The 115,343-nt window shown below is 55.1% G+C and carries 98 protein-coding genes, 2 tRNA genes and 3 riboswitches (2 of these 103 cut by a window edge); of the genes, 54 read left to right on the forward strand and 46 right to left on the reverse strand.

What is annotated here, in order from left to right; translation table 11 throughout:
• From AC1Z3F_RS00290 to AC1Z3F_RS00315, 6 genes are all read left to right on the forward strand, one after another.
• Window positions 1-339, forward strand: partial view of a restriction endonuclease subunit S gene (locus AC1Z3F_RS00290; RefSeq protein WP_483566280.1) — the end only. 864 nt of this gene lie to the left of the window's left edge; 339 of the gene's 1,203 nt are visible here — the last part of the coding sequence; its start codon lies off the left edge, out of view; the stop codon is at window positions 337-339.
• 76 nt (window positions 340-415) lie between these two features.
• The gene (locus tag AC1Z3F_RS00295) at window positions 416-3,439 is read left to right on the forward strand and encodes a type I restriction endonuclease subunit R (protein WP_483566281.1); all 3,024 of its coding nucleotides are present in this window, start codon (window positions 416-418) and stop codon (window positions 3,437-3,439) included.
• A 164-nt stretch (window positions 3,440-3,603) separates the two neighbouring features.
• Window positions 3,604-4,188, forward strand: a complete 585-nt coding sequence (locus tag AC1Z3F_RS00300) for a helicase associated domain-containing protein (protein ID WP_483566282.1) — start codon at window positions 3,604-3,606, stop codon at window positions 4,186-4,188.
• A gap of 385 nt (window positions 4,189-4,573) precedes the next feature.
• Window positions 4,574-5,524 (forward strand): DUF808 domain-containing protein, encoded by a 951-nt coding sequence (locus AC1Z3F_RS00305; protein ID WP_131090343.1) that lies wholly within the window; start codon window positions 4,574-4,576, stop codon window positions 5,522-5,524.
• Window positions 5,525-5,590: 66 nt separating this feature from the next.
• Window positions 5,591-7,237, forward strand: a complete 1,647-nt coding sequence (locus AC1Z3F_RS00310; protein ID WP_131090388.1) for an HsdM family class I SAM-dependent methyltransferase — start codon at window positions 5,591-5,593, stop codon at window positions 7,235-7,237.
• 2 nt (window positions 7,238-7,239) lie between these two features.
• A complete protein-coding gene (locus tag AC1Z3F_RS00315; RefSeq protein ID WP_242632592.1) occupies window positions 7,240-8,166 on the forward strand; it encodes a hypothetical protein in 927 nt (308 codons plus the stop codon).
• Here the strand turns inward: AC1Z3F_RS00315 and AC1Z3F_RS00320 are convergent.
• On the reverse strand, window positions 8,060-8,686 hold the full coding sequence (locus AC1Z3F_RS00320) for a GNAT family N-acetyltransferase (RefSeq protein ID WP_483566283.1): 627 nt from the start codon (window positions 8,684-8,686) through the stop codon (window positions 8,060-8,062). The two genes, AC1Z3F_RS00315 and AC1Z3F_RS00320, sit on opposite strands and share 107 nt — an antisense overlap.
• 354 nt (window positions 8,687-9,040) lie before the next feature.
• Here AC1Z3F_RS00320 and AC1Z3F_RS00325 point away from each other — a divergent pair.
• Window positions 9,041-9,114: transfer RNA gene (locus AC1Z3F_RS00325), tRNA-Val, on the forward strand.
• A gap of 64 nt (window positions 9,115-9,178) precedes the next feature.
• Here AC1Z3F_RS00325 and AC1Z3F_RS00330 read toward each other — a convergent pair.
• Window positions 9,179-10,225 (reverse strand): LLM class flavin-dependent oxidoreductase, encoded by a 1,047-nt coding sequence (locus AC1Z3F_RS00330; RefSeq protein ID WP_483566284.1) that lies wholly within the window; start codon window positions 10,223-10,225, stop codon window positions 9,179-9,181.
• Window positions 10,226-10,426: 201 nt separating this feature from the next.
• Here AC1Z3F_RS00330 and AC1Z3F_RS00335 point away from each other — a divergent pair, with 201 nt between their 5' ends.
• Window positions 10,427-12,097: a threonine/serine exporter family protein gene (locus tag AC1Z3F_RS00335; RefSeq protein WP_131090339.1), complete on the forward strand. Its 1,671-nt coding sequence runs from the start codon at window positions 10,427-10,429 to the stop codon at window positions 12,095-12,097.
• Here the strand turns inward: AC1Z3F_RS00335 and AC1Z3F_RS00340 are convergent.
• Window positions 12,094-12,768: a uracil-DNA glycosylase gene (locus tag AC1Z3F_RS00340; protein ID WP_262198411.1), complete on the reverse strand. Its 675-nt coding sequence runs from the start codon at window positions 12,766-12,768 to the stop codon at window positions 12,094-12,096. The two genes, AC1Z3F_RS00335 and AC1Z3F_RS00340, sit on opposite strands and share 4 nt — an antisense overlap.
• A 255-nt stretch (window positions 12,769-13,023) precedes the next feature.
• Here AC1Z3F_RS00340 and AC1Z3F_RS00345 point away from each other — a divergent pair, with 255 nt between their 5' ends.
• The 3 genes from AC1Z3F_RS00345 (at window position 13,024) to groL (ending at window position 15,889) form a co-directional block, all read left to right on the forward strand.
• Complete coding sequence (locus AC1Z3F_RS00345; RefSeq protein WP_131090338.1) at window positions 13,024-13,314, forward strand: DUF3263 domain-containing protein; 291 nt, start codon at window positions 13,024-13,026, stop codon at window positions 13,312-13,314.
• A gap of 42 nt (window positions 13,315-13,356) precedes the next feature.
• Window positions 13,357-13,956 (forward strand): LytR C-terminal domain-containing protein, encoded by a 600-nt coding sequence (locus tag AC1Z3F_RS00350; protein WP_483566285.1) that lies wholly within the window; start codon window positions 13,357-13,359, stop codon window positions 13,954-13,956.
• Window positions 13,957-14,251: 295 nt separating this feature from the next.
• Complete coding sequence (gene groL, locus AC1Z3F_RS00355; protein WP_131090336.1) at window positions 14,252-15,889, forward strand: chaperonin GroEL; 1,638 nt, start codon at window positions 14,252-14,254, stop codon at window positions 15,887-15,889.
• Between the two features lie 98 nt (window positions 15,890-15,987).
• Here groL and AC1Z3F_RS00360 read toward each other — a convergent pair whose 3' ends face one another.
• The 5 genes from AC1Z3F_RS00360 to AC1Z3F_RS00380 all read right to left on the reverse strand — a co-directional run bounded on the left by AC1Z3F_RS00360 (window position 15,988) and on the right by AC1Z3F_RS00380 (window position 19,892).
• Window positions 15,988-16,878: a DUF4031 domain-containing protein gene (locus AC1Z3F_RS00360; RefSeq protein ID WP_131090335.1), complete on the reverse strand. Its 891-nt coding sequence runs from the start codon at window positions 16,876-16,878 to the stop codon at window positions 15,988-15,990.
• Between the two features lie 43 nt (window positions 16,879-16,921).
• Window positions 16,922-17,212, reverse strand: a complete 291-nt coding sequence (locus tag AC1Z3F_RS00365; RefSeq protein WP_131090334.1) for a WXG100 family type VII secretion target — start codon at window positions 17,210-17,212, stop codon at window positions 16,922-16,924.
• 116 nt (window positions 17,213-17,328) lie between these two features.
• Window positions 17,329-18,831 (reverse strand): sensor histidine kinase, encoded by a 1,503-nt coding sequence (locus AC1Z3F_RS00370; RefSeq protein WP_483566286.1) that lies wholly within the window; start codon window positions 18,829-18,831, stop codon window positions 17,329-17,331.
• Window positions 18,832-18,907: 76 nt separating this feature from the next.
• The gene (locus AC1Z3F_RS00375) at window positions 18,908-19,615 is read right to left on the reverse strand and encodes a response regulator transcription factor (RefSeq protein ID WP_262198406.1); all 708 of its coding nucleotides are present in this window, start codon (window positions 19,613-19,615) and stop codon (window positions 18,908-18,910) included.
• A gap of 58 nt (window positions 19,616-19,673) precedes the next feature.
• On the reverse strand, window positions 19,674-19,892 hold the full coding sequence (locus tag AC1Z3F_RS00380; protein WP_262198404.1) for a hypothetical protein: 219 nt from the start codon (window positions 19,890-19,892) through the stop codon (window positions 19,674-19,676).
• Between the two features lie 251 nt (window positions 19,893-20,143).
• Here AC1Z3F_RS00380 and AC1Z3F_RS00385 point away from each other — a divergent pair, with 251 nt between their 5' ends.
• Together AC1Z3F_RS00385 and AC1Z3F_RS00390 are read left to right on the forward strand one after the other, a co-directional pair.
• Complete coding sequence (locus AC1Z3F_RS00385) at window positions 20,144-20,527, forward strand: cold-shock protein (protein WP_131090330.1); 384 nt, start codon at window positions 20,144-20,146, stop codon at window positions 20,525-20,527.
• A gap of 3 nt (window positions 20,528-20,530) precedes the next feature.
• Complete coding sequence (locus AC1Z3F_RS00390) at window positions 20,531-21,136, forward strand: DUF3027 domain-containing protein (protein ID WP_131090329.1); 606 nt, start codon at window positions 20,531-20,533, stop codon at window positions 21,134-21,136.
• A gap of 78 nt (window positions 21,137-21,214) precedes the next feature.
• Here the strand turns inward: AC1Z3F_RS00390 and serC are convergent, their stop codons facing one another.
• Window positions 21,215-22,336, reverse strand: coding sequence for a phosphoserine transaminase (gene serC / locus AC1Z3F_RS00395; RefSeq protein ID WP_483566287.1), 1,122 nt, complete (start codon window positions 22,334-22,336; stop codon window positions 21,215-21,217).
• Between the two features lie 260 nt (window positions 22,337-22,596).
• Here serC and AC1Z3F_RS00400 point away from each other — a divergent pair, with 260 nt between their 5' ends.
• The 4 genes from AC1Z3F_RS00400 to AC1Z3F_RS00415 all read left to right on the forward strand — a co-directional run bounded on the left by AC1Z3F_RS00400 (window position 22,597) and on the right by AC1Z3F_RS00415 (window position 26,545).
• Window positions 22,597-23,292 carry an iron-dependent transcriptional repressor DtxR gene (locus tag AC1Z3F_RS00400; RefSeq protein WP_131090327.1) on the forward strand — a complete coding sequence of 232 codons (696 nt, stop codon included), beginning with the start codon at window positions 22,597-22,599 and terminating at the stop codon, window positions 23,290-23,292.
• Window positions 23,293-23,400: 108 nt separating this feature from the next.
• Window positions 23,401-23,553, forward strand: a riboswitch (cyclic di-AMP (ydaO/yuaA leader).
• Between the two features lie 4 nt (window positions 23,554-23,557).
• The gene (locus tag AC1Z3F_RS00405; RefSeq protein ID WP_483566288.1) at window positions 23,558-24,604 is read left to right on the forward strand and encodes a M23 family metallopeptidase; all 1,047 of its coding nucleotides are present in this window, start codon (window positions 23,558-23,560) and stop codon (window positions 24,602-24,604) included.
• A 124-nt stretch (window positions 24,605-24,728) separates the two neighbouring features.
• A riboswitch (cyclic di-AMP (ydaO/yuaA leader) is annotated at window positions 24,729-24,898 on the forward strand.
• A gap of 3 nt (window positions 24,899-24,901) precedes the next feature.
• Window positions 24,902-25,822: a C40 family peptidase gene (locus AC1Z3F_RS00410; RefSeq protein ID WP_483566289.1), complete on the forward strand. Its 921-nt coding sequence runs from the start codon at window positions 24,902-24,904 to the stop codon at window positions 25,820-25,822.
• Window positions 25,823-26,248: 426 nt separating this feature from the next.
• The gene (locus AC1Z3F_RS00415; RefSeq protein WP_483566924.1) at window positions 26,249-26,545 is read left to right on the forward strand and encodes an HNH endonuclease; all 297 of its coding nucleotides are present in this window, start codon (window positions 26,249-26,251) and stop codon (window positions 26,543-26,545) included.
• A gap of 43 nt (window positions 26,546-26,588) precedes the next feature.
• Here AC1Z3F_RS00415 and AC1Z3F_RS00420 read toward each other — a convergent pair whose 3' ends face one another.
• Entirely contained in the window at window positions 26,589-26,999 is a 411-nt protein-coding gene (locus tag AC1Z3F_RS00420) for an NUDIX hydrolase (RefSeq protein WP_483566290.1), read from the reverse strand.
• 186 nt (window positions 27,000-27,185) lie between these two features.
• Between AC1Z3F_RS00420 and AC1Z3F_RS00425 the strand changes: the two genes are divergently transcribed.
• Window positions 27,186-28,415: an ROK family transcriptional regulator gene (locus tag AC1Z3F_RS00425; protein ID WP_262198393.1), complete on the forward strand. Its 1,230-nt coding sequence runs from the start codon at window positions 27,186-27,188 to the stop codon at window positions 28,413-28,415.
• 118 nt (window positions 28,416-28,533) lie between these two features.
• Here AC1Z3F_RS00425 and AC1Z3F_RS00430 read toward each other — a convergent pair.
• Window positions 28,534-28,607: transfer RNA gene (locus tag AC1Z3F_RS00430), tRNA-Arg, on the reverse strand.
• A gap of 65 nt (window positions 28,608-28,672) precedes the next feature.
• Window positions 28,673-29,200 carry a hypothetical protein gene (locus tag AC1Z3F_RS00435; RefSeq protein WP_483566291.1) on the reverse strand — a complete coding sequence of 176 codons (528 nt, stop codon included), beginning with the start codon at window positions 29,198-29,200 and terminating at the stop codon, window positions 28,673-28,675.
• A 219-nt stretch (window positions 29,201-29,419) separates the two neighbouring features.
• Between AC1Z3F_RS00435 and pcrA the strand changes: the two genes are divergently transcribed.
• From pcrA to sucD, 3 genes are all read left to right on the forward strand, one after another.
• Window positions 29,420-31,795, forward strand: a complete 2,376-nt coding sequence (gene pcrA / locus AC1Z3F_RS00440) for a DNA helicase PcrA (RefSeq protein WP_483566292.1) — start codon at window positions 29,420-29,422, stop codon at window positions 31,793-31,795.
• 241 nt (window positions 31,796-32,036) lie between these two features.
• A complete protein-coding gene (sucC, locus tag AC1Z3F_RS00445; RefSeq protein ID WP_131090320.1) occupies window positions 32,037-33,209 on the forward strand; it encodes an ADP-forming succinate--CoA ligase subunit beta in 1,173 nt (390 codons plus the stop codon).
• 16 nt (window positions 33,210-33,225) lie between these two features.
• Window positions 33,226-34,128 carry a succinate--CoA ligase subunit alpha gene (sucD, locus tag AC1Z3F_RS00450; protein ID WP_131090319.1) on the forward strand — a complete coding sequence of 301 codons (903 nt, stop codon included), beginning with the start codon at window positions 33,226-33,228 and terminating at the stop codon, window positions 34,126-34,128.
• A gap of 192 nt (window positions 34,129-34,320) precedes the next feature.
• Here the strand turns inward: sucD and AC1Z3F_RS00455 are convergent, their stop codons facing one another.
• From AC1Z3F_RS00455 to AC1Z3F_RS00465, 3 genes are all read right to left on the reverse strand, one after another.
• Window positions 34,321-35,871, reverse strand: coding sequence for an MFS transporter (locus AC1Z3F_RS00455; protein WP_131090318.1), 1,551 nt, complete (start codon window positions 35,869-35,871; stop codon window positions 34,321-34,323).
• 540 nt (window positions 35,872-36,411) lie between these two features.
• Entirely contained in the window at window positions 36,412-36,702 is a 291-nt protein-coding gene (locus AC1Z3F_RS00460) for a hypothetical protein (RefSeq protein ID WP_131090317.1), read from the reverse strand.
• A 162-nt stretch (window positions 36,703-36,864) separates the two neighbouring features.
• On the reverse strand, window positions 36,865-40,212 hold the full coding sequence (locus AC1Z3F_RS00465) for a DEAD/DEAH box helicase (protein WP_483566293.1): 3,348 nt from the start codon (window positions 40,210-40,212) through the stop codon (window positions 36,865-36,867).
• An 86-nt stretch (window positions 40,213-40,298) separates the two neighbouring features.
• Here AC1Z3F_RS00465 and AC1Z3F_RS00470 point away from each other — a divergent pair, with 86 nt between their 5' ends.
• Entirely contained in the window at window positions 40,299-41,477 is a 1,179-nt protein-coding gene (locus tag AC1Z3F_RS00470; RefSeq protein WP_483566294.1) for an LOG family protein, read from the forward strand.
• A 19-nt stretch (window positions 41,478-41,496) separates the two neighbouring features.
• On the opposite strand, the gene AC1Z3F_RS00475 is transcribed toward AC1Z3F_RS00470, so the two are convergent.
• From AC1Z3F_RS00475 to AC1Z3F_RS00485, 3 genes are all read right to left on the reverse strand, one after another.
• Window positions 41,497-42,600: a VIT1/CCC1 transporter family protein gene (locus AC1Z3F_RS00475; protein ID WP_131090314.1), complete on the reverse strand. Its 1,104-nt coding sequence runs from the start codon at window positions 42,598-42,600 to the stop codon at window positions 41,497-41,499.
• 31 nt (window positions 42,601-42,631) lie between these two features.
• Window positions 42,632-42,898 (reverse strand): hypothetical protein, encoded by a 267-nt coding sequence (locus AC1Z3F_RS00480; RefSeq protein WP_131090313.1) that lies wholly within the window; start codon window positions 42,896-42,898, stop codon window positions 42,632-42,634.
• 13 nt (window positions 42,899-42,911) lie between these two features.
• Window positions 42,912-43,025: riboswitch (SAM riboswitch) on the reverse strand.
• 44 nt (window positions 43,026-43,069) lie between these two features.
• Window positions 43,070-43,684: a DinB family protein gene (locus tag AC1Z3F_RS00485; protein WP_131090312.1), complete on the reverse strand. Its 615-nt coding sequence runs from the start codon at window positions 43,682-43,684 to the stop codon at window positions 43,070-43,072.
• A 173-nt stretch (window positions 43,685-43,857) separates the two neighbouring features.
• Here AC1Z3F_RS00485 and AC1Z3F_RS00490 point away from each other — a divergent pair, with 173 nt between their 5' ends.
• From AC1Z3F_RS00490 to AC1Z3F_RS00505, 4 genes are all read left to right on the forward strand, one after another.
• On the forward strand, window positions 43,858-44,421 hold the full coding sequence (locus tag AC1Z3F_RS00490; RefSeq protein ID WP_131090311.1) for a helix-turn-helix domain-containing protein: 564 nt from the start codon (window positions 43,858-43,860) through the stop codon (window positions 44,419-44,421).
• A 94-nt stretch (window positions 44,422-44,515) separates the two neighbouring features.
• Window positions 44,516-44,932: a hypothetical protein gene (locus AC1Z3F_RS00495; protein WP_483566295.1), complete on the forward strand. Its 417-nt coding sequence runs from the start codon at window positions 44,516-44,518 to the stop codon at window positions 44,930-44,932.
• A 227-nt stretch (window positions 44,933-45,159) separates the two neighbouring features.
• On the forward strand, window positions 45,160-46,146 hold the full coding sequence (gene speB / locus AC1Z3F_RS00500; RefSeq protein ID WP_131090309.1) for an agmatinase: 987 nt from the start codon (window positions 45,160-45,162) through the stop codon (window positions 46,144-46,146).
• Entirely contained in the window at window positions 46,146-47,789 is a 1,644-nt protein-coding gene (locus AC1Z3F_RS00505) for a thiamine pyrophosphate-binding protein (protein WP_131090308.1), read from the forward strand. Before speB ends, AC1Z3F_RS00505 begins: the two co-directional genes overlap by 1 nt.
• 119 nt (window positions 47,790-47,908) lie before the next feature.
• Here AC1Z3F_RS00505 and AC1Z3F_RS00510 read toward each other — a convergent pair whose 3' ends face one another.
• Window positions 47,909-48,775, reverse strand: a complete 867-nt coding sequence (locus AC1Z3F_RS00510; protein ID WP_131090307.1) for an inositol monophosphatase family protein — start codon at window positions 48,773-48,775, stop codon at window positions 47,909-47,911.
• A gap of 80 nt (window positions 48,776-48,855) precedes the next feature.
• Here AC1Z3F_RS00510 and AC1Z3F_RS00515 point away from each other — a divergent pair, with 80 nt between their 5' ends.
• From AC1Z3F_RS00515 to AC1Z3F_RS00550, 8 genes are all read left to right on the forward strand, one after another.
• The gene (locus AC1Z3F_RS00515; protein ID WP_483566296.1) at window positions 48,856-49,575 is read left to right on the forward strand and encodes a GntR family transcriptional regulator; all 720 of its coding nucleotides are present in this window, start codon (window positions 48,856-48,858) and stop codon (window positions 49,573-49,575) included.
• Window positions 49,576-49,683: 108 nt separating this feature from the next.
• Window positions 49,684-50,829 (forward strand): CaiB/BaiF CoA transferase family protein, encoded by a 1,146-nt coding sequence (locus tag AC1Z3F_RS00520; protein WP_483566297.1) that lies wholly within the window; start codon window positions 49,684-49,686, stop codon window positions 50,827-50,829.
• A 15-nt stretch (window positions 50,830-50,844) separates the two neighbouring features.
• Complete coding sequence (locus tag AC1Z3F_RS00525) at window positions 50,845-52,023, forward strand: acyl-CoA dehydrogenase family protein (RefSeq protein ID WP_483566298.1); 1,179 nt, start codon at window positions 50,845-50,847, stop codon at window positions 52,021-52,023.
• 36 nt (window positions 52,024-52,059) lie between these two features.
• Window positions 52,060-53,517: an aldehyde dehydrogenase family protein gene (locus AC1Z3F_RS00530; RefSeq protein ID WP_483566299.1), complete on the forward strand. Its 1,458-nt coding sequence runs from the start codon at window positions 52,060-52,062 to the stop codon at window positions 53,515-53,517.
• Between the two features lie 35 nt (window positions 53,518-53,552).
• On the forward strand, window positions 53,553-54,410 hold the full coding sequence (locus tag AC1Z3F_RS00535) for a 3-hydroxyacyl-CoA dehydrogenase family protein (RefSeq protein ID WP_262198362.1): 858 nt from the start codon (window positions 53,553-53,555) through the stop codon (window positions 54,408-54,410).
• A 116-nt stretch (window positions 54,411-54,526) separates the two neighbouring features.
• Complete coding sequence (locus AC1Z3F_RS00540; protein ID WP_483566300.1) at window positions 54,527-55,600, forward strand: App1 family protein; 1,074 nt, start codon at window positions 54,527-54,529, stop codon at window positions 55,598-55,600.
• Between the two features lie 17 nt (window positions 55,601-55,617).
• Window positions 55,618-56,085 (forward strand): acyl-CoA thioesterase, encoded by a 468-nt coding sequence (locus tag AC1Z3F_RS00545; RefSeq protein ID WP_131090300.1) that lies wholly within the window; start codon window positions 55,618-55,620, stop codon window positions 56,083-56,085.
• A gap of 63 nt (window positions 56,086-56,148) precedes the next feature.
• A complete protein-coding gene (locus AC1Z3F_RS00550; protein ID WP_131090299.1) occupies window positions 56,149-57,003 on the forward strand; it encodes a siderophore-interacting protein in 855 nt (284 codons plus the stop codon).
• Between the two features lie 353 nt (window positions 57,004-57,356).
• On the opposite strand, the gene AC1Z3F_RS00555 is transcribed toward AC1Z3F_RS00550, so the two are convergent.
• Together AC1Z3F_RS00555 and AC1Z3F_RS00560 are read right to left on the reverse strand one after the other, a co-directional pair.
• Window positions 57,357-58,205, reverse strand: a complete 849-nt coding sequence (locus tag AC1Z3F_RS00555; RefSeq protein ID WP_483566301.1) for a DNA-3-methyladenine glycosylase family protein — start codon at window positions 58,203-58,205, stop codon at window positions 57,357-57,359.
• 2 nt (window positions 58,206-58,207) lie between these two features.
• Window positions 58,208-58,804, reverse strand: a complete 597-nt coding sequence (locus tag AC1Z3F_RS00560) for a DNA-3-methyladenine glycosylase I (protein ID WP_483566302.1) — start codon at window positions 58,802-58,804, stop codon at window positions 58,208-58,210.
• Window positions 58,805-59,125: 321 nt separating this feature from the next.
• On the opposite strand from AC1Z3F_RS00560, the gene AC1Z3F_RS00565 reads away from it, so the two are divergent.
• The 5 genes from AC1Z3F_RS00565 to AC1Z3F_RS00585 all read left to right on the forward strand — a co-directional run bounded on the left by AC1Z3F_RS00565 (window position 59,126) and on the right by AC1Z3F_RS00585 (window position 64,303).
• Window positions 59,126-59,497, forward strand: a complete 372-nt coding sequence (locus AC1Z3F_RS00565; RefSeq protein WP_131090296.1) for an ArsR/SmtB family transcription factor — start codon at window positions 59,126-59,128, stop codon at window positions 59,495-59,497.
• On the forward strand, window positions 59,497-60,438 hold the full coding sequence (locus AC1Z3F_RS00570) for a cation diffusion facilitator family transporter (protein WP_131090295.1): 942 nt from the start codon (window positions 59,497-59,499) through the stop codon (window positions 60,436-60,438). The genes AC1Z3F_RS00565 and AC1Z3F_RS00570 overlap by 1 nt, the downstream gene beginning before the upstream one ends.
• Window positions 60,439-60,567: 129 nt before the next feature.
• On the forward strand, window positions 60,568-61,317 hold the full coding sequence (locus AC1Z3F_RS00575; RefSeq protein ID WP_262198353.1) for an ABC transporter ATP-binding protein: 750 nt from the start codon (window positions 60,568-60,570) through the stop codon (window positions 61,315-61,317).
• Window positions 61,318-61,320: 3 nt separating this feature from the next.
• On the forward strand, window positions 61,321-63,834 hold the full coding sequence (locus AC1Z3F_RS00580; RefSeq protein WP_483566303.1) for an ABC transporter permease: 2,514 nt from the start codon (window positions 61,321-61,323) through the stop codon (window positions 63,832-63,834).
• A gap of 103 nt (window positions 63,835-63,937) precedes the next feature.
• Window positions 63,938-64,303: a DUF6176 family protein gene (locus AC1Z3F_RS00585; protein WP_483566304.1), complete on the forward strand. Its 366-nt coding sequence runs from the start codon at window positions 63,938-63,940 to the stop codon at window positions 64,301-64,303.
• Between the two features lie 48 nt (window positions 64,304-64,351).
• Here AC1Z3F_RS00585 and AC1Z3F_RS00590 read toward each other — a convergent pair whose 3' ends face one another.
• From AC1Z3F_RS00590 to AC1Z3F_RS00600, 3 genes are read right to left on the reverse strand one after another with little or no spacing between them, the layout of a single operon-like run.
• Entirely contained in the window at window positions 64,352-67,678 is a 3,327-nt protein-coding gene (locus AC1Z3F_RS00590) for an ATP-binding protein (RefSeq protein ID WP_483566305.1), read from the reverse strand.
• A 3-nt stretch (window positions 67,679-67,681) separates the two neighbouring features.
• Window positions 67,682-68,368 carry a DUF4194 domain-containing protein gene (locus tag AC1Z3F_RS00595; protein WP_131090290.1) on the reverse strand — a complete coding sequence of 229 codons (687 nt, stop codon included), beginning with the start codon at window positions 68,366-68,368 and terminating at the stop codon, window positions 67,682-67,684.
• Window positions 68,365-69,825: a DUF3375 domain-containing protein gene (locus tag AC1Z3F_RS00600; RefSeq protein WP_131090289.1), complete on the reverse strand. Its 1,461-nt coding sequence runs from the start codon at window positions 69,823-69,825 to the stop codon at window positions 68,365-68,367. Before AC1Z3F_RS00600 ends, AC1Z3F_RS00595 begins: the two co-directional genes overlap by 4 nt.
• A 167-nt stretch (window positions 69,826-69,992) precedes the next feature.
• Here AC1Z3F_RS00600 and AC1Z3F_RS00605 point away from each other — a divergent pair, with 167 nt between their 5' ends.
• Complete coding sequence (locus AC1Z3F_RS00605) at window positions 69,993-71,342, forward strand: polysaccharide deacetylase family protein (protein ID WP_483566306.1); 1,350 nt, start codon at window positions 69,993-69,995, stop codon at window positions 71,340-71,342.
• Here AC1Z3F_RS00605 and AC1Z3F_RS00610 read toward each other — a convergent pair.
• Window positions 71,329-74,784 (reverse strand): TM0106 family RecB-like putative nuclease, encoded by a 3,456-nt coding sequence (locus AC1Z3F_RS00610; RefSeq protein WP_483566307.1) that lies wholly within the window; start codon window positions 74,782-74,784, stop codon window positions 71,329-71,331. The genes AC1Z3F_RS00605 and AC1Z3F_RS00610 overlap by 14 nt on opposite strands.
• A gap of 118 nt (window positions 74,785-74,902) precedes the next feature.
• Window positions 74,903-75,214 carry a hypothetical protein gene (locus AC1Z3F_RS00615; protein WP_131090287.1) on the reverse strand — a complete coding sequence of 104 codons (312 nt, stop codon included), beginning with the start codon at window positions 75,212-75,214 and terminating at the stop codon, window positions 74,903-74,905.
• A gap of 158 nt (window positions 75,215-75,372) precedes the next feature.
• Here AC1Z3F_RS00615 and AC1Z3F_RS00620 point away from each other — a divergent pair, with 158 nt between their 5' ends.
• The gene (locus tag AC1Z3F_RS00620; RefSeq protein WP_444612781.1) at window positions 75,373-76,092 is read left to right on the forward strand and encodes a M50 family metallopeptidase; all 720 of its coding nucleotides are present in this window, start codon (window positions 75,373-75,375) and stop codon (window positions 76,090-76,092) included.
• Here AC1Z3F_RS00620 and AC1Z3F_RS00625 read toward each other — a convergent pair.
• The gene (locus tag AC1Z3F_RS00625) at window positions 76,078-77,268 is read right to left on the reverse strand and encodes a YihY/virulence factor BrkB family protein (protein ID WP_483398485.1); all 1,191 of its coding nucleotides are present in this window, start codon (window positions 77,266-77,268) and stop codon (window positions 76,078-76,080) included. The genes AC1Z3F_RS00620 and AC1Z3F_RS00625 overlap by 15 nt on opposite strands.
• Window positions 77,269-77,909: 641 nt before the next feature.
• On the opposite strand from AC1Z3F_RS00625, the gene AC1Z3F_RS00630 reads away from it, so the two are divergent.
• Both AC1Z3F_RS00630 and AC1Z3F_RS00635 read left to right on the forward strand, forming a co-directional pair.
• Window positions 77,910-78,710 (forward strand): LysM peptidoglycan-binding domain-containing protein, encoded by an 801-nt coding sequence (locus AC1Z3F_RS00630; RefSeq protein ID WP_131090284.1) that lies wholly within the window; start codon window positions 77,910-77,912, stop codon window positions 78,708-78,710.
• Between the two features lie 183 nt (window positions 78,711-78,893).
• On the forward strand, window positions 78,894-80,210 hold the full coding sequence (locus AC1Z3F_RS00635; RefSeq protein WP_483566308.1) for a CoA transferase: 1,317 nt from the start codon (window positions 78,894-78,896) through the stop codon (window positions 80,208-80,210).
• Here AC1Z3F_RS00635 and AC1Z3F_RS00640 read toward each other — a convergent pair.
• Window positions 80,207-81,046, reverse strand: a complete 840-nt coding sequence (locus AC1Z3F_RS00640) for a PaaX family transcriptional regulator (protein WP_444612785.1) — start codon at window positions 81,044-81,046, stop codon at window positions 80,207-80,209. The genes AC1Z3F_RS00635 and AC1Z3F_RS00640 overlap by 4 nt on opposite strands.
• Window positions 81,036-81,902 carry a tryptophan 2,3-dioxygenase gene (gene kynA / locus AC1Z3F_RS00645; protein ID WP_483566309.1) on the reverse strand — a complete coding sequence of 289 codons (867 nt, stop codon included), beginning with the start codon at window positions 81,900-81,902 and terminating at the stop codon, window positions 81,036-81,038. The genes AC1Z3F_RS00640 and kynA overlap by 11 nt, the downstream gene beginning before the upstream one ends.
• 148 nt (window positions 81,903-82,050) lie before the next feature.
• Between kynA and AC1Z3F_RS00650 the strand changes: the two genes are divergently transcribed.
• The 4 genes from AC1Z3F_RS00650 (at window position 82,051) to AC1Z3F_RS00665 (ending at window position 85,845) form a co-directional block, all read left to right on the forward strand.
• Window positions 82,051-82,737: a CE1759 family FMN reductase gene (locus AC1Z3F_RS00650; RefSeq protein ID WP_131090280.1), complete on the forward strand. Its 687-nt coding sequence runs from the start codon at window positions 82,051-82,053 to the stop codon at window positions 82,735-82,737.
• A gap of 133 nt (window positions 82,738-82,870) precedes the next feature.
• The gene (gene hpaH, locus AC1Z3F_RS00655) at window positions 82,871-83,656 is read left to right on the forward strand and encodes a 2-oxo-hept-4-ene-1,7-dioate hydratase (protein ID WP_483566310.1); all 786 of its coding nucleotides are present in this window, start codon (window positions 82,871-82,873) and stop codon (window positions 83,654-83,656) included.
• On the forward strand, window positions 83,641-84,450 hold the full coding sequence (locus AC1Z3F_RS00660) for an aldolase/citrate lyase family protein (RefSeq protein ID WP_131090278.1): 810 nt from the start codon (window positions 83,641-83,643) through the stop codon (window positions 84,448-84,450). The genes hpaH and AC1Z3F_RS00660 overlap by 16 nt, the downstream gene beginning before the upstream one ends.
• Window positions 84,451-84,516: 66 nt before the next feature.
• Window positions 84,517-85,845 (forward strand): cell division protein PerM, encoded by a 1,329-nt coding sequence (locus tag AC1Z3F_RS00665; protein WP_483566311.1) that lies wholly within the window; start codon window positions 84,517-84,519, stop codon window positions 85,843-85,845.
• A gap of 81 nt (window positions 85,846-85,926) precedes the next feature.
• On the opposite strand, the gene AC1Z3F_RS00670 is transcribed toward AC1Z3F_RS00665, so the two are convergent.
• The 6 genes from AC1Z3F_RS00670 to AC1Z3F_RS00695 all read right to left on the reverse strand — a co-directional run bounded on the left by AC1Z3F_RS00670 (window position 85,927) and on the right by AC1Z3F_RS00695 (window position 92,987).
• Window positions 85,927-87,435, reverse strand: a complete 1,509-nt coding sequence (locus AC1Z3F_RS00670) for a glycoside hydrolase family 32 protein (RefSeq protein WP_483566312.1) — start codon at window positions 87,433-87,435, stop codon at window positions 85,927-85,929.
• A 99-nt stretch (window positions 87,436-87,534) separates the two neighbouring features.
• Window positions 87,535-89,145: an ABC transporter substrate-binding protein gene (locus AC1Z3F_RS00675; RefSeq protein ID WP_483566313.1), complete on the reverse strand. Its 1,611-nt coding sequence runs from the start codon at window positions 89,143-89,145 to the stop codon at window positions 87,535-87,537.
• Window positions 89,146-89,221: 76 nt separating this feature from the next.
• Window positions 89,222-90,205, reverse strand: coding sequence for a carbohydrate ABC transporter permease (locus tag AC1Z3F_RS00680; protein ID WP_131090275.1), 984 nt, complete (start codon window positions 90,203-90,205; stop codon window positions 89,222-89,224).
• A 6-nt stretch (window positions 90,206-90,211) separates the two neighbouring features.
• Window positions 90,212-91,183 carry an ABC transporter permease gene (locus tag AC1Z3F_RS00685; RefSeq protein WP_165477374.1) on the reverse strand — a complete coding sequence of 324 codons (972 nt, stop codon included), beginning with the start codon at window positions 91,181-91,183 and terminating at the stop codon, window positions 90,212-90,214.
• Window positions 91,180-92,223 (reverse strand): LacI family DNA-binding transcriptional regulator, encoded by a 1,044-nt coding sequence (locus AC1Z3F_RS00690; protein WP_483566314.1) that lies wholly within the window; start codon window positions 92,221-92,223, stop codon window positions 91,180-91,182. The genes AC1Z3F_RS00685 and AC1Z3F_RS00690 overlap by 4 nt, the downstream gene beginning before the upstream one ends.
• 152 nt (window positions 92,224-92,375) lie before the next feature.
• A complete protein-coding gene (locus tag AC1Z3F_RS00695; RefSeq protein WP_444612794.1) occupies window positions 92,376-92,987 on the reverse strand; it encodes a DinB family protein in 612 nt (203 codons plus the stop codon).
• 27 nt (window positions 92,988-93,014) lie between these two features.
• Here AC1Z3F_RS00695 and purN point away from each other — a divergent pair, with 27 nt between their 5' ends.
• Both purN and AC1Z3F_RS00705 read left to right on the forward strand, forming a co-directional pair.
• Window positions 93,015-93,584 carry a phosphoribosylglycinamide formyltransferase gene (gene purN, locus AC1Z3F_RS00700; RefSeq protein WP_131090273.1) on the forward strand — a complete coding sequence of 190 codons (570 nt, stop codon included), beginning with the start codon at window positions 93,015-93,017 and terminating at the stop codon, window positions 93,582-93,584.
• Between the two features lie 60 nt (window positions 93,585-93,644).
• Window positions 93,645-95,159: an SDR family NAD(P)-dependent oxidoreductase gene (locus tag AC1Z3F_RS00705; protein WP_444612795.1), complete on the forward strand. Its 1,515-nt coding sequence runs from the start codon at window positions 93,645-93,647 to the stop codon at window positions 95,157-95,159.
• 37 nt (window positions 95,160-95,196) lie between these two features.
• On the opposite strand, the gene AC1Z3F_RS00710 is transcribed toward AC1Z3F_RS00705, so the two are convergent.
• On the reverse strand, window positions 95,197-98,217 hold the full coding sequence (locus AC1Z3F_RS00710; RefSeq protein ID WP_483566315.1) for an alpha-mannosidase: 3,021 nt from the start codon (window positions 98,215-98,217) through the stop codon (window positions 95,197-95,199).
• 264 nt (window positions 98,218-98,481) lie between these two features.
• Here AC1Z3F_RS00710 and AC1Z3F_RS00715 point away from each other — a divergent pair, with 264 nt between their 5' ends.
• Window positions 98,482-99,033, forward strand: coding sequence for a TetR/AcrR family transcriptional regulator (locus AC1Z3F_RS00715; RefSeq protein WP_483566316.1), 552 nt, complete (start codon window positions 98,482-98,484; stop codon window positions 99,031-99,033).
• Window positions 99,034-99,178: 145 nt separating this feature from the next.
• Here AC1Z3F_RS00715 and AC1Z3F_RS00720 read toward each other — a convergent pair whose 3' ends face one another.
• A complete protein-coding gene (locus tag AC1Z3F_RS00720; protein WP_444612798.1) occupies window positions 99,179-99,676 on the reverse strand; it encodes a hypothetical protein in 498 nt (165 codons plus the stop codon).
• A 143-nt stretch (window positions 99,677-99,819) separates the two neighbouring features.
• Window positions 99,820-101,157: an MFS transporter gene (locus AC1Z3F_RS00725; protein ID WP_131090268.1), complete on the reverse strand. Its 1,338-nt coding sequence runs from the start codon at window positions 101,155-101,157 to the stop codon at window positions 99,820-99,822.
• Window positions 101,158-101,307: 150 nt separating this feature from the next.
• On the opposite strand from AC1Z3F_RS00725, the gene AC1Z3F_RS00730 reads away from it, so the two are divergent.
• On the forward strand, window positions 101,308-102,087 hold the full coding sequence (locus AC1Z3F_RS00730; protein ID WP_131090267.1) for a hypothetical protein: 780 nt from the start codon (window positions 101,308-101,310) through the stop codon (window positions 102,085-102,087).
• A gap of 97 nt (window positions 102,088-102,184) precedes the next feature.
• Window positions 102,185-103,855 carry a bifunctional phosphoribosylaminoimidazolecarboxamide formyltransferase/IMP cyclohydrolase gene (purH, locus tag AC1Z3F_RS00735; RefSeq protein ID WP_483566317.1) on the forward strand — a complete coding sequence of 557 codons (1,671 nt, stop codon included), beginning with the start codon at window positions 102,185-102,187 and terminating at the stop codon, window positions 103,853-103,855.
• Between the two features lie 97 nt (window positions 103,856-103,952).
• Here purH and AC1Z3F_RS00740 read toward each other — a convergent pair whose 3' ends face one another.
• From AC1Z3F_RS00740 to AC1Z3F_RS00750, 3 genes are read right to left on the reverse strand one after another with little or no spacing between them, the layout of a single operon-like run.
• The gene (locus AC1Z3F_RS00740; protein ID WP_483566318.1) at window positions 103,953-104,549 is read right to left on the reverse strand and encodes a hypothetical protein; all 597 of its coding nucleotides are present in this window, start codon (window positions 104,547-104,549) and stop codon (window positions 103,953-103,955) included.
• The gene (locus AC1Z3F_RS00745; RefSeq protein WP_483566319.1) at window positions 104,546-105,826 is read right to left on the reverse strand and encodes a hypothetical protein; all 1,281 of its coding nucleotides are present in this window, start codon (window positions 105,824-105,826) and stop codon (window positions 104,546-104,548) included. The genes AC1Z3F_RS00740 and AC1Z3F_RS00745 overlap by 4 nt, the downstream gene beginning before the upstream one ends.
• A complete protein-coding gene (locus tag AC1Z3F_RS00750; protein ID WP_483566320.1) occupies window positions 105,826-106,578 on the reverse strand; it encodes an ATP-binding cassette domain-containing protein in 753 nt (250 codons plus the stop codon). Before AC1Z3F_RS00750 ends, AC1Z3F_RS00745 begins: the two co-directional genes overlap by 1 nt.
• A 484-nt stretch (window positions 106,579-107,062) precedes the next feature.
• On the opposite strand from AC1Z3F_RS00750, the gene AC1Z3F_RS00755 reads away from it, so the two are divergent.
• Together AC1Z3F_RS00755 and AC1Z3F_RS00760 are read left to right on the forward strand one after the other, a co-directional pair.
• A complete protein-coding gene (locus tag AC1Z3F_RS00755; protein WP_483566321.1) occupies window positions 107,063-108,283 on the forward strand; it encodes an NRAMP family divalent metal transporter in 1,221 nt (406 codons plus the stop codon).
• Between the two features lie 12 nt (window positions 108,284-108,295).
• The gene (locus AC1Z3F_RS00760) at window positions 108,296-109,105 is read left to right on the forward strand and encodes a putative hydro-lyase (protein WP_483566322.1); all 810 of its coding nucleotides are present in this window, start codon (window positions 108,296-108,298) and stop codon (window positions 109,103-109,105) included.
• A 71-nt stretch (window positions 109,106-109,176) separates the two neighbouring features.
• Here AC1Z3F_RS00760 and AC1Z3F_RS00765 read toward each other — a convergent pair whose 3' ends face one another.
• From AC1Z3F_RS00765 to AC1Z3F_RS00785, 5 genes are all read right to left on the reverse strand, one after another.
• Entirely contained in the window at window positions 109,177-110,166 is a 990-nt protein-coding gene (locus AC1Z3F_RS00765) for an adenosine deaminase (protein WP_483566323.1), read from the reverse strand.
• A 372-nt stretch (window positions 110,167-110,538) separates the two neighbouring features.
• Window positions 110,539-111,231 carry a GntR family transcriptional regulator gene (locus AC1Z3F_RS00770; RefSeq protein ID WP_483566324.1) on the reverse strand — a complete coding sequence of 231 codons (693 nt, stop codon included), beginning with the start codon at window positions 111,229-111,231 and terminating at the stop codon, window positions 110,539-110,541.
• A 51-nt stretch (window positions 111,232-111,282) separates the two neighbouring features.
• Entirely contained in the window at window positions 111,283-113,022 is a 1,740-nt protein-coding gene (locus tag AC1Z3F_RS00775; RefSeq protein WP_483566325.1) for an ATP-binding protein, read from the reverse strand.
• Window positions 113,023-113,037: 15 nt separating this feature from the next.
• A complete protein-coding gene (locus AC1Z3F_RS00780) occupies window positions 113,038-114,636 on the reverse strand; it encodes a 5-oxoprolinase subunit B/C family protein (RefSeq protein ID WP_483566326.1) in 1,599 nt (532 codons plus the stop codon).
• Window positions 114,633-115,343, reverse strand: the 3' portion of a protein-coding gene (locus AC1Z3F_RS00785) for a LamB/YcsF family protein (protein ID WP_483566327.1). The gene runs 48 nt beyond the window's last position; the window shows 711 of its 759 coding nt (coding positions 49-759); its start codon lies off the right edge, out of view — the gene reads right to left on this strand; its stop codon occupies window positions 114,633-114,635. Before AC1Z3F_RS00785 ends, AC1Z3F_RS00780 begins: the two co-directional genes overlap by 4 nt.

Genomic DNA, 115,343 nt, shown 5'->3' on the forward strand with positions numbered 1-115,343 from the left:
CACCGCGTCCGGTGCTCTGATTCGTTGGATCCTCATTATTTAAGTATGTGCATGCAGCACATGGCTATGAACGGCACACTCGATCTGTATTCTGGTGCGCTAACTATTCCTCACCTCACTGGTCAGAAACTGCGAACCCTTCCAATACCCGTAGTGCCAATCAACGAACAGCGAAAAGTTGTTGAAACAATGCATGTGATTGTCGGGGCAAAGCGTGAACAGGAGAACACCTTGAACTCACTTCGCGCCCTGCGTACCGAACTACTGACCGCCCTGCTTTCTGGCGATCATGAGATCCCTGAATCCTACGATGCGGTCATGGAACCGGTTGCGGTCTAGCTTTCTGCTGGTCATCGACACGGGTGTTTACCGAGTTCGCACATATGATGATTTCAGGTTCTTTCAGGGGGGAATAATGGCAGGTTTTTCTGAGGCAAGTATCGTCCAACAACCGATACTTGAATTGCTGGTCAAAGCTGGATGGAAACACATTCCAGGCAGCCAGTTACGTCGTGATACCCAAGAGGTGTTGCTGCGCCCAGAAATAGACCGTGCGCTCATTGCGATGAATCCTGCCATTGCTGAAGACCACTCGCGCACAGACCTCATCGTCTCCGCTTTGCAGAAACTCATCACCGACACCGATGAGTCAGTGATGAAACGCAACCAGTTGTTCCTTGCGTGGATCCGAGGATTGAACACCAGACAGTATGAAACCAACGGTAAGTTTGAACCGGTCAATTTGATCGACTTCGACAACCCGGCAGCCAACTCATTCATCGTCTCCGACGAAGTAACGTACGGTACGGCGAAGAAGAGCTCGCGTTTTGACCTGGTCCTGTGGGTCAACGGAATCCCATTGATAGTCATCGAGACCAAGACTCGTCTTGATGCACGCATTACCTGGCTGAATGCTGCTCGCGACATCCACGACATTTACGAGCCACAACACCCATTCTTCTTCGTACCCAACGCCTTCTCAGTGGCCACAGACGGCAGAGAACTGCGCTACGGCTCCATCGGCTTGCCCATAGACATGTGGAACGTCTGGGGCTCAACAGAGGATGATGCTCAACTCTCTGGTTGGCCACGCGTTCAACGTAGTGTCGAACTGCTCATGGATCCGGCCATGGTGCTGTCGGTGGTTGCCGAGTTCACCGTGTTTGAAAATGTCAAAAGCAGTACGGGGCACACCCGGCTGCAGAAGATTATTCCTCGCTACCCACAAGTTGAAGCAGTGCACGCGATCCATCAACGTGCCTTGCATGAGAATAAGCGTCAAGGGTTGATCCATCACACCCAGGGTTCAGGCAAGACGATTGCCATGTTGTTCGCGGCTATGAAACTGGTGAACGAACCACGGCTGAACAACCCGACGATTATCGCTATTGCTGACCGCATCCAGTTGGTCACCCAGATGACTAATCAGTTCCGTCGTGCAGGTGTCAGCGATGCTGTAGCCCCGTCGGATGCTGGAACGTTGCGCAGGATCCTCGCGGCTGACCGCCGTGGCGTAGTTTTCAGTACCGTGCACAAGTTCAAGAGCGCCGGCCTGCTCAGCGACCGCGAAAACATTATCGTGCTTGTTGATGAGGCGCACCGAACCCAAGAAGGTTCACTGGGTGATCATCTGCGTGCAGCTTTCCCCAACGCACGGTTCTTTGGCTTCACCGGTACACCTATTGCCGATCAGGATCGCAACACTTTTGAGTTGTTCGGTGATCCTGACGATCCTGGTTTTGCCATGAACACGTACAACAGTGATCGTTCGATTGCTGACGGTACGACGGTGCCGATCCATGTGGCGCCACGTCTGGTTGATTTCCAGATTCGTAAAGAGGAACTGGATCATGCGTTTGATGAGTTGGCTGCGCAGGAAGGGTTGGGTACGGATGAGAAGAATTTCCTTGCTACCCAAGCCACCGAAGCACGAACGTTCTTTGCTAACCCTGAACGTGTAGAGAAAATTTGTTCAGACATTCTTGACCACTTCTATTCCACGATTGACCCGTTGGGCATGAAAGCACAAGTGGTGGTGTTCGATCGTGGGTTGTGCGTTCAGTATCACCGTGAACTTACGAGGCAGCTGGCGCTGCGCAATGGCCAGCCTGATGAAGCGGCAGTGGTCATGTCGGTGAGCCCGAAAGATGATCCGGCGTGGGCTGAGTTCAAGACGACTGATGATCAGGAAGAACGGTTGCTTGACCGGTTCAAAGACCACGGTACTAACCTGAAATTCCTGATTGTCACGTCCAAGTTGGGCACAGGTTTCGATGCACCCATTGAAGGTGTCATGTACTTGGACAAGCCGATGAAGCTTCACACGTTGTTCCAGACGATTACGCGGACAAACCGTACGTGGCGTAACCCAGAGACCGGGCAAGAGAAGTTGCACGGTTTGGTGGTTGATTATGTGGGTTTGGGTGATGGTTTTGCACGGGCGATGAGCCCAGCGAACCCTGAAGCTGCCCGTAAAGAAATGGACGAGGAAACGTTGGTTGACCAGTTCGAGGTTGAACTGGACAGCACGTTAGTGCGTTTCGTGGGGATCAACCGTTTGGATCCTGGCTTTGAGGCGTTCAACAGTGCGATGGAGCGTCTGCCCAATCAGAAGGAGCAGGCTGCATTCATGATGCAGTTCAAAATGCTTCAAGGGTTGTGGGAGTCAGTGCACCCTCATGTTCGGCTGGATCAGTACCGGGCCGACTACAAGTGGTTGGCGAAGATTTATCTGTCGTTGGAGCCAACTAGTTCGCATGATCTGTTGTGGGCGAAGCTTGGTGCGAAAACCATGAACCTGGTGCATGACCATATTGGTGATGTCACCGTGGTGCGCCCTGGCGTTGATTTGGTCATCGCAGATAAGGACACCATTGAGCAGTTGATTGCTACTGGGGTGATTGATCCTGCGGCCGGTAAGGGTGAGACGATTACTGTTTCACCACAGGAGATCATCGACAATATTGCTAACCGGCTGAAGCGCCGGCTGGTTGGAGATCATGGCACTCATCCGGTGTACAAGTCGATTGCTGAACGGTTGGAGCGTTTGCGTGAGCAACGTTTGGCCAAGGCTAAGGAGGGTGTGGAGCTGCTTCAAAGTTTCTTGGAGCTGGCTAAGGATCTGACTGCTGCTGAAAAGGCTGAGGACAGTAACGGTGCAGCTGGGCTGAACATTTTGCCTGACCCGAACATTGGGGCGTTGACACAGATCTTCAACGAGTTCAAACCTGAGGGCACACCAGTGGTGCTCGATAAGGTGGTCGCTGAGATTGACGAGGTGGTGCGACATGTCAGTACTGGTTGGGATGGTTGGGCTAAAACGAAGGCTGGCGACCGCCAGGTCAGAGATAGTATCCGTCTGGTGTTGAACAAGTATTCTTTGCCGTTGCAGGGCGACCTGTTTGATCACGCCTACGCTTACGTAGCTGAGAACTATTAGACAGGCTGTTCAGGGTTGAACTGATTTTCTGGCAAGATCGTCAGCAAGTCGTTGAGCTGCATCAAGAAACCAAAGCCCAAGGATCGCTTCACCAAATAGCAAGATCGTTATAGCATTTCTCCATGACGAGCTGGTCGGTATCACGGCACCCCGAATGGGACTTAATGTACGCTTCTGGTTTGACGGTCGCAGAGCTCTCTGCGCACTGCAAACGTGGCCCAGCCACCTTGCATGCCCATTTTCGTGCCCGTGAAAAATATGAACCAGGCACTCGTGCACGGCATGAGGAAGCACTTGCTGCCAGGGGCGCAGGATTACCCACGGCAGCTTGGAAAGCGCAGCTGACGTCTGTGATTCGTTTTGTTGCGGCCCATGAACGCTTGCCTGGTACCGGTACGAGCCCCGGCGAAGATGACTTGCATCAATGGCTTTTGGCACAACGCCGGGCGAAACGGCTTGGCGAACTGCCTCAAATCAAGCTGGCACTTCTAGCTCAGATAGCTGGGTGGGATCGTGACTTGAAGCAAGAACGTGCTGACGCCATCTGGAAAGAGAAGCTACTGAAGGTAACGGTCTTTGTTGAGGAGCACGGCGAGGTTCCACGCTACAAGAGCTTCAAGAGCGAGGATGAACGGACGCTTGGGGTGTGGCTTCATAATCAGCATCAAGCTCGAAGCGAAGGTAAAATGCTTTCATGGCGTGAGCTTGCGCTCAACGACGCGTTGCCTGGGTGGCGAAGCCATTCATGAGGCTGATCAAGCGTGATCACTCCTCAGGTTGTCTTTTACTCGTCGTTTTCGAAATGACGCACCGGGAAAGTGCGGGAAAATGTGGGTTTTAAGCGGCAAGTAAAAGGCAACCTAGGACGCGAAAACATGCATTTTTCCGCAAGATCACGCGGTTTTGGCACATTACTGAAGGTCACCGGTTCGAATCCGGTAGGGGGCTCCACTAGATCCTCGGATTGGCGGCAGATTTGCTGGTGATTCCGAGGATTTTCTGTATCGGGCTATCACTGCTCCTCGCGTCGAGCCTGCAGAAGGCAAATCGCTGTCGCCGGTAGAATTATTGCAAGACCACAATCCATGAGCCGGGGCCAACGGGCCAAGCGCTCAGCTTTTGAAGGAGCCAAAAATGGCCGGAGGCCTTGTAGCACTGTTGGACGACGTAGCTGCGTTGGTGAAAGTCACTGCGGCGTCCATGGATGACATCGCGCTCGGCGCCGCAAAAGCCAGCACCAAGGCCATGGGTGTGGTGGTTGATGACGCGGCGGTCACCCCACAGTATGTGGAAGGCCTGTCTCCCAAACGCGAGCTACCCATCATCTGGAAAATTGCGGTGGGTTCCATCCGCAACAAGTTGCTGTTCATTCTGCCTGTCGCACTTTTGCTTTCGTACTTTGCACCGTGGGCATTGACCCCCATCCTGATGCTCGGCGGCACCTACCTCGTATTCGAAGGTGCAGAGAAACTTCTTGAAGCCCTTGGCTGGATCAAGCACCACGGTTCAGGCGAAGAAGGCAAAGAACGCGATGAAAAAAGCATTATCAGTTCGGCAGTACGCACCGACCTGGTGCTCTCCGCCGAAATCTTGGTGATCTCGCTGAACGAAGTAGCTCACGAGCCAATCCTCACCCGAGCACTGATCCTGATCACCGTGGCCGTGCTGATGACCGTGGTGGTCTACGGAGCGGTCGGGCTCATTGTGAAGATGGATGACATCGGCCTGCATATGGCTGCTAAGTCTCGCAAGCTCACCCAGAAAATCGGCCGCAGCCTGGTCAAGGGGATGCCTATTGTCATGTCCGTGCTGGGCAAGGTCGGCGTGGTCGCGATGCTTTGGGTCGGTGGACACCTGATTCTTGTTGGCATGGATGAGCTTGGCTTGCATGCGCCCTACGGCTTTGTGCACCACCTCGAAGAGCAGGTGCATCATGCAACCGGTGCTGCCGGTGCGGTGCTTGGCTGGTGCGTTAATACTGCGCTGTGCTGCGTGGCTGGCTTTATTTTGGGCAGCATCGTCACGGTTATCGTTCTGGGATTCGGAAAGCTTAAAAACAAGGGTAAGACCGAAGCCGCCCACTAGGGCTAGAAATCTCGGTCATTTGCGTCCAGCCAAACTGTCTGGCCGCCATGGAAAGATCAATGCGTGTTGAGTAAAGAAGCAAAAGAACAGGCCACCGCCCGCCATGCGCGCGGTGCCTACTTCACCCCGGAACCTTTGGCTGCATTTATGGCGCACTGGGCGCTAGAGGGCCACGGGACCAGAATTCTGGAGCCCTCCTGCGGCGAGGCGCAATTCCTTGAAACGGCCCACAAAGAACTGGCCGGTACCGGGGCATCGGCGCAGCTCGTAGGTTATGAACTGCACGAACCAACCGTTAAACAGGCTCGGGTACGTCTTGGGGCGCAGGGGATCAATGCCCAGATCGCACAGGCGAACTTTTTTGAGCTAGCTGGCACCAGCGACTTTGACGTGGTGATCGGCAACCCGCCGTACGTCAGATACCAACTGCACCGCGGAGTAGACCGCCAGCGTTCCAGAGCTGCGGCCAAAGAAGCCGGAGTGGAACTGAACGAACTGGCCAGCATCTGGGCGGCCTTTGTGGTTCATGCAACCAGCTTCTTGGCTCAGGGTGGCCGGATGGCGTTTGTGTTGCCTGCTGAGCTGATGTTTGTGAACTATGCCGGGTCGGTGCGCCAGATGTTGCTCGAACGTTTTGCCAACGTACATTTGGTGGTTTTTGAGCAGCGCCTTTTTGCTGACGCGCAAGAAGAAGTAGTGCTGCTGCTGGCCGAGGGGTATCAGCAAGGACCCACAGCTCACTTCAACCTGCATCAATTCCGCAACGCTGAAGACCTGGCGCAGTTGGGCGCCGGAACCCAGCATGCCCCGGTACAAAAAGCGGAGCGCTGGACCGGCTCATTGGTGGGCATCGAAGCCCAATCAATCCTTTCCTCCGCTTTGGCCCACGGGCATTTGTCCACGCTCAAGGCGTGGGGCGAAACCTCACTGGGAGCGGTAACCGGCAATAACAAATGGTTTACCCTGAGCCGTGAACGAGTCCAAGAACTAGGTTTGGCTGAGCAGGATTTGATTCGTATCTCCCCACCAGGTTCCAGGCACTTACGTGGCCTAGAACTTGACGAGGCGATGTGGCAGCGCTTGGGCGAACACGGTTCGGCAACCTATCTCTTTAGGCCGGCAGCTAACCCGAGCACCGCTGGTGAAAGCTTTATCGCCAGTGGTGAATTGGAGGCGGTGGACCAAGCTTACAAATGCCGGGTGCGCTCGCCGTGGTGGCGGGTTCCAGTGCTTTCGGTTCCTGACCTGTTCATGACGTACATGAATGCTGATACACCACGGCTGACAACCAACCAAGCCGGAGTGCACCACATCAACTCAATCCACGGCGTATACCTCGGCGCCGATGTGCGTGAGTTGGGCCGTGAGCTCTTGCCGTTGGCATCGCTAAATACACTGACCATGTTGGGTGCAGAAATCATCGGGCGTTCCTACGGTGGTGGCATTTTGAAGGTTGAACCGCGAGAAGCCGACGTGCTTCCGGTTCCTTCAATCACCATGGTGCAGGCCCACACACACGAATTGCGATCCATCAAAGATACGGTTCGCCAGCTGCTGGCCCAAGGCCACAAACAAGAAGCAACAGACCTGGTTGACCAGATCGTGCTAGGAAGCATGCTTGAGCTGGATAAGGACGCAGTTCAAGCGCTGCGTGCCGCAAGGCAGCACATGCTGGAGCGACGCAAGGCAAGAAGCAAAGCGGTGAAGGGATAAACGTGGCTAATCCGACGGTCGAAAAGACCCTGGCATTTGCGGAGTTTGATACAACGCTGATGTCGGCGGCAAAAGATTCACCGTGGTTGAATAACGGGGCAGTCACCGAAGAATTCAACCCGTCCTACGCCGTACTTGAAAAGCTTTTGAGCATTCCGGTACGGACCAAAGCGGTAACCCGTTCGGGCCGCTTCGCCCAAGGCGTTGACGCCTGGTTGGCGCATGAATTACGTCGCGCCGGATTTGACGCGGACCTCGTCTGGCCGCGGCCCGAAGCACCACGAGTCCTCTCCAGCGATATCTTGGACCTACTTCGCAAGCTGCCTGAACGCCTAGCCGATGAAGTCCACGAATCGATCATGAACGGCAAAGCCGGAAGTACCGACGCGAGAATTTTAGGTCGCGCCTATATGAAGCAGACCGACGTGGTGATGACCCATTGGTCCACCGGACCGGAACTGCTGCTGAGCACCAAGGCCATGACCTCCTCCTTCGGCAAGAACCTATCTAACCGGTATGAGGAAGCCTATGGTGACGCTGCGAATCTACGGGCCCGTTATCCGTTGGCGGCTGTAGGGTTCTTCTTTGTGCAACGGGCAACCATCCTCGAAAGTGAACCGGCAGCTTTCCGTCGAACCGTGGATATGATTCGAAAGCTGCGCGACTTTGGCGACGGCTTTGGGTATACCGCCACCGGCTTGTTGCTGGTGGACTGGGACGATGAGGCACAAGACCCCGAAGTTCGTTGTGTGCACCCGGCGGTGCCCCAAGATATTGCAGCACCACAGTTCCTGAACGCCATGGTGGACGCGGTACTCAAAGTTACACCCATCGACCTGCATGAAGCAGCTCGCGCTCGCCGAGCGGGTGAAGTGGCTCCGCTGCCAGGGCACGAATGGGTGGATGAGCAACAAGACGCACTGTTCTAGGCCTCGGGGTGTAGCTGAGAATACGTGCCTCACGCTCGGCGGCCTGAGGCAAAGAGTCCACCCACCCGCGCGCAGCTTGCGTTGCCCGGTAGATGAATTTCAGTCGGCCGTCTTGCTCAAAACTACGCTCGCGTTCCCATAAGTCGGAACGCTCATAAAAGGCCCACGAAGCCGGGTTCTGCGCATCGATGACACTGATGGGCGTTTTCCCAGAACGCACCGCAAATTCAAGACGCAGGTTGGTGACATGCTGGCGAATTCCTCTGCGACGGTATTCGGGCCGCACTGCCATACAGCCGAGCTCTACCGCGTCCATGACCTCGGTGGGAGCCAGGATCGAGTCGTGAACTAACCCTGCAGCGATCAAGTTGCCTTGATCGCGCACGGTAACCAGTAGTTCCAGACGATCAAATTTCTGTTGCCAGCGCTGGTCAATGACCGGGTACAGCAGTGCCAGCTCGGCGAGTTGCGCCGAATCGAGGCGCAACGGTGACAAAGAGAAGTTCAGATTTTCAAACACTGGGTGTGGTCCTAGAAGAAAAGAACGAACGAAAAGAAGGCTTTGGCTCAGCGGTCAGTAACCGCTGTGCCGATTCGTTGGCCTTGATAGGACCGATGCCGGTGGCTTCCGGCAACTTCCTTGTAGGGTCCAGTTTGCGCTCGATGAGCTAGGAAAATTATGCGGTCTGAACTGTGCCGTTCACAAGTGCTTTTTGGTACTTTTTTGGTGAAGAGAAAAGAAACGATCTGATGAGTGTTTTTGCTGTGCTTCGTAGCTTGTGATTGGCGCCCGGAGTTGGTGCGCGATTTGGTGCAGGGGTATGAAAAGGCTAAGATCGTTGAGGTGCTTGACCCCGTGGTCAGAGCGCAATATGGATCTTTAGCTCAGTTGGTTAGAGCGTTCGCCTCACACGCGAAAGGTCGCTGGTTCGAGTCCAGTAAGATCCACGAGAAAAGCCACCGGTGACGGTGGCTTTTTTGCTGTTCTAGCAGTTGGTGGCGAGGCCCGGGATTAGGCGCTCAGTAATTCATGAACCCGTGGTTTTACTTCTTGGCCCAGGAGCTTGATGCTGTGCATCATCGTTTCATGCGGCAAGGTGCCGGCGGAGTACTTAATGTCTGCGCGCGAGAGTCCCAGAAGTTTTGTTGCCGAGGCGATCTTTGCGGCCACGGTTTCTCCGCTTCCGGCCATCATGGCACCACGTGGGCCCATCGCTGCCTGGAGGGTCATCTTGCTTGCCGGTGGCCATCCGCGCTCGGAGCCCAAGCGGTTCATGGTGCGCTGGTAATGCGGCCAGAGTGTTTCAAGTGCTTCTTCATCACTGTCGGCAACAAGTCCGTGGAAATGTGCCGCCACTGGTTGCTCGCTATGGCCGTATTCCTTTAGCGCACGATGGTACAGATCAACCAGCCCGGTAAATGCCGCAGGCTGTCCACCGATGATTGCCAAGAATAGCGGTAGGCCATGGCGTGCGGCTCGAACCACCGATTGTGGAGAGCCACCCACACCAACCCAGGTAGTCAGAGGCTTATCTTCCAACAGTGGGTAGACCTGAGTATTGCGCAGAGCGGCGCGATGTTGGCCATGCCAAACCACTGGGTTGCCGTGGCGCAATTTGGCCATGAGATCCAGCTTCTCTTCGAAGAGCTTCTCGTAGTCGTCGAGGTTCAGCCCAAACAGTGGGAAGGATTCAACAAAGGAACCGCGTCCGGCAATGAGCTCGCTGCGTGAATTGGAAATGGCATCAAGGGTGGCAAAACGTTCATAAACTCTGACCGGGTCATCGCTGGAAAGTACGGTCACCGCGGTTCCTATCTTGATCCGTTCGGTGGTGCTGGCCAGTGCGGCCAGGACGATTTCTGGTGAGGAAACCGCGTAGTCGTCACGGTGGTGTTCGCCAACGCCGAAGAAGTCTAGGTTGGCGGCCTCAGCTGCTTGTCCTTCAGCAATGACATTGCGGATGACCTGTGCGTGGCTGAGCAGGTTGCCTTCGGCGTCCTGAGTAATGTCACCAAAAGTTTCGACGCCGATCTCCGGCAAGAGCAGGTTGTCGCTCATGAGTACCTTTCAAATTGCATGCAAACACATCTAAGTTCATTGTCTCTCAACCACCGCGCGACCGGGGATATTCCGCAGCTAAAAAACAGTGCAAAATGTGTTCGGCGCTACCTAGTGATTTATGCCCGTTCGGCACAACTTATTGCCCATCGGTTGTATCGTAAATTGCATGGGAAATCTTAGGCTGAGGGGGCAAGATTAGTGGCGCATCGATCTGACGAAGAGCACGGCGTACCGTCAGGGCAGATGGGTGATGATCCAGCGCCATCGGCGACTGCGTTGCCACGGATATCCACCAGTGAAATCAACCTGGGATTCCACCCGGATGAGCCTATCGAAGAACAGCCCACCGCTTCTGAACTACCGCTAAATACGGCGGTTAGTGCCAGCGTTTCGGCAGCTGCCGCTTCAGATATTGAGTGGCGCACCGGTCAGGTGCACACTACCGACGACGGCATTACCTTGATGCCTACCCGTGCCAACCCTGTGGCACGTCGGTTGCTGGCTAAAATGTGGATTTCGGACACACCTCCAACTCAGGCGCTGAACATTGTTGAACGCCTGCAGGGTACGCCCTATGCCAATCCAAAGGTCAACGACCAGCAGGATGCCTCTTCTCGGCGCACCATGGAGTTTGCACTGGACCTCGGGGAGACCCTGATTCGTTATGGTGCCGGTGCCTTGGAAGTGGAGACCAGCATCATCGCGGTCACCGCTGCCCTGGGCCTGAGCCACCTAGACGTTGACATCACCAACCAGTCGCTGCATCTGAACTACAGCCCACCAGACGCCGAAAGTTACTCGGTGCTGCGCGTAGTACGTTCATATACGTCCAATTATGCAGGCTTGGTCTTGGTCCACGAGCTGGTCTCGGACATCATTGCTGGCGGCGTATCGCGTAGTGCCTCGGCCAAAAGGCTGAAGGAAATTACCCGTCGCCCAAAACCGTTCCCACGCTGGATCGTGGCTGGCGGACGCGCGCTGTTCGCGGCAGCATTTGTGCTTTTTATCGGCGGCTCGTGGGCTGGCGCGTTGGTGGCTATCGTGTCATCGAGTGTGGTCACCCAGATCGGTCGTTATGGCTCGCGTTGGCGGGTTCCGGAGTTCTTCACCATCGCAACCTCAACCATGGTGATTACCGGAATCGCGTTGATCGGGTATCAGCTTCATGCGCCGTTGGACCCCGCGCTCGTGGTCTCAGGAGGCATCCTGCTCTTGCTTCCTTCCGGACGGTTTGTCTCGGCACTGCAAGATGCCATCAATGGGTTCCCGGTGACCGCTGTAGGGCGATTGTTCTCAGCAAGTTTGACCTACGGCGCGATTCTTAGCGGAATTGCTGCGGCGTTGGTTGTTTCGGATCTGCTCGGCGGCGAAGAGGTTGACGTACACCAAATTGTCACCACCGAGTATCCGGCCTGGTTATTGCTGCTGCTCGTTGCGGTGGCCATTGTGGCCGGTGCAATTTCTGAACAGAGCGCTGTGCGTTTGCTTTTGCCGACTGCCGGTATTGCTATCGGCGGTTATCTGGTCCAGATGTTGGCTGAGAGCATGGGGCTTGGAGATCGTGCGGTTCCAGCACTCGTGGCCACGGTGGTCGGCTTTGCTGCACGTTTTGCCGCGGACAAGCTGCGTACTCCGCAGCTAGTTCTTGCGGCCCCAGCGGTAATGTTCCTGCTTCCAGGTCTGATGATTTTCCGTGCCATGTACGGCATCGTGATCAACGTTGATGACATGTCCACCGGCCTGGTTGAAATGTTCAACGCCATGGCCATCATGCTTTCCATCGCCGGAGGCGTCGTCTTTGGCGAAACGCTATGTCGCCCACTGACTTCGAACGCTCGTCGTGAGCGTCGGCGAATCCGTCGACGCTAAGCTACCGGCAACGACCAATTAATCGGCTTCTGTCCCTGAAGGGATAGGAGCCGATTGGTTTCTGAAAACGGTTTTGAGCCAAAGAATCCTCGCGAGGCGGACAACGGTGAGGGATGGGCGCTACGCAGTTGGGGAACGTTGGATAGCGACGGGGAGAGCTTCTGCGCGTGGTTGCCCCACAGAATTGCCACCGGAGGATTCGCTCGTTCGTTCAGGGCTGCCAAGATCGCCTCAATAACCGGAGCCCAACCGAATTTCTGGTGCGCCCCGGCCTGGCCTGCGGACACTGACAGGACCTGATTTAGCAGCAGTACGCCCTGGGACTGCCAGGCGCTTAGGTCCGGATGAGCGACCGGAGCGATACCAAGATCAGCCTGAAGTTCCTTATAGATGTTGCCCAGCGAACGGGGTAATGGGCGGACCGGCTTATTGGCTGCGAAGGCCAGACCATTGGGGTGCCCCGGTGTGGGGTACGGATCTTGGCCAATAATCAGGACTTTGACTTCGGCCAATGGCAATGCCAGTGCGCGAAACATCACCTTAGGCTCGGGCAGGATCACTTCGCCCTGAGCGGAGCGTTCGGCCAATTTGATGGCTAGATCACGAAGAATATTGTCCGTAGCCGATAGCGGTACTACCCAATCAGTGGCGATGAAACCCTGATCTGACATGGATTGAGCTCCGTGGAAAAAGGGGAAATCACCCGGGGCATACACCGCAGCCTGCGGGGGCAGTGGAGCGTCAAAAAGGGCTTGTTGCATTTCATCCATAGGTGCAATTGTGCCGTTTTTCTGGCGTGCCTGTGCCCGGCCACACGGCGATAGGCATGCTGATTGGTTAGAATATCGGTGGTATGTCTACCAACGGTGGAGTACAAGCATGGCCGAGACACATAAAAACTGAGCTGAGGACCGAGGTGAGAACGCATGGCAGAGAACGAGTTATTGGCAGATTTTGTAATGAATCCAGACTCGGAACTTGATGAGCGTTCACAACAGATCCTGAGCTTGGAAAAGTTGTGGTGGAAGTATGCGGGAGCCAAGGAACAAGCGATCACCAAGCAGTTTTCTATGTCTCCAACCAACTACTATCAGCTGCTGAACCAGCTGATAGAAACGGATGCGGCCATGGCCTACGACCCGATGCTGGTAAAGCGACTACGCAGAACACGTTCAACAAAACGTCGTGTGGGCGGTAAGGTCGGCTCGGGGAGATAACCCAGCCTGCCGTGACCAGTTAGACCTCGAGCAAGGACAAGAATGACCAACTACCCGCGTGACGAATTTGATCGCGTACCGGAGTTCAACACCCGTGTGGGTTCACACCACGCACACGGATGGGCGCAGTCTGCTACCTCAAAGTCGACCGGTGGCAAGTTGCTGTGGGTAGTGTTGGCTGCCGTGATCGTGCTGATCATCGGTGCTGCGTCCTTTGTCTTTGCTCCGCAACTCAAGGACAGCATCGCCGGAGCCGGTGGAAGCGAAAGCACTTCGCCCACCGATGAAAATGAATCGCAGGAGCCAAGCTCCAGCGAATCCGCTTCTGAGTCCAGCACCATTGATGACGCAGATGTCCTGTTTGATCAACGCATCGGTGTTTACAACGCCGCCAGTGTTGCTGGGGTAGCCAGTGCTGGCAAAGAAGCCGTGACTGAAGCCGGCTTCACCAACATCGTGACCGACAACTGGAACAAGCCTGCCGAGACTTCGACGGTTTATTACATGTCAGAGGCCGAACGGATCACCGCAGAAAAAGCGGCCGAAGCCCTAAATATTGACGATGTTTTGCAGACCGAGAACGTCCCTAATCGAGTCACTGTGGTCATCGGATCCGATGACCCGCTGGAACTGAACAAATAATTCAGTAACAATTCAATTCGCTCAGAGCCGATCGGCTTGCACTCGCCATGCGAGAGTGCCAATATTTGTATTAGCACTCTTGCGTTGCGACTGCTAACGCCGGTCGGCTTTTGCGTTCCTATTGGAATTTTGAAGCCGCGGTCTAGCCAAGTACGGGCAGGGTGCTGAGAATACCTCAGATAGCGAGAGCTGAAACGGTCGCTGGCCAGATGCCGCACCGGAGAACTCGTCCGTCGCGGGCGCTGTCTGTCGGTTGCATTTTCGCAAAATCGTCCCGAAAGGACCGAAAGCCACTATGGCCAAGATGATTGCATTTGACGAGGAAGCACGCCGCGGACTCGAGCGCGGACTGAACACCCTCGCTGACGCGGTAAAGGTAACCCTCGGCCCACGCGGCCGCAACGTCGTATTGGAAAAGAAGTGGGGCGCCCCTACTATCACCAACGACGGTGTGTCCATCGCTAAGGAAATCGATCTCGAAGATCCTTACGAGAAGATCGGCGCAGAGCTGGTCAAGGAAGTTGCCAAGAAGACTGACGATGTTGCCGGTGACGGTACCACCACCGCAACCGTACTTGCTCAGGCACTGGTCAAGGAAGGTCTGCGCAACGTTGCTGCAGGCGCTGACCCAATCGCACTGCGCCGCGGTATCGACAAGGCTGTAGAAGCCGTCACCGCTGAGCTGTTTGCTGCTGCTAAGAAGATCGAGTCCAAGGAGCAGATCGCTGCTACCGCTTCGATCTCCGCAGGCGACACCGAAATCGGTGGCCTGATCGCTGAAGCTCTCGACAAGGTCGGCGAGCAGGGCGTTATCACCGTTGAAGAATCCAACACCTTCGGCCTGGAGCTGGAGTTGGCAGAGGGTATGCGCTTTGACAAGGGCTACATCTCGGCTTACTTCGTCACCGACACCGAGCGCCAGGAGACCGTTCTTGAGGATCCATACATCCTCATCGTGAACTCCAAGATCTCCTCGGTTAAGGACATGGTGACCCTGCTGGAGAAGGTCATGCAGTCGAACAAGTCGCTGCTGATCATCGCCGAAGACGTTGAAGGCGAAGCGCTGGCTACCCTGATCTTGAACAAGATCCGTGGCCTGTTCAAGTCTGTTGCTGTTAAGGCTCCAGGCTTCGGTGACCGCCGCAAGGCAATGCTCACCGACATCGCACTGCTTACCGGTGGCCAGGTTGTTTCCGAAGAAATCGGCCTGTCCCTAGATAACGTAGGCCTCGAAGTTCTAGGTACCGCCCGCAAGGTCGTTATCACCAAGGACGAGACCACCATTGTTGAAGGTGGCGGCGAAGCCGACGCAATCGAAGGCCGCAAGGCTCAGATCGCAGCCGAGATCAAGAACACCGACTCGGACTACGACCGCGAGAAGCTGCAGGAGCGCCACGCAAAGCTCTCCGGCGGTGTTGCTGTGCTGAAGGCCGGCGCTGCAACCGAGGTTGAGCTCAAGGAGCGCAAGCACCGCATCGAAGACGCCGTGCGTAACGCAAAGGCAGCCGTTGAAGAAGGCATCGTCGCCGGTGGTGGCGTTGCATTGATTCAGGCTGGTGCTGCTGCATTCGCCAAGCTTGAGCTGGAAGGCGACGAAGCAACCGGCGCGAACATCGTTCGTGTTGGCATCGAAGCTCCACTGAAGCAGATTGCACTGAACGCTGGCATGGAGCCAGGCGTTGTCGCCGACAAGGTCAAGGGCCTGCCTGCTGGCCACGGCCTGAACGCTGCAACCGGTCAGTACGTGAACCTGCTTGAAGCTGGCGTCAACGACCCAGTGAAGGTAACCCGTTCGGCACTGCAGAACGCTGCTTCTATCGCTGGCCTGTTCCTCACCACCGAAGCTGTTGTTGCAGAGAAGCCAGCACCTGCTGGCTCTGCCCCAGCTGGTGGCGATGACATGGGTGGCATGGGCGGAATGGGCGGCTTCTAATAAGCCCCCTGCTGCAGATGTAGCGCATTAACTAAGCTGATGGCCTGGTACCCACAAGGTACCAGGCCATCAGTTTCTTAACCAGCGCAAAACAAGTGCTAGAGCCAGGTGTGGAGCAAATTCAATTCCCGGTTCAGGTTGGCACGAGCAGCTAATTCCCAAAGTTCGCGTCCGTCTTGCGTACCGTAGATTGAAGCCTTGGACACCAGGGCCGAGAGAATCTTGATGCGCCCGGCAGCCAGCACGCTTTGTGGCAGGTGCGCATATTCTTGATAGATCGCCTGAGCATAGCGTTCATAGGCCGGCTGGGGCCGGGCCAAAACTTCTAGATCTGCGTCGCACAGAATCCGTCCCAGGACGTTAGACTCAGCAGGATCATGGCTAGCGGTGAGCATCACCAGTTCGCTGATTCGGGCAACCGAGGCGGATGAGAGTATGCCCTCCAAGAGTTCACGGGCGAGCACCGCAGACTTAAATTCATCTTCGCTTGTGCCGTCGTAGACCGCATCGTGGAACCACGCAGCCAACTGCAGTTGCATCAGTTCTTCACTGTGCACCTTGCCCTTAGCCAGCTGGTCAATGGCTTCGAGCACAGAGAGCAGATGAACGCGGTCGTGATAGTAGCGATGGGCTTGGGACCACATTTTCAGTAGTTCCTTACCCATGCGCGGTTCGGTGGGTAGGGTGTGAGCCCAGCGACGTAGCAAGATACCATCGAGTTTTTCTGGACGATACTTGGCTGGGATGCGTAATCCTGAAGAGACCAGGGTGCGCACTAGCTGGCCACCGCTGACCTCTTGTGCGCCTGCCTGAACCAACTGCGCGTAACGTTCCTGAGGAACGTCGTAGTGGTCCTTGTCGAACGCCCTAGAAGAGATTTCTTGGTCTTTGGCGAATTCGTGGAGCTCTTTGAGGGAGCGATCCGAAACCAAATGGGAAAAGAGCGTACCGTGCGCAGGCCAACGCGGCGGGTCGATCAGAATACTCATGGACTAAGCCTACTGATCAACCAGCCGCGTTGTTGCCACAGGGCTAGTAGCGGAACAGCGAGGTGTTGACCTGCTCCACTTCCTCGTACTGCATCGACGCATGATTCAGGGCCGCAGCAATACTGCTCAGCGCTTCTTCAATTTGCACATGGGTGGAACGCCATTCAACAACGATGGACTGGAATGATGCGGCAGCAGAACCCTGCCAAGTGCTCTGTAGTTGGTCTAGATTCATTTGCATCGTCGAAACTTCATGACGTAAACGATCAATGGTGTTCATGACCGCCTGCGATTTGACCTGCATCTCACCGGTATTGGTGGAGAACGTGCTCATGGAATTCATCCTTTCCTTGATGGCTGTGTCGGTTAGTCGATGCAACCAAACTAGAAAGGATCCTGCCTGCGCTGTGCGGTAGCGGTGCTGAATGTGGATAAACCTAGCCCTGAAGGTTATGAGCCGGTTGAGTTTTCGTCGTCGATCTCTGGTTCAGGGCGTTCAACTACGGGGACGTACGGCATCGAAATCGACATGGTCGCACCGCCACCAGGAGTATCGGAAAGTGCCACAGAGCCACCATGTTGCTGCACGATCGCGGCAACGATGGCTAGACCTAGTCCCGAGCCTCCAGTTTCTCGCTGGCGGGAGCTGTCGGCACGGTAGAAGCGCTCGAAGATACGCTTGGCATCATCGGGAGGAATGCCCGGCCCATGGTCGCGAACTTCAACCACCGCATCCATGGCACCAGCCACCAACGACCGGACGCCCACGGCAATCTCAATCGGCGTGCCCTCAGGGGTGTAGCGCAGTGCGTTGGTGATCAGGTTGGCGATGATCTGGCGGATTCGTGCGTCATCACCCAGCGTGCTAGCCGGGCTGGGGCGCTCGGTAGTTAGACCCACGAGCTTCACCGTTCGATCCGGTGCTCTCACCTTGGTGTCTTCCACCGCATCTTGGCCAAGAACCAGCAAGTCCACCGATTGCTTCTCCATGGGGCGCTGCTCATCAAGTCGGGCCAGCATCAACAGGTCTTCGACCAGTCGGGCCATGCGTTTGGATTCAGCTTCAATGCGGCCCATGGCCGAGTCCATCGCCTCAGGATCAGCCAAGCCACCGTAGCGGTAAAACTCGGAGTAGCCCTGAATGGTCACCAGCGGAGTGCGCAACTCATGAGAGGCGTCCTGAATAAATCGGCGCATCTTGCGTTCCGAGGCTTCGCGGTCCAGGAAGGCCTTTTCAATTTGCGCCAGCATCGCGTTCAGCGAGCGGGAGAGCCGGCCGACTTCGGTTTCTGACGGGTAGTCCTTCACACGCTGGGAGAGATCACCATCGGCAATCATCGAGGCGGTGCGCTCCACATTAATCAGCGGTCGCAGAGACCTGCCGGTGAGCCCGTAGGCGATCATGGACATCAAGAGGGCTGCAAGCATACCGGTTGAAAGCACCAATACGGCGGTTTGCCGCACCGTGGTGTTCACATGATCCAACGGAAGAGCCAAGAATAGGTTCAGATTGCTGCTCTGTAAGGGCACCATCATGGTGCGCCACCCTGCCGAGTTGCGATAGCTACCGGGCACGGTGGAGGGCACCAGAGGATGTTCTGCAAGCTTCTGGACCTCTTGTGGATCCAGTAGCGGTTGATCGGAGCCGTTGGTCGGTGCAACGCGCGATCGAGGCATCACGTACACCAGCGTGCCATCGGCATCGCGGATGTCGGCATATGAGCTATTCAGACCCATCAAGGTTGGGTCAAAATCGGAGCTTGTACCGTCTTCGTTCAGCGAATGAACGTAGGCCTTGTTAAGCCCGTAGGCCATCGTGGGCCACGAAGCGTTGAGCTGAACGTCGATTTGCTTGGTCATCGAAATCCTCAGCGTGTGTGCTGAGCTCAGCGCGGTGGCAACGATGGCGAAGACCATCAGCCCGAGCATGACGATGACGAGCTTGGTCCTCATTGAGGTACGGCGCCAATGGGCCCGGATCGACTTCATATGCTGACCTTACAAGCCCTCTTTACTACTCGAAGAATTCCTAGCGACGATCTGGGGTGCGCATCAGGTAGCCCACGCCACGCTTGGTCTGAATCAGTGCAGGCCATTCAGGGCGGTCAACCTTGCGACGCAGGTAGGAAATGTAGGATTCAACGATTGATGCGTCTCCGTTGAAGTCGTACTCCCACACATGATCCAGGATCTGTGACTTGGAGAGCACGCGGTTAGGGTTCATCATCAGGTAGCGCAGCAGCTTGAACTCGGTAGGGGAGAGGTCAATAACCTCACCGGCGCGAGTTACCTCATGTGCGTCGTCATCCAGCTCAAGGTCGGCAACCACGATGGTGGCGCTTTCTTCTTCGCCGTTGGAAGTGCGGCGCAGTACCGCACGGATACGCGCGACCACCTCGTCCAGGCTAAATGGCTTGGTGACATAGTCATCGCCGCCAACGGTCAAGCCGGTGACCTTGTCGCTGGTGTCATCACGAGCGGTGAGGAAAAGAACGGGGAAGTGGCGGCCGGCGGCACGCAGCTTGCGGGTGATGGTGAAACCATCCATGTCTGGAAGCATGACATCAAGAACTGCAAGGTCTGGTTCGTCTGCTTCTACGGCAGCTAGTGCCTCGCGACCATTGGCAGCGGCAACAACCTCGAAACCAGCGAAGCGCAGCGAAGTGGAGAGAAGTTCGCGGATATTTGGTTCGTCGTCAACTACAAGAAGTTTTGCTTCAGTCGGTTTTGCACTCATGAACTCCAGTTTGCACAAGAAGTCTGGGAGCTAGCTGAGCGAGAGCTGATTCTGTTTTTTAGGTGTTGCGTCGTTTGACGATATTGCCTATGACAACAACGATGCCCAGGATAAAGGCCAGCGGAAGGCCCCATACGGCGAAGGCCATCACTAAAGCGGGGATAGCGATGTTCTGAAAATAAAGAACGAGCGTGCCAATCAATGCGAGAGCCGAAAGTAGGGCGATGATGATCGCCAAACGTGAAATGACCGTCATAGTTTTGGATGTAGTGCTCACAACCTCTAGCTTAGCGTCGTTCAGGCACAGGCAACGCGTAAAGCAATCCCAAAGCGCACAAAGATGAATTGTGCGCGGTAGATGACATAATCTTAGATAAAGGACTTGAAGCGATTTCGTAGGTTGAGTACCCGGCAAGAAGCGAAGAAGAATCCCGGCTGTGACTCCGCGAAATCCTACGAATGAAAATGCATAACGTAGGGCAGAGCTCGGTTATGCAACTTAGCTAAGAACGAACGAGGTAAGTGATCATGCCTAGCGGCAAGGTTAAATGGTACGAAAAGGCCAAGGGCTTCGGTTTTATTACCGCAGAGGATGGCAAAGAGATTTACGTCAACGCGGCCGCGTTGCCTGAAGGCGTTCATGATCTGCGCCCCGGTACTCGTTTGGAGTTCGGTGTGGCTGACGGACGGCGTGGCCCGCAGGCACTGAGCTTGCGGTTGCTCGAACAGGCCCCTTCAGTGGCTCGCGCTAAGCGCAAAAAACCGGAAGCTGAAGCCGTCCTCATTGAGGATCTGATCAAGCTGCTCGACAACGTTTCCAATAGCTTGCACAAGGGGCGTTATCCTGAACAGGCATATGGCAAGAAGGTTGCTACCGTACTTCGTGCGGTAGCCGACGATCTGGACGCATAAATAATGGCCCGTAAACCTAAGTTGGACACCATCCTCGCCGACGCAGTAGAACCTGCTCGTGTCGCGCTGGCAGAGATTGCTAGCGCGTCCGAAATCGGCGAATACCTCGGGGTGACCGCCGAAGGCGAGCGACTTGTCACCCATCGATTTGTCTCCTATAAAAAGGGATATCAGGGATGGACTTGGTTCGCTACTGTCGCCCGGGTTCCACGGGCTAAGGCCAAGGACCTCACGGTATGCGAAGTTGGCATTATTGCCGGTGAGGGTTCTTTGTTAGCCCCAGCCTGGGTTCCATGGGCTGACCGCTTGGCTAAGGAAGAAATTGAAGCGGCCAAGGCAGCAGACGCTGCCGAAGCCGCCGGCGAGTCCGCTGAGCAAGTGCCGGCATCGGATTCCGAGGAGCCATCACAGCCGCAGGCGGACAGCGAATCAGCTGACCAGGAACGCGCTGATCAAGAACCAGCTGATGATGACGCGGAACAGGATGATGACGAGCTTCAGCCGCATAAGTCGCCGGCTCGACGTCAGGTTCGTCGTCGCAGGACCGCGCAACGCACCGCGGCACGCCGTCGCGCTGCCCAGCGTAATCGCACGCGCAAAGACAGCTAACACTTAATAAAAGAAGCGGGAGCTTCGAAGAATTGGTCTAAACCGATCCTTCGAAGCTCCCGCTTCTTTGTCTGCTTCTTAGAGCTGCTCGATGACGTAGTCAATGCACTTAAGCAATGCCGCCACGTCACTTGGCTCAATGGCAACAAAGGTTGCGATGCGCAGCTGGTTGCGACCGAGCTTTCGATAAGGCTCAACGTCAACCACACCCTTGGCGCGCAACGCCTTGGCGATAGCCGAAGCATCTACCGAGTCGTCAAAATCAACGGTGGAAATAACGTTCGAACGGTGTTCAGCCTTGGCCACGTAAAGCGAGGCGATCTCTGATGCCTCGGCCCAAGCCTGTATCAAGCCTGCGGATTCTGCGGTGCGCTGCGCGGCCCACTTCAGTCCACCATTGGAGTTGATCCACTTGATCTGTGCGTCAAGACCAACCAGCGTGGTTAGCGACGGGGTGTTGTACGTCTGGTTCTTCAGCGAGTTATCCAACGCGGTCTTCAGATCCAAGAAGTCTGGGATCCAACGATCGGTGGCTGCGATTTCCTCGATGCGGGCGATGGCCGCAGGGGAGACAAAAGCAAGCCACAGTCCGCCGTCTGAAGCGAAGTTCTTCTGTGGCGCGAAGTAGTAAACGTCGGTTTCGGCTAGGTCTACATCCAGGCCTCCCGCGGCGCTGGTGGCGTCAATGACAACCAATGCGTCCTCATTGGCTCCGGCCACGCGCTTGATCGGCGCTGCTGCACCGGTCGAAGTTTCGTTCTGTGGCCATGCGTAAACGTCAACGTCTGCTTCAGCTACTGGCTCAGGAACGGTGCCTGGCTCGCCAACGATGATTGAGGAAGCTGCCAAGAATGGAGCTTTGTCGGTGGCCTTGGCGAATTTGGAACCAAACTCACCGAAAGACAGGTGCTGTGCTTTGTTACGAACCAAGCTGAAGGTTGCGGCGTCCCAGAATGCGGTCGAACCACCTACGCCGAGAAGAACTTCATAGCCTTCAGGGGCACTAAACATCTCTTTGAGCCCGGTCTGAACCGAAGCTACAAGGTTCTTTACCGGTGCCTGGCGGTGGGAAGTTCCCAACAACTTGGACCCGGCGTCGACGATGGCCTGGACCTGTTCTGCGCGAACCTTGGAGGGTCCGGCACCGAATCGACCATCGGCGGGCAGAAGGTTTTGTGGAATTTGGATGTCCGTGCTCATCGCGCTCCTCTTGTAGCGATAGTTTGAAGTGCCTGATAGGCCACCATTACCCAGAATCGGAATATTGAAGGATGGCCTTGGCGTTTCAATAGATATCTTCGCAAATTGCGGGGGCTCGAGGGAAAAGCGAGACGGTCGGTTACGACATCTGCGCGGCGGGTTACATCCGCACACTGTCTGATAGACCAAGTAGAGTGGGCTATTGACGCCACGTAAAAATCGAGCGAACTTAACTGTTGTGACTTCCAGGAGCGGCTACTGTGTCTGATCTTATCGATACAACTGAGATGTATCTTCGCACCATTCTTGAACTTCAAGAAGAAGAGATCGTGGCTTTGCGTGCCCGAATTGCGGAGCGTCTTGGCCACTCAGGACCAACTGTGTCGCAGACTGTTGCCCGCATGGAGCGCGACGGTTTGGTAGTCGTCTCTACTGATCGTCACCTTGCGCTGACTGATAAAGGTCATGAATTAGCAACGGGCGTGATGCGCAAGCACCGCTTGGCTGAGCGTCTACTTTCGGACATGATCGGCTTGGACTGGGAATACGTCCATGACGAAGCTTGCCGCTGGGAACACGTGATGAGTGAACGTGTTGAACGTCGACTCTACGACCTATTGGGTAAGCCAACTGTCTCCCCGTATGGCAACCCAATTCCAGGTCTTGAAGTACTTGGTGGCCCTAGCGTGGCCGAAATCTCGCATGCCGTTCAGAATTTGGATGACGCATTGCTGGCCGGCAACATCGGCCCGATAGCTATCGAGCGTCTAGCTGAGCCGATCCAAACGGACCCAATTCTGCTCGGACAACTGAATGAAGGCGGAATTCGCCCCGGTGCCATTGTCACTTTGGAACGTGCCGACGACTACGTAGTGGTCCGCGTTCAGGGCATCGAAGGCGCACTCGAGCTTCCAGTTGAAGTCAGCGGACACGTGTTTGTTCGGTCTCAAATTTGATAACGAAATTGTAACTTTAGGCGATGCCCGGTAACGTTTATTAGTGGTGTCGTCGATCTGACGTGCATCATCCGCCTCTGTCGCGACCGCCGAGTGTTGCCCTGCGTCAGAAGAAGGTCACGAATATTTGAGGGCAACAACGGGGGACCCAATATTTTGACGTGCAAACGTCTTGGGGTGAAGTTCTGTAATTTACAGGCCGACGCATTTCTCCATAGTCGAACCCGACAGCTAACTTCGTAGGCGTAACAGTGAGAGGAATGTTTTGGTCGAAACCAAGACTGCGGGACGACGTCGCGCTACGGATACCGAGATTGACGTGATTGCAGAGATCACCGCTTCGGCCACCGCGCGGCCCAACGGACGCCGCGCATCACGCGCTGCGACAGCAGCTCCCGCTATCAGCCCGGTTAAGCCGGTGCACGCAGACTTTGTGGGTCGTCGCTTCGACTCCAACCAGCGCTACGGTGTAGCACCCAACCAAAAAGACTTTGCTTCAAAGATCGCCGCGAGCAATGTTGTTTCATTGCCACAGCGCACTGAAACTCAGGCAACGAGCTCGGCTCCAGCTGATGCAGATAGCAACGTAGAGTTCATTGCCAGCGTCAAGACCAAGAGCCGTAAGCCAATTCGTGCCGGCTTCAGCCACAAAATCGCTGCAGTCGCTGCGGTTTCAGGTTTGGCTTTGGCAGTAGTTGCCCCACAGCTTTCGGGCAGCACCGGTGAAGAGGACAAGGCAGTTGCCGCCGAACAGCGCACCGCAACTTCAGCTGTAGTCGACGTCAAGGCTCCTGAGAGCACAACGGAGCTTTCCGTTGAACGCGCTGCACTGTCCTCCGAAGTAAATAAGAAGGTCGCCAGTGAAGAGAAGCTCACTGAGATCATGACTGCTTCGGGTGGCGATGTCACCACGCTCAAGGAAACCGCAGGGTTGCTTGATGCACCAGTAGATAGCCAGCGCATCACTTCGACCTTCGGGCACCGAAAGAATCCAACCGGCGCAGGCTTCATGATTCACAGCGGCACCGATTACGGTGTTGGCAGTGGAACCAAGGTTTACGCCGCAGCAGATGGCGTTGTTGAGGTTGCAGGTTGGGCCGGTCATTCAGGTAACCGAGTCACCCTGGATCACGGCAAGGGCCTGGAAACCGGCTACAGCCACAACAGCAAGGTTTTGGTCAAGGTTGGAGACAAGGTGAAGCGCGGCGATCTCATCGCATTGTCGGGCACTACCGGCAACTCAACCGGGCCTCACGTGCACTTCGAAGTGATCGTTGACGGTCAGTTCAAAGACCCTGCAGGTTGGTTATAACGACGTTCGTCACTATTTCGTGATCAAAACGTGACATTTCAAAAATCATCCTATAGGCTTATATCCGTGCCATGGGGAACCCATGGGCATCTTTGCGTGAGAACCGAGCACTGCCAACACGCAATGAGCAGTTATACACAACTCGTACGGCAGTGGCGGGGGAACCAACATCGGGTCATTAGCTTTGGCTAATAACCCTAGGGGTGAAGTGGAAGAGAAGGAAACTTCAAATCCACCGAGGTAACTCCACTTCGAACCCGACAGCTTACCTCGTAGGTATCAAGGAGAGGCAATATTTTGACCAAGAGTCATGCACATGGACGTCGCCGCGCCGACGTTTCACGCACCAATTCGCTACAGGCGATTTCCCAGGCCGTAGCGTCTAACGCAGGCTCGGTGGGTCGTCAGGCTGCCGTAGTTGCAGCAGCATCCGGTTTGATCGTAACCCTGGGTGTTCCAGGCCAGGCATCCGCACCACGCGACGTTTCGGCTGCGCCGGTTGACACTATCAACCCAGAGCGCGTTGCAGTCAAGTCGGTCAGCGTTGCTGCCGACAAGGACGCTTCAGTAAGCATTAAGCGTGCAAGCTTCACTGCAGAAGAGAAGCCAGAGCCAGTTGTTATCGCAGTTGCTGATGACATCGAGCCAACCACCCGCACCAACGAGTCGTCGACTGCTGCTAAGCCAGCAAAGACCACCGTTGCAAGCGCTTCCTCGACTTCTTCCGATTCTTCGGATTCGTTCGCTCCAACGACTCGTCAGAGCCGTAGCACCGGAACCGCAAAGGCAGCAACCGCTGCTCCAAAGGCTGAGGCGAAGACCGAAGCTAAGGCAAAGACCGAAACCAAGGCTGAGACCTCGGTACAGTCTGCTGGCCTGTCCGGCATCGCTGGCACCGCAGCCAAGTACGCTGGCGTTCCATACGTCTGGGGCGGCAACACCCCAAGCGGTTGGGATTGCTCGGGCTTCGTAAAGTATGTTTACGCACAGAACGGCATCAACATCGCTCGCGGAACCTCGGCCATCCTTGGCTCGGGTCAGTTCAAGCGCACCAGCAGCCCTAAGCCTGGCGACTTGGTATTCCAGAACGGTGGCGGCCACGTAGGTATCTACCTCGGCGGTGGCAAGATGATCGGTGCACAGAACCCAAGTGTTGGTACTTTGGTTCACGATGTATCGCGCAACCCACTGTACGGTTATTACACCCTAGCTGGCTAAATTCAGCTTTACGACGGCCATCGGACGATTCAATCGTCCGGTGGCCTTTGTTAGTTTAAATAGAGTGAACGTAGAACATCAAAAAAGTGAAAAACGATTGATTTCTTCTTCAGATACTCCCAAATCGCCTAAATCTTCGCATAGGCTAGCCGTAGAGACACTCCGATAAGGGCGCGAGCTCCATCAATGCCAGATGGTAGCAATCGGTTCAAGAAGGAAGTACGACACATGCGAACACTGGTATTAAACGCAGGATACGAACCCTTAGCGGTCGTGACTTTTAGACGAGCCCTAGTAATGGTTATGGCTGACAAAGCCACCATTGTTCTCCAGGACGACGATTCTCCAGTTCGCAGTTCCCACGGACAGTTACCCAGACCCACGGTCATTGTTCTCAAACGCTATGTAAGACGCCCCTACCGCGACATGCTTCATGTCACGCGTAGGGGTGTTCTGCGTCGGGACGCCTTTACCTGCGCTTATTGCGGTAAGTCTGCGAACACTATCGATCACGTGATCCCCAGAAGTAGGGGAGGGAAGAATACTTGGGAGAATCTTGTGGCAGCTTGTCTGCTGTGCAATAGTCGCAAGGCCGACAAGATGCTTTCGCAACTTGGCTGGCAGCTTCGCACCACACCACACCGACCACGTATGGGAGGACACCTAGTCTCTGGGCTGCAACATATTGATGCAGCGTGGGATGAGTTCCTTCAAGCCAGCTAAACGGTCAGCTAAAGGCCCGTTTTGGGTTGCCGGGACGAATAGGTTATCCGGCGGCGTTGGCAATGGCGTGGGGCAATACGAATTCACGTAGCAGTGGAGCGATGTCCTCGCGAAGCAAAGCGTCTTTTGGTGCGATCCAGAGAAGTTCTTCAAGCTCTGCTAGGGGTACGAGCTTGCCGTCGTAGTGCGCTGAAAATAGCGAGGCGCGGATGGAAGTGTCGTCTTCATTGGCGGCCGCTCCAATCCATTCACCGTCGAACTTGAGTTCGTCGGGCATGAAGGAGATTCCAAGTTCCTCGCGGATTTCTCGAATGACAGTTTGTAACGGGGATTCCCCGATTTCAGGTTTTCCGCCCGGTTGCATGAACTTGGTAGTGCTACGTTTGCGCACGAGGAGAATTTCTCCTTGGTTGTTGATTAAACATGCCGCTGAGATCGTCAAATTTTTCTTCACTAAAACACAATATCGCGTGAATCCATACGTTAATGGTGGTAACGTGCTTAATTGGATCTCCAACGTTTTTAGTTGTAACTCATAGCGGTCAAATTACTCGCAGTATACAGACCACGTGCTATTTGTTACCGGGATCGCTGGAACAGAAAGATCGATCCATCTACTTTACAGAACAATGGAGTAAAAATGCGACGGGGTACAAATCTAGGCCGCCTGGGTGACTTTAACCAGGCTGTCATTCTCGAGTCGATTCGACGTGCACCTGATGGCATCAGCCGCGTGGAACTGGCAGGTTCAACTGGCCTTTCGCCACAGACCATTTCAAATGTCGTTCGCCGTTTGCTGGATGACGGAATTGTCCGAGAAGACCGCACGATTGTATCCGGCCCAGGTAAGCCTCGCACCGTTTTGGAGCTTGAAGGCAACCGCTTGGTTTCCATTGGTATCCACCTTGATCCTAGCGTTCTCAGCTTCGTTGCGATGAACCTTCGTGGTGAAGTATTGCGCGAGCGTCGCATCGAAGTTCCTAACTTGGAGGTCGCTAACGAGACGATCCAGCTGATGGCCACCACCGTCAAGGAACTTATCGCTGAAATTCGCATTCCAAAGAAGCACATCGTTGGCGTGGGCATCGCAGTTCCAGGTCCAGTCAACGTTGAAGAGGGTATCGTTCTGAACCCACCACTGCTTGATGGTTGGGCTGATGTTGAGCTGGTCAACCCGCTGCGTAAGCTCTTGCGCTTGCAGGTCATCATCGAAAAGGACACCATCGCCTCCGCCGTTGGCGAGCTATGGCAGTCCAAGGAAGAAAAGAACAACGACTTCGTATTTGTTTACTGCGGTCACGGCTTCGGTGCCGGCCTAGTGCTCAATAACGATGTTCACCACGGCGCAAGCAACAACGCTGGCGAAATCGGACACTACTCCACCGGGCACAAGTCGATCATTTGTGAAGAATGCGGTGCTGACGACTGCCTCGCAGCAGGTACCTCGTACGAGTACATTTCTGCCCAGGCCAAGGAACGTGGCCTGGAGCTTCCTACCTACGAAATCGTAGGCCCGGAACAGCGTGCAGAGGGTATGAACCGACTCTACGAACTGGCTCATGAAGGCAACAAGGTAGCCAAGGAATTGGTTACCGGATCCATGACCATGGTCGCTGAAGTTGCAGGTCAGCTAGCCAACTCGTTGGACGTCCGCGAAATCATCTTCGGCGGTCCACAGTGGGGCAAGGTTCGCGAGCTGGTAGAAAACGATGTTCGAGAATCAGTTGAACGCCGATTCGCTCTGCGCGGTGTTCACGAAATCGAAACTCGCACCTCCGAACTTGGCGCCAATGTAGGAGCCATCGGTGGCGCCTGCGTAGTCATGGATGCTTCGCTTTCGCCAAAGGCGACCGCACTCCTGCTTCGCTAGTCTCAAACTTTATTCTCAGCTAAGGGCACGTTCATCATGAACGTGCCCTTAGCTGTTGCCGTGATACGAAAAGAGCCTTGCTACCAGCAATATTGCGGTAGCAAAGCTCTTTATCTTGTGCCCCTGAGCGGAATTGAACCGCTGGCCTACCCTTTAGGAGAGGGTCGCTCTATCCAACTGAGCTACAGAGGCTTGGGCATGAAAACACCAATAACACTATCTTACTAGGATGCTGAGGGTAAATCTCACCCTTGTTCCTACTCAGTACCCTCTCGGATAGCCAAGATCTTACGCTTTAGTGCACGGTTGGCCCTCACCGCTCCGATGCCCAGTACGAGAGCTGCCGTGATGAAGAGTAGAGCCCACCTAACGGTGGTCAAGATGGAAGCTAGAGCCACTAAGCCAGGGCTGAGTTCACCGGTAAACAGGGCATCAATGGCGAAGTTTTCCCAGATATCTATCAGTGCAAAGCCCAATGGGGCAATCCACGCTAACCAACGGGTTTGGCGATTGGGAATCCAACGAATGAACAACAACATCGAGAAGATGGCCGTGAACATCGGGAACAAGAATCCTGCGGTCTTGTGCAGGTAGTTCAACTGTCCGATGGCGTCAGCATTCATCACAGAACGCAGAGCTTCAATATCTGCGACGGTATAGCCAAAGACTCGCTGATCTGGCATGGACAGCGAATCGCTCAAGTCTTTCATCTGCACCATGGTCAGCAGGTGGTAATAGACAAAAAGGGCCAAACCGACAACTAGACCAACGGATATCAGGAGCATCGGATTCGACTGGTTGTCCTGCGAACCGTTCCTTGCCACTCGTGCTGCAACAGGGTTTGTAGCTCTCTGTTGATCATGAGCATTGAACTGACTCGGTTTGCGATACTCTTTAGTTTTCTTGACGTTCTTTGCCATACAGTCCATTATGCCCGTGCTCTAGCTTGCACTTTTCAACGGCCACCGAAAAGTGTCCTAATCGCCACGTAGACTGGCTACATCATGGATTTTCTTTTTGATGATTTCGCTACGGACACTGCACAACCGGACATGCCTACCGCAGAAGAGCTGTTGGTCGGCATGAATCCCCAGCAGGAGGAAGCCGTACGCTATGCCGGTGGCCCCTTGCTTATTGTGGCTGGTGCAGGTTCAGGTAAGACGCGCGTGCTTACGCACAGAATCGCGTACTTGCTGGCTACCGGTCGCGCGCGCCCTCATGAGATCTTGGCGATTACCTTCACCAACAAAGCAGCCGCCGAAATGCGTGAACGCGCAGCGGAATTGATTGGTCAAGACAAAGCGAAAAAGATGTGGATTTCCACGTTCCACTCCTCGTGCGTGCGTATCTTGCGTCGAGAAGCCCCAGCCATTGGGTTGAAGTCCAACTTCTCAATCTACGATTCAACCGATTCCTTACGGCTGATCACATTAGTGGCCAAGTCATTGGAAATCGATCCGAAGCGTTTCACTCCCAAGGCGATCGCTCATAAAATTTCATCGCTGAAAAATGAGCTCATCGACGATGAGGACTACGCCGCGACCATCAACACCAACGATCCGTTCTCGCGAGCTGTTTCCGAGGTTTACCGTGGATACACCCGCCGTATGCGTTCGGCTAATGCCTTGGACTTTGATGACTTGATTGGTCAAGTTGTCTACATGTTCCGAGCGTTCCCGCGACTAGCTGACAGCTACCGCCGCCGCTTCCGTCATGTACTGATTGATGAGTACCAGGACACCAACCACGCGCAGTACTCACTAATCCGTGAACTCACCGGAATCGAGGGGGAGACCACCCCCGGCGAGTTGACTGTTGTTGGTGACTCCGACCAGTCAATTTATGCTTTCCGTGGTGCTGATATTCGAAACATCATCGAATTTGAGAAGGACTATCCGAGCGCCGCAACGATCAAGTTGGAACAGAACTATCGTTCCACCCAGACGATCCTTTCTGCGGCCAACGAAGTTATCAAGCGCAACCCGGACCGCAACGACAAGCGACTGTGGACCGCCAGCGGCGACGGTGAACTGATCACCGGGTACGTCGGTGAATCTGAATCCGACGAGGCTCGCTGGATTGCCGAAGAAATCTTGCGACTTAACGATGAAAACGACGTGCGTCCCGGAGACGTAGCGATCTTCTATCGCACCAACGCGCAGTCTCGTGCCCTAGAAGAGCAACTGATGCGCTTGGACTTGAAGTACCGCGTAGTCGGCGGAACTCGGTTCTACGACCGCAAGGAAATCAAGGATGCGTTGGCCTACCTGCGTGCCTTGGTGAATCCTGATGATGACATCAACGTCCGTCGTATCCTCAACGAACCAAAGCGAGGCATCGGCGATCGTGCCGAAGGCGCAGTGGCCGCCTTGGCTGATCGAGAACGCATCTCCTTTATGGAAGCGCTGCGCCGTTCCGATGAAGCACCTGGTTTGGGCACCCGCGGAATCAAGATGACCGCAGCCTTTGTTTCCTTGATGGATGATTTGCAAACTGTGGCTGAAGGATCAGGACCAGCCGAAGCGCTTGAAGCAGTACTGGAACAAACCGGCTATCTCGAAATCTTGCGTCTATCTACAGATCCGCAAGATGAATCACGGGTGGAGAACCTGGCTGAACTAGTCGCTGTGGTTCGTGACTTCGTTAACGATGATCCTGAAGGTGGTTTGGCCGGATTCTTAGAACGTGTGGCATTAGTCGCCGACGCCGACCAGATTCCGGAAGCGCCCAGTGATGACGAAGGTGCTGCGATGGCTGCGCAGGAAGGCATGGTCACCTTGATGACCCTGCACACTGCCAAGGGCTTGGAATTCCCAGTAGTCTTCCTGACCGGTATGGAACACGGCGTCTTCCCGCATCAGCGTTCAATGACCGACGAGAAGGAACTGGCAGAGGAGCGTCGTTTGGCCTACGTGGGGCTCACTCGTGCTCGTGAGCGCCTGTATCTTTCGCGTGCTGAACAGCGAAGCCTTTGGGGGCAAGCTCAGTACAACCCAGCGAGCCAGTTCTTGGAAGAAATTCCAGAACAGCTCATCGACTGGAAACGCGAGGGTTCCGGTGGCATGGGCTTCGGCTTTGGTAATTCTGCGGTGAATTTCGCCACGAGCAGATATGACCGTGGAACCCATTGGGGTGCTGGCACTTCGTCATCTGCGCCGGCTCGCGGCATGAATGCTGCTCCAGTCTCCAAGCAACGTGTTGTGCAAAATAAGGACATCACCATTCCCAAGGTCGGGCAATCGGTCAAGCATTCCGCGTTTGGCTTGGGAACTGTTCTCGCTTTGGAAGGTGCTGGCGATAAGACGGTGGCAAAGGTGCAATTCCCAGATTCTGAAAAGAGACTGTTATTGCGTTATGCACCTCTTGAAATAGTCGAATAGCCAACCGAGTAATTTAGTTACCTTCGTCACATTAATTTGGTTCTCGGCGGAATTCCCTAGTTTCTCTACGTGTTGTAAAAGTGGGAACTTTGAGAAAGTCGGGATAGTCTGAGAGGTGCGCACGGGCTACGGCGCCTAATGACGTCCGTTTGTTGCGGTGCGCTCTCTTAGGTATGGCATGGATTTCGGTCCGTGGCCATGCCGCGAGTCAGCATGAACTTCGAACGAAGGACACAAACCCGTGGACCTGTATGAGTACCAGGCGCGCGATCTATTTGAGGCACACGGTGTTCCCGTGCTTGCCGGTATCGTCGCTTACACCCCGGAAGAAGCCAAGGCCGCAGCTGAGAAGATCGGCGGCGTAGTTGTAGTAAAGGCACAGGTCAAGGTCGGTGGCCGCGGTAAGGCTGGCGGCGTTAAGGTCGCTAAGACTGCCGATGAAGCTTTCGAGCACGCATCGGCCATTCTCGGTATGGACATCAAGGGCCACACCGTGAACAAGGTCATGATCGCTCAGGGCGCCGACATCGCTGAGGAGTTCTACTTCTCGGTACTGCTGGACCGCTCGAACCGTAACTACCTGGCCATGTGCTCGGTAGAAGGTGGCATGGAGATCGAGGTGCTCGCAGTTGAGCGCCCAGATGCTTTGGCCAAAGTTGCCGTTGACCCAATCGTTGGCATTGACGCCGCGAAGGCTGCCGAGATCGTGGCAGAAGCAAACTTCCCTGAAGAGTTGCGTGCCAAGGTTGCAGAAACCATCCAGAAGCTCTGGGTTGTTTTCAAGGAAGAAGACGCAACCCTCGTTGAGGTTAACCCACTGGTGAAGACCGGCGCCGGCGACATCGTCGCACTTGACGGCAAGGTCTCCCTGGATGACAACGCCTCTGAGGTTCGTCACCCAGCTCACGAAGAGCTGGAAGACAAGGGCGCAGCGGATCCGCTGGAAGCCAAGGCTAAGGCTTCGGGCCTGAACTACGTCAAGCTGGACGGCGAAGTAGGCATCATCGGTAACGGTGCTGGCCTGGTTATGTCGACCCTGGACGTTGTTGCCTACGCTGGCGAGAACCACGGTTCGGTCAAGCCTGCAAACTTCCTTGATATCGGTGGTGGAGCTTCGGCTGAGGTTATGGCTAACGGCCTTGACGTCATCCTGAACGACCCACAGGTCAAGTCGGTCTTCGTCAACGTCTTCGGTGGCATCACCGCATGTGACGCTGTAGCAAACGGCATCGTTGGCGCGCTGAACACCCTGGGTGATGCAGCGAACAAGCCACTGGTTGTCCGCCTGGACGGCAACAACGTTGAAGAGGGTCGTGCCATCTTGGCCAAGGCTAACCACCCGTTGGTCACCCTGGCAGCAACCATGGATGAGGGCGCCGATAAGGCTGCCGAGCTCGCCAACGCAGCGAAGTAAGAGGGATAAGCAAACAATGAGCATTTACCTGAACAAGGACTCCAAGGTCATCGTCCAGGGCATCACCGGCGGCGAAGGCACCAAGCACACCGCCCTGATGCTCAAGGCTGGCACCAACATTGTTGGCGGCGTGAACGCCCGCAAGGCTGGTACCACCGTGACCCACGGTGACCAGGACATCAAGGTTTACGGCACCGTGGCTGAGGCCAAGGCCGAGACCGGCGCTGACGTATCAATCGTCTTCGTGCCACCTAAGTTCACCAAGGACGCAGTCGTTGAAGCTATCGAGGCCGAGGTTGGCCTTGTTGTAGTTATCACCGAAGGTGTTCCAGTACAGGACTCCGCTGAGTTCTGGGCTCTGGCACAGTCGAAGGTTGACGCCGACGGCAACCAGATCACCCGCATCATCGGCCCTAACTGCCCAGGCATCATCACCCCAGGTGAAGCACTGGTTGGTATCACCCCGAACAACATCACTGGCAAGGGCCCAATCGGCTTGGTTTCCAAGTCGGGTACCTTGACCTACCAGATGATGTACGAACTGCGCGATCTGGGCTTCTCGACCGCAATCGGCATCGGCGGCGACCCAGTCATCGGTACCACCCACATTGATGCTCTGGCTGCTTTTGAAGCTGACCCAGAGACCAAGGCCATCGTTATGATCGGTGAGATCGGTGGCGACGCTGAAGAGCGCGCAGCTGATTACATCAAGGCCAACGTCACCAAGCCAGTTGTTGGCTACGTGGCTGGCTTCACCGCTCCTGAGGGCAAGACCATGGGCCACGCAGGCGCCATCGTTTCCGGCTCGGCTGGCACCGCCCAGGCCAAGAAGGAAGCACTGGAAGCTGCTGGCGTAAAGGTTGGCAAGACTCCTTCGGAGACCGCTGTATTGCTGCGCGAAGTTTTCGCAGCTCTCTAAGCTAACGTTTCCAAAACTAATGCCCCGGATCCTCACGGATCCGGGGCATTAGTTTTTTGAGGCCAAGATCGGCCAAATCCAAGAGATGCGTTGAAGCAAAGAGGAGAAGGCTGCGAATGATTTCGCAGCCTTCTCCTCTTTGCTATTCAGTTATTGATCTGGCTACTGCTCGTAGCTGCAGCCAGGGGCAAGCTATGGCTGTGGAGTCATGTCCTTACCGGACGGATTACCATCGGCGATTTCCTGCTGGTAGCTTTCCTCCAAAGCGGGAACCTGCTCGAAGAGTTCCTCAACATCAAGGTCAGGGTTTTCTTCCTGAGTCTTGACCAGCTCGATAGCTTCCTCTTCGGTCGCAACCGAAGGAAGCGAGCCAGGCAGTGGCTTACGTGCTGATTCCTTCAGGAAGCAGACGGCGATAAAGCCAGCTACCGACGTACCCATCACCCAGAACGCTGGTGCCAGCGATGACTGGGTCATGGTGACCAGTGCCTGCATGATAAATGGTGCGAAGCCACCGAAGATCGCTACCGCAAAGTTGTAGGAGATACCCATGCCACCGTAACGCGAGGCAGTAGGGAACAATGCTGGCAAAGACGAAGCCAGGTTGGCGACGTAGAAGGTCACTGGGAAGGCCAACAGGGCCAAGCCCACCAAGGTTGACCAGACAGCGCCGTGCATCATGAACAAGAACGCAGGAATAGCCAGAAGAATTGCGGACACCGAACCGATGAACAGCACCTTACGACGACCAATGGTGTCTGAGAGCTTGCCACCCAGCGGGATGCACAAAGACATACCAACAAGGATCGGTAGGGTCAGCAGGTTACCATGGACCGGGTCATAGTGCAGGGTCTCGGTCAGGTAGGTCGGCATGTAGCTGGTCAGCGCGTAACCAGCAGTGTTAGCGGCGGACACGAGGACGAACCCAGTGAGCAGTTCACGCCAGTAGCTCTTGACCAGGTCAATAACACCCTTAGGCGCATCCGCCGAGTTCTTAGCGTCCTCGCTCGCGCGGTTGGCAGCCTCCTGGGCTTCTTGGAACGCTGGAGTATCTTCAATTTTTGAACGGAACCACAAAGCGATCACACCCAGTGGCAGCGCCACCAGGAATGGTATACGCCAAGCGAAACCTTCCATGACATCTTCAGTCAGGGTCAGCTGGAGGATCGAAACAAAGGCAGCACCAATGGCGAAGCCCATGTAGGAACCGAGGTCCAGCAATGAGGCGTAGAAGCCACGGCGCTTATCTGGTGCGTACTCGGTAATGAACGTAGTAGCACCTGCATACTCGCCACCGGTGGAGAAGCCCTGGATGAGCTTCAAAACAACCAGCAGGATTGGTGCTGCTACACCCCATACCGTGTAATCCGGGAGGATACCGATGCCGAAGGTGGCTAGTGCCATCATCAGTAGGGTGAAGACAAGAATCTTCTGGCGACCAACGCGGTCACCCATCTGCCCCAGAATTACACCGCCCAGCGGGCGGGCCACGAATGTCACGGCGAAGACGCCGAGGCTGAACAAAGTCTGAATTGCTGGGTCGACGGTGTCCGGCATGAACAACTTGCCGATGATCACGGCCAGGTAGCCGTAGACACCAACGTCGTACCATTCCATGAGGTTACCGACGACGGTACCGCCGATGGCCTTCTTAAGCATTGAGTCGTCAACAACGTTGACATCTTCTACTTTTAGACGACGTTTTCTAAAAAACCGTTGCTTGCGTGGATTAGCGGCTTCCATAGCTTCACTCCTCGTATCTTTCTTGATCTTGTCGTTCAGCCGGCGTCTGGGACACTTCGTCAGTGAGTAAAAAATTACTCCGTGCAGTCACAAACAGACACCGGGCGACTCATCGAAATCGATAGATTTCTACTCGAAAAACCGACTAATCCGGGGCTTCGAGTGATGAAACGCTTTAGCGGATAGTTATCTACACTACCAAGTAACCTAATATTTCCCCGAATCGGAGCGTGTCCCACGTCTCATCGACTGAGCCTAATGCGGGACTTGGCACAGCTGACAGACAGGCGAAAACCGTTGAAGGTAATAGGCATGTAAGCGAATTGGGCCGGGACGCACACTGCGGTCTCTTTGCGCCGAAAGTGTGGTGAAGGCCTCTAGATGACACGCCGCGAAAAATCGGCGAAGATTGCTTGATTTGGCTTGTGGCAGCACCTTTTGAGGGCGACCCGGACAGTCCGGGACAGCGGTGTGTTTCTGTGGATACAAGAATGCCCCAAGTGCACCGATTGGGTGTCTTGGGGCAGACAGTGACGATTCTTAGCCTCGTAGGCCAACAGTCGCTTGAGCGTCAGCATCGATTCGTAGGAACGAGGAACCGACAACCGCGAACGCTCCAGGAATCAATAGCATCCTGTGCTTAGGGTTGTAAAAAATCTCTTCGAGCGGAGAAGCTAAAACCTGATGGACTTTTTCCAACAGGCGATCGTTTTCCAAGGACAAACGTTCCTGTCCTGCCTCGATAACCACACGATCTTTTTCAGTACTGACTGATGCGCGCATCCAGTCATCATCGGGGGTACTGATCGTCTCCGATTTAATCAGGGACACGGTTATTACCGCCTTCATCGTTCGTTTCGCCTGAACGAGGAGCCGCTCAGGCCAGTAACCGCTGGGTGCACTATGTGTGGAATAACGCACATCAACCGTCATAACGAATATATCGTGTCTGGCTAGCAGTCGGCCCCTATTCCGAGAGATTTAATCAACCTGTTACTCGAGCAGCCCTCTAATGTCCTGAGCGGTCAGTGCTTTAGAGAACCCATCGGCTTCATCCATCACTGTTGAGATGAGCTTGCGCTTGCTTTCCTGCAGAGCGACAACCTTTTCTTCGATGGTGCCTTGGGAAATCATCCGGTAGACCATCACTTGGCGGGTTTGGCCAATACGGTGAGTACGGTCAATCGCCTGAGCTTCAACCGCAGGATTCCACCATGGGTCAAGCAAGAAGCAGTAGTCAGCCTCGGTGAGGTTCAAACCGAAACCACCGGCCTTGAGCGAAATCAAGAACAGTGGCGCTTCGCCTTCCTTGAACTGATCAATGACCTTGGAGCGATTGCGCGTATTTCCATCGAGATACACAAAGTTCACGCCACGCTCAGTGAGCTTGTCGGCCAACACCTTCAGGTAGGAAGTGAACTGGCTGAAGACCAAGGCGCGGTGTCCTTCGCCGAGTACATCGTCAAGCTGATCAAAGAGTGCCTCCAGCTTGGATCCGGGGACATCGGCAAGCTCGGGATCAACCAGCGATGGTTCAAGTGCCAACATACGAAGATGGGTCAACGACTGGAAAATGGTGAACCGGTTGCGATCCAGATCCTCAACCAGGTGCAGAATCTTCTGACGCTCACGGTTTAAGTGGGTGTCGTAAACGTGCTGGTGCTCGTCGGAGAGACGAACCAACAGCTGCTGCTCCTGTTTAGGAGGCAGATCCAGAACCACAGATTCCTTGGTGCGGCGCAACATGAACGGCTTGATACGACGCTGTAGCAGCACCAAGGTGTCTTTATCGCCCAGGACCTCGATTGGACGGGCAAACTGACGGTTAAACCGACTGGTGTTCAAGAACAGCGCCGGAGCTACCAAAGACAACAACGCGCCAAGCTCAGAGAGGTTGTTTTCCATCGGGGTACCGGTGACAGCTAACTTAAAATTAGTCTGGAGGTTGACCGCGGTGCGGTGAGCCTTGGTGGAGCGGTTTTTTACGAACTGGGCCTCATCAAGAATCAACCCGGCGAAGCGCTGGCCCTCGTAGATCTCATCGTTGAGGCGGAGCAACGTGTAGGTCGTGAGAATGACGTCGTAGTTTTGAGCCAAGTCGCGCAGCTGATGCGGTGAGCTCATAGTTCCTTCGATGCTCACCACACGCAAGCTCGGAGCGAACCTGTTGATTTCGGTTTCCCAGTTAGAGACCACCGAGCTCGGAGCAACAACCAAGAACGGTGCACGCTCGCGCTGCGCTGCCGGCAACTGGGCGCACGCTTGCTCATCGTCCCACAAACCTTGCGCGTGCAAGATCAGGGCGATGGTCTGAAGGGTTTTACCCAAACCCATGTCATCGGCCAGGATCCCGCCGAAACCGCCTTCATACAGGCGACTGAGCCAGCGGAAGCCTTCAACCTGATAAGGGCGCAGCTGCGCATTCAGCGACTGAGGGACCTCAGCTTGATCTCCCTCGGCAACCCTGAGCAGGGATCGCATGCGCGCAATGAACATGTCTGCGCCATCGATACCTTCGGCGAGCTCATCAAGTTCTTCAAAGATGGAGATCTGGAAGACAGTAAGCTTCAGGTCGCCTTCTTTTGGCTTGTCGTTCAGGGCCTGCGCCTCATCGACTAATGCCTTGAGCTTAGCGAAGAGCGGTTGGTCCAAGGAGAACCACGTGTTATCGGGCAGCTTGATCTTCATCTGGCCGTTGCTCATCGCTTCGACGATCTGCGAGAAAGGAACTGCGTGGTCACCAACGGTGATCAGCAGGCCTAAATCCAGCCAGTCGGTGCGCTCATGATTTACCGCATTGATTTTCAGCTGGGGGAGTTCACGCAGCTGACGGAAGACTGGGCGTGTTCCCTTCTCAAGCAGCTTGAGCATTGGAAGCTGTTCGATGGCAGGCAGAATTTCGGAGACAAAGGTAATGACCGATTCACCCGAGTAGAACTTGGGTGCAAGATCAGGATTGCCGTTTCCTGTATGCTCCTGGAAGACTTCATCCACGGCTGCTCGAAGTTCTTCTTCGGCTTCAAAATCATAAACTTCGTGATGATCCGGTACACCCGGGTAGCGGACCTGGAAATCCAGGGTCGCCGAATCATTTGGCTCACCCTTCTCATTCAGATCGCGTTTGTAGGTGACGGTGGCCTGAACAAAAGGTGGCTTCAACGCAGGAAGTTGCAACTCTTCACTGGCGCTGCGTAGGTCAAAACGACGTGCCAAACGAGGGTAGGCCGATTCGAAGAAGTCATTAATCTCTGCGACTGGAACAGCAACCTGCCGGCGGTCTGCGTACCAGCGGCGGTGAGCCTCGGCGATGGGTTCAGTGCTTGGGGCCAGCCAAATTTCATCTGGCTGCCCAAGCTGAGCGTAAAAACCGTGATCAGCAATGACGCCGCTAGGGGAGTCGGCATCCAGAAGTAGATCCTGACCGTCGATGTGCAGGACACCACCGAGCTGCAACTGTTTTTCGTCCAGTGAGGCTCGCATGCTAAATGCGGCAGGGTCGACGATGCGAATGCGCTGTTCGTTGCGTGTTGAGATCAAAGGGATGCCAAGTTCTTGTGCTTGGTCAAGCAAAGGCCACAACAGGTCGGAGGCGTATTCGTCCATGAATAGCCAATCTTCATCAACCTTAAACTGCAGCTGGGTGTCGCTGCGGGCCATGGAAGCAAAACGAGTGAACCAGTGATGCTGTGAGCGCAAGAGATTCCAGCCGTAGGTTTTGAAACCTAGGGTGGTCCAGCGCAACTGGCCGCGAACCCAGCGGCCTTCGGTATTGCGCACCATGGGGCGTACACCCAAACGGAAACGCTTGTTGCGCGTGGGATGCGGAATGGTTCCAGTAGGCATCCACTGCTGTTGCTGGGTGGTGTTCTTCGAGTCAAAGAGCATGAACTGAAGACCCATGGCCACTACTGGATCATGTTGAGAACCGAGCAATCCGTCAGCTGGACCGGGCTCTGACTCTTCAAACCAAGACCCGATTTGCTGAGACCAAGCAGCCGAGCTTTTTTCTTCGGCAACAGGAACCAGGCGTGGCATGGAAGCAATCTTGTTCGACACAATCGCTAGCGCTGCGATGTGTGCACAGATGCCTGGCTTGTCACAGGAGCATTCGCACAGTTCGATCTTCCATTCATCATCGACCTGCTGCACTTGGATCATCGGCGAGAACTCTTCATCGGCGGCTCGTACGGTGCCCTCGATCTGTCCAGTCGTCTCGTCGAATTCCACGTCAACCACGGAATTTTCTTCAGCGGCTAAGTTCTTTCCGTAAAAGAAAGGAACATCGCCCAAGAAGGCCAACAAGTGGCGGGCGTCTATGGTTGGTGGAACAGAGTTACTCATCCTCTCATCGTTTCACGTTCCGGCCCGTGGTGAAAGTTGAAGCGCCCCTGTGTGAATAATCCCTATGTATGACGTAGCGTTGTCGCATGTCCCATATCTGGCCTTTTCTTCCGGCGCGCGCGGTGAACATCACTTCACTGATCGAATTTGACCGATTAGCTGCTGAAGCCTTGGCTAATCCCCATGCCCGAGGATACGGGTGGCGGGTGCATCGACTAGATCTGCGTGAGCGCGATTCCATACTGCGTTCGCTGGACCTGTCCGAGGCGATATTTATTGATTGCCAGTATTCACCCGCGGGACGTGAACTGGTTCAGGCCACCGGCGGACTGTGCATGTCTTCAGGCACGCAACTACCTTTTCAGACCAGTGAGCGGGACCTATATACGGCCGCCGAACTATACGCAGGCATTGATGACAAGCCCTATGAGCAAGTTCCGGACGCACTGATCTACGCCTACTCTCAGCAACACAGCACACCTGAAGTCACCGATAACGACAGTGCCATGGCGACCACCTTCCATGATTACCAGATCTCTCAAGCTCTGGTATCCGAAGTTTACGATGGGGCCTTTAAAGACTCACCGCTGATTGGTGTGATGGGTGGGCACGCGATGACCCGCGGATCTGAGCACTACGCGCAGACCGTGGAACTGGGCCAACTGATTACTCGGGCAGGATGTGCCGTTGCTACCGGCGGGGGACCGGGGGCGATGGAAGCGGCCAACCTCGGTGCTTGGTTGGCTGATTATGATCCACAAGATGTCGACGCTGCGTTGCAGATGCTCGCCACGGCTCCAGATGCGATTCACCAGCGCACACAGTGGGCTCGCACTGCGCTCGCCGTTCGTGATCGATTCCCGAGCACCCACCAGTCATTAGGTGTGCCGACGTGGTTCTATGGCCATGAGCCACCGAATTTGTTTGCAACAAAGATCGCAAAATTTTTCACCAACTCTATTCGCGAAGCGATTTTGTTGGAGCAGGCTAACGGGGGACTAATTGTTCTGCCGGGTGCTGCAGGTACGGTGCAGGAAATCTTCCAAGACGCCTGCGAAAACTACTACGCCACCGGCGCGCGTGTGGTGCCCATGGTCTTGCTAGGGCGCGAGTACTGGACTGAAACTATGCCAGCTTGGCCTTTGCTCAAGGCGTTGGCCGCAGACCGGGTCATGGAAGAGAAAATTGCGCTGGTAGATACTGCCGAAGAAGCGATGGAATTTATTGGTTCTATGAGCACGCTACGCCGGCGTACCCGCTGGTGAGACAAATAATTCCTTGGCTCTAGCCCAGCTGTACGTCGAAGATGAGTCCCAAGCAGTAGGTCACTGCCGCAGCTCCCCAGCCGATGGCTAGTTGGCGCAGCCCACGCTTCATCGGGGACGCTCCGGAGAGTAGACCTACGATAGCGCCGGTGAGCATCAAAGCAATTCCGACTAGGGCCACCGAGAGGATCACGGCAGGCAGGCCGCTCATGCCGAAGATATACGGCAGGATCGGGATGACCGCACCGGAAGCGAAGAGCAGGAACGAGGTGCCGGCGGCGCCGGTGGCCGAGCCGAGCTCCTCATGTTCATTCTCCAGCTCTTCGGAACGCTCTTCCGGGTTCAGCGAGAAGGCTGGGTTGCAATCACAGGTGAAGAGGCCCATGCGTTCGGCAGCGCGATGCTCAGCATCTTCATCGTTCATTCCGCGAGCCTTGTAAATCAGTACCAACTCGTTGGCATCCAGATTCAGATCGGGGGCCGCGGTGAGCGTGACCTGGGTAGGCCGGGATGCGGTGAGTAACTCTCGTTGAGAACGCACGGAAACAAATTCGCCAGCGGCCATCGATAATGCTCCGGCCAGCAGCCCGGCAATGCCGGAGAACAAGACAAAAGTGGAAGAAACGCCGGTGGCGCCAATACCCATGATGAGCGCCAAGTTGGAGACTAGACCGTCATTGGCGCCAAATACGGCGGCGCGGAAGTTGCCCGAAAGCTGAGCGCGACCGGCGGTGGCCAAAGCACGCACTACCTCTTCGTGGACCTCTTCGTCGGCGGCCATTTGCGCGGTCGCGTCCTGATCATCGCGGTAGGGGGAGCTGCTCTCAGAGCGCTGTGCCATAGCCAAAACGAACACCGAACCGAAGCTAAGCGCCAAAAAACGCAAGATGGTGCGCCTCAAGGAGGGGCGGACCGTCTTGGCGTGGACACCTAGTTTTTGTCGCCAGTGTTCCTCATGGCGTGCTTCGGCCGCGGCCAGACCTAGAAGGATTTGCTTCTCTTGCCCAGTTTTCTTTTGGGCTAGGGTCCGATAGATGGCACCTTCAGCGACCTCGTCGGCCAGATACTTGCGCCAACGTTGGATTTGGGCGCGGGTAGGTTCGGTTGCTGACTGGTTCGGCATCTCGAATTCAGCTCTCTTGGCAGATAACGGATCAGCTACCCAGTTTAGACAGCGGTCTCAGACTTGGGAATTTGGCAAGACTAAAAGCGATGCTCTGCCCCTCGGGCTGACCGGAGCTAGCAATGGAAAGTACTAGCTGCGAGGTCGCCGGTTCAAAGATCGGGCGGCGCGCGGATCGGACGATGAGCAATTCTAAGCGAGCTGGATCGCACACGTATCGAATGTGCCATTGGCCCTGGACCTTGAACTGAACTTGTCCGGTTTGGCGGTCGATGATGGGCAGGACGGAATATGCCATGGGATGCGCTCTCACTGAGTTCTTGCCCGGCCACAAAATTGTGAACGGACCGCTTCGTCATCCGAACCACCCATGAATCTGGGGTTGGTGCACGGCAAGTCGGAGCTTTACGCCGTGTCTCGTGAAGCAACACTTGCGATGCTACTCCCGTGCAAGTAAGCCAGTGAAGTCCTAGCCTGAAATATTTCCTTCATCCGCGCTGGACCCAGCGTCTAGCGTCTGGGACAGCTGGTTGATCTTCGTGTACTGCTGTTCCCACTGGGTTGTGGAATACGGGGGAAGGTTGGGAGCTTCGGGGCGAAGACCGGTGAAGCCATCAAGCTGTTCGCGCACGATATCAAGGTGCCCGGCGTGCCGGGAGGTTTCAGCGATCATATGAATCATGAGCTGTTCCAAGGTGGTGTGCCGGCGGCGAATCCACCATGGCACTTCGGCCGGTGCATCCAATGGCAGGGACGCGATGCTCTGTTCGCAGAATGCGACCGCCTGTTGATAAAAATCAATGATGTCGCCGGCGGTGAAGTGTGCTGGCGGTAAAAAGTCGGCTTGCGGATCGTCGGAGTCCATGAGTTCTTGCACATAAGGGTTGTTGATCTCTCGGCCCAGGCACTGGCCGAAGTATCCGTATTCGGTGATGGCCAAGTGATGCACTACGCCAAGAACATGCGTGCCGGTGGGCGTCAGTGGCTTGCGGGCCAAGTGATCGCTCAGTCCCTGAGCTTTATAGATCACCGCGTTGCGGGCGTCGTTGAGGTATTCACGCAAAAGCTCTTTGCTGTTCTTCATATGCCGAGTGTAATCAGCCGGCTGCTCAGCGAACAGCAGTTGTTGTGGTGTGCGACATATTTGACGCACCCCAGCTAGGGTCTGTTTACTATTGGTAAACCTGCCTGCTGACTTAGGCAAATGGCAGGAAGACGCCTAGTGCGTCGGAACAACAGAGGCGATGGAGCAAAAATATGAAGACCCTGCCCGTGGAATCAACCGGTGCTGCAATCAATATTGGTTCACGGCTACGCGGGGTGCGCCAAAGGCAGCGGATGACCATCGACCAGGTTGCTGAACTGTCCGGATTGACCAAGGGCTTTCTCTCGCGTGTTGAGCGAGATCTGACCAGCCCTTCGGTTTCAACGCTGCTGAAACTATGCGAAGTGCTCGGCATTGAAGTGGGAACGCTATTTGAAGTGCCTGAAACGATGTTGGTGCGATTGGCCGAAGCGCCACGGGTGTCCCTAGGCGGAGAAGGAATCACTGAGCAATTGGTGACACCGCGTAGCGAAAGGCGGGTTCAGATGATTCGCGCTGAAATCGCGCCCAAGGGTGTTGGTGAAGCCGAACTGTATTCGGTGGACTGTGAACTGGAAGTTTTGCATGTGATCTCGGGGAGGTTCACTTTAGTGTTGCCGGATCAACGCGTTGAACTCCAAGCCGGAGACACTATGACCTTCCCAGGGCGCGAGCCGCATAGCTGGGAAAATGAAGCCGATGAAGTGGCCTTGGTGACGTGGACCTTGATCCTCTAACCGGGGAGCCTTACTCGTGCCGATGCGTTCAAGCGCGTATTCTAAAAAGGTGTGTTCACCGTACGCACATGGTGCGGCGAGCGATAGGAGTGGCGTGAGTACTAGCGAAACAACTGGCACCCAGAACCAGCTACGCTCCATCGGCTGGTGGGCTTCGGTGTTCCTTGGTTTACTCGCGGGCACCACCTTGACGTGGATTCGTACCCAGCGCAACTTCTTTTTCATCGGCGCGGTCATCATCGCTGTGGTGATTGTGATAATCGGAATGCGCACCATCCGGCGGCGTGCACGCTTCCCTCAAATGGCTCAAGCCCATACTTCTTGGCCATATGCCGTCTGGACGGTGGTTCTTCTCGTTCTTGTGGGTCCAATTCAGCTGGTTTACGTGGCCGATGATCCCGGTGAACTTATGCTCAAATCTCTCATTCTTTCCACCGGCTTTTGCGTGGCAATCCACGAGCTGGATCGAGCAATGATCAAAGCCACCAGGAAGTACCTTCGCCAAGAATAGAATTTTTAGACGTTCTGCCTTCAGTGCTCAGGATCGTCAAATGCTGCCGTAGCCCCTTGTAGGGCTACGGCTTTTGTTGTCTTTTGCCCCGGAATTCGCGTCATAGTCACTATTTTGGTGCTCTGAGTCTTGACGTGACCTCGCCAACAAAATAGCATAATGGGAAACGTAAGTTTCATATTAGGCAACTATGGAAGTTGCCGAATAAGTGCCAGGAGGGCAAGAGCATGAAAGAAGTTCGCATCGAGGAAAACGGCAAGCTGGGGCCAATCAATGCAGCGATGATCCCTCGCTACGCCGGCGCCGGTACCTACGCCCGTCTGCCGCGTCTGGACCAGGTCCAGAGCGCTGACATCAAGATCATTGGTGTGCCTTTTGATACCGGTGTTTCCTACCGTCCAGGTGCACGCTTTGGTGCCAACCACGTCCGTGAATCCTCGCGCCTGATCCGCCCTTACAACCCAGCCACCGACACCTCGCCTTTTGCTCAGAGCCAGGTAGTTGACGCCGGTGACCTCGCGGTGAACCCGTTCAACATCAATGAAGCTATCGAAACGATTCAGGAAGAAGCCTTGGAGCTAACTTCTGACGGTTCAACCCTGGTCACCATCGGTGGCGACCACACCATCGCACTGCCACTGCTGCGCGCTGCATCCGAGCGTGCCGGTGCACCGGTGGCTATGTTGCACTTCGACGCTCACCTGGATACCTGGGACACCTACTTTGGTGCCGAGTACACCCACGGCACCCCATTCCGCCGTGCGGTAGAAGAAGGCATTCTGGATACCGAAGCCATCTGCCACGTGGGTACTCGCGGCCCGCTGTACGGCAAGAAGGACCTGGAGGATGACAAGCGCTTCGGCTTTGGCATCGTGACCAGCTCGGACGTGTACTACCAGGGTGTGCGTGAAATCGTTGACAAGCTGCGTGCGCGCATCGGCAACCGCCCGCTGTACATCTCGGTGGACATCGACGTACTTGACCCAGCCCACGCACCAGGCACCGGAACCCCGGAAGCCGGCGGCATCACCAGCCGTGAGCTACTGGAAATCCTGCGCGGGTTGCGCGGACTGAAGATCGTCGGCGCCGACATTGTTGAGGTCGCCCCAGCTTACGACCACGCCGAACTGACCGGTGTGGCCGCCAGCCACGTCACCTACGACCTAATCAGCCTGATCAGCGACTTCCGCGCCAACCAGGGATTGAACAAGTAATGACAACACAGCCCCAACGTAACGGCGGCGACCTGGTCATTGAGACCCTCACCGCGCTGGGAGCCAAAACCGTGTTCGGCATCCCCGGACAGCACGCCTTGGGGCTGTTCGACGCGCTCTCCCGCTCAAACCTGGAATTTGTCTCCTCTCGAGTGGAGAACAACTCGGCCTTTGCAGCCGACGGCTATTCCCGCGCTACCGGTGAGGTGGGCGTACTGTTCCTCTCCACCGGCCCCGGCGCGCTAACCTCGCTGGCTGGACTGCAGGAAGCCTATGCCACCGGTGTGCCGATGGTTGTTGTGGCCAGCCAGATCCCACTGGATGGACTGGGTGCACGACGCAAGGGCATGCTGCACCAACTCGATGACCAGAAAGCTTCGGCGGCCAACGTCACCAAGTTCCAGCAGACCGTACATCACGCCTCTGGCATCCCTTCGGCCATTCAGGATGCTTGGGCGCGTGCGATCACTGTGCCCATGGGGCCGGTGTGGGTTGAAGTTCCCCAAGACGTGCTGCTCGCTGAAGTGATGGTGCCACCGGTGCAGGATGCTTTGGCTGAAGCCTATGAGCACCCACCGCGTGAAGAGTTGATCCGCGAAGCAATTAACTGGCTCTCCGATGCACAACGTCCGGCCATTATCGCCGGTGGTGGTGTGCGCCGTGCCGGTGCGCAGGCCGAACTGTTGGCCGTGGCGCAAGCCTTGCAGGCGCCGGTGCTTTCCAGCCCGGGCGGTAACGGGGCTTTCCCGTGGAATCATGAACTGTCCTTGCAGTCATGGGTTGAAGACCGTCACGCCACCGAGGTTATGGAAGATGCCGACGTATTGTTGGTCATCGGCTCGGCCCTAGGAGAAGTGACCAGTAATTACTTCACCCTTGAACCGCGCGGCAAGATGATTCAGATTGACGCTGAACCACGAGTTCTGGAGTCCAATACTCCTGCGCTTGGTATTCGCGCCGACGCCCGCGAAGCGCTGAAGTTCCTGGACCGGGGATTGAAGGATGCCGGGTACACCTCGCGCGCTTCATGGCATGGACAGCGACCACAGCAGGTGGTCGCGCAGACCCTAGAAAAAATCCAGGCACGCCTGGATGCTCAGGATCTGGGCAAAGAACAAAAATTCATGGAAGACATCCGTGCCGCAGTTCCGGCATCGATGCAGACCTTCTGGGATATGACCATTGCAGCCTACTGGGGCTGGAGCTGCTGGGATGCCAAGGATGGCCAGTTCCATTCGGCACAGGGTGCCGGCGGTCTGGGCTTCGGTTTCCCTTCGGCCATTGGTGGCGCGATTGGTACCGGGCAACGAGTACTGGCTGTCAGCGGTGACGGTTCCTCGATGTACTCCATCGCTGAGCTAGCAACCGCCAAACAACACCAGGCCCCAGTGACCTGGTTGATTGTTGATGACGGTGGCTACGGCATCTTGCGTGAGTACATGGAAGGCGCTTTTGGTAAGGCTACGGCCACCGAGCTGGTCCGGCCCGACTTTGTCGCACTGGCTCAGTCCTTCGGTGTTCCGGCACGCGAGGTCGAAGTTGATCAGATCGGTGACGCGCTCAAGCAGGCGCTTACCGAAGAGGGACCAAACGTCATCGTGGTCAAAACTCTGCTGAAGATGTTCGCCCCGACTCACCTCTAAGCAGCATCGGCCAGGGAGTAGTACTGGCAATCAAGTGGTGGCCTGGAACCCGTAGCAAAAGCTATCGGTTCTAGGCCACCACTTTTGTTTTGTGCACCGCTTGGTGCCGCTGAAAATTTTTAGCGCACCGTGCGGGTGCGCAACTGATGGATCTGCTGTGCTGCCGAATTTAGCGAAGGGTAGTTGGCGCCCGGTCCTTGGGCGATAAAACCGGGACACTCGTGATCGGCTAACCCGGTTTCACCGTAGGCCAACCCACGGAAAGTTCCGTGTGTCATGCGCACCAAGTGTGCTCCGGCGGCGACGTCCCAAACTTTGGTATCAAAGCCGATGGTCGCATCAGACCAGCCGGCGGCAACGTGAGCCAAGGCTAGAGCGGCGCTGACCTTTCGGCGCACGGTGGCAAAATCTTGAATCCACTGACCAAACAGTTGCAAGGCGATATCGCCATCCTTAGTCAGTGACTCTGCCCCGGGATAGTCGGTCATCAGATTGGCGCGAGATTGTTCCGGACGGGTGCCCGGACGTAGCGGAACGTCGTTGAGCATCGCAGCATCCGAGTTCGCGCTGAACTCGTCGCCGGTGACTGGATCGATGATCACCGCGGCCACCAGCTGGCCGTCAATGGCAGCTGCGATGGAAATGCAGAAGAACGCTACGCCGTGAACAAAATTGCTGGTCCCATCGATGGGATCCACGATCCACTGCACCTTGCCTGCGGCTTTATGGCCGGAGGTGGTAGTTAGTTTCTCTTCGCCAAGCACCCACGAATCGGGTACCGCAGTTAACAATGAATCGGTGATGAGCTGTTGGCTTCGGCGGTCAATGTCGGTGACCAGATCATGGGTGCTGGTTTTGTGCTCAACATTTACTGCGGTGCGAAAGGAAGAAGACAGTAGGGGAGCTGCGCTACGTGCTGCATCCAGCGCAGCCAGGCGCAGGTCTTCGGCCAAAAAATTCTCAGGGATCGATTGTTGCTCACTCACTGTGTCAGCTTATCGTGCCCGTGGAAACGTTCAGATGGTAGATGGTCAGGATCAAGACGAATCAAGATAAGCTTCTGCTCATGAGTAGCATGCAACCGATTGCCCCTAAAGCCTCGCTGACCGAACAGGTCACCACAATGATCCGGGCGGCCATCGTTGCAGGGGAGATGGCCCCTGATCAGCACTATTCGGCCATTGGCATTTCCGAGAAGCTCGGGGTCTCACGCACTCCGGTGCGTGAAGCTTTGCAGCTCTTGGAAAAAGAAGGCATTGTGACTGTGGCGAAAAACCGCGGGGTGCGGGTCAACCAGATCTCCTTGGAAGATATCGTTGAGGTCTTCCAATTTCGGTTGGCCATTGAACCGGCAGCTGCCGCGCGCGGTGTGCTCAACGCTACTGACGCTGACCGTGCCCGGCTCACCGAACTGCACGAGCAGATGATCAAGGTTGGGCAGAGCGGTGACGGGAGGGCCACCCTAGAGGCCGATAAAGAATTCCACCTGTACCTGCTGGGATTAGCCAGCAACAAAAAACTGGACAGTGTGGTGGGGCAGTTGCGCAACTTAGTGCTTGCTCATGGGCAAACTACCGTGCCCTATGCTCGCAGCAGTCAGGAGTTAGCGGGGGATCGTGAGCAGGTTATGGCTGCGATCCTTGCTAAGGATGCCCCGGCCGCTGCCGAAGAAGTGCGTGGACACATCATGCGTACCGCGCAAATGCTGATCCGTTCGATTTGTTCGCGGACTCCGGGCCTTGAAGCTCAGCCATTTTTGGACCGTCTTGAAGATCTAATTTCCTAGCTGCACCTAGCAAAGTTCCATTAAGTCTTGCCATGAGTGAGCTACGCAACATAGAGTAGCATGCAACATGTAACAACCATCAACTTAGCGGAGCCGGAGGTGAAAGTGGTGAGTCAACCGCTTGAGGGAGTCAAGGTCGTTGACCTCTCGCGCATTCTTGCCGGGCCATTGTGCACGATGACATTAGGTGACTTCGGCGCCGACGTCCTCAAGGTTGAAAGCATCGCGGGCGATGAAACCCGCGGATGGATTCCACCGGTCAACGCCCAGGGCATCAGCACCTACTACTGGTCGGTGAATCGCAACAAACAAGCAGTCATTGTCGACTTTGCCAACACCGCTGCGCTAGATCGACTGCTGGCACTCATCGCGGAAGCCGATGTCCTAGTGGAGAACTTCCGCCCCGGAGTACTGGCCAAATTCGGCCTGGACTACGACAGGCTCAAAGCACTGAACCCGTCACTGATTTACTGCTCAATTTCTGGATTCGGTGAAAAACAAGGTGCCACACTGCCCGGATTTGATCTTCTGGTCCAAGCCGTCGGTGGGCTGATGAGTATCACCGGAGAACCAGATGCCACGCCTAGCAAGGTAGGAGTAGCGCTGGTAGACGTGCTGGCAGCACAGAACGCTGTCACCGGAATACTGCTGGCCTTACGCGAACGTGAGAGTAGTGGACAAGGGCAGCGAGTAAGCATCAACTTGCTCTCATCATTGCTCGCCGGACTGACCAACCAGTCAAGCAGCACACTGGCCACCGGCCAAGCGCCAGCACGTATGGGCAACGCGCACCCCAGCATTGCACCCTATGAAACCTTCAACACCAGTGATGGGGTAGTAGCCATAGCGGTGGGTAATGACCGGCAATTTGCTGCACTGTGTCAACAACTCGGAGATCCGGCGCTCGCCGAGGATCCACGGTTCTTCACCAACTCAGCCAGGGTGGCCAATCGTGGGGTGCTCAAAACCCTCATAGAAGAAGTCACCAGTACAAGAAACGCAGCAAGCTGGGCCGCCAGCCTGATGAATGCCGGGGTACCAGCAGGAAAGGTCAACTCCGTTGCTGAAGCCATTGACTTCGCTAAAGAGCTGGGCCTAGATCCGGTGGCAGTCATCAAGGATGAAGTCACCGGAGAAGGGACTACTCAGATATCCAGCCCCATCGGTCTCTCGCGCTCCGCAGCCCAATACCGCAGACTTCCGCCAACCCACGGCCAACACCAAGAACTCTTTGACCAACCTACTCATGCTTAGCTCCGAGGAGAGAAAATGACCACCACAGAACACATCCTTGATCCGGCAGATTTGATCAACTTTGATTCCTTGCTCTCCACTGAAGAGCTGGCCCTTCGAGATACGGTGCGCGGCTTCGTCAAAGAGCACATCAAACCTAATATTGCCCAGTGGTACAACGACGCGGTCTTCCCAGTGGAAATCATTCCAGAAATGGCCAAACTGGGACTGCTTGGAATGCATCTACAAGGTTATGGCTGCGCCGGCCGGTCAGCGGTGGAGTATGGCATCGCCGGGGCAGAACTGGAAGCAGGTGACTCGGGACTGCGCACCTTTGTTTCGGTTCAGGGTTCGCTAGCGATGAGTGCCATCTACAAGCATGGATCGGAAGAGCAGAAGCAAGAGTGGCTGCCAGCGATGGCTGCCGGTGAAGCCATCGGTTGCTTCGGGTTGACTGAACCGACCGCTGGATCAGACCCTTCAAACATGCAAACTTTTGCGCGCCGCGATGGAGACGACTGGGTGATCAACGGGCCCAAGCGGTGGATTGGTCTGGCGAATATAGCCCACGTCGCGGTGATCTGGGCACAGACCGAGGAAGGGATCCGAGGCTTTGTGGTTCCTACCAACACCCCAGGCTTCACTGCGACACCTATTGAACAAAAACTCTCCATGCGTGCTTCGATCCAGTGCGAAATCGACCTTGTTGATGTGCGTTTGCCCAGCTCTGCAGTGTTGCCAAACGTCAAAGGATTAAAGGGCCCGTTCTCCTGCCTGAACGAGGCACGCTATGGAATTCTTTGGGGATCCATTGGCGCTGCACGCGACGCATTTGAAGACGCTTTGGCATACTCGCGGCAGCGAATGCAGTTTGACAAACCGCTAGCTGGATACCAAATGACCCAGCAGAAGCTGGTGGATATGGCTTTGGAAATAAACAAGGGCTTCTTGCTGGCTCTTCACATTGGACGACTCAAAGACGCAGGAAACTTGGATCTTCATATGATCTCGGTGGGCAAATTGAACAACTGTCGCGAAGCCATCAAGATCTGTCGCGAAGCTCGCACCATTCTTGGCGGGAACGGCATCACCTTGGACTACTCGCCGTTGCGTCATGCCAACAATTTGGAATCGGTACGTACCTACGAAGGTACCGATGAGGTTCACACGCTGATCTTGGGCAACAAACTCACCGGCGTTCCGGCTTTCCGCTAAACCGAGCTCTGAAAAAGAATCTAGAGGAATGTGACTATGGAATTAACTTCCACCCCGGTGTCCTTGTACCAGTATCTCAATGGCACTTGGGTTGAGGGCAAGGGACGAGAAATTGTTTCGTCCGCTGCTGCTGATAACTCGCAGGTACTCGCCAAAGGCAGTGCAGCCAGTGAAGAACATGTTGATGAAGCTTTTACAGCCGCTCACCAAGCGAAGAAAAGCTGGGCACGAACCCCGATGGCTACGCGTGCGGCCTTCCTCACCACGGCTGCGCGCTACCTCAAGGAGCATGCCGAGCAATTCGGCGAGGAACTGGCCAGCGAAGAAGGCAAAACTCGGGCCGAAGGTATCGGCGAAGTACTGCGCGCAGCCCAAATTTTCACCTATTACTCGGGTGAGGCCGAACGCGTTGCCGGGACTGTTTTCCAATCGCCGCGCCCAGGGGAACAGATCTTGGTGACCAACAAGCCGCTGGGCGTGGTGGGCATTATTACCCCATTCAACTTTCCTATCGGTATTCCAGCTTGGAAAATCGCGCCTGCACTCGTCTTTGGCAATACGGTTGTGTTTAAACCTGCCAGCCTTGTGCCGATTTTGGCGTTGCGCCTGGCCCAAGCTTTGGATTATGCAGGGCTGCCAGCAGGAGTACTGAACCTGCTCATTGGTCCCGGTGCGTTGGGGGACCGAATTATTGCCAACGAGCACCTCAATGGTTTGTCCTTCACCGGATCAACTGCTGTAGGTCGCCGGCTCTGTGCCGCCGGCGCCTCGCGCGGCATCCCGGTTCAGGCCGAGATGGGAGGCAAGAACGCCTCGGTGGTACTTGCCGATGCTGATCTTGATCTAGCCTGCGAAGAAGTGCTCTTCGGGGCTTTCCGCTCTACAGGACAGAAATGCACTGCGACCAGTCGCCTCATTCTGGATGAAGCTATTGCCGAATCATTCATGTCAAAGCTCACCACTCGCTTGGAACAGTGGAATACCGGTGACCCTATGGACCCTAATGTTCATATGGGGCCACTGGTTGATGCCAAAGCTGCGAGTTCGGCGCGTGAGGGGATCCACCGCGCTCTGAGCCAAGGCGCGATCCTGCGGTTCCAAGGCAAAGCGCCAAAAACTGGTAATTATCTGGCACCTACCATCTTGGAGCTACCGGACGGTGAAGCAGGCCGGACGAACTGTAGTTGGCGCGAGGAATTTTTTGCCCCGGTTCTCGCGGTGCGCAAGGTCAGCGGCGCAGAGCAGGCATTCGAAGCGGCCGAGGATTCAGAATTTGGGCTGAGCTTGGCGCTGTTCACAAGTAATCTTGCGTTGGCCCTGACTGCTCAACAGACACTGGATGTTGGTATATTGCATGTAAATTCGGAGTCAGCAGGCGCAGATCCCCACGTTCCATTTGGTGGAGCCAAGTCATCAGGATACGGACCGAAAGAACAAGGAACGGCAGCTCGCGAATTTTACACGCACACGACCACCACATATCTGCGGGGCTGACAGTCGCCGCTGAAGTGCCGAAGAAAGTAGCATCAATGACGATTGAACGAATTTTGGTTATCGGCGCCGGAACCATGGGCCGGCAAATCGCAATGAGTTGTGCCTTGAGCGGCTACCAGACAATCCTTCAAGACATCTCTGCTGACGCCTTGTCTGCTGCACGCAAGGAACTGGAATCTTGGGCCGATTCGCGAGTTTCCAAGGGGAAGCTAGAACAAGCAGATGCTCAGGCCGCTTTGGAACGCCTGAGCGAAAGTACGGATTTAGTGCACAGCGCGGGCACTGCGGATCTAGTCATTGAGGCTGCCGTAGAGCGACTAGATATCAAGGAGCAGATTTTCGCCACGCTGGGTGAACACACCCCAGCCCACGCGATCCTTGCAACCAATTCCTCAACTCTGCCTTCGTCGCGTGTAGCTCAGGCCAGCGGACGACCTGCGCAGGTATGCAATATGCATTTCTTCAACCCGGCGCTGGTCATGAAGTGTGTTGAAGTAGTTCGCAATGAACAAACTAGCGACGAAACGGTGTCAGCGGTGACGGATGTTGCTACCCGTCTGGGCAAGCAACCGGTACTAGTAAACAAGGAAATCCCGGGATTCATTGCCAACCGCATGATGGGTGCTATCAATGCTGAAGCGTTGAACCTGGCCCAGCAGGGTATCGCCAGTATCGAAGACATCGATACCACCGCGAAGACAGCTCTTGGGCACCCGATGGGTCCTTTTGAACTCATGGACATGGTGGGTTTGGACGTCATCGATTTTATTGCCCAAGCTACCTACGCCGAGACAGGCGAGGATGCGGACAAGCCGCACCCGCTGATCACGGAGAAAGTTCAGGCTGGATTATTGGGACGTAAGAGTGGAGAAGGGTTCTACCCTTATTCCTGATGGAGCACTCCGCAAAACAGATCAGCAAGCGGAAGGGGTGCCTTGAGGCCGTGAATTACGGCGATTCAAGGCTTGTCTTTTTACTTGCTTGGCCGGTGACATGAAAGACTGTGAGCATGAGTCACATTTCGACTGATCAGCGAACTCGTCACGTAGCCTCACGCTTGGAAGACCAATTTCACGGTTGGCGTGCAAAGCGTGCACAGGCCAAAGGTCAGGGTGCCGTCATCCTTCCCTACACGGGATATGGTTCTTCCGGTCCTGAGGACGGCTGGATTCGTGTTTTGGCCCGCGTGGTCTTGGCAGGACCGGGCGCCTTTGAATTTGGGCAGCAGCAGGCTCAGGTGATTGCTGACGGGATCCGCGGATTCCGCAATTTCATTTCACCCATTCTTCCTTTTGGGAAGGTAAGCATTGATGTCGGGGACCAACGTTTTGAGGTCCAGGCAGACCGAGGCGGAGTCATTGACGTCAAGCTAGCAGTAGACCTACCTGCAGGCTGGCATGAAGTTCACCTCCACGCGCATGGTGGCGACCAGGCGACCGCTCGAATCATGGTGGTTGATCAGGCCCAGAAATTTGGTGTCATTAGCGACGTTGATGACACCGTGGTTGTCACTGCGCTTCCGCGTCCTTTGCTGGCGGCTTGGAACTCGTTTGTCCTCTCCGAGCATGCCCGCGTGGCCACTCCGGGCATGGCTGTGATGCTTCAAAAAGTTCAGCAGGATCACCCAGGTGGGCCAACGATCTATCTGTCCACTGGCGCATGGAATGTCGCGCAAACGTTGCAACGCTTCATGTCTCGCAACCTGTATCCAGAAGGCCCACTGCTACTTACGGACTGGGGACCGACCGAACGTTCATGGTTCCGTAGCGGTATGCAACACAAGGTTGATCAGCTACGCCGTCTGGCTCAAGAATTTCCTCAAATTTCGTGGATTCTGGTGGGTGATGATGGCCAGCATGACCCGGCGATTTATGCCGAATTTGCACGCCGTTATCCTGAACTTGTCAGGGCGATAGTGATCCGTCAGCTCACCCCTTCGGAAGCGGTGCTCGCAGGCGGACGTTCCAATGAACTACGCCGAACCACACCTGGTGTGCGGTGGATCTATGAGCCTGACGGCGCACGTATTCTTGATCAGCTGGTAAAACTTGGGCTCGTCAATGACGACGCCAAGAATATGTAGAAGGAAGTTTTTAAGTCGTGGCTGAGTCTGCACTTCGCGTACAAGTCCCCATGCGGTGGGGCGACATGGATGCTTATGGGCACGTTAATAACGTCAACCTGATCAGGCTGATGGAAGAAGCGCGCATTGCAGGCTTTGGTGTGCCGGGCGGCACTGGTGCCCCTGGAGTAGAGCCGAAGGCTGATATTTTTTCGGCGGTGCCAGCAGGGATCCAAATTCTGGTTGTGGAGCACCGTGTGCGGTACTCCAAGCCATTGGAGTACCGCAACGTCCCGGTGAATGTGGATCTGTGGGTTGCCAACATCAAACCAGCGAGCTTTGATATCTGCTACGAATTCCGTGATCCGATTGAGGACTACCTTTGTGTTAAAGCCTCGACTACTTTGGCCTACTTTGACCCGATTACTTCACGTGTTCAGCGGCTAAGCCTTGAGGAACGTGAGGGTCTGAGCGCTTTCGAAGGTGCAACGACTTTCCCCAAATAAGCTCTGAGGCTCCCGTCAATTAGGATTGAAGTATCTTTTCTTATTCGGACAGGGAGTGTTGACATGACTCAGCCAGCTGGTGGACGCACGCAAAACGAATCTCGTACTTCACGACCTCAAGTTGTATTGCAAGTACTCAAGCGCGAACACATCGGACCTCATCTGGTGCGATTGACGCTTGGTGGCCCGGGGTTTGCGCAATTCGTGGATAAGCCTGTCACGGACCGCTACGTTAAATTCTTGTTTGCAAAGCCAGAACTTGAGTTGCCGTTGCCGTACAACTTGGATGAGCTGCGCACTAAGCTGGCTCCCGAGGATATGCCAGTTCGCCGTACGTACACAGTGCGCCGCAGCGATCATGAAGCTGGAACCATCGAAGTTGACTTCGTCGTTCACGGGGACGAGGGCTTGGCCGGCAAATGGGCACGAGATACTGAAATCGGATCGTCAATCTGCTTTGGCGGTCCAGCAGGGCAGTTCGTGCCCCGCGAAGAATTCGACTTCCACTTCTTCGCTGGTGATGAAACGTCGATTCCGGCTATCAGTGTCGCCTTAGAAGCTATGTCTGACCAAATGCGGGGCGTGACCATTATCGAGGTGGCTGACGAGGCTGATGAGCTGGACTTAGTCCACCCCGAAGGTGTTGAAGTTCGTTGGGTGCATCGCAACGCCCCATTCGCGCCTACGAACACCGTTTTGGAAAACACGGTGCGTGACTACCCTTGGCCAGGCGGCCGGGTGCAGGTGTTTGCTCATGGAGAGCGCGAAGTTATGAAAAAACTACGACTCTATTTCTATGATGAGCGCGGCGTGGACCGACGGGACATGTCCCTGTCGGCCTATTGGGCCTATGGTCGTGCCGAAGATACTTTCCAAGCTGAGAAGCGAACTGACGTAGGAAAAATCTTCGCAGACTAAACCAGCGGTTGCCCCTGTCTGCCCTCCTCCCACCTGTCTTCGGTGACGTCAAATTCTTAGTTATGCTTACCTAAGAAAAATATTAAGATATTAGGTGACTAGCTCTTGACGTTATTAGGGTGCGACGGGTTATGCTTATTTCAGAGCTTCTCCCGTGTGTGGTCGGGAGAAGCGATCAACTTGACCGAGTTCTATCGGCCAGTTCACTACGGCCTGAGGTTGCTCGCCTCAGCCTAGTTGTCGGCTTAGCCGGCTCGAATAAGGGGAAAGTGAATCGGGTAGCCTGCTCAGCTATCCGGATCGCAGAAAAAGGAACCTACCAAGATTGCACAGCTTGGTAGGTTCCTTTTTTGTTAATCGTGTTGGCGTGAGTCGTGGTGCCAGAGCAGAAGCGTGGCCAGATATCCAGCTTGGGATGGCAAGTCCTTGAGTTCATTCTCGGAGACACCCAAGTTATTCAAGGCCCGCCGCACGACTAGGTCTGTATCAAGGAATATCTCGGGAGCTCTTAGTCCTCGTAACGCAATGTAGTCTCTGGTCCACGGACCTACTCCTCGCAATGCGAGTAGCTGCGTGAGGAACTGCTCGTGGTCATGGATGAGGTGCTGGCCAAAGTCTTGATACCAGTGGGCAACCGTATGCAATGTTGTTGCCCGCGCCAAGGGACAACGAATAATGGACTGGATTTGCGCGGGCTCCAGTGAAGCAGTGGCTTGCGCGGTGGGGAATGCGCGTAGTCCCGACTGGTGTAATTCACCTAAATTTTCTACGTATCGTCCCGCAAGAGTTCGTGCGGCGGCTAAAGAAACTTGTTGACCAATGACGGTGGTAGCCAGGGCCTCAAAAATGGTCGGATAGCTAATCAACCTCAGGTGGTCAGATTCTTGTGCTAGGCGCGCAAAGCTGGGCAAGGTCTGCAAGGATGCGTAGGCCGACGAGGTATCTTGCGTGAGTCCGAACCAATGGTCAATTGTTGACCGCAGCTTGGGGAGCAGCTTAGCCGACGCATCGTGTTGAACTATGACAGCGTCGGGATCTAACGCCACGTGTACTTCTACTAGATTGTCGTCGAATCGCAAGATTCGGTGAACCTGCGCTGCCGCTTCATCTATTTCTTCTTGGCCCGGAAGCGAATGAAGTCTTAGTACCGCCAGGGTATGGGTAACGTCCAGCATTCCTGAAACGGTAAGACGAAGTGTCATGGTTACGCGGTCCAGATGCCTGAACTGTTGCGGCGGTGCGAGCCGATGAGGTGGGTGTCGACCATTCCGATCGCCTCCATGAGAGCGAACATGGTTGTCGGCCCCACAAATTTGAAGCCACGCTTTTTCAGCGATTTAGCCAGCTCTTTGGACTCGGGACTCTGTGTTGGGATCTCATCAAAAGAACGTGGCGCGGGTGTCTGTTCGGGCTTGAATGACCAGACGAAGTTTGCCAAGCCGCCTTCTTCGCGCATCATCAGCGTTGCCTCGGCATTGGCGATCGTTGCCCGGATTTTGAGTTTGTTGCGGACAATTCCAGCGTTATCCATCAGGCTGATGAAGTCATTCTCCGTAAACAAAGCGACTTTTTCAGGATCAAAGTTCGCGAAGGCTTCACGGAAAGCTTCACGCTTGGAGAGAATGATGGCCCACGAAAGTCCGGACTGGAAACATTCCAGGCTTAGGCGTTCGAAGACCCCGGCTTCGGTGTCTACGGGCATGCCCCACTCGGAGTCGTAGTAATCACGGAGCATGTCGTTGGACGCTGCCCATTGTGGGCGGGCGAGGCCATCTTCGCCGATAACAAGGTCTTCGGTCATGAATCCATCTTCGCATTGCGTGAGGTCAAGAGGATGTACTGAAGAAATGCTTCAGAATTTAGATACTCTTGGGACCTGATGAAGTCTACGCGAGCCGCGCTGAGCGCAGCGGTTTTTCTTCCGCATGTTCAGCGATTTTTGAGCTTGTTACATTTTGCGGTGACCTATCCATGAATCTGATGCAGTCTTTTCTGGGCGCTTGGTCCCGGGTAGCTGCAATGTGGTGCTGGGCAGAATTGAGCAGCGTTGTTTCTTTGAGTAGTGCTGTGAAGCTCTTTGCGGAGGGTTCAGTTTTTGGCTCATAACAAGTATCATCGCTATATGGCGATTATAGAGTCTCAAGGCGATGTATTAGTGAGGCGTGATGAAAAGACGGCAGAAGCTGCCCTCTTCCACGCGCTGGCTGATCCTACGCGTTTGTTGATTCTGGAACACCTTAAAACAGGTGAACACAAGGTCCGAGAATTAACCGATCACCTCGGGCTCGCTCAAAGTACCGTGAGTGCACACCTGGCCTGTCTGCGCGATACGGATCTAGTGAAGGTCAGAAGCCAGGGCAGGGCGAGCATCTACTCATTGGGACAACCCGGCTCTCTGGATCAGCTGCTGCTGATAGCACGCCAACTCATCCCACTGAGGACCCAGCATCATTGGCACGAAGCGCACACCAGCGACGAGACTCAGGGGGAGTAATGGGCCACGATCATTCACACGGTCACTCCCATGACCACTCTGACGCAAATCGAACTCGTCTAGCCTGGGCCTTTGGTATCACTGCGACTATCTTGCTAGCTGAGATCGTCGGCGCCATTGTCACTAGTTCGCTCGCATTGTTGGTTGATGCGGCGCATATGCTCACCGATACATTGGGACTGCTGCTAGCTCTGACCGCTGCGAACCTCATCGCCCGAAAGCCCACCACTAAGCGAACGTGGGGCTTTAGGCGTGCGGAGGTTCTCTCTGCAACGGTGCAGTCGGCATTGCTTTTGGCTGTAGGTATTTACGCTGCCATTGATGCGGTACGCCGACTGTTTACGCCAGAAGAGATTCACCCGACAGGTTTGTTGATCTTTGGTGTGATTGGTTTGCTTGGAAATGTCCTATCCATGTGGATCATCTCCTCCGGCCGCAACAACAACTTGAATATGCGGGCGGCATTCTTAGAAGTGGTCAATGACGCGCTCGGCTCCGTTGCGGTGATCGTCGCAGCGATAGTCATCGCCAGCACTGGATGGATGCAAGCTGACTCGGTTGCCGCGTTGGTTATCAGCGCACTGATTGTTCCTCGGGCGTTGAAGCTCCTGAGCGAAACTACGCATATTCTGCTGGAATCAACCCCGCGCGGACTTGACCTCATTGCAGTGCGAGAGCACTTGGAACGCCAGCCCGGAGTTATTGCCGTCCATGATCTGCATGCAAGTCAGATTGCATCAAATCTGCCGGTGCTCACCGCCCACGTGGTCGTCGAAGAATCTACCTTCTCGACGGGAATGGCCGGAGAGCTACTCAAAGATTTGCAAAAATGCGTAGCGGATCACTTCACCGTCAGCATCGAACATTCGACCTTCCAAATCGAACCTCCAACGCATCAGAGCACCGAGCACCAGCATGGGTGCGAGGATCAAGGGCATTAAAAGCGCGATTCAGAATACTGTGGATTAGTTTTGTCTAGGCTGGATCATACCTGAGTATGACGAGAGTGCTGATCAAGACAATCCTGTTGGTGGATGCCGTTCTGGCTAGGGACTTTATATTCTTTTAGTATGACTTCTGAAACCCTGCCAAAAATTGATTATGCGGTCGCCGCACGTGGTCTGACAAAGACCTACGGACATGACTCCACCCGAGTTGAGGCGCTTCGCAGCGTCGATGTCGCTTTTGCGCGGTCCAAATTCACTGCCATCATGGGCCCTTCCGGTTCAGGCAAGTCCACCTTGATGCACTGCCTAGCAGGTCTGGACTCAGCAGACGGTGGAGAAATTATCATCGGCGGCAAGAACCTGCTGTCGCTGAACGATGATCAGCTGACCGAGATGCGTCGTGAACAAATTGGATTCGTCTTCCAGTCCTTTAACCTCGTCCCAACAATCAACGCACAAGAGAACATCTTGCTTCCGTTGTCTTTGGCCGGAAAGAAGCACGACGAGGCATGGTTTGATACGGTCATCAAAGCTTTGGGCCTGCGCGATCGCCTAAACCACAAGCCGCACGAGCTTTCCGGCGGTCAGCAGCAACGTGTTGCCGTGGCTCGCGCATTGCTTACCCGCCCGGAGGTTGTCTTTGGTGACGAACCCACCGGCAACTTGGACTCTCGCACCGGTGCAGAAGTCTTGTCGCTGATGCGCTCTTCGACTCGAGAGATGGGTCAGACCATCATCATGGTGACCCACGATCCAGTGGCTGCGTCCTATGCCGACACCGTGCTGCTCATGAAGGACGGCAGCATCGTGGGAACCATCGAGGAGCCAACCGTGGCTACCGTGTCCGAGGCACTTGCCTCATTGGCGGAGTAAATAATGCTGCATGTAGCACTTTCTAATATCAAGACCTACGCCCGGCGCTATATTGCCGTCGTGCTGGCAGTGGCCATTGGTACTGCTTTCCTTGCAGCAACCCTGGCTGTAAATTCATCAACCCAGGCGACCTTGAAAAACTCCTTGGGGGAGTCGTACAAAAATGCCGACTTGGTGGCCTACTCAGATCCGAACCTTGACCCCGAAACAGCCGAACAAACCAGCTTCACCCTCAAAGAAACCGACGATATCCGGAAGCTCTCCGGAGTCACTGAAGCCTACGGTCTGGGCTATGCCTACGGTCAAATGCACACCTCGGACAACGGCTACAACGTCCAGGTTCAGCCGGTAGATCCAAAACAGGGTCTAGGCGGAATGGAACTTGTTGAAGGTCGTGCGCCGTTATCCAACAACGAGATGATCATCGATCAATCCCACGCCGAAGACATGGGTATCTCCGTAGGTGACGTTGTTGCGTTAGACGATGAACAAGGCAAAGCCCAAAACATAAAAATTGTTGGTCTTCAGCGTTCCTCAACCAACCCACAGACCTCGGCCTATGCCTTGGCTGGCATGAGCGAAAAAGCCTGGAGCAATTTCGCGGGAGAGCAGGCAAACTTCAATGACATCGTCATCAAGGGCGATGGTGCGCTGAACGCAGTCACCCAAGAGGTCCAGGATTACTTCGCGGATAAGAAGATGAAAGACATCGCGGTCGTCACCGCGGATCAAAAGGTCATTGACGACGTTGCGCAGATGACCGGTGGTACCGATCAACTAACCGTCGTCCTACTCATCTTCGCTTTGATTGCATTGGTCGTCACCGGCCTAGTCGTGGTCAATACCTTCTCCGTAGTCATCGCGCAGCGCACCCGTGAACTGGCACTGCTACGAATTCTCGGTGCCAAGCGCAAACAAATCCGAAGCTCGGTGCTACTTGAAGCGTTGGTCATCGGTGTCGTCGCTTCCGTCATTGGTGTTTTGCTTGCGGTCGCCTTGCTTGCCGGCTTGATCGCACTGCTTCATGCGCTGGTACCAAGCATGTCCTACGCTGCGATGGCAGTGACTCCGGTGGGACTGATTGTGCCCATCATCGTGGGTATTCTCATGACAGTGATCGCAGCCAGCCTGCCCGCGCGACGAGCCATGAAGTTGGCCCCGCTCGCAGCCCTTCGTCCATTTGATTCGGCAAGCGTCAAGAATCGTGCAGGAATCGTGCGAATTATCTTTGGTGCCATTCTTGCCGCGCTCGGCGTCGCCCTACTGATCTTTGGTGCGGTCAAGGGAGACTTGATTGTTGCCTTCCTTGGCGGGCTACTTTCATTCCCCGGAATTCTGATGCTCGCTTCGCTATTTGTTCCAAGTAGCGTTGCCGGGATTGGTAAGGCGTTTGCCGGCAAGTCGACTTCACGTCGTCTGCCAGCCCTGAACGCGGTACGCAATCCAGGTCGAACCACTGCCACCGCAACCGCACTGCTCATTGGTGTGACGCTGGTGTCCATGATCATGGTTGGTGGACAGACGGCCAAAGCTAGTCTGAACAACTCAGTTGCGGCCGAGTACCCAATGGACATGGCTGTTTCGTTCTTCGACGGCACCGCTGATGAAGCTAAGGCCAAGGAACTGGCTGAAAAGATCAATGACGTCGAAGGGGTCAGCGCAACAACCACCTTCGCCAGCACCACCGCTGAACTGGACGCAGACACTGGCGCGGACATGGGGTTGGACGGACCGGTGCAGCTTCAATTGCTCTCGGTGAATCCAGAAGAATTCTCCAAAACAGTCCTAGACCAGCAGATTGTTCCAAAACCAGGAGAGATAGTGCTCACCGGCTGGGACTTCGGGAAGCCAACCATCAAGATTGGCGACAAGACCCTCAAGGTCAGGGAAACTAGCGCTTTGCTTTCGGGTAGCCCCATCGCGGAAGAGACCTTGAAGACTTTAGGCCTCAAGAACGCGCAGACTTACCCGGGAATTATCGTCAAGGTGGATGAGGACGTCGCTGGTTCAAAGATCAATGAACTGGTCACCGAGATTTCAGACATCACCGGAGTAGATTCTTCGATGATTGACGGCGGCGTCGTCATGAAATCGATGTTCTCGCAGATCATTGACGTGCTGTTGACGATTGTTTCGGCACTCTTGGCGGTAGCAGTATTGATTGCACTGATCGGTGTAGCCAATACGCTCAGTCTTTCGGTCCTTGAACGTACCCGCGAGAACTCGTTGCTTCGTGCCTTGGGGCTAAAGAAGAAGCAGCTACAAAGCATGCTGGCTACAGAGGCCGTGCTCATCGGCGGTGTTGCCGCATTGCTCGGCATGATCCTAGGTGTCGCCTACGGTTTGTTGGGCGCACAGTCGGCGCTGTCCGAAATGGGCAAGATGACCTACTCCCTCCCTTGGCTGCAGCTCATTGCGGTCCTCGCGATCAGCATCATCGCTGCGTTACTAGCATCGATCATGCCTGGCCGACGGGCAGCGAAGTTGTCGCCGGTTGAAGGCCTGGCCACCGAGTAACAACAGAGCAATAAAGTGCGGGACCAACAGCAGTTCACAAGAGCTGGCGTTGGTCCCGTTTCCTCGTTATGGCATCGGAACAGATAGAAATAGAGTGTTTCCCATGAACATAGAACTCACTCGGTTCAGGGTCCTACCGGGAAAATCCGCAGCTGTTGATGAATGGATGGACCTTCTAAACGATAATTTGCCCGCTGTGCTCAAGACTTTGGACGACGAAAAGATGTACGTCGAAACCATTTTTAGCGAGACCTTGGACGGCATCGATTATCTGTACTGGTACAGCATTCAAGGCGAAGGTGGAACAGAGGTTCAGGACTCAAATCATGAGATCGACAAAGCGCATTTGAAGTTCTGGAAAGAATGCATCGACCCAGATTTTCCACCGCAGGATCTTCAAACCCGGGTGAGCATGATTCCAGATCAGATACGTTCGAGCATGAAGCGAAAACACGTAGTGCAATCTTGAATGGCCGGTTCCATATTTGGAACCGGCCATTCAAGTCTCTAGCAAAAGCTAGTTACGCAGAGTGATCGTCGTGGCCATTGCTGGGGAACGACCCGTAGTCACGAAGCCCGAGATATTAGATCCTGGGTGCTTGATGATGTCGGTAATGGAACCCAAATGCCGACTCAAATCGATCTTGTCCTCAGGGGCAGCAAGTACCAAATGGAAGCCGAACTCTTGAAGAGCACGTATGCCTGCAGCGGCATATTCGGAGTTGGCCTGAATAAAGGCCTCATCGATCATGACCGTGCCGTAGGAAGTGAATCCTGCCGATGCAAAGCCGAGCTGGTAAGCCAGTGCGGCACCCATGATGAAGGAAGTAAAGCGCTGACCTTCACCACCAGAAAGAGTTCCCGGCTCCAAACCAGTTTCAATTTCACCATTGGACTTGTGCTCGTTGCAGCTAATCATGACATGCTGACGGACATCAAGAACCGTTGAACGCCAAGCATTCATCGCCGGGTCGCTCAATGCGGAAACCAACGCTTCCAATGCTTGGTAAGAGGTAGCCAAGGACGATTCATCCTTAGTTGTGTAGGCCTCCTGTAACGCATCCTTCAACTCTTTACGGAAGTTTCCGGCCTCCACCGGAACGGCATTCTCAACTTCCAAACGCAAGATCGATCCATGCTCAAAAGTTACCTCCGCAAGAATCTGATTCAGCGGCTTAATACGTTCAGAGATCATCCGACGTTCTTCATCAAGCAACTGCAAAAGATCACTGAACCGCTCGTATGAACGGTTGGCAAAGTATTCGCGGAACTGAGCCTCATGGTGAGGCAGACCGTCCGCCACAATCTGCTCATGCAACTGTGTGTAGTGTTCGGCGGCCTCGGCCGACGTTCCGTGAGTCTGTGCGTGGGAGGTACCAAATTCACGGGCAAAACGACGGAACGTTTCGCTCAACGCACTACCAATTTCTTGGCGCTGACTACTCAACGAGTTAACCTGGCTACCCAGCTGGAGCTTGATCTCAGCGAAAGCTTCACTGATCTGTTCGCTCGGTGGGCAGCTACCAGAGATGACCTGTTCTAGAACAGGACCGAGCAACTGGTGCTGACGAAGCGACAGTGGAATCTCTTGCTCCCAGTTTGCCGCTGGTTCCTGCACGGTAGAAAGCACCTGCTCCGCACGCTGGACCTGCAACTGCAAATCTTGGATGTGTGAACGAACCAAAGCCAGATCACCCACCAGCTTTTCTGCCTCAGCCTTGGCAGTCTCAAGCTGTTGGCGGACCCGAGACGAATCACCAGACAAGGACAGCGCATCGCCTAGCTTTTGCTCACCGCGACGTAATGCTTCAAGTGCAGCAGAAGAATCAAGCTGGCTGAAACTACGTTCATCAGCGATGATCGCCTTGAGCAGCTGCGACTTGGTAACAACTTGATTCTTCGCATCGCTACGCTGATCCGCGGCTGCTTGTGCTTTGACGATTTCCTGTTCTTGACGGGCAGCCTTGGCCTGCAGTTCAGAAATCTTGGACTCGTTGGTGAAGCCCAAAAGGTACTCGGAGGCAGGCAACCCTCGGGTATCACGCTCAAAGGTTCCGGCACCGGTCTTTATGGTTCCTGCCGGCGTGATGGCCTTGGGATGCACATGCATTGCTGCGTCGTTATCAACACAGGCCAAAGGATAGTCAGCGGTGATCTTGGCTTTCAACCAGCTGCCTGCGTCATCTGGAGCGAAGTCCAACTTGGTGACCAGATCTGCAGGTCCAGCCTCAGCAGGCTTAGGCTGTTGCGAAATATCGGTCCAGCGCACACGACCCAGCCCATCAAGCTGGTCGATAGCATGGGTGACCTGTGCAAGTAGTTCACCAGGTACTAAAAGGGTACGGGCCAATGAATGCAAAGCCTTTTCAGCGGCCAGTCGCCAGTTTGCAGAGTCGGCAGAAACATCCATGAGCTCACCGGCGAAAGGCAATTGATCTTCGCGTAGTGAACAGGCTGACGTGATGGCTCGACGGGCGGCAATTGAACGCTCATCGATATTGCTGGCACGACGCTGGTACGAACGAATTTGCTCATCCAGCGACTCGGCCCGCTTACGAAGATTGACCAAGGTAGCCATGGCTTCATATTCGACGGTTTGGGCGTCGTGAGTAATCGAGGTCAACTGCTGAAGCGTGCGAGCAGCGTTGGCGCGTAGCTCATCAAGTCCGGTGGCGGAGAACTCGAAGCTCAGGCCAGCATCCGTTGCCTGCTGCTGCAGAGCCCGGACAATGTTCTCTTTTTCACTCAGTGCTTTGCGAGCCACATCCGCTTCACGCTCAAGTAGCATCAGCGATGCCGAACCGGCCGAATCGTGGGCCGCTTCTAGAGACTGCAATTGATCATCAAGCTGCTCTTTGCGCTGGCGCAGTTCTTGCTCTTTGGCCTGCAACGTGGCCAATTCACTTTGATGAGAGGCCAAATCATTGCGCAGCACCAGCTGACGCACTTGAGATTCAAGAGCCTGCACGTCAGTATCTAGAAGCTGACGAGTCTCGGTGATCTGCTGCGCTAATGAACGGTAGGCCTGATCCTGGGCAGGGACTTCGGCCAGAGCATCACGTTGTGCCCGAGCAGTATCCAACTGACGGTAAATGCCACGCAGGTGGGCGAAGTCCTCCACCGCGGCTGCAGCGGCTTTCAGCGTTGCTGGTTCTTCAAGCACTTCATGGCGGAAGAACTGGTTCACACCTTTGGCTAGTCCCTTACCGTTTTGCAAGGTGCGCAGCAGGGCAAACGCCTTATCGCTTTCCACACCTAGTCGACGGCGTAACCGCTCGATAAACGCCTTATGCGTGTCAAAAGCCTCGGTAGGAGCCAAGGCTTTGGACAGCGAAGAGACCGTGAAACGGCGTGGGCCGTGATTCTCCAGCTCTGCGATATCCACTTTGCCTTCACACAAGAGATAGTGCTTAGAAACCTGGCCTTCCAGACCAGCGTCGGGCAAATCAAAGACGGCGCCGGCGGTGAGCGTATTGCCCATGCCGTCGTCGTAGCTGAGGATGATTGCGCTCCAGGTCGCCCCCGGACGCTGATAAACGGTGCCTTCGCTGGTCTTAAACTGCCGGCCACGCATATAGGAGAACGTGGTGCGACGGTCCTCCCTAGTTGCTGCATCATTGGCTGATTCGTTAAGTCGAGGGGTAGCGAAGAAGACGTGGCCCATGGCGTCAAAAAGGGTCGATTTACCCACACCTGGGTGACCGGTCACCAGTGTGCCGGCGCGGTCCACCAGCAAATCATGAAGTCCGTGGAAGGTACCCCAATTAACAATCTGCACCCGGCTCAGTCGATGCTGGCCTGGATTGATCGCGCCGCCTAACGGAAGAGTCATTGCAATGCTCATCGGTTACTCCTGCACCAACTCGGGGGTCTGTTCAACAAGGTCATCGTTCTCATCAGCCAAAAGGTTAAACGCCGGTTCATTGGCATCGATAGCTGCGATATAACGAGGGATGTCTTGGATATTGTTCAATGGCAGAGCCATCGCCAGCGCAGGGGAGATACGGAATTCGTTCTCCAATTCGGTGCTGGTCAATAGTCGCAAGGACTGCAGACGGGCAATGGCTGCATCACATGATTCAGCAAAACGCTTGTCATCGCGGTCAGTTGACTGACGGTGCTCAGCGAGGATTTCGTGCATCGTGGACCGGGACGCGACTGCGTCGTTTCCACTTCCGGCCTGCTGTTCCAACATCAGTCTCAGACGCAAAGCCAGGAGCGTTTCATCGCGCTTGAGCGGGCGGCGAGGTGCAATTGGAGCGGTGTGCACCTGCTCAATCTGTGCTGGGGCCAGCATGGCGATCTTGCGATCCATGTCCAAAGTCAGTGTCAAGAAAATTTCCGAAAAGTAATCGGTGACTGTTTGCTGCTGATCAAGGAGCAATTGCCAAGCTGCCGCATCAACCGATCCATCAAGGTAAGGACCACGCAGTAGGCGGACCAACAGCTGGCGCAGCGGAAGAGAGAAATTTCCGGTATCACCGTCGAACAGCGGTTCGGCGATCGGTGCGGCGTAGGCATCGTTCGTGGTCATAGCGGCTCCTTCGTGAAGCGTAGGGCAGGCAGGATTGCGGTTCTCATCGAGCCATCAAGTTGTTGGAATTCAATGTTGATCAATTCGCTCTCGTTGAGCGACTCACCATTGGTGCGTCCGATTTCGACCAATGCACGGATGGAATTCAAATGACGGTGTTCATCATCTAGAGTGTCAAAGACGGCATCTAGGCTCACTGCCTTGTCAGTTGATGCTTCCAGCTGGGAAGTAATGGAGGCGCGTAGCAACCCCATATTTGCTTGCGGAGTGCTCGGGTTGCGAACGATATCGGATTCGCTGTACGCAGGTGCTTGAGCCAACGGGGGAGGCGCCACATGCTCGGAAGGGTCATAGATCCCGAGACCAGAAAGTGTCATGAGCTGCGGAGTGTAAAGATCCATAGGCGTCAGCCCACTACGTGGTTTCAGCGCAGTGGACTTGCTGATGGCAAGTTCCGCTTCACGCACTGCTTGACGCAGAAGTTCAGCCTGCTTGTAATCTTCGGACTGCACAAAGGCGTGCAGAGACTCGGAAAGTTTGCCGTAGGAAGTATGAACTTCGGCGGCCTGTCGCCGTAGCTCACGCAACAGATTGGTCAGAATCTGACGTTCTGTGGAATCAAGATCATCGACGAAATCGCGTTCAAGCACTTCGGCAAGAGCAGCGCGGAAACGTTGCTGCGCGTCAGGTGAATTGAGGAATTCGGTGAATCCACTAAAGGTTTCGCCCTCCGCGGTGGAGCGCAACTGTCGGTCGGCTTCAAGTACCTGACCGACGGCCACGCCCTTTGCTGTCGAAGCATCAAGAATGCCCTCACGCAGGGAATGCAACATATCCTGGACACCGTCGCGCATGCGGCGGAAGTCTGCGGGCAAGCTTGAGGCGAGGTCCAAGAGCGAACGTGTTGCCGACAACGCCGTGGTACGCGAAAGAACCGCTGGTTCATCACCGGTGCGCAATTGCTCAATTTGTGCTTGGCGTATCGCTATCTGCGATTCAAGAGCACGAATACGCGCTTCAGGGTCCGGGTCGGTTTCATGGACCAAGGACTCCAGCGAGGACAGCAAGGTGTTCAGCCGCGACGAGTTTAGATGCGAGTCGTCGGTGGAAAAATCTGCCAGGAAACGCAGTGAGCGTAAGGTTTGGGCGCTGGGTTCATAAACGAAGCGTCCGTCAATGAGCGGGCGGGCCAAGATCCCTTGCTTGACCCAGCTTTCAGCAAAATCTTGGGCAGAGTAAGACTGCGGGATCTGCTCGTCACTTTTGCGTGCTTGCTTCAGGAAAGAATCCAGCGAAGCGTGAAAAAGCTCCAGTGCAATACGGGATCGATCTGCGGTGAACTCGGCTCTGATAAACGCAACTGCCCATGGTTGGGCCGTCAAAAGACGATATGCTGCCGAACCTTTGAACTGCTGAGCCTGAAGCCACAAACTATTCGCGCGGTGCGAGGGCTGCATGTACTTCCTTGATCTTTAGGACGCCTAACTAATCAATTCTAAATCATTGGCCTCAACAGAAAATGTGAATCCATCCCACCGAGGCGTCAATTCGTAACAGATTAGGAAGAATCGCCGGTGAAGGGCTGTTGTCGCATACCCAATCTGTGTAGGGTCGCATTAACTAGATGACAACCGGTTTTCTGCAAGTCTTTGAGGCTGAGCGGAGTGCGCGGAGGTGGCGTTCACTGAAGTTCTTGCGAGTAGCAATATCCATCAGCTTGGTCATGGCTCTGGCCGCGTGCAGTGACCAAAGCGACCCACAATCAGCCTCACAAGATGCGGCCGCCAGTGGACAAGTGCAGTCAGAAGATCAACGCGTTAATAGCGTCAAAGCGGAGATCAATAGGCTTGCCGACGGCTACGACTATGACGCGGCGATAAAACTCGCCAAGGATTCTGACAGCGATGAGCTCAAATCAATGGCCCGGGGACTAGAAGAAGAAAAAGCTCAAACCACCGCGTGGGAACATCCGGATCAAATCCCACACCTTTTCTTCCACTCACTAATAGTTGATACCGACCGTGCCTTTGACAAGGAAAGCAGCTCGGCCGGGTACGAAGACTATATGGTGACCCAGAAAGAGTTCGCACAGATCCTCAACGAGGTCTACAAGAATGACTTTGTCCTAGTTAATCCGCAGGACTTCGCGTCGCTTAATGACCAGAAGAAGATGGAATATCGACAGATCATGCTGCCCAAGGGCAAAAAGCCTCTGGTGCTATCGGTCGATGATCTCAGCTACTACGAATACATGGAAGGCGATGGATTCGCCAGCAAGCTCATCATTGATGATCAGGGCAAGGTCCGCAACGAATATGTTGACGCGGCAGGAAAGAAGCACACCGGCGCCTATGACGTCACCACCATGGTTGACGACTTCATTCAAGAACATCCGGATTTCACCTACCGCGGCGCCCGCGGGATCGTGGCAATGACGGGCTACAACGGTGAGTTTGGCTACCGCACCTCTGCAAGCCAATATCCGAAGAACAAGAATCTGGCACATGACCAGAAAGATGCAACGACCATTGCTATGGCGATGAAAAACACCGGGTGGGTTTTTGCTTCACATTCGTGGGGCCATATCCAGACCGGTTCGGTGAGCATGGGACGCTTGCAGCGCGACACCAAGCTCTGGAAAGAAGAAGTTGAACCAATCGTCGGCCACACAGACCAGTTCATCTACCCCTACGGAGCCGATCTTGCGCACACCAACATCTATTCAGGGGCACGGTACGAGTACCTGAAGGACCAAGGATTTAACTACTTCTACGGTGTCGACGGGACCACTGAATCTTGGATGCAACAAGTCGGGGGATACCAGCGACAGATGCGTATCAACGTTGACGGTCTTCAATTTGCGAAGGAAAAAGCCGGAGACCGGCCGGTGCTCTCCTCCTTCTTTGACGTAGACAAGGTGATCGATCCAGCGAGAAAAGCGCTGGATCGACCAACATCGTCTACAAAGCCATAAAGGCTCCCAACTGCGATAAAGCAGCAGGGGACGAGGGCAGATAATCGGTGAGGCGCTCGCTACGCACGATGACCGCTTTCCACTGGCCTCGCGAAATCGCCACATTGATCCTGTTGCGGTTGAGCAAGAAATCGATGCCACGGGACGCATCATCGGCACTGGAACAAGCCATGGTCATCAAAACCACCGGAGCCTCTTGCCCCTGGAACTTATCCACCGTGCCAACTTTGACTGCTTCGAAGCCCTGGGCTGCTAATTCTTCACGGACTAGATTCACCTGAGCGTTGTATGCAGCAACCACAAGAATGTCGGCGGGTTCCAAAGCGCGAGCAGGCTTACCCGGTCCCGGGGTCCACGACAGCCCAAGATGTTCTCGAACCAATTGGATGACCGCTTCGGCTTCTTGCCCCGAACTGACAGTATTGCCTCGGTGTTCCACCAAACGGGTGCTGACCCCGGCCGGTGTACCGTCCAATACTCGTAGTCCAGCAGCATCAGCGGAGAACAGCTGGTTGTCGTAGCTCAAGGCTGAGACCTTGGCACACAAAGCTGGGTGCATTCGCCACGAGGCGGCAAGGAAATACCCTAGCTCCGTAGGCAACACGGGCGCGCCTGCCGAGAGCCAACCTAATGCTGACTCATCTACCGGCTGCGGATGCGAGCCCTGCGTAACCTGCGGCAGCTGCTGCGGGTCACCGAGCAACAACAAGTTACGGGCAGCCCGGGAAACCGCCAAGGTATTGGCCAGCGAGAACTGTCCGGCCTCATCAATGACCAATAGGTCCAAAGATCCCGCGGGCACCTTGGCACCGGTTAATGTCCAAGCAGTTCCGCCGATTAGCGCACCGTCGGCAGAGCTCAACGCTTCCGCGACAGAATCCTTAGAAGTTCCTGCCCAAGGTACCGGGTCCTTGTGTTTGACCTCCTTGGCCACCACCTGCGGATCAACGCCGGCTTCAACAGCCTTACGAAGCACATTTTCTACTACGGCGTGGGACTGAGCGACAACGCCGATTTTCCACCCATCATCGATCAGTTCACGGATCACATGGGAGGCGACGAAAGTTTTGCCGGTTCCTGGAGGACCCTGAACGGCAAGATAAGAATTATCAAGATCTTTGATCGTTTCAACCACAGCCGAGTAAATCTGGGGATGGCCATCCACTAAAACAGGTTGCGCCGGCGCATCCAGAGTCTTTAGCCGCGGTGCAATGCGACGCAAAATATCGATGCCCGGTTGCTCCGGAAGTGTAGGGACGGTGGCCCCGACCTTTTGCGCAATTTCATTCAGCGCATCATCGATGCTCTTGGTCATCAATGGCTTGTCCGGCGTGAGTGCTACCGGGAAAGAACCATAGGGCGCAATCTTTGCCGTGGATTTTTCCGAGACAATAATCCAGCCTTCGCCCACCTGAACCACGGAGGTATTAAAAGCGCCGCCACGCAACGATTCATCAACTTCCATACCTTCAGGAAGCGGAGCTGCAAACATCGCAAAAACCGAGGATCCGGGGGAGAACAACGATCCTTCGGCGAGGGTGCCGGTAAGTTTCGTGATGCGGGTCAGCGTGCGGGCCCGTTCGGTGGCCTTATGCCAGTCCTCAATGACCTGCGCAGAATCAACAGAAAAGACCCCTCGAACATCGCTCCATTCATCAAGTGGCGCGGAGAGCCTATCGAAGTGCTCCCACCAGTACTGCTTTTTCTCCCGGCGGTTGTAACCGGTAGCTGCGGCAACCATGGCAATGGCACGGTCATCTTCACTCAGCGGCTGCCCTTGGGGTAGGGCTGCGAGGTAATCCTGTAGTCGTAGCTCTTCGGCAGTCGGTTCGTAGGCGTTGTCGGATTCATCTGGCAACGGCATCTGCCCAAGTGACTGCGGGTGGTGTTCTTCTAGGGTGAGCAACCAGTCGCGTAGTCGCAACGTTGATAGGCAGTCATACTCGTTGTAATCAGCGATGGAATCCAGCACAGAGTTGGCGGTAGCCGTGTCGTTGGCGGTTCGCGCCTGCATGTACTGCGCGTAAGCGACCACCGAGGCGCCGGCGTCGGTGACATCGCCACCACGAAGATGCGTACCCATATATAAGGGTTCAAGCTTCTTGATGGAGTACGAGCGTGTGGAAACCACCAGCGAGTTGCGCACGGTTTCATAGAGGTCCACGAGCAAGTTTTCGCGCAACCACGTATCAACTTCTTCTTCACCAGCGATGTGCACCTGCGACAGTTTGCGAAGGGCACTCTTTTCGTAGGCCGCATAATGGTAGATCTTCATTTGCGGGAAGCGTTGGCGACGTTCTTGAACGTAGCTGATGAAGTCTAGGAACGCTTGCCGCTCCTCTGCCCGGCTATGCGCCCAAAATGGTCTAAATACCGGTTCGCCACTGTCATGTTCAACAACGCCGAACAGGTATTCCAAGCCCCACGAACCATCGCTGGGTTCCTGATATAGCGGGTCTCCCTCAAAATCAAAGAAGATATCGCCTGGATTAGGCGCCGGCAACTCAGAGATTGTTTGGGTGGACTTAACCCGGAAGCTGACACCCTGCACTTGACCATCAATTCGGCCAAGTCCCAGTTGCATCTGTGCTTGGTCAACGATTCGGGCCAGCGAAGTTCCTGGCTGGGTCTCAACGGCAGCCAATTCTTCGATGGTGAAAATCTTGCGCTGACGAAGCTTTTCGCGTTGCACCATGGACATGCCAGCAACCAACAATACGTCGCGCGTTGCCTGTATCTGCTCAGCGCAGTAGTCGCACCGGCCACAGATACGAATTTCGTCAGAGTTCCAAGACACCGGTTCGGTCGCCAAAAGATGCTCGTTGATCATCGTTAGGAAGCGTGCGCGTTGCGCCCGGAAGACCGGGAGCACTTCATCCACGCGATGCACCGAGTGTGTGCCGTCTCCGAGAACTAGGGTGGTTTTAGTTGATACGGAAATGCCCTCGGCGATCATTTGATCTGCGTAGGAGGCCACCTGTAGCAGTGCGCTAACGCGAGCATGGCGAGCGAGCTTGGTGTCCCATACGGCCCATGAGCCATCGGCTTGGCGGACCAAGAAGTCGGCAAATCCGATGAAGGAACCATCAAAGAAGGTGGCCTGGAAGATGACATCGGCGCCGCTGCGAAGCACCGCCAAGGTTTGTGCATGAGCTTGGCGCAACCCTGCGGGGCTCATCTGCGGACGGTCGTTGAACTGCTTAACGCCGGTGCCTTTAACAGGGTCGTACTCTCCGTAGGTATCGATCAGTTCTGCGAGGACGTTGTGTTCGTGCACGTCTCCAAGAATCGCGGTGCGTTCTAGCATTTCGTCGCGGACTTCTTCCGCGGCTGGCCGGCGGCCGAGCTTAACGTCGAGCTTAAAGAGTGACTGAAAATTGCAGTCAACAGAAACTGCAAGGTCGCTGGCGGAGAAGATGAATTGATCTTCTAAAAAGAACACGGGGCCGGCGCCTTTCGCTGACTGATACCTACCTAGTCAACGTAGCACCGGACCCCGACAGAATCGATGTTCTGTAACGCCGCCTAAGCCGATGATTTCATCAGCCTTGTGAGCCAGATTAGTCCTCGGACTTTTTGGCTCCGCCGATCAGCAACGAGAGCAGCGCAACCCCTGCTGTGACGCTGTTTACTGCTGGCCATGCGCCGATCTTCTTAGCTAGCGGGTGGGATGCACCAAAGCCACCGACGTAGGCACTGATCAATGCCACGGCTTTGGCGGTTCCTGCATCCTTTTTCCAGATCATAAATGAGCCGACGCCAGCAGCGCCGAGTACAACCGCTGCCAGTGGGCGCTTCTTGGTCGCACGACCTGTGGCGTATCCACCAGCTAAACCGGTGATGGCCAGGGCAGTTGAAGCTAAGCGAGACATGAATTTCCTCCAGATATTTTGCACAAGATCTCGCTATGCAGATTATGCCTAACACCTGTGATGTTTCCTAGAACGCGAGCTGTTGCTGGGTCGAAGAGGTCAAGAGCTATGCGGGCTTGTAAGAATGGATGGGATCGTGTGGCAACTGAGGAGATTGAATGAACGTGGACATTGCTGATGCTTGGCATCGTTTGGTGCAGCCAGTAGAAGTTGAGCTAAACCTGTGGCAATGGCTATTGGTCCTCGCACTGGTACTGGTCGCGGTGATTCCTAAACCGGTATGGCGAGTTACCGGTTTGTATTCAACGCTTGTGCACGAACTTGGCCATATTGTCTCCGCGTTATTCACCGGAAGATATGTCACCGGGTTGCGTCTGGGGTGGGACCACTCCGGTGAAGTGGTCAGCCGCGGGCGTGGCAAACTATCGGTGATCATCTCAGGAGTATTTGGATACCCCGCACCACTGTGGGTTTCGGCCATCATGTTCTGGGCAGTTTCCAGCGGGTATGCAGGTCGGGGCCTGGGGATTTACGCGCTGTTTTTCCTTCTGGCGCTTATTTTTGTGCGCAACTGGCCCGCCTTTGTGGTGTGTGCCGTCAGTGCGCTGGTGGCCCTGGGCGTAGTGTTTTTCGCGCCGGCAGAGACCTATATTTATCTGTCGCTTTTGATCGCAGGTTTTTTGCTGATCGCCGGACTGCGCGACTTCGTCAAGCTGCTCTCTGTCCACACCGTTAGGCGCCACGACATTGCGCAGTCCGACGCTTACCTCATTGCTCGGTCAACCCACACTTTTGCAGGCCTTTGGCTCCTGATCATTATGATCTTAGGGGCCGGCGCCTTGTTGTGGTCTGCGCACAGCCTCTTAACGCTGTTCTAAATCCTTGCGCGCTTGCTTCTGACGCAAGACCTTTGTTGTGCGTGCGCGCGAAGCCACCCAGGCAGCTACCGCAACCGCGCCCATTGGCAACAACTTCGTCTTTCGCTTGGCAGCACGTTGTGGGTCAACCTCCATATCTAGAAGCGGGTCACCGCCGTGCTTGATGCGAATTTCTTGCGCTTGAACGAGATCTTTGTAGTTGGCCAGTTCTTGCTTTGCGACCAGGGTGTCATCGCGTAACGGCAGTAATACTTCCTCGGCCGCAGGCAAACCAGTACGTAGCTGACGCAGACGCATAAATTCGATGTCCACCAGTGCGCCCAAGAGCAAAGCGATATTGCTGATCCAGCAGGCGAGGACCAAAATGATCACACCACCAATGGCGCCGTAGGTGGCGGAGTAGCTTGCAAACTGCGACAGGTAGATGCCGAAGCCAACAAGTGATAATCCAAGAATGACCAATGCCGTCAAGGTGCCGGCCGAGAACCAACGGAATTTTGGTCGCTTCACGTTGGGTGTGAAGTAATACAGCAAGGCCAACACCAGTAGAACCATCACCAGCATGACCGGTGGTTTGGCGATGTTCAGCATCAGTACAAAGCCGTCGCCTAGGCCAAAGACGTTTCCGATACCTCGTGCGACGCTACCGGAGGTAACAAGCAGCACCAGCGTGACTACTGCGACCAGCATGATCAGTAAAGTGATGAGGAACATCTGTGGGCGGCGTTTCCACTGTGGGCGTCCTTCTGGGACTCCGTAAAGCCGGTTTAGGCTACGCCCGAAAGCAGTTACGTAGCCTGAGGTACTCCATAGGGCACCGAGAGAACCAGCAAGAATGACCCAAAACGTCCCGCTAGCTTGAGAAGCGAGGCCGTTGAGCAGCTGCTCTGCGGTGTCCAATAGCTGCTGGGAATCACCGCTGGCCTTGTGTCCGTTGGGTGCCAGGCCTTGTTCCAAGATCTCCATGATCCATTTGGTTCCGCTTTCGCTGGCGCCAGCAAGGGAAAGCAAAGAAACCAACGCCAGCAGGCCTGGGAACATCGCCAAGACCATAAAGTACGAAAGGGAGGCGGCAACGTCTAGGCCGTCGCTTCGGAAAAATTCGCGCAATGCGCGCGGGAAGCAGGAGAAAGACTCTTTCATGCGCTCTTTGGTGAATTTACCCTGGCTTGGCATTGGGTCCCCTGTCCGACAAACGAATTAGATGCTGTGATGATCTGGTTTCGCACATCACACTACCTAAGTGCTACACCGGCGACTAGGAGATTTGTTTCCGCGCCGTGTCCTTTTGGCACTCTCCGGGTGTTGCCGGGGGCGTTGTTGGAACGAATCTGGCTAATCTTGGCACCCGCGACATGCCCTGTGGAAAGCGTGATTCTGGGCTGCAACATTTGGTAGTCCGTGCACGCGAAAGTAGCGACTTCAATCGTGTGGTTTGGTAGCGAAACACCCTCAAAAAGCAAGTGAAATCCATATCACACAAACTTGTTTGAAATCTACTTCGTCTTTGTAACAATCTTGTACGCTCACAAGGACTTTAAGGCTTAAATTTTGGTCAAAATTTATTTTTTGGGGAAGATCGTGACCTGTGATTTCGCGGAATCTGAGCGTTTCCTGAGTTGCGCAGGGGGTGGGGGTCCGGGTTAGGGTCTTTATAACGTTTCGATAACACTCGCTGTGTTATGGGGAAACAGGTACTGCCGGGACTTCCAGATCGCTCACCAGGGCAGTATTTCATACAACGTCGAAATGCGACGCTGAGCGATGCACGAAGATGGTCTTGGAAGACCTGAGCGCGGGAAGAGCACTGGAGAATCATGATCCAGCAGAAGACTAAGAAATTGATCCGTCGCGGTGGAGCCTCGTTGGCAGCTGTCGCAGTAGCCGGTGGCGCTATCGTAGCCACCACCGCACCAGCTAACGCTGCTGGCGCAGGTACCTGGGACAAGCTCGCACAGTGCGAGTCCGGCGGAAACTGGTCCATCAACACCGGCAACGGCTACTACGGTGGACTGCAGTTCACTTTGCAGACCTGGAAGGCATTCGGCGGTTCGGGCATGCCTAACAACGCTTCGAAGGCTGAGCAGATCCGCGTTGCTACCAAGGTACAGGCAGCACAGGGCTGGGGCGCATGGCCAGCATGTACCGCAAAGCTGGGCATCAGCGGTTCGGCACCGAGTGCACCAAGCACCTCGACCGAGACCAAGTCGACCACCTCGACTGAGACCAAGAAGTCGTACGCGGCTCCTAAGAAGTCGACCACCTCGACCGAGACCAAGAAGTCGACCGCGACTCCTAAGAAGACCTACGTAGCTCCTAAGAAGTCGACCGCGACTCCTGAGAAGACCTACGTGGCTCCAAAGGTTGCAGAGACCAAGCAGGCTTCTCCAAGCACCTCGGGCAAGCACGCTGCTCCAGTTGCCAAGGCTCCTACCTTCAACATCGACGTCACCGACTCGGGTAAGAACTACACCGTCAAGTCCGGCGACACCCTGAGCAAGATTGCTAACCAGCTCGGCGTTTCCGACTGGCGCGGTCTGTTCGTTCTGAACGACGATCAGCTCACCGACCCTAACGTAATCGTGGTTGGTCAGACTCTGAACGTTCCAGCGAACTAATTTTTCGCTAGACCACTAGTTAGGCCCACGACGTGTCAATTGACATGTCGTGGGCCTTTCTTGCGTTAACGCTGACGTTAGTTGGTAGGCAACAGTGCGCGGTACTCTGAGCCCATGCCGTTTACAGCAGCAACCGGGGATTGGTCTCTGAAGATTCTGAGCAGTGGTTTTGAACAATCTCAAATGCTCACTGTCTCAGAGCCAGCGCACATCACCGGGCCGCTCTCATGGTGGCACGGCCCGCTAGACGTCGAACGCCTCGCCCTAGGTTCTGTTTCACTGTTTGTTAATGCAATCAATGCCATGGACGCTCAGCTACTAGGTGGCGCCTACGGACGGGCTGAAATTCTGGCGAGCCAAGTTGCTGCGGCTTTTGGTTCTATGGCACACCTACGTATTGCTGGCGAGAAGACTCAGGGATTTGCGCAGCACTCAGGGTTCTATCGATGCGCAGATGGCTGGATTAGAACTCATGCAAATTATCCGCACCATGAACAACGCCTGCTACGAGCAGTAGGGGCAGGGGCAGATACAACGCTTCAAGCGGCGTTGCTCCACCACACCGCATTCCAAGCGCAAGAACTCATCGTTGGTTCCGGCGGAGTAGCTGCAAAGGTACAGACTAGAAAGCAATGGCTTGAATCTGTCTCCGGCAAGGCAGCTCAAGAAGGACACTGGGCCCAATTCACCCACCATCAAGGCACGGGGCAACAAAGCTGGACACCAGATCCTCAGGGCAATGGCCCCTTGTCGGGTCTACGCGTACTGGACCTTACTCGCGTAATCGCCGGTCCCACCGCAACTCGCACTCTGGCCGCTTTTGGCGCGCAGGTGCTTCGAATAGACGGCCCATTGCTTCCAGAACTGAGCGCGCAACACATCGATACCGGGTTTGGTAAGCGCAACACCGTACTAGACATATCTTCCTCGGCGGGTAAAGCGCGGATGAATCAGTTGCTTGAGCAGGCAGACGTATTGATTTGCGGATATCGTTCAGGGTCGTTGAGTCGGCTGGGCTTCGGAACTGAAGCTTTGCAACTGAAATACCCCAACCTGATTATCGCTGAATTGAATGCATGGGGTCACGACGGTCCGTGGATGGGCCGTCGCGGGTTCGACAGCATCGTGCAAGCCGCCTGCGGCATTGCTGATATCTATCAGAGTGAAGATGGGAGCCCTGGAGCGTCGCCGGTTCAGGCTTTGGATCACGCCACCGGCTATGGTCTGGCCGCAGCGATGGTCAGCCTGGTTCAGGCCCGGGCTCAAACGCGAAGGGTGGGAAGCGTTCGATTCTCCCTGGCGCGAACCGCAGAAGCGCTCTGTGCCTTCGGCCCGCCGCTTGATTCCGTCCAGGAAGTGGATCCGCCGTTGCTTGGTCGCAGGCCCAGCGCGTATGGAATTCTGGACTACGCGCTGACACCGTTCACAGTAAACGGTGAGCCATTAGACTTCCGGGCTGCTCCGCCGGCCTATGGCCAGGATCAGCCCATTTGGCTCTAGCGGCTTAGGGTTGAGCTGGCGAATTGACCAGCGGTATCTCTGAAAGCTTGCGACAACGTCAAGAATCGGTCCCTGCTGGCAAGGCCAGGCCACTGGGCCGGCAACATGTAAGCGGGGAGCCCTGGATCTAGGTAGGGCAGTTTGCGCCATGCATCCACCATCACTACGTAACCGCGGTAGGCAGTAGCGGGGTCTTGCGCCTTCGGGTCAAGATCAGTAGTGCTGTCCAAGAAGTCTTCATGCAATGAGCCCAGACGCGCTAAATCCCACCATTGCTGCGCTGAATGCTGTGCGCTGATGGGGAAGTGGGGCTGGCTGGTAGTAAATAGCGTTGCTTGTTGGCGGGCATCGAGTGCAATGAGCACAGCGGTGACTTCTTCGCGCAAGTACTCGGGGAATATCCATAGGCCCGCCGATACAAGACCGCCACCGAGCTGTTGGAAATGCTTGCGAATCTGATGACGCAAAGAACGCATGGTCTCAGGCAGTGAATAGGTGACCAGACACCATTGATCGGTTTCTGACATTTGACGAGGAGTGAATATCCTCCGAATGCCGCGTTCAAACATTGCCTGGGCTGAGTCCGGGACGCGGAGCATCGAAGCTGCGGAGCTTTCCAGTACCTGCTTATCGATCAGGCGGGAGATGGCTGTCTGAGCCGACGGCGCGGAAATGCCAGCGGCAAGGGCTAGCTCCAGCAGCACATTTCGCGAAACGAGATCTGAGTTCTCTCGGAGGTACAACCCAGTAATGGTGCGAACGATAGATGTTGCGCTGCCGGAGCGAGCCTCGAAGTCATCAAGACTGAATGCTGTCAGTGCCGAGTTAGTTGCCAATTTCTGTACGCACCGCAAACAGTTCAGGGAAGAATGTCAGATCCAACGCGCGCTTGAGGAAATCGACACCAGAGGAACCACCGGTTCCGCGCTTGAAGCCGATGGTTCGTTGAACTACGCGTAGGTGACGGTAGCGCCATGCTTGGAAGTTATCTTCAACGTCTACGAGATCTTCACAAGCCTGGTAGAGGCTCCATGGGGTTTCTTCGGATTCATAGATTAGCTTGAACACCGGGATGAGGGCTTCTTGGTAAGTCCACGGCTTGGTGAAGTCACGCGAAAGAATTTCTTCGGGGATGTTGTAGCCACGGCGAGCCAACGCAGCAAGGAATACGTCGTAGAGTCCTGGCTCTTGGAGCAACGTGGAGAGAGGTTCATGTGCCTTAGGATCTGACTCGTGTACTTTGAGCATGCCTTCATGCTTGTTACCAAGAATGAATTCCACTGCCCGGTATTGGAAGGACTGGAAGCCCGATGAGGAGCCGAGGAATCCGCGGAACTGTGCGTATTCGCGCGGCGTCAATGTGGCAAGTACTGACCACTGTTCAGTCAGGGTTTTTTGGATGTGCTTGACGCGAGCTAGGCACTTCAATGCCTTGCCGATGTCGTCCTGACCTAGCAATCGGCGAGCTTCAACAAGCTCGTGCAGCATGAGCTTAAGCCACAGTTCGCTGGTCTGGTGCTGAATGATGAACAGCATCTCGTCGTGGTGCTCCGGGACGCTCACGGGCTGTTGTGCCGAGAGTACTTGCTCCAAGTTTAGGTAGCTGCCGTAAGACATGGTGTTCTTGAAGTCGGTGCGTACACCTTCTTCAATGTCGCGCTGGTTCTCAGTCTGTGGCTTATCGCTACTCATGCACTCATCTTATCAATATTTTTACGAGCGTCACAAGAATGAAAATGTGCCATTTGTGGGTCATTGAAGATTTTGGAACCGAGGGAATAGCGGGCCGAGGTTTCTTGTTGAAGCATGCATACGCATATAAATTTGAAAGGTAGAACTCATGAGCAAATCAGTTGTAGTGATCAGTGGCGGCCTAGGCTCTCCTTCAAGCTCCTCACTATTAGGACGCCAGATTGGTGACAGCATCGTTGTGAAACTAGCGGCAGCTGGCATCCAAGTAGATCTAAACAATATTGAGTTGCGCGAGCATGCTGGCGACATCACCAACAACATGCTCACCGGCTTCGCAGCACCTCAACTGCAACGCGTCATTGACGCGGTAGTCAACGCCGATGTCCTGGTGGCGGTCACTCCGGTATTTACGGCATCCATTTCGGGACTGTTTAAGTCCTTCCTGGACATTCTTGATCCCAAGGCGCTCAACGGAAAGACCGTAGTGCTTGCGGCCACCGCCGGAACCCAGCGTCATCAGCTGGCCATCGATTACGCAATGCGCCCTATCTTTGCCTACCTGCGAACCAACATCATGCCGACCACAGTCTTCGCCGCTTCTGAAGATTTTGGTGGTCAAGGAATCGCAGGAACGCTGACTGAACGCGCTCGCCGAGTGGCCCAAGAGGTCCTGATATCACTGAGCCTCGCTGATGGTGAGCTCAAGGCAGATCAAGATTTGGGCGATACTAGATCAATCGCACCCTCAGTCAGTGAATTTGCGGACCCCAACGATGATATGACCTCGCTGCCATTTGAAACGCTGCTGGCAAATGTGCGAGCAACTGGCAGATAGCAAAAGACGAAATGTTAGTACGATGTGCTATGCGCCCAGAAGCTCGGTACGATCAAGAAATGTGAGCCACCTCATCGAGGTAGAAATAGGCGGCTCACCTTGATTGGAACTGACGTGAAAGGTGTAGCCGCAGATGCTATCCGAGGAAACAATCACGGCCATCGCCGATGAGCTGGTTCAAGCCGGTCGCACGCGCACGCCTGTAGCCCGTTTAACCGCACGCTACCCGGAGATGACCGTGGAAGATTCGTACCGCGTGCAGAACCTGTGGCGCCAACGCAGCGAAGCCGCCGGACGGACCTTAGTCGGGCGCAAAATCGGCCTGACTTCACGCGCCATGCAAATGGCCACCGGGATCACCGAGCCAGACTACGGAATCATCTTCGACGACATGGTTCATGATTCCGGCGCAGTCTTCAACTTCTCCGACTTCACCGGTGCCCGCGTTGAAATGGAGCTTGCCTTTAAGCTCAAGAAAGATATCGAAGGTCCACGGGCCAATATCTTCGATGTACTGAACGCCACCGAATACGTCATCCCAGCGCTTGAAATCCTTGACGCCCGCGTAGAGATGGAAGGGCGCACCATCGTCGACACCATCAGCGATAACGCCGCGATGGGTGCGATGGTCATCGGAGGCAACCCGGTCAAGCCAGATGCGATAGATCTGCGCTGGGTTTCGGGCATCCTGTTCAAAAACCAGACCGTGGAAGAGACCGGCGTCGCCGCAGGCGTGCTCAACCACCCAGCTGCTGGCGTGTACTGGCTGGCCAACAAGATTGCTGCCCACGGCGATAAGCTCAAAGCCGGTGAACTAATTCTTGCCGGTTCCTTCACCCGGCCCATGTGGGTCGAGGCGAACGACACCGTATTTGCAGATTATGGACCGCTAGGAACTGTGACATGCCATTTTCAGTAGAACCAGATCCGTCGCTCAAAGATGCGCTTAGGGATGCAGACCATAGCCTGGCCGGCATTTGGGTTTGCTCCGCTTCGCCACTGATTGCCGAAATCTGTGCCGGTGCCGGATTCGACTGGCTCTTCATTGACGGTGAACATTCACCGAATGACCTACAAAGCATTTTGGCTCAGCTCCAAGCGGTACGCAGCTATCCGGTGGTCCCAGTAGTTCGTCCCGCGGTCAATGACCCTGTAGTCATCAAACAATTCTTGGATCTTGGAGTGCAGTCACTGATCATCCCGATGGTCAATGACGCGCAGCAGGCTGCCGCAGCGGTAGCGGCCTGCCAGTATCCGCCCAAGGGTGTACGCGGAGTTGGATCAGCGCTGGCGCGCTCGGCACGCTGGAACAGGATCCCCGACTACCTGACTCGCGCTGATGACACGATCACGATCATGGTGCAGATCGAAGCCGAACAAGCTGTGGCCAACGTGGAAGAAATTCTGGCGACCGACGGCGTAGACGGCATCTTTATTGGCCCGTCTGACCTGGCCGCATCGATGGGCGTCATCGGGCAGCAGAACCACCCAGAGGTGGTGGATGCAGTGATCAAGTCCATCAACGCAGCCAAAGCGGCCGGCAAATATGCCGGCGTTAATGCCTTTGACCAGAAAACCGCGCGGACCTACATGGAAGCAGGCGCAGACTTTGTCGGTGTTGGCGCTGACGTAGCTTTGCTCGCCCGTGCCACCGAAGCACTGGCGGCAAGTTTCAGCAACGACACAAAAGCAGCGGCACCAAAGAGTTATTAGTAACGCGGTTGTTGGCAAGCGCTCAGGGGCAGGATGCGCGTCGATCTGCGTGAGGCGAGCCTATTGGTGGCAACATTGAGAATGATGAGCCGCGAAAAGAAACCCATGAAGGCAGTGATGTTGCGTCTGCGCAACGGCTGGCCAATGCCCCTTGCGTTGCAGGGCGTTTTTGAGATCCTGCAGTCCGTTGTATTTTGCATAGCCCTGATCATGTTGCCACTGATCGCCGTGTACTTCAGCGGCGGCTTCTTGGAAGACTCCTTTAACGTCATTTTGCAGTTTGCTGGATTCATCTGGCTGATGATCCACGGTGTGCCAATTGAAGTTTTGAACCTAGGCACAGGCGAGGATCCTAGCTCCGTTTCCGGATGGCTGACGTTGATTCCTTTGGGCCTGTCGTTACTTCCCTTTGCCTTCTGCCTGCGCGCAGGTCGACGCATCGCGCGTGCTTCCTACACCGATCAGCTCTGGCAAGGGCTGCTCGGAGCATTTGCCGCTTATGGCGCCATCGGCGCGGTGGTGGGACTGCTCGTTAATAACAGTTACGCGCGGGTGAATCTCTTTGCCGCTATTTTCATCCCGCTGATCATTGCGACCCTGGGGTTGATTATCGGAGCGCGCCGCGAGGCCGGTTCGTGGGCTCGACTATTTGGCGTGGACATTGCCGCCTATATTCAGCGTCTGTCTCCGCACCGCCGCTGGGCTGGTTCCTATGTATGGCATGTTGTTGTGGCCGGGTTCCTTGGCTACGTAGCGGCCGTGGGGATTAGCGGGTTGCTGCTGACTATCAACATGGGTCTGCACTGGACCGAAGTTGCCAACGTGTATCAGGAATTGCGTCCAGGGCCCATCGGCTCGGCAGCTTTGACCTTGGTGCAATTGGCGTTGATTCCTAATGCGTCATTCTGGGTCCTATCGTGGGTCAGCGGTGGCGGATTCACCCTGGGCTCCGGAAGCACATTATCCAGCTTGGAAACCACGGTGGGGCCGCTGCCATCGATCCCTATGCTGGCATCTATCCCATCGGGTGACGCCTCGAACCATTGGCTGTTCATGCTGATTCCGGTTGCTGCAGGTATTCTTGCTGGCTGGTATTTCTTGCGTGGGGGAGAGAACCACTTAGAAGATTGGTTCGCCCGTCGCATCCCGTTCAACATGCTCGCACTGGGCGCTTCCACGGCTTGCTTGTCGGTCTTTGCCGGAGTGGTTGCCGGTGTGCTGAGCCTGTTCGGTTCATGGCTGGCATCCGGTTCCTTGGCCATCGGACGCCTGACAGATCTCGGCCCGAATCCGTGGTTGACTGCTGGCGCTTTGGCCTTGCAGATCGGCATCGGTACGGCGATCGGGTATCTCATTGCCCCACTGTTTGAAACCGACCCGGTACTAGAGGGTTAAAGCTAGATACACCAAAGGCTGACGGAAAATTTCCGTCAGCCTTTTGTGTACCCAGATGCAGAACCATCCGCTGTCGCTGAATCAGTCGAAGCGAACAACATCTACATTGCTGAACTGCGCACTACCGCCTGCTGCGTAGAGGGAAAGATCAATACTCTCAGGGGACGGGAAAATCAGATCCGTGATCGTCACTGACCCACCTTGAGCAAAGATCTCCACCGAGCAATGATCAACAAAGATCGTCAATTCGTAGGATCCGTTCAGCGGAAGAATAGGTGCCTTATCCAGCGAAGCGAAGGACTCGTGGAAATCGCTTTCGCCTGAGTTGCGGCGATCTACAAAGAGCGCAGATTGCTCAAGGTTCACACCGATGCGCGTCCCTTCAGTCTGTCCACCGCGAACAACTAAACCGACCTCAATGGCAGTTCCCGGTGTCACCGAGAGCTCAATACCCTGCACCGCACCGCGGGCCTGGTCTAGTACTCGAACTTCGTCATCCAGCTGTACCGAATCGAGGCTGAAGTTTTGAGTTGAGCCCAGTTCGTTTTTCGGATCAAAGGCTGGCTTCTGCACCAAGCGCGGTGCACCATCGATGGTTTGTAGTGTTACTTCTCGGGCCAACGACATGGGGCTGCGCCATGGTGAGGTAGGAATCTGATTCGCGTACTCCCAGTTGTTCATCCAAGAGATCATCAGACGACGCCCATCAGGAACGTCCCCGAAGGAAACGGCTGCGTAGTAGTCGCGGCCCCAGTCCAACCATTGATAGTCGTTCAGACGCTCGTTGTCGGAGCGTCCTTCGGTCACGGTGGACTCGGAGGTGAAGGTTGTGCCGTCAAACTGCCCGACAAAGTATTGTCCTGCCGAACCATTGTTGGGGCCGCCAGGATTCAAGTTAACAACCAGAACCCACTTAGATCCGTTGACTCCGCCGTCTACCGGTAGTTCAAACAGATCCGGGCATTCCCAGACTCCGCTAGTCGCGTTGGCAGGACCGAAGGTGCTCAAGTATTGCCAGTCCAAGAGGTTTTCGGACTTATACAGAACTACTTGGTGATCCTGTGCTTCAACGGTGACCATAACCCAGTAGCTGGTCTCCGCTGAGCTGTAGCGGAAGACCTTAGGATCACGGAATTCGGGGGAGTTGCGATCAATCACCGGATTCCCGGAGTGCTTGCTCCAGCTATAACCGCCGTCAAGGCTATAAGCGACGGACTGTGCTTGGATGCCGTGACGAGCGTTGCCTGGCTTGTAAGCGCTGGTGTAAAAAGCGATCAGTGGAGCGCGCTCGGACGTACCAAAACCGCTGGTGTTCTCTTTATCAAAGACAATGCTGCCGGAGAAGATATCTTCATTTTCATCACAGGCGATGGCTACCGGATGATGTGTCCAGGAGAGCAGATCTGGTGAGGTGGCATGTCCCCAGGACATATTTCCCCAGACGTTTCCGAAAGGGTTGTTCTGGTAGTACAGGTGGTAGAAACCATCGTGGTAAATCAGCCCATTGGGATCATTGACCCAGGTATCTTGCGCTGAGAAGTGTAGCGACGGGCGGTACTTTTCGGCCGTTGAGGCGGTCGAAGCAGTCATGGGAAACAAGCTCAATTCTGTGCTGGTTTGATTAGTTCTAGAGCAAGGGCCGGACGGAAATTTTCAGGTTCCGTCCGGCCCTAGCTTGTGCGTGGTGAATTAGGAGTTGGACTTGTAACGGTCCAGCGCGGTTTGGTAGACCTCTACCATGCGATCAACGCCAACACTCTGAAGCTGTGCGACGTACTCGTCCCACTCGTCTTCGATGCCGCCGGTGACAATCCACTTGGCGACCTTCTGCTCAACCAATGAAGCAGCATCGGTTTCAACGGTGCTGATTTCCTGCAGCTCATCGTTGGACAGTGGGACCGCAGGGTAACCCTCGTTGCCAGCGAATGGCTTGTAGAACTCGTTAACAACCTTCTGACGTTCGGCAGCGCGTGGCTCCGGAGCGACAACAGTCTTGAAGTTCTCGGCGGTGTTAGCCTTTGGACCGCTTGGTGCGACCTTCTGGCGGCGTTCGCCTTCGCTTTCGCCTTCCTTGACTGGAATCTGGGTGAGCAGACCAGTCTTTTCATCCTTCTTCAACGTCTCGCCGATTGGTCCCCAGTTAGCCTGAGCGGATTCAACCGGATCGTAAAGGTGGTCGGCCCAACGAATGGTAGCTGCTGGGTACTTGTTGACGTTGGTGATGGCGAAGGCGCCACGGGCGATTTCCTGGTTGTTGGACTGGCTGGCGATACGCTGGCCGTCAACACCTTCCAGAACTGGAACAATTGCGTAGTCCTTGGCACGGTCAGCGCCAACCATTTCTGGGGTCTCCCACCAAACGAACGAGCCGAGGTTTTCCTTGGCAGCCTTACCCTTGGCTAGGTAAGCCTTGTCGTCCTGCGAGAACGACTCTGGGTCGATCAGGCCTTCCTTGTACCAGGTGTGCAGAGTCTGGATGGCCTTCTTGTAACCCTCTTGGGTAGGGGTGTAGATGACCTTTCCGTCCTGAACAATGCGGTGATCTGCGTTGTCTGGGATGCCGCCGAGGGCAGCGATCAGGTCAACGATATCGGCACACCACGAGCCTGGCATGAAGCTCAGCGGAATGGTCTTGCCGGTGCCCGAAGCATCCTTTTCCTTGAAAGCCTTGAGCGCATCGTGGAATTCATCCACGGTCTTAGGCATCGGGATATCCAGCTTTTTTAGCCATGCGGTGTTGACGATCAGCTGGTTAGGGAACTGAACCAAGCCGAGCTCTTCAATGGAAGGCAGTGAGTAGATGTGACCATCTGAGGAAGTGATCGCTGCCTTGATATCAGGACGCTCGTTGAGCAGCTTGGAAAGATTTGGTGCGTTCTTTTCGATCAGACCTTCAAGCGGGATCAGGGTGCCGCTGGTTGCGTAAGTTGCAATCTCAGAGTCGGTCAGTCCCGAGTTGAAGAATGCATCTGGCAGATCGCCACCAGCAAGAATCAGGTTCTTCTTTTCCTGGAATACGGTCTCTGGAAGGTTTTCCCAGTTGATGTGAACGTTAGTGTCCTTTTCCCAGTTCTTCACCACGGTCATGGTGTTGAAGTCAGGGGCCAGCGCGGTCTTGGAACCGGAGAAGGTCAAGTCCAGCTTCTTATCAACGATCGGCAGGCCGGTGTCGTGGAAGCCGAATTCCGCTGAGGAATCCTCGATTTCAGGTGCATCGGAGCTTCCTCCACCGCAAGCGGTGAACATCAATGTTCCGGCTAGCGCTGCAGCAAGAGCTGCATGTCGGCGATTAAGTGCCATGGTGGTTCCTATTCTGGGTGGGGTGCAGGACTAAGCAGTGGAACTTAGCCCTGCGATTGAGAGGTGAAGAGTGTGATTACTTAACTGCGCCGATCATCATGCCCTTGGTGAAGTGCTTTTGCATGAACGGCAAGGCGATCATCAGCGGCAGGCTGGAGACGACGATCATCGCGTACTTGGTCAGTTCGGCTATTCGCTGGGCCGCGGCGTAGGAGGCAATATCTCCGCCGGTGGTGCCCGTCGAGGAAACATCGGATTGGATAAGGATGTTTCGCAGAACTAGCTGGAGGGGATACTTTGAATCGTCGTTGAGGAAGATCAGAGCATCGAAGAACGAGTTCCAGTTGGCCACTACGTGCACCATGATCATCAGCATGATCAGTGGCTTTGATAGTGGAAGAACCATCTGGAAGAAGAAGCGGAAGTCATTGGCCCCATCCATCTGAGCTGCTTCACGCAATTCATTAGGGATGGTGTGTTCAAAGAATGACCGAGCGATGATCAGGTTCCACACACCAACAGCGCCAGGCAAAACTACTGCCCACACGGTGTTGAGCATGCCCAGATCCTTCACGACCAGGTACTTGGTGATCAGACCGCCATCGAAGAACATGGTGATGACAAAGAGCAACATCAAGAACTTACGGCCCGGCATATCCTTGCGAGATAGTGCGTAGGCTCCGCACAAGATGGTGGAAACGCTGATTGCCGTTCCCAGTACCGTGTAGATCACTGTATTGGTCAGGCCTGACCAGATTCGGCCATCGGTAAGGATTCGCTGGTATCCCTCGAAAGTCACTCCGGAGGGGAAGAGCCAAACCTTGCCTTCATACACTGCGTTGGGATCACTGATGGATGCGATCACGATGAAGTACAACGGGTAAACCACTGCCAAGATCGACAGGATCAGGATGGTGACCGCTGCGATAGTGAAGGTGCGGTCGGCGTAACGTTCGCGCAGGAGGCGGAACTTTGACTTGCCACCGGACTGACGATTAATCACCTTCTGTCCCTCCCGTCGAGGCGAAACTGGTGTTGCTGGAATTGTTTTTAATGACATCGGGGATCACCACAAGGTTGCTTGGTTTGCCCGGCGAGCCACACGGTTGAAGATCAACAGCAGCACCAGGTTGAGGACGGAGTTGAACAGACCGATAGCAGCCGAGTAGCTGAACTGAGCCTGCTGCAGACCAGCGTGGTAAACGTAGGTCTGGATGATTTCAGAGTTGGCGAGGTTCAGCGGAGTCTGCATCAGCAGTGCCTTTTCGAACCCAACGTTGAGCAAGTTACCGATTGCCAAGATGAACAGCACGGTGACCATTGGCATGATGCCTGGCAAATCGATGTGGCGCATGCGCTGCAGCTTGGATGCACCGTCAACCTTGGCCGCGTCGTGCAAGGCTGGATCGATGCCGGCTAGGGCTGCTAGGTACACAATCATTGAGAAGCCGGCGTTTTGCCAGATGTCAGAAATCAGGTAGACCGGGCGGAACCAGTCGGGGGATCCCATGAAGAAGATCGGTTCACCACCAGCGAGCTGGATGGCGTTATTGACCAAGCCTGAACGTGGAGAGAGCAGTACGAACATCATGCCGACTACCACCACGGTGGAGATGAAGGCAGGGGAGTACAGCACGGTTTGGGTGAACTTTTTGAACTTCTCGCTCTGCAACCCGTTGACGAGCAGCGCCAGGATGATTGGCACCGGGAAGGCAATGAGCAGACCCAGTACTGCGATCCAGATCGTGTTGCCCAGCACCTCTGTGAATTGGTAAGAATTCACAAATCTGATGAAGTGCTTCAGGCCAACCCACTGGCTTCCGGTGAAACCGTCGGTGGGGTTGTAGTTCCTGAATGCGATTTGGACACCGTACATTGGCCAGTACTTGAAGATCACGATGTAGGCCAGAGCAGGTATTAGTAATACGTATAACTGCCAGGCTGCCAAGATCTTTTTCAGCTGAAGCGAAAAGGGAACTTTGCGCTTTTTAGGTGATTTGCTAAATCGCCTGAGAGCAGCTGGTTTTGATTGACTCAAGGCTTCTCCTTGGGGTGTGATACCGACGAGCGTTCAATAAGTGGGCAATCCATGAGCTTTACCTGACCATCAGGTTTAGCTCCTTGGAGGAGGAAATCCACCGCTTGTCGGCCCATTGCGGCGAAAGGTAGTTCAAGAGTTGTCAGTCCGGGGCGAAGGAACGGAGCTAGTGTGGACTGATTATCAAAGCCAATGATTGAAACATCGTCAGGAATTGATACCCGCAACTCCGCTGCCGCCTGATAAACGCCCCATGCGGTGCGGTCGTTGGCACAGAAGATAGCGGTTGGCGGACGGTTGGAAGAAAGTAGTTCCCTACCGAAGGTGTAGCCATGAGTTTCTCCACCTTCGCCGAAGCGAAGCAGTGAAGGATCAACTTCGACTCCAGCTTCGTTCATGGCCTTTTGATAACCTGCGAAGCGTCCCACCGCTGCCGGTAGTCCACTTTCTAAGGTTTCGATGTTGATCATGCCTATTCGGGTATGGCCAGCGTTAAGTAATCGTCGAGTTGCGGTGTAGCCACCTTGAATTTCGTCTGGAGCGACGCTGGGGAGCTTGCCGTCTTTGTCTTGGGAATTCAAGACGACCGAAGGGACCCCGGCCAGCGCTTTGGGGACTTCAAGATAACGGTTATACATTGCCGCGTACACGACACCGGCCACCTTGTAGGAGAGCATCGTATCTAGCGAAGCGGCCTCAAGTTTTTTGTCGCCGCCAGTGTTGATGGTTAGCAGCAGGAGCCCTTCTTCCCAGGCTCTTTCCTGCGCACCTTCGATGATTGCACCAGCGAAAGGTGAGGTTGCCACCGAGTCGCCAATGAAGCCGATCATCCCTGAAACACCTTCACGCAACACCTTGGCGTGCGCGTTGGTGCGGTATCCCAACTGTTCAACTGCATCCCAGACTCGCTGCTGAGTGTCGGCAGAGAAGCGTGATCCAGGAGCGGAATTTAGGACCAGGGAAACGGTGGCTTGGGAGACACTGGCTGCAGCTGCCACATCGTGCATTGTGGGCCCGGAAGCGGGCTTGGCTCTAGCCATCAAAGTGTCTCCCCATTGAGTGATGCGAGTTAGTTATTCGTATAACAGGGAAAAATGTATCACGGGTCACAGGGTTGGTCAATGCAGGTTTCAAGTAAATTAACTGCTGCCATAAATTTGCCGCATCGCCTACCGGAGTCCAGACGCCCGCTCTAGCTGGGCTTGGGGTCCAGATCCCACAGATGATGCACAAAATCGTGCCACGCATACTGGTTTAAAGATTCAACAGTGAAGGCCGAACCGTTTGAACGCAAACCCCGTCTGGAATAAGATTCAGCGCCGATGCTTCCCAATTTTTCGGCATAATTTGAAGCCGCGGTCTCAAGCTGCGCCGTGACGTCATCAGCAGTAAGAGCGTTGTAATTACCTTCATTGGCAGCCTGATCCTGATCCCAATTCGGGAAGGTGGGCTCATCTTGCCCAAGCATCAGATCCAGTCGCTGCGTCATGATCACCAACATGTGCGCTACGTGCGTTACATATTCCTGATCACTCCAACGCGCCGGATTTTTCCGCACGCGTGCTGCTGGATTGTGTAGCGCCGTCACATAGCGCTGAACCCCAGAGGGCAATCGCTCGATGACGTCCTTGGGAGTCACCTCGCGGACATCAACCTGGCACTCGGGGCAGACCGAGTCCAAAACGAAGGTCCAATTCTTCTGATCAGGAACAATCTCACTCATGTCGTAATCATCGTTTTTCTTTGCTCTCCACGCCAGTTTGAGACTGGCATAAGCAACAAACCTGAGCGGAATGAAAAACAAGCAAGACCAAACCGTAGAATTGAAGGCATGCGCATTGTGGTTTTGGTTTCAGGAACTGGTTCGAACCTTCAGGCAGTCATCGACGCCGTTCAGGCTGGTGAATTACCCAACGTAGACATCGCCGCGGTCGGCGCCGACAAACACGATACCTACGGTGTGCAGCGTTCGGCTGAAGCCGGAATCGAAACCTTTGTTGTGAACTTCAAGGATTACGAAGATCGCAAAGACTGGAACCATGCGCTGACAGAAAAATGCCTGTCCTACGCACCGGACTACGTTGTGTCCTCTGGATTTATGCGAATCGTCGGCGAAGAATTCATCAACGCTTTTGACGGCACATACATCAATACTCATCCCGCCTTGCTGCCTTCGTTCCCTGGCGCCCATGGTGTGCGTGACGCGCTGGCTTACGGAGTCAAGGTCACCGGCTGCACCGTACATATTGCAGATGCCGGCGTGGACACCGGTCCGATCCTGCGCCAAGAAGCAGTCGCCATCGATGATGCAGACACCGAAGACACGTTGCACGAACGCATCAAAGTTGTTGAACGCCGTCTGCTCATTGCAACCCTCGCAGACCTAGCCAAGAGCAAGTAGCGCACAGCACCACCCAGGCACACCGCGCGGAGCCACCAAGGAAGTAAAATTGGTGGCGAGATGACTGAGCAAACACCTAAAGCCGACGCGGCTTCAACGACGCAACCTTTTACCGACGCGGAGCTGGCAACGGCCCTGAAGGTGCTCTCGGTAGTACATGAACTGGATTCCGACGACGAACGGCACGTTGCTGTACGCCGCGCCACCAGCAACATGTTCAAAGCCGCCAAGCGTTTCAGAAAATCGCAGAAACGAGCAGAAATTAGTGCGGCAGACCGCGCACTGATTGAACGTACCGCAACCGGTTCACCTCAGCGCCTTGACGACGAAACCTTGGGCTTAGACCTGAGCGCTTCCACCGACGGTGATACTGCTGGCGAATTCCGCAGGCCACGCGGTTGCTACATCTGCAAGCGCCGCTACACCACCGTTGACGCCTTCCATCACTACCTGTGCCCGGACTGCGCTGCAGCAGGTCGTGAACGCCGTGATGCACGCGCGGACCTGAGCGGAAAGCGCGCACTGCTCACCGGCGGACGAGCAAAAATCGGAATGCATATCGCGTTGCGCCTACTTCGCGACGGCGCCCACACCACCATTACCACACGCTTCCCCAAAGACGCAGCCCGCCGCTTTGCGGCCATCGAAGACAGCAACCAGTGGTTGCACCGGTTGCGCATTGTCGGCATTGACCTGCGCGATCCGGCACAGGTTATCTCTCTCGCTGATCGTGTAGCCGCCGAAGGCCCGCTGGATATCTTGATCAACAACGCGGCCCAAACCGTTCGGCGCACGTCCAACTCATATCAGCACCTGATCGAATCCGAACAGCAACCGCTAGCCACCGAACTACTGGCCAGCCACGGTGGCCCGGAGCTATGGGGCGAAGCGAATCCGCCGGCCGAGCACCCCAAAGCCTTGGCCAGTGCCTTTAGGCTTGAGGATTCTGCGTTGTTGGCCCCGGAACCGCTAGGCAGCTACGACGCACAACGACTTGCGGAGCTGGCAATGAAGGCAGGCTCAGCCTCGCTGGAGCGCATTACCGCAGGCACCGCAATCGACGCCGGGGGACTGGTGCCAGATGTGGTGACAGAAAATTCCTGGACCCAGATTTTGGGCAATGTGGACGCATTGGAAATGCTCGAAGTGCAGCTGTGCAATGTCACCGCACCATTCTTGCTGGCTTCACGGTTACGACCTACCTTGGCTGCCAGTGGGGCACGACGTAAATACATTGTGAATGTCTCAGCCATGGAGGGGCAGTTCTCCCGACGCTACAAGGGTGCCGGTCATCCGCACACCAACATGGCCAAGGCCTCGCTCAATATGCTCACCCGCACCAGTGCCGAAGAAATGCTGAACACCGACGGCATCTTGATGTCTGCGGTGGACACCGGTTGGATCACCGACGAACGTCCGCATGATTCCAAGGTCCGCATGGTCGCCGAAGGCTGGCACGCACCGTTGGATCTAATCGACGGGGCGGCCCGAGTCTACCAGCCGATCGTGGACGGGGAACGCGGCATTGACCTCTATGGTTGCTTCCTCAAGGACTACGAACCCTCGCCCTGGTAAGCCACGGCGAGGCGTTCGAGCCTGAGATTCTTAATGTTTAGTCGCTGAGTTTGAAGCGCACGGTGCGCACCTCAAAAGCACTCAGTTCCAGCGGAACCGCACCATCAAGAAGATCAATAGCTCCCTGAGCCAACGAATCTTCAAGCAGGGACACGGTAGTTGCCGAGGCGTAAGCGGCATTGATCTTCAGGGCACCACGAGCACGTCGTCCCAACGACTCGTAGACTCGCACCACCAGATCCCCGCTGCGATCAGCGGACAGCTTCACACTGGAAACCACCAGGCCTTCACCGGTTACAGCAACAAGTGGTTCCACGCCTTGTGCACCCACAACAACTCGCTCTGCGCTATTGAGCAGCGCCCCAGCTTCAGTGACTGTGGCGATATCGGCGCCGATCACCAGCCCGTAGCGGTGAGTTTGAATGCCTTGATCTGTTTGCGGATCGGGGAAGCGTGGGGCGCGCAGCAACGACAGACGCATCGTGGTGGTTACGCGCGCTTCTTTGGCTTCGCGCGTGACATCAAAGCCGTAGATGGAATCGTTGATCAGCCCCACACCAAAGCCTGGTTCCTCGGCCAGCACAAAGCGGTGCATGGAGGTTTCAAACTTCGCTGCTTCCCAACTGGTGTTCACATGCGTCACTCGCTTGTGATAGCCAAACTGTGTTTCCGCGATGGTTTGCTCGGCCCGAACATCGAGTGGGAACGCGACCTTGAGGAACTTCTCGGCCTCATGCCAGTCGGTGCTTTGAGCGATATGAACTGTTCGGTCACCCGGGGCCAGGCTCAGCTGCTGAATGACCGTCGACTTCGAGAAGCCACGAGAGATGGTGATGACCTGGCTGCCATCCTCAGTCGAGGACAATTCCATGGAATTGAGTTCACGGAGGTCGGTGACCTGATTGCGGTAGTACTTATCTACGTCCCAGGCGTCCCACATGTTGGGGAAGTCTTGGTGCAGCTGCAAGAGGTTTGCCTCTTGGCCCGAAGCAATAGCCTCGCGGCCAGTGGCCAAATCTACTGCGGAGGTGATCAGTCCTTGATCACTGACCTGAATACGGACAATGCCGTTGTCCAAGACGTATCCACCATGAGCTGCCGTGGCCTGAACAGAATCCGCACAGCTAGCAGTGAGTGCTTTTGCCTGACCGAAGGACAGTGAATTGCGCGTGAACGCGGCCCCGTTAAAAGCGATGGGCGTTGAGCCGTCCCCAGCAAGCTGCTGCTGTGCTGTGAGGATCAGTGCTTCGACCTGTTCGATGACTTGTGCGTAGCGGCCTACAACTTCACGGTGTACCCAGGCGATGGAGGTGCCAGGCAAAATATCGTGGAACTGGTGCAGCAACACTGTTTCCCACAGCTCGTCTAGCTGTACGTAGGGGTAGTCGCTTCCCGTGTATAACGTGGCGGTGGCTGCCCAAAGCTCCGCTTCCACCAGAAGTTGCTCAGTGCGTCGGTTGCCTTGTTTAGTCTGGTGCTGGCTGGTTAGCGTCGCGCGGTGCAATTCCAGGTACAGTTCGCCAACCCAGACCGGTGGGTTGGGAAGTTCGCGCTTAGCGCGGTCGAAGAACTGGTTGGGATGTTCCCAACGCACCTGCGCACTACCTTCAAGATTGGATAAGCGTTTAGCCTTGCCAGTCATCTCGCGAGTGGTACCGCCACCACCGTCACCCCAGCCCACGGGAGCAATGGAGTTATTGGTAACGCGCGCTTCGCGGAACTGGCGTGAAGCCTTAGCAACTTCCTCACCGGAAAGCTGAGAGTTGTAGGTGTCCATGGAAGGGAAATGGCTGAAGATGCGAGAACCATCAATGCCTTCCCAATCAAAGCTATGGTGTGGGAATTTGTTTTGCTGATTCCATGAGATCTTCTGGGTGAAGAACCATTCAAAACCTGCACGTCGCATCAGCTGCGGCAAGGCCGGGGAGTAACCGAAGGAATCTGGTAGCCACACACCTTTGGAACTCACACCAAATTCGTCGTGGAAGAATTTCTGGCCGTAAAGGAATTGACGCACCAAAGATTCGCCGGAAGGCATCACAGTATCGGATTCAACCCACATGCCACCTAAGGGGAGGAAACGTTCGTCGGCCACCGCCTGCTTGACGCGCTCCCACACCTCGGGGCGGTGGCTCTTAAGCCATTTGTATTGTTGGGCACTGGACATTCCGTAAAGGAAATCCGGTTCATCGCCAAGTAACTCAACCATCGAGGAAGCAGTGCGTGAGACCTTGCGGATGGTTTCGCGCAGTGGCCACAACCAAGCCGAGTCGATGTGGGAGTGTCCGATAGCGGAAATCTGGTGAGCACTGTGTTCTGCCGGGGCGGCGAGAACGTCGGCTAGTTCATCGCGAGCGGCCTGAGCCGTTGAGGTAATGTCCTGAAGATCAAGAACATCCAAGGTGTTATCCAAGGCCTGAAGAATCTGCATCTTGCGCGGGCCTTGGGGCAGTTGTTCCTGCAGATCTAGGAGCACTTCAAGGTCAAGAGCTAATTCATGAACTACTGGTTCAAATACAGCCAGATCCATACGTCGGATGGTGTAGAGCTTGCGCGTGGAAGAAGTGAGAATGTCTCCCTCTTCGGTCGGCAAAAACGGGTGATGATCCAGCAATACTGGGTTGGACGCAGCCTCAAGATAGAGATCCACTAGCTCGTTGCCTTCTGCAGACTCCGTAACTGGCACCCACTGGTTGCGTGGGTTTAGCGCTTTGACGGTGTTGCCGTCAGGTCGGTAGATGAGCCCTTCGCACTGGAACCCCGTCATATTTACGTCGAAGCCCAAATCGATAATTGCTTCGACTCGGCGTGACGCCCAACTAGCGGGAACCTGGCCTTGAAGGTGGAACCATGTGGTGCCCCAAGCAGCTCCCCAAGAGGTCCCAACCTGAGCTGGAACGTAGTCCAATGCCAAGCCCTTTGTGGGTGTTACTGGTTCACCTGGAAGTTCATGCCAAGACACCGCAAGCGGGATTGAGTCCGAGTAGATGGCAGGCAGTACTCGTTCCTGCAGTACTCGTTTGACTCGACCAGTGGTCAAGGAAGTATCGTCGTGCATGGCGGCCTTTCGAAGGTCAGATCCCCAAAAACTCACGGGGTAGTTCACTGCCAGACTACCGAAAAATCACTAATGAAAGGCTATTTAGTTGAAGTGTGGGGACAGATTTCTGGCAAAAGTCTTAACGCCGTGGCAACGCTTAGCAATTTCTGGAAAGATCACTGAATTTTGGATCCGACCAAATAGGACATCTATCTAAGACTCTCTGAGCGGCAGATGGGTAAACCCCACCGCCGCCAACACCGTGGAAAGCATAACCGGTTGATGCACACAGATGCTTTGCAACGACGTGAAACTATTCTCCGTTCGGCCCGAGAGCTCTTTGCCCAGTACGGCGCCAACGTTGCCATGGACACCATTGCAGAACGAAGCAACGTGGGAATCGGTACCTTGTACCGCAACTTCGCGGCCCGCCCCGAGCTAGTTGAAGAAGTTACCGTGACAACCCTGCAAGAAATATTGGATGCGGCTCACCTCGCAAGGGAAAACTTGGCCCAAGAGCCACGAGCGTGGAGTAAATTCTTGGAGCAGCTGGTGCGCCTCGATCTTGGTGCGCTCAGCGAAGCGTTTGGGGGAGCCCTGCCTGCGACTCTGAATGAACGAGTGCTGACCGTGCAACGTGAATGCGCTCAGGCAGTAAACCGTGTTCTTGAACAGGCCAAAGACCAACAATTGGTGCGCAGAGATTTGAACGGCGTAGAACTGGTCACCGCCATTGGAGCAGCCACTCGACCGTTGCCACGAGCCTTCAAAAATCAGACACCACAGCTTCAGGAGCGTTTGGTGCAGATAATGCTTGACCGGTTCAAGGCGTAACCCTGGATGGAGTAGGCGAAGGCGCTGAAGTTGAGCAGTGAATTTCGCGGCCCTAGCGAGAAGAATTCCAGCAAGCGTGCCACGAGGTCGTCCCAATTTTCGCGTAACCAGCGAAACCGAGGGCGCCTCTTCACACGCTTTCGTTTCACCGCGCGCGGACCAAATTGGCGTAGGGCAACTTGCCGTACTGTGCGTGGAAGCTGTCGTGGTACTTAGCCAGTGAAGCATTCAACTCTTCGGCGGGTAATTCTTTCCACGCGATCAAGAGCTTTCCGGCTCCACGCAGCTGCCAGATCAAGCGCCCGTCCCAGTGGCCTGGTGGTTTGCCATTGCCGAAGTCGATGAATTCTTGAATCTGCCGGCGCAGCCCACGATTGCCTTGGCTGCCTGGGCTGGCCTTTCCGATGTATAGGACTTCGGTGTCGTGGACCCATTCGGCTTCTAGCTGCTCGGGTTTAAGCGAGGGGTTTTTCTTCTTGAATGTTCCAGCCGTACTGCGGTTAAGGTACCGCGGTTCATAGTCCGAGGGCGCCAAAACGACAAAAATCCCTTGACGGTGCGGGATGCGATTGATTTCAAGTGTGGCCACAGAGCGGAAGCCCGTAAATCCATCTTCCTTGAGCTGCTTCTGGTCAAACTGCATCGGTGATTTTCCCGTCGTTGTGCTCCACGATGCCAACCGCCAAGGATATTGCGACGTTGTACCTCTTGAAGAGTGGTGATCTTCTAATTGTACGAGTCGGCTCTTGGCGTCAGGCATCGAGTTCATCAATGGATCAAGGTGCGCTAGCCCAGCTGGCGGCCCATGGTTTCTGGCGCGAACTTTGCCATGAAAATGATGGCCAAGGTGACCAGTACGCTCGCGGCAATGAACAGCGTAGGCAGACCGAGCACTGGCCAGAGCGCGGCGAAAATCAGCGGCCCAAATCCGGCAGCAAAGCGCGACATGGTTGAGGCCCAACCGAATCCACTGGCGCGTAGTTCAGTCGGGTACATCTCAGAAACGTAGGCATACAGTACGGGGATGGCCACCTGAACGATGACACCGAAGACCAACACCCAACCCACTGCGGCAGCTGGAACCTTCAGGTTCAGTGCCACCATGACCAGCACTAGTCCGGAGAGCGGTGCGGAAACGGCAAGCAGCCATTTGCGGCCAACTCGTTCAACAAGGAGCGCGGCAATCACCACTCCGAGTAGACCCATTAGAGCCATGACTGCGGTGGCGAAGAATGAAGCGGACTGCGCCATTCCAGCCTCGGTCAAGATTGATGGAAGCCACGTCAGTGCCAAGTAGTAAACCAGCAGAACAGTGATGAACAGTAGCCAACTGGTCGCAGTAATTTTCCACGAGTAACGCCAGAGAGAAACTACCTGCTCATACCAACGGGCAGGACGCTCAACTGGCACTTGTTCGATGACGTAGTCACGTTTGGTGGCGCCGGTGCGTTCAACTAGGTAGTCAATCACTTCACGAGCTTCTGCCTCGCGACCCTTGGCAGCCAAGTACAACGGTGACTCTGGCACGGAACGACGTACAAAGAACACCACAAATGCCGGAAGGATCATCACAGCAAGAATCAAACGCCAGTTATCGGCTGTGGCCATCACCCAGCCGGAGACGAAGAATGACAGGGCAGCACCCACTGGCCACCAGCCATCCATTGCGGTAAGTACTCGTCCACGCAACTTAGCTGGGGTGAACTCGCCAACGAGCGCGTAATCCACCGGGATGCATCCGCCCAGCCCAAGTCCGGCCAAGAACCGGAAGGCCACAAAGAAGCCGAAGTTTGGTGAGAATGCACCGAGCACGGTGAACACTGCAAACATCAACAACGTCAGGCTGAAGGCTTTTTTGCGTCCAAACCGGTCGGCAATTCCGCCCCACACAAATGCGCCCAGTGCCATACCAACCAAGTTTGACGTGCCCAAAAGTGCTGCGGTGGGCCGGTCTAGTCCCCACTCTTGGGCGACCAATGGAATTAATGCACCGTTGAGCGTGACATCCCAGGCATCAAACATGAATCCGAGGCCACCGATGATAAATATCGAGCCTTGTACCTTCCACTTAAAGGGAAGTTCTTGTACGACGTTGGTGCCCGTAGGCGGAAGAGCAGAAGACACGAAAGGGCGCCTTTCTCAATGCGAGTGAAAGTAGTGTGTATCGCGTCGAAGCATAACCGAAAACTGTGAATTGAGCGTAGCTCTCTACGCTTCTTTGTGTGGCGCGTCAAGGTCTGTCATTCAGCGCCTGATTGGGAGTACTCTCTGGGCATGGGAGTAGATTGGGCCGCTCTCGAAGAGGCGATACGGGTGACCGCCCTTCGGCACGCGGCGGAAGTAATTACTGGACACCCCGACCAAGACTTCTATGCCATTGCCCTTCACGGGGTCAGCACCGAAGAAAGCGAGAGCATCGCTATGCCGTTGCTTGCGCTGAATTCGGTACAGGCTTTAGAACGTGATCGCGTCACGGCATCAAGAGAAGAACTGGTGGAGCGCGGCGAAGATGCTGACGAGCCTGCCGACTATGAAGACCGCGAAGATGCGGAGCCTGGTAGTTCAACCGAATCTGAAGACGTCACAATCGATGACGACTCCATAGTGATTTCTGACGCGGATGAACAGGAAACCGACGAGGAAGACTCGAGCCTTAACGATGATGAGGAAGATCTGGATCAGGTTCTGGCCTCGCTTGAAGAAGGCCTCGATGCAGACGACTCTGAGAGTTTCTATTCTGATAAGTGGGAACCAAGCGATTGGCACTGGTCAGCCATTGATTTATGCGAAGACCCGGCAGCCACCCTCTGGTCCGATGCGATGACCGACCTCGCAGCGCACGAAGGCTGGGAAGTCACCATAAAACGCTACTATCGCACCCTTGTTGCGGTGGCACAGAGCCTGCGAGAAGAACTTCAGCAACGTACCCCTGCAGACTTGGTTTGTTATGTAGCCGATGAAGATCATGCCGAGAAACTTCTGCGTCTTTGCCTGACTGACAAGCAACTGTCCAAGTATTTCCCACAGCTTGCTCAGCTTGTCGAAGGACCATGACACGAACTGAATATTCGGGTCATCCCTTGGTTAGAATGAGGGCGGTGGCCTAGTCGCCACCCGCCCCATTCATTCTCACCGCCGGGAGAAAAATTTCGTGAGTAAGACCGTGCTGGACAAAGTCGCAATCCGTCGCGCACTGATTTCCGTTTACGACAAGACTGGTCTGGAGGAGCTGGCCTCCGGACTACATGCCGCAGGCGTTCAGCTGGTATCCACCGGCTCTACCGCTAAGAAGATCGCTGCCGCCGGAATCCCTGTGACTGAGGTCGAGCAGGTGACCGGTTCGCCGGAAATGCTTGACGGTCGAGTCAAGACCCTGCACCCACGTATCCACGGTGGCATCCTTGCCGACCGTCGCGTTAGCGAGCACATGGATACTCTGTCTTCGATGGACATTGATCAGATCGATCTGGTTGTTGTAAACCTGTACCCATTTGTGCAGACTGTTGCTTCCGGCGCATCCCAGGACGAAGTTGTTGAACAGATCGACATTGGCGGTCCAGCAATGGTCCGTTCGGCTGCAAAGAACCACGCTGCTGTATCCATCGTTGTAGATCCAAGCTTCTACTCACAGGTCATCGCAGCTGCTGCTGATGGTGGTTTTGATCTGAAGACCCGTCAGCGTTTGGCTGCTAAGGCTTACGCTCACACCGCTGCCTACGACACCGCTGTTGCTTCGTGGACCGCAAGCCAGTTCCGCGATGAGGACGGCGACGGCGTCATCGATTGGCCAGCCTATGCGGGCGTTGCGCTGCAGCGCGCCGAAGCTTTGCGCTACGGCGAGAACCCACACCAGCAGGCGGCACTTTACGTTGATGAGGCTGCACCAGCCGGCATCGCGCAGGCTGACCAGCTGCACGGCAAGCCAATGAGCTACAACAACTACGTTGACGCTGATGCTGCACTGCGTGCCGCTTTCGACTTCGAGAAGCCTGCTGTTGCCGTTGTTAAGCACGCCAACCCATGTGGTGTTGCTGTAGCTTCGGATGACGCTGTTGATCCGATCGCTGATGCGCACCGCAAGGCTCACGCTACCGATCCAGTTTCCGCTTTTGGTGGCGTCATTGCTGCTAACCGCACGGTAACCAAGGAAATGGCTGAAACCGTCAAGGGCATCTTCACCGAGGTTGTCATTGCTCCGGACTTCGAAGCTGAAGCAGTTGAGATTCTCTCGGCCAAGAAGAATATCCGTCTCCTGGCTTTGCCTGAGGGCTATGGCCGTAACAAGAACGAGTTCCGCCAGGTATCCGGTGGCATGCTGATTCAGGCAGGTGACAAGATCGATGCTGATGGTGATAACCCAGCGAACTGGACCTTGGCTGCCGGCGAAGCTGCTGACGCTGCTACCTTGGCTGATCTTGAATTCGCCTGGAGCGCAGTACGCGCTGCAAAGTCCAACGCCATCCTGTTGGCCAAGAACGGTGCAGCAACGGGCATTGGCATGGGCCAGGTCAACCGCATCGACTCCTGCAAGCTGGCAGTTGAACGCGCCAACACCCTGGGCGTAAAGGTCGAATCCGGCGCGGATGCAGCCGGTGGCGCCGAGAACGCTGATGCAGCTTCTTCGGAGCAACGTGCAGTGGGCTCCGTGGCTGCCTCGGACGCCTTCTTCCCATTTGCTGATGGTCTGCAGATCCTGATCGACGCTGGCGTCAAGGCTGTTGTACAGCCAGGCGGTTCGGTACGTGACGAGGAAGTTATCAAAGCTGCGAACGAAGCTGGCATCACCATGTACTTCACCGGTGCACGCCACTTCTTCCACTAGGAATTAATAGCGCCTCGCTGCAAAGACGCCGAGTATGAATCTGTAAGGATTCATACTCGGCGTCTTTTGTTGTCAGTTGTTTTTTAGATTTGGACGTTTATCGAAGCGCTCGTCTTCTCTTGATCAGTAGCACCGAGGCGAGTACGCCAGCAATTATCGAAGCAATCCCATACCAGGAGTACGGATGCGGTTGCATGATCCATGCCCACGGGAAAAAATCTGCGTTTTTGCTTCGGGCAAAGGCCGAGGAGAAGGCTACGTAGGCCACCGGGACAACCGTTGCTGTGCTCCCCATTCCCAATATAACGCCCACAAACCACAGCGCCACTAGGCTGGCCAAGTCCCTAACAAACAAGAGCGTGGGGAATTGACCCACACCCGTCAACACCGAGGTAAGCGCACACACAGCAGTGGCAAGAAGCATGATGCCTAGGGCAAAACCTGTCGAATGCGCCCAGATATTGTGCACTGCACTAGACATCCATCCACGCTTTGCGCCACTAACGCATGCTCCAATCAGGACACTGAGTAATAGCGCAGGAATCACCGGAAGTGGCATAGCCGTAGGCATGAACAGAGAACCTAAGAACGGGATCGCCAGCAACTGCTGGCCGAATGCCCCTGCCAGAACACCGCACACCACGGCGCTGACTGCGCAAAAAACGATTCCCCGGGTACGTAGCGCAAGAATCATTTCAACCCCTGAGGCAACGTGGGAACTTCACACCGTGACAGTTGCTTGTAAGTCCTCAGCACCCACGCCCGCTGTTGTTCAAATGATTTGGAGCCCAGTACCTCATCGTTGACCACTGCGTCTGAGCCGAGGACCTTGTGAAGTGCATAAGACGTGGTCCAGTCCTGCAAAATCTCAAAGGCCTGATACTGCTTATCGAAGTCACCGTTTTCGCACAGGTGGTTGATGATCTCAGCGGAATAGGAACTCGATGCTGCGTACACAACCTGTTCATCTGTGTACCAAGGTTCGAATGAGGTCACCAGCTCACCTGTCTCAGCTACGCGAGCATCATGATCGAGTTCGGCGGTCACTCGTTTAGCTTTGGGGAAACCAATCTGGGATAAAGCTAGGACGCTGCGTGCCACCAAATCGCTGCGATCCCCACCAAAGCGTTGTACGTCGTTGAGGCAAACTTGCGGACCTGTCCCGGTGCAAGTGAGCTGTCTTGCATCGTCATTGACCACCGCAATCCCGTCAATATCTCGTGAAATAAACAACCCAGCGATCAGCGAGAGAACCAGCAACGAGGTTCCGATGGCATATATCATCGGGGCATTCTGACCAGCAGATTTCTTTTTGAGTAGCGGATTTTTGTTGCTAGCGAGGCTCAGGAATCCACCGGTGGCAAGCAACGAAAATACGATCAAGGTCCACACGCCGCGGTAGTCCAGCGATTGGGCCGCCATGCAGCAACCGTTCAAGGTCATTCCGGATAGATAATGAGCAGGAAAATATCCCGAAGCGCCGGTGAAGGCAAGGAATAGGTAGCTGAGAACCAGTGCTAACGGAATCGCGAAGCGACTAGGGAACCATTGTCCGAGGAGGTATCCAAAGGACGAATGGGCCATGATCGCCAGTAGATATCCCAGAACTACAAGCCACAGTTTAGGTTCAGGGAACTGCCTAGCAGAAACTACTAGATAGGCAACTATGGCGACTTGGATCAGGGCAGCCGCCACCACGCTTGGCCAAAGCCTGTCGAGAATTCGCCAGAGGTAACCGCGCGCGGTGACCTCAGTGATTCCTCTACTGTTTCGCTCTCTGCTCGACTCGATTGCTGCGCAGATCGAAGCCAATAGACAAGAAAACAAGAGCGTGCTTGATGCCCCAGATACGGCCGCGGCCGAATTGCCCAGGACTAAATTCAGTTCTGTGTAGCTGCCCACATAGATGAAGGCAACGATCAAGAATATTGGTAAGAGCCACAGTGCCGGTCGTTTTGTAAGTGGAAGCATTAGCGTTCTCCGACAACGAGTTGAGCGTAGGCCGCACGAATTCGATCTCGCGGGTCAACGTCGGGGCCGCCGCCTAGGTCCATAAATTTGGTTGTGTAGCCGTGGAACTTTTGGCGTCCTTGATCAAGAACAAAGACAGCGTCAAAGGTTCCGTCGATATCTTCGGTCTGATGAGTCGATACGAGGACTATTTTCTTGGGATCCATGTCCTGCAGGATCCTTTGAAATCTTTCGCGCTGATTGGGATCGAGTCCCGCAGTTGGCTCATCGAGCAAGATGACAGAGGCATCGTGTGCAAGCGCGCCCGCCAGGCCAAGACGTCTCTGTTGCCCGCCGGACAGCTCGGTGGACTTGCGCTTAGACATCTCAGAAAGTCCAACTTGCTCCAGCGCAGCAGGAGCTGCTTCCCTTGCTTCTTTTCGGGTGGCACCCTTGAGCCATGCCGAATACATAACATGTTCTAATGCCGATAAGCCTGCGACTGGGCTGAAGTCCTGCGGTAGCCACGCGACGTTCTTGCGGAAAGCGCGCAGTTCCTTTGAACTGATGTCCATCGTGCTGGTAACAAGGCGAATGCTTCCCAACCGTGGTGTCAGCGCGGTGGCAAGTAGAGAAATCAGGGTGGTCTTACCTGCTCCATTGGGGCCGAGTATTGCCGTTTTCCCTGATCCAAAAGTTAAATCGATGCCGTCAAGAAGCAAGGAACTTTTAGGATACGAAAACGAGAGGTTCTTGATACTTACACTGCTCATCAGTACGTCTGAGTAACTCTCTCGGCAGTTGAAGTTCATAATAAATCCTTGCGTGACAGCGTCGCAGCCCCCACCGCACGAAGAATTACTTTAAACACAACCCTGCAAACGCACAAATCAGCCGGTATTCGGACGTTTTTACCTCAGGCTCAATTTGAAATTAGGGCGACAATGATCCTTCGCAAAAAATTTGGTGCAAGTTAGGGAATTTTTGTACAACGCGCTCCGGAGAAACATCGACCTAATGCGCTGTTCTAACCCAAGTCCTGCCTCTGGGAGGTGAAAGGAGTCACGTAAAAACGAAAATGTTTCAACGGTCGACTCAAGCGGGTTGCCGGTGTGGTGCGCATTCGTGAAGGGTGAAGATTTCGAAACATAAAATTGTTCAACAACATCTTGCCAAGGTTGTTCAACAACCTGTAATGTCGTGTGGGTTACATTGAGTCTGTGACAGTTGTCACCACTATCGCATTGGAACGTCACCATGGCACTTCCTGAGTCCAAGACTGAAATGAGCCCCAAAGCTCGGCGAACCGCCCTGCTGGGAGCCATGTTCTTGATGGCCACCAGCGCCATCGGTCCCGGGTTTATCACCCAGACCACCGAATTCACCGTAAAAATTGGCGCTGCTTTCGCCTTTGCTATCGTCGTTTCGATTCTGGTCGACATTGCTGTGCAGCTGAACGTCTGGCGCGTTATCGGCGTAACCGGCATGCGGGCTCAGGAACTGGGCAATAAGGTTCTGCCCGGTGTGGGCTGGCTATTAGCGGCACTCGTATTCATCGGTGGCGTTGTCTTTAATATCGGTAATATCGCCGGTACCGGCCTCGGCGTGAATGCCATGCTCGGAGTAGATGCAAAAATTGGTGGCGTCGTCTCGGCTGTCGTTGCGATTCTGATCTTCTTGTCCAAGAAAGCCGGAATGGCTTTGGACCGCATCGTCGTGCTCCTGGGCGCAATCATGATCCTCTTGATGCTGTACGTAGCTATCGTTGCTGCGCCACCTGTTGGCGATGCGCTGAAGAATGCAGTGCTGCCTGAAAAGGTGGACTTCCTGATTATTACCACCCTCATTGGTGGCACTGTCGGTGGTTACATCACCTACGCCGGCGCACACCGCATGATCGACTCCGGTACCAGCGGAATTGAGCACATCAAGTCGATCTCGAACGTCTCCATTCTGGCAATTATCGTCACCGGCGTTATGCGAGTTCTGCTGTTCCTCGCAATCCTTGGCGTAGTAGCCGGCGGTGTCGCCCTCGTGAGCGATAACAAGGCAGCGGAAGCATTCGGCCACGCGGCAGGACCCATCGGCATCCGTGCTTTTGGCGTCATCCTCTGGGCCGCTGCGCTGACCAGCGTTATCGGTGCCGCGTACACCTCGGTTTCATTCATCACCAAGCGAACCACCTCCGAGCGAACCCGAAACCTGATCACTGTTGCCTTCATCGCAGTCTGCGGAGTGATTTACCTACTCCTAGGAAAAGCTCCAGCAACGCTGTTGATCTTCGCAGGTGCCTTCAACGGGCTCATTCTCCCTGTTGGATTTGCCGTACTACTCTGGGTCGCCTGGCGTCGCCGGGATCTGATGGGCGGATACAAGTACCCCAAGATCTTGCTGTTCGTAGGCATGCTTGCGTGGCTGATTAGCGTCTTCCTCGCCTGGAGCTCGCTGTCCGGTCTAGCTGCCCTCTGGCAGGGCTAGGGTGGCAACCAGATGGGCAACATCAGCGAACTATCTCGGAGCCAACGAGCTGCACTGACGCCAAGTCAGGCACGTGAGTACTTCCGTGAAGGACAAGTAATTCCTACTGCTGGAATCAGTGCCGGCTACGCGCAAGCGAACTTGATGATCGTGCCTAAAGAACTGGCCTTTGATGTTCTGCTCTTCGCTCAGCGCAATCCCAAATCCTGCCCAGTGCTGGGAGTGCTTGAAGCTGGGGAAGTAACTAGCGCACTGCTTGCTGGGGGAGACATCCGCAGCGATGTCCCGAAATACGTGGTGTACGAGAACGGCGAAAAAATCGCCGAACCCACGGATCTGAGCGAATATTGGCGCGATGATCTGGTCACCTTCATCATTGGCTGTTCTTTTACTTTCGAATCGGCCTTGATGGACAACGGTATTTCGGTGGCTCATATTGACCAGGGCGTGAATGTGCCCATGTATAGGACCACCACAAGGAGCAATACTGCTGGGGCGATTTCTGGACCCATGGTTGTTTCCATGCGCCCTGTTCCTGCTTCACAAGTAGCTGACGCCGTTCGAATCACTTCACGGTATCCGGCAGTGCACGGAGCACCGGTGCACATTGGCAATCCTGAGGAATTGGGCATTACCGACTTGTCGAAGCCAGACTTTGGGGATGCGGTTCAGATCCCCGAAGGTAGCGTTCCAGTGTTCTGGGCCTGCGGGGTCACTCCTCAAGCTGCGGTCATGGAATCACGACCTTCATTGGCTATAGGCCATGCGCCGGGACACATGCTGATCACTAACATTAGAGATTCGCAGTACCAAGTGCCTTAATCGAAAAATGCTGCGGTGCACTTCCTAGTACGGAGGTGCGCCGCAGCACTCATTTAATCTGAATCTTCAACTCAGCGTTGTTGAACCCAGGCCTCAACCTCGGCCAGACGAGCCTGTTTTGCCACGTCGTCGATGAATGAAGACTCGAAGGAATTCCGGGCTAACTGAGCCAACTGCTCTGTGCTGAAATCAAAAGCTTGCATCAGCGAGGCAAAGTTGGCATCCATATATCCGCCAAAGTATGCAGGATCGTCAGAGTGAACCGAGACCTTTAATCCAGCTTCCAGCATCTGCGGAAGCGGATGATCTGACATCGTATCCACCGCGCGGAGTCGGATATTAGATAGGGGGCAGACTGTTAATGGCATTTGCTCGTTAACTAGTCGCTGAACTAGAGCCTGATCATCTAAGCAACGAATACCATGATCCACACGCTCTACCTTGAGCAGATCCAAGGCTTGCCAAATGTAATCGGCAGGGCCTTCCTCGCCGGCGTGGGCGACAACGTGCAGGCCGCTTTCGCGCGCCAAATCAAAAACTTCAACAAATAGTTCCGGTGGGAAGCCCAACTCCGAAGAGTCCAAGCCGATGCCGTCAATATTGTACTTACTAGCAACCATCTCTTGAAGCAGAGCCAAGGCCTCGCTGGCCGGAGCATGACGCCAGAAGCAGGCGATGAGTTTATGCGAGATTCCCCAAGCTTCTTGAGCTTCATCTAGGGCATCCCGAATCCCGGCAATGACGTCGGTCAGGTCCATGCCGCGCTCCACATGGGCCTGCGGATCAAAGAACAATTCAACGTGTCGTACTCCGGAAGCATGCGCGCGCTGCAAATACGCCATAGTGATTTCGTAGAAATCTTCGCGAGTACGCAGAACTAGCATGTTGGCGTAAAACAGGTCCAAGAATGACTGCAAGTTGCTGAACTCGTATTGGGCGCGCAATTCATCGATTGAGCCGTAAGGAAGTTCAATTGAGTGCTTAGCGGCCAGAGACATGATCATCTCGGGTTCCAAAGTGCCTTCGAGATGGATATGTAATTCGGCAACGGGCAAGTTCACTGGGAGGAACCTTTCAGCAGTAACTTCTTTAGAGGCGAGCTCGCTGGTCTATTCAGGAACTCGCAAGTTTGCCTTCCACCTTACGCTGGCAATCTAGGTGGGCCCAGGCGTTGAGGGTGTGCATGTAGCGCCACAAACTAGTTTCAAGGCAGGCTCGGCAACCGGTGTGAGCGGAGTAAACAAGCTAGGCAACAGGGCCAGAGCAGAAGCCCGGAATTCACGGAAACTCAACGGCAAGACGAACTCGTTGACTGATCAGCAGAACAGCAAAAACGGCATGACAAACAAAGTGATCCGGGTTGAACTGGTTGATCCGAGAAATGGAATTCTGAATTCTTGATGAGACAGAAATCGCAAGATTGAGCCCTGAAGCTAGGCTGTAGGGTGGTTCTTGCCCAACGCATTGATATGTTCTATCAACTCAGCTTCGGCCTTATCTAAGTATTCGCGCAATGCTGTCGCTGCTTCGGAACGCTTGCCCTCACTAAGGAGCTTGACCAAGTTGGCGTTCTGCTCCACATAGTGTGAATGGAAGTCTGGCGCATCGCTCATGGCGTGGAAGACTAAACGCATTCGTGCCAGTACTCGCCCCATGAGTTCCTGAACTAGGGAACTGTCCGAGGAACGAACTAGCTGCTGGTGGAATGCTTGGTTTGCGCTCGCCATTCGAGGGATATCACCGGCCGTCATACCTGCCCGGGCCTCAACGATGATCTTGCTCAACTGGTCCAAATCCAGCTCGGGTCCCCATGCCAGGCACGCAGGCTCAATGGTGCGGCGTACTGCGTAAATTTCACGCACATCATCAGCGTCCGGAGACGCCACAAACACCCCGCGGTTGGGGATTCTTGTGATGATCAGTTCGCTGTCCAGCAAGGTGAAGCTTTCGCGCAAGGTATTGCGCGAAAGCCCCAACGACTCAGCTAGCGACTGCTCCGAGAGCTTATCGCCAGGTAGCAACTCACCTTCAGCGATACGAGTACGCAGGAGATTCGCGGCCCACACGCTGCTGTGTGCATGGGGTGCTTTGCCCGGAAGAGCGGAGACGCTACTGCTGGAGTTCATTAGTCCAATTTATCCCAACTCGTTACCTGACAAGGAACAGCCGAAGCCAAGTTACTGGATGGTCCCCAAAGCTTGGGAGCGTCGTACCGCGGCGCCGACGTCCAACGTGCCCGGAGCAAAAACGCCGTCACGATGAGCCGCCACTGCGGACTCCATCTTCATAGCTTCCACAACAGCCACCGTTTGCCCCTTGGACACGGTGGCGCCGTCTTCCACAGCGAAGCGAACGAGGTTGCCGTCCATCGGGCTAAGCACTGCAGCGGCATCCTGCTCGGTAGTCTCCTGAGACTGAAAGCCCTGTCCTTGCGCCACACCAGATGGGTTACGCAATGCGTTGGTCAGCGCTGCCGGCAGACCAAGCTGCACCGCCTTGCCGTCCAACTCGATGGTGATCGTTTCGCGGCTGGTATCTGGCTGGTCCAGATCCATCTGGTCACTAGCCTCGACCTCATTGAGGAACTCGTCCTCAATCCATGTGGTGTAGACCTTCAGCTCTGGGCCGTTGAAATCTTCATGATCGATGACCGCACGGTGGAAGGGCAAAACGGTAGGGACACCATCAACCCTGATCTCAGCTAGCGCCATGCGAGCACGACGCAATGCTTGCGCACGGTCGGCACCGTGGACAATCAGCTTGCCAATCATCGAATCGTAGAAGGGAGGAATCACTGAGCCACTGCGAACACCAGAATCAACACGAACACCGGCACCGGTGGGAGCCTCAAAACGCTCAACCGTACCTGGAGCTGGAAGGAACCCGCGGGCAGGATCTTCAGCGTTAATGCGGAATTCAAAAGCATGACCCTTGGGAGTTGGATCTTCCGTCAAAGACAGGGGAAGGCCGTCGGCAATGCGGAACTGCTCGGCAACCAAGTCCACGCCGGCGGTCTCTTCAGTAATCGGGTGCTCCACCTGCAAACGAGTATTCACTTCTAGGAAGGAAATGAGTCCGTCCTGGGCAACGAGATACTCGACGGTGCCAGCTCCTACGTAGCCAGCTTCTTTGCAGATCGCCTTGGCCGATTCGTGGATGCGGGTACGCTGCTCGTCGCTGAGGAACGGCGCCGGGGCTTCTTCCACCAGCTTTTGGTGACGACGCTGCAGTGAGCAATCGCGCGTGCCGACAACCACCACATTGCCGTGGGTATCGGCCAAGACCTGGGCCTCAACGTGGCGCGGCTTGGACAGGAAGCGCTCCACAAAACATTCGCCACGGCCGAAGGCAAGAGTAGCTTCGCGGGTGGCTGACTCGAAGGCCTCGGTAATCTCATCCAACGAGTAAGCGATCTTGATGCCGCGGCCACCGCCACCAAAGGCGGCCTTGATAGCTACAGGCACACCATATTCTTCGGCAAAAGCACGAACCTCAGCAGCGTTCTCGGCAGGCCCATCGGTGCCGGGAGCCAGCGGGGCTCCGGCGAGAACTGCTATCTTTCGAGCCGTGACCTTATTGCCAAGATCTTCGATGGCCTGAGGGGAAGGACCGATCCACTTCATACCCGCATCAATAACCGCCTGAGCGAAGGAGGCGTTCTCAGAAAGGAACCCATAACCCGGGTGTACTGCGTCGGCACCGCTGCGCTGGGCAATATCGATGATCTTTTCAATATTCAGATAGGTCTCTGCGCCCGTTGAACCGTGCAGGGGATAGGCTTCGTCAGCCAGAGACACATGGAAGGCATCAGCGTCTGGGTCAGAGTAAATAGCAACGGAGGCAATGTTTGCATCAGTGGCGGCCCGAGCGATGCGGACTGCGATTTCGCCGCGGTTGGCGATGAGAACCTTTTTCATGACAATCCTAAGAATTTAGTTGGCCGACAAAGCGGAAGGAGACTGAAGGACAAAACGAATTTTGCTTCCCGGCGGAAGCTGCGCTGCTGCGCTGAGATCATCTGTGGTGACAGTTGCGATGACTGGGTATCCGCCGGTGACTGGATGATCCGCGAGGAACAAAACCGGCAACCCAGACGGCGGAACCTGCAACGATCCGCGTGCCACACCTTCGCTGGCTAGTTCGCCAGACTTAGTGCGTTGCAGTGGCTGGTCTTCGGTATCTAGGCGAATGCCGACACGGTTCGATTCACTGGTGACATTCCAGATCTGCGCGGTGAGTTGAGCCAAACCAGCATCACCAAACCAGTCGGTCCGTGGACCAGCAATGATCTTCAGCTGATATACGTCTTGCTCATCGGCAATCGGCAATGTGCTGGGTTGCGGATTACCCACAATGTGCCCGATATCCGGCTGCTTCACCGGAATGAAGGTTCCCGCTGCCAACGGTTCGGGGCCAACACCAGAGAGCGTATCGGTGGACAGAGACCCGAGGATTGGCTCTATTGCGATCTCGCCTCGCACCGCCAGATAGCTACGCAGTCCTGAACCATCAGGTTCTACGCTCAGGCGCTCGCCGTGCAACAAGGCGAAGGGTGCGTTGCTCAGAACCTGACGCGGGGTGCGAATAGGGTCATCTTCGGCTGGCGTGATCCACAGCGAAGCTTGGGCTCCACAGTGAGCCAAAACTTGATCTTCTGATGCTTCGAGGGTGATGCGACTGCCCAGGTTTTCAATCACGGCTGTTTCCCGATGGTTGCCGACCAACCTATTGGCCTGGCGGAAAGCTAGTGGATCCGCCGCGCCAGCGACACCCACTCCGAGATTGCCAAAACCAATACGACCGGCATCCTGCAGTAGAGACTGTAGGCCGGCGTCAATGATTCTAAGCCCGCCGAGGTTGGAGGCTTCTGCGGCTAGATCCTTCGCCTGAGGTTTCGTACTAACTGACAGCTTTTCGGTAGCCGGAACAAATTGGACTGTGTCCTGGGGGCGGATCAGCGCGGGATTTCCGCGCTGCAGATCCCACATTTGAAGCTCGGTGTGTCCGATCAATTGCCAGCCACCGGGGGATTGGCGCGGATAAACGGCTGAGTATTCGCCAGCTAGAGCCACGGCGCCTGCCGGGACCTTGGTGCGCGGGGTGTCTCGTCGTGGCACGTTCAGCACTTGATTCTCACCCAGTAAATAGGCGAAGCCGGGAGCAAATCCGCCGAACACTGCGCGCCACTTCTGTCCGGTATGGGCATTGATAACCGCTTCAGTGCTTAGGCCGGTCAGCTCGGCCACAGCAGCGAGGTCTTCACCATCATAATGAACCGGAACTTCCACCAGCTTGCCGGCAGCATTCACGGCAACTGTTACTTCCATATGTGGCAGCGCCATGCTGGCACGTTCTGCATTCTGCCAGGAGTCGAACTTCAATAGCACCGTCTGCGCGGCGGCCAACAGGTCGAGCTGACCGGGCAGGGGAGAGGCCTCCAGCGCAGCATTAAGAGCTAGGACTGCGTCGAGCGAATCGAGGTCGACGAGTAGATCATGGGATCCTGCCCGATGAATGGCACGGATGCTCACGCAAAGCTCCGAATCTGTACGCCAGCACGCTCTAAACCTTCGCGCACAGCCTTGGCCATGGCAACGGCACCAGCGGTATCACCGTGCAGGCAGATGCTTTCTGCAGGCATGGTGATGGTGCTTCCATCAACCGCGACAATGGTCCCTTCGGTGGCCAGACGAACCATGTTGGAGGTGACTTCTTGGGCATCATGCAACACGGCGTTGGCTTCGCGCCTGGAAACTAACGTGCCGTCGGGGTTGTAGTTACGGTCGGCAAAGGCTTCTGCGACACCTCGTAATCCGGCAGCTTCGGCTTTTTGCAAGGCAACCGAGCCAGGCAGGAGCAATACGGGCAGGTCGGTGCCAAAAGCCTTGATTGCATCAATGACGGCTTGGGCATGGACCTCGTGGTGCACGATGGTGTTGTAGAGGGCGCCGTGGGGTTTGACGTACTTGATTTCTGCGCCGGCGCTGCGAGCCAGCGCTTGAAGTGCGCCGAGCTGATATAAAACGTCGTCGGCTAGTTCGGTGGCTGAGCAGTCCAAGAAACGGCGGCCAAATCCGGCCAGATCTCGATAGCCAACGTGGGCGCCGATGGTGACGCCGGCGCTGACGGCGTCCCGGCACGTTTGCGCGATGGTGCTCGGATCTCCAGCGTGGAAACCGCAGGCAATGTTTGCCGAGGAAACGGAGGTGAAGATTGCGGCGTTATCACCCATGGTCCA

This window comes from Glutamicibacter sp. MOO4, from assembly GCF_056934395.1.

What these genes read in the sequence shown, in the direction of transcription:
- AC1Z3F_RS00555 (WP_483566301.1), bottom strand. Translation starts at nt 58,205, where the DNA reads ATGACACTTCGTCTTACCGTTTCAGGAATGCTGGACGTTACCCATACC.
- pcrA (WP_483566292.1), top strand. Translation starts at nt 29,420, where the DNA reads ATGGATTTTCTTTTTGATGATTTCGCTACGGACACTGCACAACCGGAC.
- AC1Z3F_RS00390 (WP_131090329.1), top strand. Translation starts at nt 20,531, where the DNA reads ATGGCCCGTAAACCTAAGTTGGACACCATCCTCGCCGACGCAGTAGAA.
- AC1Z3F_RS00350 (WP_483566285.1), top strand. Translation starts at nt 13,357, where the DNA reads ATGACCAACTACCCGCGTGACGAATTTGATCGCGTACCGGAGTTCAAC.
- AC1Z3F_RS00690 (WP_483566314.1), bottom strand. Translation starts at nt 92,223, where the DNA reads ATGGCTAGAGCCAAGCCCGCTTCCGGGCCCACAATGCACGATGTGGCA.
- AC1Z3F_RS00560 (WP_483566302.1), bottom strand. Translation starts at nt 58,804, where the DNA reads ATGACCGAAGACCTTGTTATCGGCGAAGATGGCCTCGCCCGCCCACAA.
- speB (WP_131090309.1), top strand. Translation starts at nt 45,160, where the DNA reads ATGAAAGAAGTTCGCATCGAGGAAAACGGCAAGCTGGGGCCAATCAAT.
- AC1Z3F_RS00620 (WP_444612781.1), top strand. Translation starts at nt 75,373, where the DNA reads ATGAACGTGGACATTGCTGATGCTTGGCATCGTTTGGTGCAGCCAGTA.
- AC1Z3F_RS00300 (WP_483566282.1), top strand. Translation starts at nt 3,604, where the DNA reads ATGTACGCTTCTGGTTTGACGGTCGCAGAGCTCTCTGCGCACTGCAAA.
- AC1Z3F_RS00425 (WP_262198393.1), top strand. Translation starts at nt 27,186, where the DNA reads ATGCGACGGGGTACAAATCTAGGCCGCCTGGGTGACTTTAACCAGGCT.
- AC1Z3F_RS00530 (WP_483566299.1), top strand. Translation starts at nt 52,060, where the DNA reads ATGGAATTAACTTCCACCCCGGTGTCCTTGTACCAGTATCTCAATGGC.
- AC1Z3F_RS00455 (WP_131090318.1), bottom strand. Translation starts at nt 35,871, where the DNA reads ATGGAAGCCGCTAATCCACGCAAGCAACGGTTTTTTAGAAAACGTCGT.
- AC1Z3F_RS00550 (WP_131090299.1), top strand. Translation starts at nt 56,149, where the DNA reads ATGACTCAGCCAGCTGGTGGACGCACGCAAAACGAATCTCGTACTTCA.
- AC1Z3F_RS00710 (WP_483566315.1), bottom strand. Translation starts at nt 98,217, where the DNA reads ATGCACGACGATACTTCCTTGACCACTGGTCGAGTCAAACGAGTACTG.
- AC1Z3F_RS00535 (WP_262198362.1), top strand. Translation starts at nt 53,553, where the DNA reads ATGACGATTGAACGAATTTTGGTTATCGGCGCCGGAACCATGGGCCGG.
- AC1Z3F_RS00670 (WP_483566312.1), bottom strand. Translation starts at nt 87,435, where the DNA reads ATGACTGCTTCGACCGCCTCAACGGCCGAAAAGTACCGCCCGTCGCTA.
- AC1Z3F_RS00505 (WP_131090308.1), top strand. Translation starts at nt 46,146, where the DNA reads ATGACAACACAGCCCCAACGTAACGGCGGCGACCTGGTCATTGAGACC.
- AC1Z3F_RS00415 (WP_483566924.1), top strand. Translation starts at nt 26,249, where the DNA reads ATGCTTCATGTCACGCGTAGGGGTGTTCTGCGTCGGGACGCCTTTACC.
- AC1Z3F_RS00660 (WP_131090278.1), top strand. Translation starts at nt 83,641, where the DNA reads ATGCCATTTTCAGTAGAACCAGATCCGTCGCTCAAAGATGCGCTTAGG.
- AC1Z3F_RS00775 (WP_483566325.1), bottom strand. Translation starts at nt 113,022, where the DNA reads ATGAAAAAGGTTCTCATCGCCAACCGCGGCGAAATCGCAGTCCGCATC.
- hpaH (WP_483566310.1), top strand. Translation starts at nt 82,871, where the DNA reads ATGCTATCCGAGGAAACAATCACGGCCATCGCCGATGAGCTGGTTCAA.
- AC1Z3F_RS00585 (WP_483566304.1), top strand. Translation starts at nt 63,938, where the DNA reads ATGAACATAGAACTCACTCGGTTCAGGGTCCTACCGGGAAAATCCGCA.
- AC1Z3F_RS00485 (WP_131090312.1), bottom strand. Translation starts at nt 43,684, where the DNA reads ATGAAGAACAGCAAAGAGCTTTTGCGTGAATACCTCAACGACGCCCGC.
- groL (WP_131090336.1), top strand. Translation starts at nt 14,252, where the DNA reads ATGGCCAAGATGATTGCATTTGACGAGGAAGCACGCCGCGGACTCGAG.
- AC1Z3F_RS00570 (WP_131090295.1), top strand. Translation starts at nt 59,497, where the DNA reads ATGGGCCACGATCATTCACACGGTCACTCCCATGACCACTCTGACGCA.
- AC1Z3F_RS00465 (WP_483566293.1), bottom strand. Translation starts at nt 40,212, where the DNA reads ATGAGTAACTCTGTTCCACCAACCATAGACGCCCGCCACTTGTTGGCC.
- AC1Z3F_RS00565 (WP_131090296.1), top strand. Translation starts at nt 59,126, where the DNA reads ATGGCGATTATAGAGTCTCAAGGCGATGTATTAGTGAGGCGTGATGAA.
- AC1Z3F_RS00630 (WP_131090284.1), top strand. Translation starts at nt 77,910, where the DNA reads ATGATCCAGCAGAAGACTAAGAAATTGATCCGTCGCGGTGGAGCCTCG.
- AC1Z3F_RS00720 (WP_444612798.1), bottom strand. Translation starts at nt 99,676, where the DNA reads ATGCAGTTTGACCAGAAGCAGCTCAAGGAAGATGGATTTACGGGCTTC.
- AC1Z3F_RS00345 (WP_131090338.1), top strand. Translation starts at nt 13,024, where the DNA reads ATGGCAGAGAACGAGTTATTGGCAGATTTTGTAATGAATCCAGACTCG.
- AC1Z3F_RS00770 (WP_483566324.1), bottom strand. Translation starts at nt 111,231, where the DNA reads ATGAACTCCAGCAGTAGCGTCTCCGCTCTTCCGGGCAAAGCACCCCAT.
- AC1Z3F_RS00760 (WP_483566322.1), top strand. Translation starts at nt 108,296, where the DNA reads ATGGGCAACATCAGCGAACTATCTCGGAGCCAACGAGCTGCACTGACG.
- AC1Z3F_RS00515 (WP_483566296.1), top strand. Translation starts at nt 48,856, where the DNA reads ATGAGTAGCATGCAACCGATTGCCCCTAAAGCCTCGCTGACCGAACAG.
- AC1Z3F_RS00475 (WP_131090314.1), bottom strand. Translation starts at nt 42,600, where the DNA reads ATGCCGAACCAGTCAGCAACCGAACCTACCCGCGCCCAAATCCAACGT.
- AC1Z3F_RS00650 (WP_131090280.1), top strand. Translation starts at nt 82,051, where the DNA reads ATGAGCAAATCAGTTGTAGTGATCAGTGGCGGCCTAGGCTCTCCTTCA.
- AC1Z3F_RS00470 (WP_483566294.1), top strand. Translation starts at nt 40,299, where the DNA reads ATGTCCCATATCTGGCCTTTTCTTCCGGCGCGCGCGGTGAACATCACT.
- AC1Z3F_RS00295 (WP_483566281.1), top strand. Translation starts at nt 416, where the DNA reads ATGGCAGGTTTTTCTGAGGCAAGTATCGTCCAACAACCGATACTTGAA.
- AC1Z3F_RS00385 (WP_131090330.1), top strand. Translation starts at nt 20,144, where the DNA reads ATGCCTAGCGGCAAGGTTAAATGGTACGAAAAGGCCAAGGGCTTCGGT.
- AC1Z3F_RS00595 (WP_131090290.1), bottom strand. Translation starts at nt 68,368, where the DNA reads ATGACCACGAACGATGCCTACGCCGCACCGATCGCCGAACCGCTGTTC.
- AC1Z3F_RS00305 (WP_131090343.1), top strand. Translation starts at nt 4,574, where the DNA reads ATGGCCGGAGGCCTTGTAGCACTGTTGGACGACGTAGCTGCGTTGGTG.
- AC1Z3F_RS00740 (WP_483566318.1), bottom strand. Translation starts at nt 104,549, where the DNA reads ATGATTCTTGCGCTACGTACCCGGGGAATCGTTTTTTGCGCAGTCAGC.
- AC1Z3F_RS00750 (WP_483566320.1), bottom strand. Translation starts at nt 106,578, where the DNA reads ATGAGCAGTGTAAGTATCAAGAACCTCTCGTTTTCGTATCCTAAAAGT.
- AC1Z3F_RS00480 (WP_131090313.1), bottom strand. Translation starts at nt 42,898, where the DNA reads ATGGCATATTCCGTCCTGCCCATCATCGACCGCCAAACCGGACAAGTT.
- AC1Z3F_RS00635 (WP_483566308.1), top strand. Translation starts at nt 78,894, where the DNA reads ATGCTCACTGTCTCAGAGCCAGCGCACATCACCGGGCCGCTCTCATGG.
- AC1Z3F_RS00730 (WP_131090267.1), top strand. Translation starts at nt 101,308, where the DNA reads ATGGGAGTAGATTGGGCCGCTCTCGAAGAGGCGATACGGGTGACCGCC.
- AC1Z3F_RS00580 (WP_483566303.1), top strand. Translation starts at nt 61,321, where the DNA reads ATGCTGCATGTAGCACTTTCTAATATCAAGACCTACGCCCGGCGCTAT.
- AC1Z3F_RS00715 (WP_483566316.1), top strand. Translation starts at nt 98,482, where the DNA reads ATGCACACAGATGCTTTGCAACGACGTGAAACTATTCTCCGTTCGGCC.
- AC1Z3F_RS00615 (WP_131090287.1), bottom strand. Translation starts at nt 75,214, where the DNA reads ATGTCTCGCTTAGCTTCAACTGCCCTGGCCATCACCGGTTTAGCTGGT.
- serC (WP_483566287.1), bottom strand. Translation starts at nt 22,336, where the DNA reads ATGAGCACGGACATCCAAATTCCACAAAACCTTCTGCCCGCCGATGGT.
- AC1Z3F_RS00600 (WP_131090289.1), bottom strand. Translation starts at nt 69,825, where the DNA reads ATGCAGCCCTCGCACCGCGCGAATAGTTTGTGGCTTCAGGCTCAGCAG.
- AC1Z3F_RS00575 (WP_262198353.1), top strand. Translation starts at nt 60,568, where the DNA reads ATGACTTCTGAAACCCTGCCAAAAATTGATTATGCGGTCGCCGCACGT.
- AC1Z3F_RS00540 (WP_483566300.1), top strand. Translation starts at nt 54,527, where the DNA reads ATGAGTCACATTTCGACTGATCAGCGAACTCGTCACGTAGCCTCACGC.
- AC1Z3F_RS00370 (WP_483566286.1), bottom strand. Translation starts at nt 18,831, where the DNA reads ATGAGGACCAAGCTCGTCATCGTCATGCTCGGGCTGATGGTCTTCGCC.
- AC1Z3F_RS00680 (WP_131090275.1), bottom strand. Translation starts at nt 90,205, where the DNA reads ATGTCATTAAAAACAATTCCAGCAACACCAGTTTCGCCTCGACGGGAG.
- sucD (WP_131090319.1), top strand. Translation starts at nt 33,226, where the DNA reads ATGAGCATTTACCTGAACAAGGACTCCAAGGTCATCGTCCAGGGCATC.
- AC1Z3F_RS00745 (WP_483566319.1), bottom strand. Translation starts at nt 105,826, where the DNA reads ATGCTTCCACTTACAAAACGACCGGCACTGTGGCTCTTACCAATATTC.
- AC1Z3F_RS00625 (WP_483398485.1), bottom strand. Translation starts at nt 77,268, where the DNA reads ATGCCAAGCCAGGGTAAATTCACCAAAGAGCGCATGAAAGAGTCTTTC.
- AC1Z3F_RS00365 (WP_131090334.1), bottom strand. Translation starts at nt 17,212, where the DNA reads ATGAGCACGTTCTCCACCAATACCGGTGAGATGCAGGTCAAATCGCAG.
- AC1Z3F_RS00675 (WP_483566313.1), bottom strand. Translation starts at nt 89,145, where the DNA reads ATGGCACTTAATCGCCGACATGCAGCTCTTGCTGCAGCGCTAGCCGGA.
- AC1Z3F_RS00705 (WP_444612795.1), top strand. Translation starts at nt 93,645, where the DNA reads ATGACTGAGCAAACACCTAAAGCCGACGCGGCTTCAACGACGCAACCT.
- AC1Z3F_RS00755 (WP_483566321.1), top strand. Translation starts at nt 107,063, where the DNA reads ATGGCACTTCCTGAGTCCAAGACTGAAATGAGCCCCAAAGCTCGGCGA.
- AC1Z3F_RS00525 (WP_483566298.1), top strand. Translation starts at nt 50,845, where the DNA reads ATGACCACCACAGAACACATCCTTGATCCGGCAGATTTGATCAACTTT.
- AC1Z3F_RS00375 (WP_262198406.1), bottom strand. Translation starts at nt 19,615, where the DNA reads ATGAGTGCAAAACCGACTGAAGCAAAACTTCTTGTAGTTGACGACGAA.
- AC1Z3F_RS00490 (WP_131090311.1), top strand. Translation starts at nt 43,858, where the DNA reads ATGAAGACCCTGCCCGTGGAATCAACCGGTGCTGCAATCAATATTGGT.
- AC1Z3F_RS00360 (WP_131090335.1), bottom strand. Translation starts at nt 16,878, where the DNA reads ATGAGTATTCTGATCGACCCGCCGCGTTGGCCTGCGCACGGTACGCTC.
- AC1Z3F_RS00340 (WP_262198411.1), bottom strand. Translation starts at nt 12,768, where the DNA reads ATGTCAGATCAGGGTTTCATCGCCACTGATTGGGTAGTACCGCTATCG.
- kynA (WP_483566309.1), bottom strand. Translation starts at nt 81,902, where the DNA reads ATGAGTAGCGATAAGCCACAGACTGAGAACCAGCGCGACATTGAAGAA.
- AC1Z3F_RS00435 (WP_483566291.1), bottom strand. Translation starts at nt 29,200, where the DNA reads ATGCTCCTGATATCCGTTGGTCTAGTTGTCGGTTTGGCCCTTTTTGTC.
- AC1Z3F_RS00605 (WP_483566306.1), top strand. Translation starts at nt 69,993, where the DNA reads ATGACAACCGGTTTTCTGCAAGTCTTTGAGGCTGAGCGGAGTGCGCGG.
- purN (WP_131090273.1), top strand. Translation starts at nt 93,015, where the DNA reads ATGCGCATTGTGGTTTTGGTTTCAGGAACTGGTTCGAACCTTCAGGCA.
- AC1Z3F_RS00590 (WP_483566305.1), bottom strand. Translation starts at nt 67,678, where the DNA reads ATGAGCATTGCAATGACTCTTCCGTTAGGCGGCGCGATCAATCCAGGC.
- AC1Z3F_RS00330 (WP_483566284.1), bottom strand. Translation starts at nt 10,225, where the DNA reads ATGAGCGACAACCTGCTCTTGCCGGAGATCGGCGTCGAAACTTTTGGT.